This is a genomic window from Kitasatospora sp. NPDC023176 (assembly GCF_055560495.1).
Map to the genome: position 1 here is coordinate 114,289 of NZ_JBVHIP010000009.1, position 111,797 is coordinate 226,085.

Here is a 111,797-nt window from a genome sequence, read left to right on the forward strand (position 1 = left end):
TACATCGTCAACCAGGGCGCCGGCGGTGCGATGATCTGGGAGCTCGCGGGCGACTACCGGTGGGACGCCACCGCCAACGGCGGCAAGGGCGAGTACGTCCCCGGCTCGACGCTCACCTCGCTGATGTACGACAAGTTCAAGGCGGCGAGCCCGTACGGGGCGGTCCGCTCGACGGTGGCGCTGCCGCAGCAGACCCTGCCGATCGACGTGTCGTTCACCAACTTCGCGCTGGGCGACTCCAATTACCCGATCAACCCGAAGCTGCACATCGTCAACAACTCGACGCTGACCCTGCCGGGCGGCACCGAGTTCCAGTTCGACTACTCCAACTCGGCGCCGGGCAACGCCAAGGACCAGTCCGGCTTCGGGCTGCAGGTGATCCGGCAGGACAACCCGGGGCCGGGCAACGTGGGCGGGCTGAAGGGCACCTACAACCGGGTGTCGGTCAAGCTGCCGGGCTGGCAGTCGCTGGCGCCGGGCGCCTCGGTCGACATGGACTTCGTCTACTACCTGCCGGTGTCCACGCCGTCGAACTGGACGGTCAACGTGGGCGGGACGCTGTACGGGCTCAAGGGCGACCTGACCCGGGGCGCGGTGGACGGCGGCACGCCGACTCCGACCGCGACCGCGACTCCGACTCCGACCCAGACGGCCACGCCGACCCCGACCCCGACGCCGACCGCGACTCCGACGGCCACGGCCACGGCGACGCCGACCGGCACGCCCACCCCGACCGCGACCCCGACCTCCGGCGCCTGCACGGCCGCCCCGGCATGGGACGCGGGCACCACCTACGCGTCGCCGACCAAGGTGTCCTGGAAGGGCCACTACTACCAGAACAAGTGGTGGACCAAGGGCGACGACCCCACGGCCGGCGGCGCCTGGGGCGTCTGGAACGACCTCGGGGCCTGCTGAGCCCGACGGCGGTCACCCGAGGTGGGGAACGGCGGTGGCGGCACACCCGGTCGGGGGGTGTGCCGCCACCGCTCCGTCGGTCCCGGGCCTCGTTCCTAGGCGTCGATCTTGAGGTCGCGCAGCAGCTTGGCGACGTGGCCGGTGGCCTTGACGTTGTACAGCGCGCGCTCGACGTTGCCCTGCTCGTCCACGATGATCGTGGAGCGGATCACGCCGAGGTAGGTGCGGCCGTAGTTCTGCTTCTCGCCGTAGGCGGCGTACGCCTCCAGGACCGCGTGGTCCGGGTCGGAGAGCAGGGTGACCTTGAGGTCCTCCTTCTCGCGGAACGTGCCGAGCTTCTCCGGCTGGTCCGGCGAGATGCCGATGACGTCGTAGCCGGCGCCCGCGAAGACCTCCAGGTTGTCGGTGAAGTCGCAGGCCTGCTTGGTGCAGCCGGGGGTGAGCGCGGCCGGGTAGAAGTAGACGACGACCTTGCGGCCCAGGTGGTCGGCGAGGGAGACCTGGTTGCCGTCGGCGTCGGACAGGCTGAAGGCGGGCGCGGTGTCGCCGGGCTGGAGGCGCTCAGTCACGGTCGTACTCTCCTGGGAGCTGGGACGGGCGGTCGTACCACGGCAAACTTACCTCCGTTGGTGGGTGGGGCCGCGCGTCCGTGCTCGGCAGCTGACAAACTGGGTTGGTCGCACAGGACGACAGGACGACATCGGCAAGTGAATGGGGTGGCCCGAGTGGGCGAGGCGAGCACGCAGGACAAGCCGGCGCGGACGGCTGCGCAGATCGAGGCGGACATCGAGCGCACCCGCGACCGGCTGGCGGCGAACCTGGACGAGCTGGCCGTACGGATCCACCCGAGCACCATCTCCGCGCAGGTCAAGGCCAAGGCGATGGCCACCGTCGAGGAGAAGACGGCTCGGGCCTACGTGGCCGCGAACGGCCTGGTGGAGCAGGTGAAGGCGCAGTTCGTGGACGAGAAGGGGCAGCCGCGCAAGGAGCGGATCGTCCCGGCCGCGCTGGTCGGCCTCGGCCTGGTGGCGCTGCTCGCCTCGTCCCGCAAGCGCCGCAAGGACTGAACCGTGGTGCCGGAGGGGCCGGAGCGCCGTCGGGCGGTCCGGCCCTTCCGCATGCCGGGCCAGCGTCACGCTCCGCGCCCGGGGGCGGTACCTTCGGGACCGTGAGTACGAACGACGACCCGACCCAGTCCGACCACGGGCACGACGCGGTGCGGCACGACCGGCTGGGCGAGAAGCTGCCGATCCGGATGCTGCACGACCGGGTGCTGGTGCGCATCGAAGGCGGCGAGGGCGAGCGCCGCTCGACCGGCGGCATCCTGATCCCGGCGACGGCTGAGCTGTCCAAGCGCTGTACCTGGGCGGAGGCCGTGGCGGTGGGCCAGAGCGTGCGCTCGGTGGAGCCCGGTGACCGCGTGCTGTACGACCCGGAGGACAAGCTGGAGGTCGAGGTGCGCGGCGCCACCTATGTGCTGCTGCGCGAGCGCGACCTGCACGCGGTGGCGGCGTCCCGCTTCGGCGACACCGAGGGGTCGACCGGCCTCTATCTGTGACCCCGGCGGTCGGCTGTTCGCGGTCGGCTGTTCGCGCTCGGCTGGGTTGCTCGGTGAGTTCGCCGGGCGGGTGGTGGAGCAGTCGGCCGGGCCTGTCGGTGTCGGCCGCTAAGGTCCGGGCATGAGTGTCCCGGTGATCGGTGGGGTGGAGCGGCGGGCCCGGTTGGGGCGCCGGCAGTTGTTGGCGCCCTCGGTGCGGGCGGCGCGGGTGGAGGACGTGGCCGACGCGGTGGTCGGGCTGCACGCGACGGACGCCGCGACGGTGTACCTGTCGGCCTGTGCGCGGCTGGCGGAGCCGGCGACGGCGGAGGTGGACCGGGCGCTGTACGAGGACGTCTCGCTGGTGAAGCTGCTGTCGATGCGGCGGACGATCTTCGCGGTGACGGAGGGCCTTGCCCCGTACGTGAGTTCGGCGGCGGCGCGGGCGATCGCGGCGAAGGAGCGGGCGACGCTGCTGAAGCACCTGCGCGACCACGCCGAGGGCTGGGACGAGGCCCGGCTGGCGGCGGCGGAGCGCGAGGTGCTGGCCGCGCTGGCCGTGCGCGGCGAGGCGACGACCAAGGAACTCGGCGATGACGTCCCGCAGTTGCGCGAGACGATGCTGATGTCGGCGGGCAAGGCGTACGAGGCGAAGCAGAGTGTGGGCAGTCGGCTGCTGCGGCTGCTGGCCTCGGACGGGCACGTGCGCCGGTGCCGGCCGCGCGGGTCGTGGCTGAGCAGCAGCTATCCGTGGGCGCTGGTGCCGCAGTGGCCTGAGGTGCCGGTGCGGGAGGCGAAGGCGGAGGTGGTGCGGCGCTGGCTGGCGGCGTACGGCCCGGCCACGGTCGAGGACGTGAAGTGGTGGACGGGCTGGACGCTGGGGGACGTCCGCCGGGCGCTGGCGGACGTGGCCGCGCGGGACGTGGCGCTGGCGGACGGTGCGGCCGCCCTGATGCTGCCGGGGGACGAGGGGCCGGTGGCGGCGCCGGAGCCGTGGGCGGCGCTGCTGCCGGCGCTGGACCCGGCGGTGATGGGCTGGCGCGGGCGGGACTGGTACCTGCGGCCGGAGGACGTGCCGGCGCTGTTCGACCGGGCGGGCAATGCCGGGCCGACGGTGTGGTGGTGCGGCGAGGTGGTCGGCGGCTGGGCGCAGCGGGCGGACGGCGAGGTGGTGTGGCGGCTGTTCCGGGACGTCGGGGCGGAGGCGGAGCGGGCGGTCGCGGTGGAGGCCGGGCGGCTGGCGGGGTGGTTGGGGGAGGTGCGGGTGACGCCGCGGTTCCGGACGCCGCTGGAGCGGGAGCTGGCGTCCGGTTAGGCCACCGGGCCGGCCGTCGTCACCGGGCCGGCGTCGTCACCGCGTCGTCACCGGGCCGGCGCCGGCGCCGGCACCGTCGCCGGGGCGGTGGGTCCGGTGGTGGGGGTGGGCGGGTTGCTGGGCCGGGCGGGCCGGGTCTGGGTGGGCCGGGTGCTCGGGGTGGGCTGTTCCTGGCTGGGGCTGGGCTGGGGGTTCTGCGGGCTGGGGGCGTCGGGGCCGGGCTGGTCGGTGGCGGGGGGCGCGCTGGGGGCGTGGCTGGGGGTGGTGGCCGCGGGGGCGCCGGTGGTGGCGGTGCTGGGGGTGGTGCTCGCGCTCGGGCTGGTGGTGCCGGTCGTGGTGGGCCAGGTGTCGGCGCCGGGGTTGCCGTGGCCGGTTTGCAGGTCGAACTGCTGGGTGGGGGTGCCGTTCAGGGCGGCGGTCATGTAGTCGGTCCAGATCTTGGTGGGGAAGGCGCCGCCGTTGATCCGGGTGAGGCCGGCGGTGCCGGACAGCGGCTCCTTGGCGTGGCTCTTCGGGTTCTCCCGGAACAGGCCGACGGTGGTGGTGAGTTCGGGGGTGTAGCCGGCGAACCAGGCGGAGAGGTTGGCGTCGGTGGTGCCGGTCTTGCCGGCGGCGGGGCGGCCGAGGTCGAGGGCGGCGGCGCCGGTGCCGCGGGGGCTGATGACGTCGCGCAGGACGTCGGTGACGGAGTCGGCGATGGTGCGGCCGATGGCGTCGGTGGGCTTGTGGTCGGGCATCTTGGGGACGTCGACGGCACCGCCGGTGTTGACCCGTTCGAGCTTCTCGACGGACCACGGGGTGTGGGCCTGGCCGTGGTTGGCGAGGGTGGCGTAGGCACCGGCGAGGTCGAGGGCGCTGGGGGTGGCGGTGCCGAGGGTCATCGAGGTGTTGGCCGGGTCCATGCCGCGGACGCTGTCGGGGATGCCGAGCTTGATGGCGGTGTCCCGGACGCGGGCGAGTCCGGCGTCGACGCCTTCCTGGGCGTAGACGGAGTTGACGGACTTCACCATGGCGTGGCGCAGGGTGATGTTGCCGTAGTCGACGTCGTCCTCGTTGGGCGGCGCGTACGGGGTGGGGCCGCCGGTGACGGGGCGTTCGCTGGTGCCGTCGTAGCGGGTCTCGGTGGTGATCGGGCGGCCGTCGACGGTGTGCTGGGCGATCAGGCCGGCGGCGAGGTCGACCGGTTTGAAGGTGGAGCCGATCTGGTTGTCCTGGCGCAGGGCGTCGTTGTAGGGCTGTTTGGCGTAGTCGGGGCCGCCGTAGACGGCGACGACGCGGCCGGTGGCGGGCTCGACGGAGGCGCCGGCGACCCGGACGTCGGTGTCGGTGGCGGGGCGGGCCTTGGGGTCGAGTTCGCCGGTGAGTTCGTCCTGGACGGCCTTGACGAAGGCGTCCTGCCTGGGCTTGTCGAAGGTGGTGGTGATCCGCCAGCCGCCGGCCTTGAGGGTGGCGGCGTCGATGGTGCCGGAGGAGATGAGGTAGTCGTCGGCGACGCCGACGAGGTAGCCGGCCTGGCCGGAGAGGCCGGTGGCGGGCTGGGGGTCGATGGGTTCGGGGAAGGTGGTGGCGGTGCGGTCGGCGGTGGTGAGGAAGCCGAGCTGGACCATGCCGTCGAGGGCGTAGTTCCAGCGGGCGACGGCCTTCTCGCGGTTGGCGGGGGTGGCGGTCTTGACGTCGTAGAGGCTGGGGGCCTGGAGCAGGGAGGCGAGGTAGGCGCCCTGGCCGAGGGTGAGTTGGGAGACGTCGACGCCGTAGTAGGCGTGGGCGGCGCTCTGGATGCCGTAGGCGCCGCGGCCGAAGTAGCTGCTGTTGAGGTAGCCGGCGAGGATGTCCTTCTTGTCGCGCTGCTGGTCGACCTTGAGGGCGATGAAGAGTTCGCGGCCCTTGCGTTCGAAGGTCTGGTCCTGGGTCAGGTAGTAGTTCTTGACGTACTGCTGGGTGATGGTGGAGCCGCCCTGCATGCCCTTGCCGAGCAGGGTGTTCCAGCCGGCCCGGACCATGCCCTTCAGGTCGATGCCGCGGTTCTGGTAGAAGGTGCGGTCCTCGGCGGAGACGACGGCCTGCTGGGTCTGCAGCGGGATCTGGTCGATGGTGACGTCGGTGCGGTTGACGGCTCCGGTGCGGGCGATCTCGGTGGTGCCGTCGGCGTAGAGGTAGATGTTGTTCTGGGCGACGGCGCGGGCGTTGGGGTCGGGCACCGGGACGATGACGTAGAGCACGGCGAAGGCGCCGACGGCGAGCAGGAGCAGCGCGGTGAGGGTGCCGAGGGTGATCCGCCAGGTGGGCAGGAGCCGGCGCCAGAGGGGGAGGGCGCGGCGGGCTTCGCGGCGGGCGGCCCGTTTGGCCTGGCGGCGGGTGCTCAACGTCATGGCGGGATTATCTGCTATTTGACGCGGGTTCAGCGGCGGCGGGGGCTCTGAGGTGCGTGGTTGTGCGGACCGTGTCGCGTGCCCCGTGGTGCGTCGGAAAACCGGGTGCGGGCTGTGGGGGCCGGCGGTACGGTGAAAGGTGCACATCGCATAGCGCACCGATTTCTGAACATCGCACCGACTTTCGGCAGCTCCGCCCGTCCGGCCCGGCACCCCCGGGTGTGGCCGGTCGGAGCCGTTGGGGTGTGGGCGGGTGCCTGCGGGTATCCGCCTGCCCGTATTTGTCGACAAGGAGACAATATGCAGAACGCTGCACCGGCTGGGGCGAGGCCTCCTGATACCGGGGCCGAGGGCGCGGCTTCCGAGGGCATCGCCTCCGGGGCCGTGGCCCCCGAGGCCGTAGCCTCCGGGACCGTCCTCGGGCTGTACGCCGCCGTCGCCCGCGGCGCCTTCCGCCGCTACTCCACCTACCGGGCCGCCACCCTGGCCGGCACCTTCACCAACACCGTCTTCGGCATCATCCTGGCCTCCTCCTTCCTCGCCCTCTGGCAGGCCCGCCCCAACCTCGGCGGCTACGACCAGGGCCAGGCCGTCACCTACATCTGGGTCAGCCAGGCCATGCTGGTCACCGTCTCGGTCTGGGGCGGCGGCTTCCAGGACGAGCTCCAGGACCGCTTCCGCAGCGGGGACATCGCCGTCGACCTCTACCGCCCGGTCGACTTCCAGGCCTGGTGGCTGGCCACCGACCTCGGCCGGGCCGGCTTCCAGGTACTGGTCCGCGGCACCGTACCGCTGCTGGTCGGCGCGCTGGTGTTCCGCACCCGGATGCCCGAGCACGCGCTGACCTGGGTGTTCTTCCTGTTCTCGGTGCTGCTCGCGCTGCTGGTCAGCTTCGGGATGCGGTTCCTGGTCTCGATCACCGGCTTCTGGCTGCACGACTCGGAGGGGGTGCGCGCGGTGATGCTGGTGGTCTCGATGTTCTTCTCCGGGATGCTGCTGCCGATCGCGCTCTTCCCCGGCCCGCTCGGCGACCTCGCCGGGGTGCTGCCCTGGGCGGCGCTGATCAAGGTGCCGACGGACGTCTTCCTGGAGCGGGCGGACGGCGCCGGGCTGCTCGCGGCGCTGGGCTCCCAGCTCGGCTGGGCGGCCGTGCTGCTCGCCGCCGGGCGGGGCGCGCAGTGGCTGGCGACCCGGCGGGTGGTGGTGCAGGGTGGCTGAGTCCTCCGTCACCCGGTCCTCCGTCGCCCGGTCCTCTGCCGTCGAGCAGTCGTCTGCCGTCGAGCAGTTCACCGCCGAGCGCTTCACCGCCGAGCCGCTCGCCGCCGAGCCGTTCCTCGCCCGGACGTCCTGGGCGGTCCGCTCCTGGTGGCTGTGCGCCCGGATGTGGATGCGCTCGATGATGGCCTACCGGGCCTCCTTCCTGCTCAACCTGCTGGCCAGCCTGGTCACCCACTCGCTCGACTTCGTGGTGCTGGTGATCATGTTCCGGCACACCGACCAACTCGGCGGCTGGCGACTGCCGGAGATCGCCTTCCTGTACGCCACCGCGACCTTCTCGCTCGGCATGGCCAACCTGCTGGTCGGCTCGGCCGACGGCCTGGGCGCGCGGATCATGAACGGGACGCTGGACACCATGCTGATCCGCCCCGCCCCCGCGCTCTCCCAGCTGTGCGCCGAACGCTTCTCCCTGCGCCGGCTCGGCCGCCCGATCCAGGCCGTGCTCGTGCTCGCCTGGTCGCTGGCCACCCTGGACGTGCACTGGACCTGGGACCGGGTGCTGCTGGTGCCCGTCCTGCTGCTGTGCGGCAGCGTCATCTTCGGCGCGATCTACGTCGGCGGCGCCACCGTCCAGTTCTGGTGGGGCGAGTCCAAGGAGATCCAGAACTCCTTCACCTACGGCGGCGCGACCCTGCTGCACTACCCGCCGACCGTCTTCGCCAAGGAACTGGTCGCCGGGGTGGTCTTCGGCGTGCCGCTGGCCTTCGTCAACTGGCTGCCCTCCCTGCGCATCCTCGGCCGCCCCGACCCGCTCGGGCTGCCCACCGCCTTCCAGTACGCCTCCCCGGTCGCCGCCGCGCTGTGCGTCGCCGCCGCCGGGCTCGCCTGGCGGGCCGGGCTGCGCGCCTACCGCGGCACCGGCAGCTGAACTCCCCCTGCTCCGTGAGGAATCCGAATGGCACTGATCGAACTCCAGGACGTCCGGCGCACCTTCACCGTGCGGGCCCGCACCGGCCGGTTCAACCGGGTCAAGCGCGAGGTGCGCGCGGTGGACGGGCTCAGCTTCACCGTCGAGGCCGGCGAGTGCGTCGGCTACATCGGGCCCAACGGCGCCGGCAAGTCGACCACCATCAAGATGCTCACCGGCATCCTCGTCCCCAGCTCCGGCCGGCTGCGCGTCGCCGGGGTCGACCCGGCCCGCCAACGGGTCGCGCTGGCCCGCCGGATCGGCGTCGTCTTCGGCCAGCGCACCACCCTGTGGTGGGACCTCCCGCTGCGCGACTCCTTCGAACTCGCCCGCCGGATCTACCGGATCCCCGACCGGCGGTACCGCGAGAACCTCGGCCGCTGCGTCGAACTGCTCGATCTGGAAGGCCTGTTGGACACCCCCGTGCGCCAGCTCTCGCTCGGCCAGCGGATGCGCGGCGACCTCGCGGCGGCCCTGCTGCACGACCCCCAGGTGCTCTACCTGGACGAGCCGACCATCGGCCTGGACGTGGTCAGCAAGGGCAAGGTGCGCGAGTTCCTGCGCGAGGTCAACCGGGACCGCGGCACCACCGTGCTGCTCACCACCCACGACCTCACCGACATCGAGCAGCTCTGCGACCGGGTGATGGTCATCGACCACGGCCGGGTCGTCCACGACGGCGGACTGGACGGGCTGCACGCCGCCGGGCGCAGCGAGCGGACGCTGGTGGTCGACCTGGCCGAGGCCCGGCCGGCGATCGAGGTGGCCGGGGCGCGGGTGGTGAAGGTCGAGGGGCCGCGCCAGTGGCTGGCCTTCCCGGCGCAGGAGAGCGCGGCGCCGATCGTGGCGGCGGTCGCGGAGCGGTACCCGCTGGTGGACCTCTCGGTGCGCGAGCCGGCCATCGAGGACGTGATCGCGCGGATGTACGCGGAGGTCGCGATCGGCTGACGGCGTCCGGGGCCGAGGCCTCGGGCGGGGGCCGAACCCGGCCGGCTGACGCATCGGGCGGGGGCCGAACGCGGCCGGCCCGTCAAGCTGGTGTTCGGTTCCGGTCACCCGTCCGGGGAGGGCACGTGACTCCCCGGCGGGCGGCCGAGTTGGACGGTGCATCGCCGCCGGTCAGCCCACGCGCCGGCGCACCGTCAGCCCGGAGGCCCGCCGCCCGATGACCGTACCCGACGTGACCGTGGTGGTCGCGGTCTACAACACCATGCCGTACCTCACCGCCTGCCTGGACTCGCTGGTCGGGCAGTCCCTGGCGCCGGGGCGGCTGGAGGTGGTGGTCGTCGACGACGGCTCCACGGACGGTGGCGAGGCGCTGCTGGACGAGTACGCGGCCCGGCACCCGGGGCTGTTCCGGGTGGTCCACCAGCCCAACTCTGGCGGCCCGGCGGCCCCGACCAACCGCGGCCTGGACCTGGCCCGCGGCCGCTACGTGCTGTTCCTCGGTGCCGACGACTGGCTGGGCGCGGAGGCGCTGGAGCGGCTGGTCGCGGCCGCCGACGCCTGGGGTTCGGACGTGGTGGTGCCCAAGCACGTCGGGGTGAACGGGCGGCTGGTGCCGCAGGGCATCTTCCACGCGGACGCCGAGTCGGTCGGTTTCGCGGACTCGGCGCTGGCCTGGGCGCTGGCGGACACCAAGCTGTTCCGGCTGGACCTCGTCCGGCGCCACGGCCTGCGCCGCAACGAGGGGTTGAAGGTCTTCTCGGACCAGCCGTTCACCCTGGAGGCCTGCCTGCGGGCGGACCGGGTGTCCGTCCTCGCCGACTACGACTGCTACTTCCTGGTGCTGCGCGAGGACCGCGGCAACGTCACCGAGCGGGCCTCGGTGCTGGACCGGCTGCGCGGGATCGCCGCCCTGCAGCAGGTGGCCGCCGAACTGGCCGATCCGGGCGAGGAGTTGGACGCCATCCGGGTTCGCAGCTTCGCCTGGGACGTACCCCGGCTGCTCCAGGACGGCTTCCTGCTGCTGGACGACGGGCTGCAGCGGCGGGTGTGCGCCGAGGTCGGCCGGATGATCGAGCGGTTCGGCGCCCGCGAGGTGTACCACCGGCTGCCGGTCGCCGAGCGGCTGCGGCTCGAACTCGCCGCCGCCGTACGGCCGGAGGCGCTGCGCGACCAGATCCGCTACGAGGCCGCGCACGGCGAGCCGCCGGTGGTGGCGGACGGGTGGCGGCACTACGCGGGCTACCCGGCGTTCCGGGACGCCCGGCTCGGCCTGCCCGACGAGCTGTTCCTGCTGCGGGAGGAGCCGCCGGCCGTCGCCGTACCGCCGCTCAACCTCGCCCAGCAGCTGTGGCGCGGCGTCGTCCCGGAGCAGTTGCGGCGCGGACTGCGGCGCCACCCGGTGTGGCGCCGGCTCGCCAACTCGGTGAACGGAGGACGGGGATGACCGCCCTGGACGTCTGCGTGGTCGGGCTCGGCAAGCTCGGCCTGCCGCTGGCGGTGCAGTTCGCGCGGAAGGGCCACCGGGTGGTCGGGGCGGACATCGCGCCCCGGGTGGTGGAGAGCGTCAACCGGGGCGTGCCGCCGTTCCCCCGGGAGGAGGGGCTGGACGAGGCGCTCAAGCGGGTGGTCGCCGAGGGCCGGCTGCGGGCCACCACCGACACCACGGCCGCGGTGGCCGGCTCGGCGGCCGTCGTCCTGGTCGTCCCGCTGGTCACCGCCGCCGACGGCACCCCGGACTTCGCGCTGCTCGACGCGGCCACCGACGCCGTCGCGGCCGGGCTGCGCCGGGGCGCGCTGGTCAGCTACGAGACCACCCTGCCGGTCGGCACCACCCGGGAGCGCTGGGCGCCCCGGCTGGCGGCCGGCTCCGGGCTGGCGCCCGGGGCGGAGTTCGCGCTGGTGTTCAGCCCGGAGCGGGTGCGCACCGGGCGGGTCTTCGCGGACCTGCGGCGCTACCCCAAGCTGGTCGGCGGCCTGGACGCCTCCTCGCTGCGGCGCGGCGCCGAGTTCTACCGGGCGGTGCTGGACTTCGACCCGCGCCCCGACCTGCCCCGGCCCAACGGGGTGTGGGAGCTGGCCTCGGTGGAGGCGGCCGAGTTCGCCAAGCTCGCCGAGACCACGTACCGGGACGTCAACATCGCGCTGGCCAACCAGTTCGCCCGGTACGCGGACCGGGTCGGGGTGGACTTCGCGGAGGTCGCCGACGCCTGCAACTCGCAGCCGTACAGCCACCTGCACCGGCCGGGCATCGCCGTCGGCGGGCACTGCATCCCGGTGTACCCGCGGCTGTACCTGTGGAACGACCCGGCCGCCACGGTGGTCCGGGCAGCCCGGGAGGCCAACCTGGAGGTGCCCGGGTACGCGGTCGGGGTGCTGGCCGGGGCCCTCGCCGGGGTGCTGCCGGGCGGGATCGCCGGGCAGGGGGTGCTGGTGCTGGGGGCCGCGTACCGGGGCGGCGTCAAGGAGACGGCGTACTCGGGGGTGTTCCCGCTGGTGGCGGCGCTGGAGGCGGCCGGGGCCAGGGCGTACGTCGCCGATCCGCTGTACCGGGCGGAGGAGCTGACGGCGCTCGGGCTGCCGGCGTACGGCGGGGAGCCGGTGGTGGCGGCGGTGCTGCAGGCGGACCACCCGGAGTACCGGGAGCTGGGGCCGGCGGACCTGCCGGGGGTGGTGGTGCTGCTGGACGGGCGGCGGTGCACGGATCCGGCGCGGTGGGCGGGGGCGGGGGTGCGGAGGATCGTGCTGGGCGGGGCGTGAGCCGGGTTCGGGCGTGAGCCGGGTTCAGGGCGTACGGCTGGTTCAGGTCGGACCGTGCTGGGCGGCTGGTTCCGGGCGGGGCGGCCGGGTTCGGGCGGGGGCAGGGGGCGCGGAGTAGGGGCGCGGCCGAGGGTTCGGGGCGGGTGATCGTGGGGCACGCCTCCGTCCGCGCCGGGCACCGGGCAGACTGGCGGGGTGAGTGACGAAGCCTTCAGCGGGACCGGCCCCGGGGTCCGGTTCACCGCGGCCGACGAGCAGAAGAGACACGGCGTCCGCCGGATGAAGACCATCGCGACCGGCCTGCTGGCCTTCGCGACCCTGGTCTTCGCCCTCGCGACCTGGGCCAAGGCGGCCGGCGCCGGCGCCTGGGCCGGGTACGTGGCGGCCGCCGCCGAGGCGGGCATGGTCGGCGCGCTGGCGGACTGGTTCGCCGTGACGGCCCTGTTCCGCCGTCCGTTCGGCCTGCCGATCCCGCACACCGCGATCATCCCGACCAAGAAGGACGCGTTCGGGCGCTCGCTCGGCGAGTTCGTCGGCGACAACTTCCTGGCCGGCCACGTGGTGCGCGGCCGGCTCGCCGCGCTCGGCGTCGGCCGTCGGCTGGGGGAGTGGCTGGCCACGCCGGGCAGCGCCGAGCGGGTCACCAAGGAGGCCTCGGCGGCGCTGCGCGGGCTGCTCGCGGTGCTGCGCGACGACGACGTGCGGGCGGTGGTCGCCGAGGCGGTGACCAGGCGGGCCGCCGCCACCTCGGTGGCCGAGCCGATGGGCCGGATGCTGGGCAAGGTGGTCGCGGACGGCGGGCACCACGGGGTGGTGGACCTGGTCACCGTCCGGGCACACGGCTGGCTGACCGCCAACCACGAGGACGTGGTCCGCAAGGTCACCCAGAAGACCCCGGGCTGGACCCCGCGGTTCCTCGACCAGCAGGTCGGCGAGCGGGTCTACAAGGAGCTGTTGCGCTTCGTCACCGACATCCGGGACGACCCCGAGCACCCGGCCCGCGGCGCGATCGACAACTTCCTCGCCGACTTCGCCACCGAGCTGCAGACCGACCCGGAGACCATCGCCCGGGTCGAGCGGGCCAAGGGCGAGCTGCTGGCCCGCCCCGAGGTGCAGGACCTGATCAACTCCACCTGGGCGGCCGTGCGCACCCTGGTGATGGGCGCGGCCGAGGACGAGGACAGCGAACTGCGCCGGCGCATCCGCGACGGCGTGCACGGCTTCGGCGAGCGCCTGGCCACCGACACCAAGCTGCAGGCCAAGGTGGACGGCTGGCTGCAGGACGCCGCCCAGTACCTGGTCGACACCTACCGGGCCGAGATCACCTCGCTGATCTCGGAGACGGTGGCGGGCTGGGACGCCGACGACGCCTCGCGCAAGATCGAGGCCAACGTCGGCCGGGACCTCCAGTTCATCCGGATCAACGGCACCGTGGTCGGGGCGCTGGCCGGGCTGCTGATCCACACCGTGGCGGTCGCGCTCGGGGGCTGATCACCCACCGGCCGCCCGGCTTTGCGCCTATCCTGGGCCGACGTTCGCGATACGCGCGTAGAAGGCGCAGCGTCGAAGGCGCGGCCCGGAAGGTGCGGCGCAGGAGGCGCGGCCCGGAAGGCGCGGCGCAGAAGCAGAAGGAGAAGGGAACCACCGTGGTCCAGCCGGACGGAAGTCGGATCGGAAACCCCACTGGCAGCACCCCCGGCGGCACCGCCGACCGGAGCATCGAGGCGTTCATCGCCGGGATGCCCAAGGCGGAGCTGCACGTCCACCACGTCGGCTCGGCCTCGCCGCGCGTCGTCGCCGACCTGGCCGGGCGGTACGCCGGCAAGTCCGCGGTGCCGACGGACCCGACGGCGCTCGCCGAGTACTTCACCTTCACCGACTTCGCGCACTTCATCGAGGTCTACCTGAGCGTGGTGGACCTGATCCGCGACGCCGAGGACGTCCGCGCGCTCACCTACGGCGTGGCCGAGGACATGGCCCGGCAGAACATCCGCTACGCCGAGCTGACCCTCACGCCGCACTCCTCGGTCAAGCGCGGCATCCCCGACGTGGCCTTCATGGAGGCGATCGAGGACGCCCGGCTGCGCGCCGAGAAGGACCTCGGCGTGGTGCTGCGCTGGTGCTTCGACATCCCCGGCGAGGCGGGCCTGGAGGCGGCCGAGATCACCGCCCGGCTGGCCACCGACCTCGCCCCCGAGGGCCTGGTCAGCTTCGGCCTGGGCGGCCCCGAGATCGGCGTGCCGCGGCCGCAGTTCAAGCCGTACTTCGACCGGGCCCGGGCGGCCGGCCTGCGCTCCGTCCCGCACGCCGGCGAGACCACCGGGCCGGAGACGGTCTGGGACGCCATCCGCGAGCTCGGCGCCGAGCGCATCGGGCACGGCACCCAGGCGGTGAAGGACCCGGCGCTGCTCGACCACCTGGGCGAGCACCGCATCCCGCTGGAGGTCTGCCCGACCTCCAACATCGCCACCCGGGCGGTGGGCCGGATCGAGGACCACCCGATCAAGCGGATGGTCGAGGCCGGGCTGCTGGTGACGGTCAACAGCGACGACCCGCCGATGTTCGGCACCGACCTCAACACCGAGTACGCGGTGGCGGCGCGGCTGCTGGGGCTGGACGAGACCGGGGTGGCGGCGCTGGCGCGCAACGCGGTCGAGGCCTCGTTCCTGGAGCGGCCGGGCAAGGCCCGGCTGGTCGGCGAGATCGACTCCTACCTGGCGGGCTGGCAGCAGCTGCGCTGACGTTCCCGCGGGTGTCCCGCTGCCGGCGTTCCCGCTGGTGAACCGCCCCGTCGACCTCCGGTCGGCGGGGCGGTTCCGTTGTGGCGCCTGACCCCTTCGGGTGATGGTGCCACAGTGGTGCCACAAATGGCTCGACATGGCACCACTGCTGTGCCATGCTCTAGCCATGGACCTCACGCCGTACGTCGACAACCTCCGGAACGAGCTCGCGGTGGCCGCCGCCACCGGTGGGGACGAAGCGCGGGCGCTGGCCGATCGGCTGACGCTCCCGCTGGAGTCGGCCGTGCGACTCACTCTGCTCAACGCCCTTTCGGCCGCCATGGGCGAAGTCACCCGTGACCTCGCCCCGGGCTCGGTGGACGTACGCCTGCGCGGCCTCGATCCCGAGTTCGTGGTGACGGCGCCGCCCGGCTCCGGCGCCTTCCACGGCGACGCGCCGGCGGTGGCGCCGGGCGTGGTGCCGGGCGTGATGCCATCGGTGGTGCCGCCGATAGTGCCACCGGTGACGCCGGGGGTGGCGCCGGAGTCGGACGAGACGGGCACCGCCCGGATCAACCTGCGCCTGCCCGCGCACCTCAAGGCCAGGGCGGAGGAGGCCGCCGGACAGGAGGGCCTCTCCCTCAACGCCTGGCTGGTCCGGGCCGTCGCCGGCGCGCTGGACGGCGGACAGCCTGCCGCCCGCCCGGCGGCCGACCTCGGCGTCCGTACCACGCGCGGCGTCGGCGGCCAGGGCTTCACCGGCTGGGTCCACTGACGCCTCCGCACCATCCGACCTTCTGCCCCTGCAACGTCACCCCCGCTCCGACCAGCGGGAACACCCACACGAGTCAAGAGGACGGGACAGCCATGCCTACGTACGAGACTGACGGACAGATCTCCGTCTCGATCGAGTTCGAGATCGGCTCGGTCTGGATCCGGGCGAGCAAGCGCACCGACACCGTGGTCGAGGTCCGGCCCACCAGCGCCAGCAGGGACGCGGACGTCAAGGCGGCCGAGCTCACCCAGGTCGACTTGTCCGGCGGCCGGCTCACCCTCAAGGGCCCCAAGCAGCGCACCGTGTTCTCCAGCAAGAAGGGCTCGATCGACGTCACGGTCGAGCTGCCCGCCGGCTCCGAGGTGCACGCCGACTCCCCGATGGCGGACTTCGTCACCGAGGGCCCGCTCGGCGACTGCCGGATCAAGACCTCCATGGGCCGGATCCAGCTCGACCGGGCCGCGAGCGCCCGGCTCAAGACCGACATGGGCGACATCCGGGTCGGCACCGTCACCGGCGGCGCCGAGGTCACCGGCTCCGGCCGGATCGAGGTCGGCTCCGTCGGCGGCCGGCTGACGGTCAAGAACAGTAACGGCGACACCGAGATCGACGAGGTCCGCGGCGAGCTGACGGCCAACTCCTCCAACGGCCGGATCCACATCGGCCTCGCCGAGGGGGACGTCGACGTCAGGACGGCGAACGGCCACATCCGGCTCGGCCAGGTCGTCCGGGGCAAGGTCGGCCTGCAGGCCGGCGTGGGGGACATCGAGATCGGCATCGCCGAGGGCACAGCGGCCTGGCTCGACGTGCACAGCAAGTTCGGCGCCGTCCGCAACGCCCTCGGCCCGGCGGACGGTCCGGGCGACGCCCGGGAGACGGTCGAGGTCCGCGGCACCACCCAGGTCGGCAGCATCCTCGTCCGGAGGGCCTGATGGCGGCGACCACGGCAGCGGCCGCGACGACGGCTGCGGCGACCTCGGCGGCGATCTCGACGGTCGGGCTGACCAAGAGCTACGGGGACAAGGCGGTGCTCCGGGGCATCGACCTGTCCATCCCGGCCGGCAGCGTGTTCGCCCTGCTCGGGCCGAACGGCGCCGGCAAGACCACCACGGTGGAGATCCTCTCCACCCTGATCCCCGCCGACGGCGGCTCGGCCCGGGTGGCGGGCCACGACGTGGCCCGCCAGGCCGAGGGGGTGCGCAAGGCGATCGGGGTGACCGGCCAGTTCTCGGCGGTGGACAACCTCCTCACCGCCGAGGAGAACCTGCTGCTGATGGCCGACCTCAACCACCTCCGCCGTCGGGAGGGGCGGAGGCGGGCCGAGGGCCTGCTGCGGCGCTTCGACCTCACCGAGGCCGCGCGCAAGCCCGTCGTCACCTTCTCCGGCGGCATGCGGCGCAAGCTCGACCTGGCGATGACCCTGGTCGGCGACCCCGAGGTGATCTTCCTGGACGAGCCCACCACCGGGCTGGACCCGCGCAGTCGGCGCACCATGTGGGAGATCATCCGGGGGCTGGTCGCCGACCACGGGGTGACGATCTTCCTCACCACCCAGTACCTGGAGGAGGCCGACCAACTCGCCGACCGGATAGCCGTCCTGGACGGCGGCCGGATCGTCGCCGAGGGCACCGCCGAGGAGCTGAAGCGGATCGTCCCCGGCGGGCGGATCCGGCTCCAGTTCGCGGACGCCGGCCAACTGGGCACCGCGGCTGCGCTGTTCGAGTACGCCACCGCCGACACCGAGGCCCTGCGGCTGGACATCCCGGCGGACAACTCCGTGCTCACCGTGAAGGCCGTGCTGGACGTCCTCGACAACGCCTCCGTACGGGCCGAGTCACTGGTCGTCGAGACGGCCGACCTGGACGACGTCTTCCTGCAACTCACCGGAGAGGGTGCACGATGAGCACGGCCACCGGAACGGCCGGCTACGCACTCAGCGACGCGCTGACGATGCTCCGCCGGAACCTCAAGCACGCACTGCGGTACCCCTCCCTGACCTTCGCGGTCGTGGTGATGCCGGTGATGATGCTGCTGCTGTTCAACTACGCCTACGGCAGCGCGCTCGGAGCCGGCATCGGCGGCGGCAGCTACATCGACTACGTGGCGCCCGGCATCGTGCTGATGGCGGCCACCTCCGGATCGCTGGTCACCGCGATCGGCATCTGCACCGACATGACCGAAGGCATCGTCAACCGCTTCCGCACGATGGCGATATCGCGCTCCGCCTTCCTGGCCGGGCACGTGGTCGGCAGCGTCATCCAGACCATGATCGGACTGGTCCTGGTGGTCGGTGCGGCCCTGGCGATGGGCTTCCGGCCCACCGCCGGCCCGGTCGAATGGCTGGCGGCGAGCGGCCTGCTGCTCTTCGTCACCGTCGCCCTGACCTGGATCTCGGCCGGCATCGGCCTGGTCGCCAAGACCGTCGAGAGCGCCAGCAACATGCCGATGCCGCTGCAGTTCCTGCCCTTCATCGGCAGCGCCATCGTCCCGACCGACTCCATGCCGACCGGGCTCCGCTGGTTCGCCGAGTACCAGCCCTTCACCCCGATCATCGAGACCCTGCGCGGCCTGCTGATGGGCACCGGCATCAGCGCCACGTCCGCCTGGAGCGCCCTCGCCTGGTGCGCCGGCCTGACGCTGATCGGCTACTTCTGGTCGCGGAGCATCTTCTACCGGCGGTGACGGGGGTACGGCCGGTAGGAGCCGGTGCGGCGCGGATGGCGGGGAGACCTGCCACCCGGGCCGCACCGGCGTCGCCGTCGTAAAGTCCGCGCCAAGAATGGGCAAAGAGCAATTGGGGGGCGGACGGTGACGACGCGTGACAACTGGATCGCGCGGGGGCTCGGGCCCACAGCACTGGCTGCGCTCGTGGCGTACGCGGCGGGCTGGTACGCCTCCCGCTCGGGCGGGCCGGTGGTGGTCGAGCACCGACTCAACCGCCCGGTGCTCCTGCTCGGTCCGGTGGTGGTGCTGCTCGTGGTCTCGGCGGTGACCGGGACGGGCTCCCGCGGGCGGTTCGCGCAACTCGGCCTCGCGCTCGTCCTGGTGCCCGTCGTCGTCGCCCCGGCGATCGGCGCGATCCGGTCCTGGCTGCTCGACGACGAGACCCACTCGGGGCAGCGCAAGCTCCACCGTGGCCACGGCACACGAGGTCAGGGCCATCACCATGGCCCCGGACGGCCGCCGGGGCAGCCCCACGGTCACACCCCGCTAGCCACCGCCCCCGGCCCGGCGGGCCCCTGTAGTAAAGTCCGCGCAAAGGTCGGCAAAAGACGGCCCGGGGGGACGGATGACGGCGAGACGCCGCTGGCAGATCGCGTGGGGGCTCAGGGGTGCGGCGCTCGCGGCACTGCTGGTGTACCTGCCGGGCTGGCACGCCTCCCGCTCGGGCGGGCTGGTGGTGGTCGAGCACTGGCTCAACCGTCCGGTCCTGCTGATCGGTTCCGCGGTGGTGCTGACCGTGGTCTCGCTGGTGACCGGGCTGGAGTTCCGCACCCGGTTCTCGCAGATCGGCTACGCGGCCCTGCTGGCACCGCTGGTCTTCGCCGGGGTGCCGATCCTGGCCCTGTCCTTCCTGTTCAGCGGCCACGGAGGCCGGGAGGATCGTTTCGTCAGCCCGAACCGCCCGGACCGGGTGCTGACCGTCACCAACGTCGCCTTCTCGATCGACCCGGTCTACCAGGTGGAGTTGGAGGCCGGCAGTGGCTGGTCCGCCCGCCACTGGAGCATGGGCACCTGGAACACCAGGGGCGGCGACTTCGTCCGCATCGACTGGACCGGGCCCGACGAGATCACCGTGACCGGCCGCGAGAAGCGCACCGTCTTCGACGTCCTCCCCGACGGCAGCCTGAGCGAGCCCCGGGTGCTCCCCGCACAGGAGATCGTCGAAGACCGGCCCTAGGGTCCGGTGGTGATCAACAGCCCCTCTAGGCTGGCCCGGTGACACAGGGGATCCGTGGGGGGTGGGGAGCGCGGCCGCGCTGGGTGTGGTGGGTGGCGGCGGTGTGGGTGATCGGGTTCGTCGAGGGCGCGGGGGTGCATGCCTTCGATCTGCTGACCGGGGGGCTGCACGCGTACGGGGCTTGGCCGTTGCCGAGCCAGGTGCTGTTCCACGCCCTGCTGGTGCTCGATCCGCTGGCCGCCGTGCTGGTGACCCGAGGCCGTCCGGCGGGGCCGTCGCTCGGTGCGGCCGTCATGGTGGCCGACCTGACCGCGAACTGGTGGGAGAACTGGGACGGGTTCGTGCGCCATCCGCTGGACTACCTCCAGGGGGTGGTCGGGCTGCCGGCGATGACCCTGTTCGGGCTGTTCGTGTTCACCACCGCGGCGCCGCTCCGCCGGGCGTTCCACCAGGCGTTCAACCGTGCGGGCCGGGGCATGGACCCGCGCGAGGGTGAGGGCGCGGACCGCTCCGCCGACGGGGATCCGCGCGCCCAGGAGGCCTGAGCGCGCGGGGTCCGGGGAGTCGCGGGTCCTGGGAGTCGCGGGTCCGGGGATCGCGGGCCCCGGAAGTCGTGGGGGTCAGCCCGAGGCGGCCGGGGAGCCGCAGAGGGCTTTCTCCTCGAAGGCCCGGTAGAGCCCGGCAGACTTGTCCGGGTCGCTCTTGTCGTACTCGGTGTAGGACAGCGCGTACTGGCGGCTGCCGTCGCGCGTCCCGAACAGGCCGGTGGAGTAGCCGGGGATCTCGCCGGTGTTGCCCCAGACCTGGCCGCAGGAGAGTTCGTAGCGGACGACGCCGAGCCCGTACTGAGCGTGGTCGGGCGCCTGGGGGACGGGGACGGTGGTGGTCATCTCGTCGAGTTGGGCGGGGGCGAGCAGGTGGCCGCCGAAGAGGGCCGCGTGGAAGCGGGTGAGGTCGTCGGTGGTGGAGATGGCGGCGCCGGCCGCGTCGCCGATGGTGGGGGAGAGCCGGGTGACGTCCCCCGGCCCCTCGGGGAACGCGAAGTAGCCGTGCGCGTGCGGGCCGGGGATGGTGGTGGAGGTGGTGGGCAGGGTGGTGTGGCGCAGTCCGAGGGGTCGGAGGATGCGGTTCTGCACTTCCTCGCGCCAGCTGTGCCCGGTGGTCTGCTTGATGAGCATGCCGATGACGACGTAGTTGGTGTTGGAGTAGTGCCAGCCCTGGCCGGGGGCGAAGTACGGGGGTACGGCGGCGCCGATGGCGAGGAGCTGTTCCGGCGTGTATTCGATCCAGCGGCCGGTGGCGAGGAACTGCCGGTTGCCGGCTTCGGTGTTGTCGCGCACCTGCGGGTCGTCGAGGTAGTTCCCCAGTCCGCTGGTGTGGTTGAGGAGTTGGCGCACGGTGATGTTGCCGCCGTTGGGTACGGCGCCGGGCAGGTAGTGCTCGATCGGGTCGTCGAGCCGGATCCGACCTTCTCCGACGAGTTGGAGGGTGACGGTCGCGACGAAGGTCTTGGTGACGCTGGCGATCCGGAACCGCCCGTCGGCGGGGGCGGGCCGGCCGGTGGCCAGGTCGGCGGTACCAGCCGCGCCGCGCCAGACGGCCTGCCCGTGGTCGCGGACTTCGGCGAGGGCGGCGGTGCTGGTGCCCTGGGCGACGAGGGCGTTCAGTTCGGGCTGTAAGTCGGTGGCTGCCCGGGGCTGGTCGGCGGAGGGGGCGGCGACCGCGCTGGGTGCGAGGGTGGAGAGCGAGACGGCGGCCAGGACGGTCGCGGTGCGGAGGGTGGCGCCGATTCGGCGGCGGGCGGGGCGGGTTGTGGTCATGGCGTCACGCTCGCACCGGGTACCGGGGACGGTCCTCCTCCCGGCGAAGGGCCCGGCCCTCCGTCTTCCGGAGGAGAGCCGGGCCTCCGTGTGGAGGATGTGCGGGACGGGTCAGGCCGGACGGGTCGGGCCGGACGGGTCAGGCCGGAGGGGTCACCAGGTGTCGATGCCCATGGTCTTGGCCGCGCTGTGAATGGCGTTGTAGTGCGCGATCGACATGTCGGACTTCTTGTCCTTCGCCGGAAGGTTCTTGTCGGCGGCGCGGAACTCGTCGCGGGCGGCGGCGAGCAGGCTGGTGCCGTACGAGACGGGGACGTCACTGGTGCCGTGGGCCGGGTGGGACTTGGCGGCGGTCTGGCTGCCGGCCTGGGCGAGGATGCTGCGGGCCTGGTTGTAGGCGGCGGCCTTGACCGTCTTCGGGTTGCGGACCTGGGCCTGCACCCCGGCCACCGGCTGGGTCTGCTCGGCGGCCATGGCGACGGGCGCGACGGCGGCGGTGAGGGCGCCGGCGGTCACGACGGTGGCGAGGGCGTTGCGGATGATCCGGTTCATCGCGAAATCCTTCGGTAGGTGTCTCAAGGATTCGCCTCCGCATCGGACTTGGAGGTCGTGGGAGTGCGAACATCTCCGCCCTACCCGGGCTCCCGAGAGCGGAAAACCCGCTTCCGGGTGCTTCATGCGAAAGCGGTGCGATCAGGCCGTTTTCTGGATGTAACGAAGTCCTGTCGTCAGACTGGAAATATGGCTCTCGATCTCTCTCCGGACCCGGTCGCCGCAGGCGACCCCTCCATCCCGCCCGGCCTCGACGAGATCGAGTGGTGGTTCACCGCTGTGGCCGAGGGCCGGGTGGAGCGGGACGCGGCCGACCGCTGGGCGGGTCGCTGGCTGCTCGACGACGGACTGGAGTGGGACGAAGTCTCCCGCTGGGCCCTGGGCTTGCTCTACGGGATCGACCTCGCCACCGGTCCCGGAGGCCCGTACCTGCACGACGACGAGCAGGTACGGGAGTGGCTCGGGGAACTGCGGCGGCGCCGGGCGGGGTGAGGAGCGGGCCCGTCAGCCGTCCTCGCCGTCCCCGCCCGCCCCGCCCCGCCCCGTCCTCGGCGGTGTCGTCGTATTGCGGGGTGCTCGTACGGCGGGGTGGCAGGTCAGGCCTGGGTGCCGAGGGCGTGGACGCCGTTGCGGGTGCTGCGGTAGACGGTCGGGCCGGCGGCGGCCAGCGAGACATCGGTGTACGCGGTGTCGGAGTGGAGCTCCTCCGGTGCGTCCTGCCAGCGCGGGCGGCCGGTGGCGAGGTCGAAGGCGAACAGCCGCTCGTCGTTGGTGCCGACGTACGCGACGCCGTCCGCGACGGTCATCGAGTTCTCCCCGCGGCCGAGCCCCGCGGTCACGGTGGCCGTCCAGCGCGGCTCACCGGTCCCGGTGTCCATCGCGGTCAGCCGCGTTCCGCTGAGGAAGCAGACCGTCCCGGCCGCGGCCGACAGCGGGCAGTTGGTCGAGCCCTGCTGCAGGCGCTGCCAGCGCACCCGGCCGGTGGCCGCGTCCAGGGAGCAGACTTGGGTGGTGCGGGCGCCCTCGGCGGCGTACATCAGCAGGACGGCGCCCTGCTGGACGACGGGGGTGCCGTAGGCGCCGAGGACGGAGTCCTGGGCCCAGCGCTGCTCGCCGGTGCGCGCGTCGAACGCGCGGGCGCCGAACTCCTTGCCGACGGCGTACACGGTGTCGCCGTCCAGGGCCAGGAAGCCCGAGGACCCCAACGGCTTGCTCCAGCGGGGCTCGCCGGTGGCCGTGTCGTAGGCGTGCAGCGAGCCGTCGTGGGCCGCGAACACGCTGCCGCCCCCGATGACCGGGCCCTGTCCCCAGGGCAGGCCGGGCCACTCCGACACCGGTACCTGCCAGCGGACTTCCCCGGTCGCCGCGTCGAGGGTCTGCAGGGAAGTCGAGGCGGCCACGCTCACCACGCCGTCCCCGACCGCGGACGGCCGGCCGCCGTAGCTCGCGGTCACGGGATCGGGCGCGTCGACGGCCCGGCTCCAGCGGACGGCGCCGGTGCGCGGGTCGAGCGCGTGCACGCTGCCGTCGTAGCCCGAGACGTAGAGGCCCTGCTGGGCGCCGTCGGCGAGGACGACCCGCCCGCTCGCGGCCGTCGTGCTCCAGAGCCGGGGGCCGCGGGCGTTCTCCCGGTCGGCCCACCACCGGGCCCCGCCCGCGAGGGCGAGTGCGCCCACGCCTCCGGCGGCGCTCAACAGCAGCCGCCTGCGGTTGATCCGGGGCGGGGCGGGCGGGTTCTGTGCTGCTGCTGCGTCGGAGTTCACGTCGTACATGACTTCGTACCCTGACCTCATGGTTCCCGGTGTCGGTGGCGGAGTCGGCCCGTGGCTGCTACGAGTCGGACCAGGCGCGGGTGGAGAGTACGAGCAGGTAGCCGTCCGGGTCCTGGACGGTCACGCCCCAGGTGTCCCAGTACGGGTTGTGGGCGGGCACCCGCCTGCCGCCGTGCAGTTCCAGCCGCTGGACCAGGGCGTCGTCGACGGGTTCGCCGAGGTAGACGACCAGCAGGTCCTCGGCGGTGGGGCGCGGTTCGACGGGCGCGGCGGGGTCGTTGACGAGTTCCAGGTGCCAGGCGGCGTCGGGCCAGCCGACCATGAGGAGTGAGTGTTCGCCGGGGGTGCCGTCCGTGGTGTGCCGGTAGAGGACGTCGAGGCCGAGGCCGGAGACCCAGAAGTGCTCGGCTGCTTCGAGGTTGCGGGAGGGACGGGCGAGGCGGATGTGCGCGGTGGCGTCGGCCGGCATGGTTCGGGCTCCTGGGGCGGCGGGGTGTGGGTGTGAGCCTAGGGGGCCGGTGATCGGGTGCCATCGGGCGCTGGTCCTAGTCCGCCGGTCGGGGGCGTGGGACCGGGGACGGGGGCGGAAACGCGGACGGGCCCGGCACCTGTGAAAGGTGCCGGGCCCGTCCGACTCTGGAGCGCCAGGCCCGGGTTGCACGGACTCTTCCTACTGAAAGTAGGACGTACTCTGGTAGTACCACTGACGCCTGACGAGGAATCTTCTCCCTCGCGACGAGAAGAACATTAGCAGCTCAGCGCCCGTGATCCAAAATGCGGAGCAACCGGGCCGGGTGGTACGGGACTCGGCGCGGATCTCCCAGCCGCGACGGCGGCCAGGTGCCGGGACGGCGGGCCGGGGGCTAGGAGTTGGTGACGAGGGCGTGGGGGAGACGGCTGTTGTCGGGGGAGGGCAGCCACTGGTGGGCGCGGTAGGCGAGGGCGGAGAGCGCGAGGGGGAGGAGCGGGAGGGGGCCGGCGGTGTGGTGGAGGAGGGCGGCGAGGGCGGCGTCGAAGGCGGGGCGGTCGTCGGCGTCGAGGGCGTGGAGGGCTTGGAGGCCGGGGCTGGCGGCGGTGTCGGCGGGGAGTTCGATCTCGTCGTCGTCGGCGACCTGGGAGAGGAGGCCGGTGGCCAGGTCGTCGGGCTCGGGCATGCCCTCCCAGGTGAAGTAGAAGGCCTCGCCGTGGCGGTCGAAGGTGTCGGTGAGGATCGCGAGGCAGAGGGCGTCGATCCAGCGGCGGGCGCTGATGGGGGCGGGGTCGGCCTCGGCCGCGAGGTCGTAGCTCATCCCGAAGTTCACGTGGTCGAGGAAGACGTGGAAGCGCTCGTGGGGGTAGTAGGCCGTGAAGGAGACCGCGGCGGCTGCGGCTTCGGCGGCGTCGGCGAGGACGGCCTCGGCTTCGGGGGTGGAGAGGGGGATGGTGCCGAGGTGGTCGAGGTAGGCGCGGGAGATGAGGGTCCACTCGTCGGCGGTCATGAGGCCGGCACGGGAGTAGGAGTGGATCTGGCGTCCGATGCTGTTGGCGAAGTCGTCGATCTCGGTAGACATTGACGTATTGAAGCACCGGCCGACAGAGCCGGCCGGTGCGGCTGGAGGCTGGGGTTAGGCGTCGAACTCCCCGTTGCGAATGGCGGAGACGAGGTCGCGCCATTCAGTGGGGGTGAGTTGGGCGATGGCGTCGGGCAGCAGGCTGCTGCGGACAAGGACTGCGTCGGGGCCTATTGCCACCTCGGGGCAGGCGTTGGCGTCGGCGCAGGCCGCAGGACGCTTCCAGTTGAGGTATTTCATCGAGCTACCTTCCCTTGTCGGGTGGTGTTTGATGTCGAACTCGCCGGCACGAACTGCGGTGGTGAGACTGCGCCACTCGGTGTGCTTGAGCGAGGCGGTAGCGTCGGGCAGCAGGCTGCTGCGTAGGTGGGCGGCGTCGGAAGTGATGGCTACCTCCGGGCAGTTGTTGCCATCGCCGCACGCGCTGGGTTTGTGCCAAGCGAGTTCTTCCACAAGGGCCTCACAGGCTGTTCATGATGCTGAAGACCGCATCGCGGGAGGCTGACGGATCGAGCGAGCGATCACGCATCACTCCGATGATGTTCCGGTAGTTCTCCAGCTGGTTCATCTCGGTCAGGAACGCTGGCGATCCTACGGAGTCCAGCTGAACTGTATCGAGGCGGGGCACGGGCCCGCTTGCGTACAGCACGGCCTGACCTGCGCCCTTGAATCCACCAGCTTTGAACTCCAGCACGCGCAGCGTCACGTTGGGAGCTTCCGAGAGTACGAGAAGCTGCTTCAACTGCGCTCTGGCGACCGTGGTTCCGCCGAACTCCATGCGTAGCGCGGCTTCGTGGACAATCGCTTCGTATTCAAGCGGATCACTTCCCGTCAGAAGCTCGGCCCGTCGCATCCGGTTCTCGACTCGGGCTTCGATATTCAGCGGCCGGAGTGGTGGATAGACCTCGCGGAAGATGGCCCGAGCCGTCTCCTCGGTCTGCATGAGGCCTGGCGCATGGCAGATCTGATAAGTGACCAGCGCGCTGGCCTGGTGCTCCACCTCGGAGATCTCGAGGATTCCGGCCGGCACGAGTCCTCTGTGTTCTTCCCACCAGCCCTTGGTGCGGTCGGCGGCCATCTCGGCGACGGCGTCGACGTACTCGGAGTCCGCCTCCTCGTAGTCGGCGGCGAGCGCGAGGACCCGCTCGGCGCTGATCGGGTAGGTGCCTTGTTCGATCAGTGTGACCTTGCTGCGGTCCAGCCCGAGAACAGCGGCAGCATCTCCGGCCGAGCGCCCGGCAGCCTCTCTCATCTTCCGCAGCTCGATGCCGACGCGCTTCCGGCGTGCGGTTGGGGTAGGTGGCATCTCTCCAGCATCCACCGCCTGTGCGTGGCGAGTCCAGCGAGCAGATAGGCATATCTTCCCGAGCTGGCTAGCAAATTTGCTATTGAGTGCCCTACGGTCTGTGATGCACCGATCACCGAACGGATCGTCAGTAACGCCGCTCGGGCACCGAAGAACACCCAAGTCCAGTGGGCTTGTTCACGGCGACGCATCCGCCGGTCTCACTCATCCCCCTCTGGGAGACCCTGTGCGCAACCTCAACTCCCCTCTCTCACCCTCTCCCGCGACACCCTCCGGGACGCCCTCACCCTCGCGGCTTGGCCCCCGTCCCTCATCGCCGACGCCCAGCTCGCCATGGTCGAGCTCATCGCCAACGCCTGGTGCCACGGCGACACCCCCTCCCCGGGCGTCGTCATCCTCATCCGCGACAGCACCCTCCGCGTCGGCGTCTCCGACCGTTCCTCCGCCCTCCCCTCGCGGTGCTTGCTGGACCCCCTCTCCGAGTCCGGCCGGGGCCTCCACCTGGTCGAAGGCCTCACCCACCGTTGGGGCGTCGAACCCCACGAGCTCGGCAAGACCGTCTGGTTCGAGCTGGACGGCGATGCCGAGTGAGCGCCCATCACCCCATCCGCCCCGCCGACCCGGCCCTGCTCCACCTCACTGGTCGCCAGCTCACCGAGCTGATCATCGAACTCCGCACTGAGGGTCGCGAGTTCGGCCTCCTCTGGCCGTCCGCCCACCCCGGCGAGAGCAACCTCGCCGGCCGCCGCCTCGTCAGCCTCGGCAACGTTCCCGCGAGCACCCTCATCAACCTCCTCGCGCTCCTGCGCGAGTACAAGCGCGACCGTGACCGATGCTCGGACTCCTGATCATCAAACTCCTCGCCGCGCTCGTCGGCGCGCTCTGCGAAACCCGGTCCTCCTGCTTCTGGCGGAAACCGCACGCGCCCCGACTCCCCTCCCGGGACGGCCACTTCCCGCAGTGAAGCCCTTGTCGCTCCCCGCCTGTACGTAGGAAGTCGACCGGTCCGACTTCCTGCGTACACCCCCGCTCATCGCCACCTCGCCGCCGAGATCCGTCAACGCCTACGCAGTCAAAGCGGCGCAACACAATCTCTGTGACACACGGGACTTGACGTTCCATCATGCCGTTGGAAGAGTCGGCGGCCAGGCGAACTCCGGTGCGAACAGCGCGAGTTCCAAGCGGTTCATCGACAACGGGGAGGCTCCACATGTTCGCCAAGAAGATCGCCGTAGCCGCAGTGGCGGTGGCCGCCGCAGGCGTCCTCGGCACCGCCACCACCGCGTCCGCGGCCAGCACCGTCTACAACACCGGTACCGCGGCCATCAGTTCGACCATGGCGCAGACGTGCACGTCGCGGACCCTCACCCTGGCCGCCGGTTCCTACGGCTGGGGCTGGCGCGACCTGGCCCCCTTGGTGAGCAGTACGGTCAAGCTCGCCGCCGGCAGCTACACCTGGACCGACTGCGTGACGGTGGGCTTCGACTACGACTACCTGGACTCCAAGCTCCAGCTCAACGGCAGCTCCGCGTCCCCGGCGACGCTGCATGCGTCGCGCTGGCTGGCGGACGGCCCCTACACCTACGGCAGCTTCCTCAAGCCGAACTTCTAGAGCTGCCACGCTCCTTGGCCCGGCGAGGCCTCGACCGCCAGCCGGTCGGGGCCTCGCCGGAGCCGTCCGCCCCAAAGTAGTTGACCTAGAGGTCAAATAATCACTACGGTAGGGGCATGGGCAGGCCGAAGAGCTTCGAACCGGACGTGGTCATCGCGCAGGCGATGGAGACCTTCTGGACCAAGGGCTACACCGACACCTCCCCGGCCGACCTCGCCGAGGCGACCGGGGTGGCCAAGGGCAGCCTGTACCACTCCTTCGGTTCCAAGCGGCAGTTGTTCGCCCGGGCGTTGGACCTCTACGACCGCATGGGTTCGGAGATCACCGAGGAGTTCCTCTCCCGGCCGGGCACCGCCAAGGACGGCATCCGCGCGTACTTCCTGCTGCTCGTGGACATGGACCTGGACGGACCGGTCCGGCGCGGGTGCCTGGCCCAGAACACCGTCACCGAACTCGGCGGGCGGGACGAGGAGGCCACCCGTGCGGTGCACCGCATGGAGGAGCGGATGGTCGAGCTGTTCGCCGCCCGTATCGAGCGGGGGCGATGGGACGGGGACGTCGACCGGGGCGTCGACGCGAGGGAGCAGGCCCTGTACCTCCAGACCGTCCTCGCGGGCCTGCGGGTCATGAGCAAGACCTTCGACCGGCCGGTCCTCGTCCGGATCATCGACACGGCCCTGGCGGGCCTCTGAACAACGCGGCCCCGTGCCGTGGTTCTTTGTGCCCCGATTCTGGACCTGCAGTTCAAGAAAGCGTAGTTCAAGAAAACGTCATCCGACACGTTCGGCAAGAGTTCGAACACGAGGGGGGAACCCATGGACCTGGGCATCAACGGAAGGACCGCGCTGGTCACCGGCGCGAGTCGCGGTATCGGCCTGGCGATCGCGAAGGCCCTGGCCGCGGAGGGAGTCCGGGTGGTGGGCGCCGCCCGGACCGTCACTCCCGAGCTGAAGGAGGTCGCGGCCGCCGCCGTGTCCATCGACCTGAGCACCCGCGACGGGGCACGGTCGATCGTCGATCAGGCGCTGGCCGCCGTCGGCGGGATCGACTTCCTCGTCAACAACGTCGGCGCGGGCGACCCGGACGGACTGTCCCTCGGCGGGTTCCTGGACACCGACGACGAACAGTGGCAGCGGCTCTTCGACCTCAACCTGTTCAGCGCGGTGTGGACCACCAGGGCTGCGCTGCCGAGCATCCTGGAACGCGGGGGCGCGATCGTCAACATCTCCTCGGTCAACGCCCGTACGCCCACCGGCGCGCCGGTGGGCTACGCGGAGGCCAAGGCCGCGCTGACCCTGTTCGGCAAGCGGCTCAGTGAGGAGTTGGCGCCGCGCGGAGTCCGGGTGAACACCGTCTCCCCGGGCGTCGTCGCCAGCCCGCTCTGGACCGACCCGGACGGCTTCGGCGGCAGGGTGGCCTCGGCGTCCGGCGTGGGCCACGGCGATCTGCTCGCCGGGCTGCCCGGCCAGATGGGCATCGCCTCGGGGCGCCTCACGGAGCCTGCGGAGGTGGCGGACCTGGTCGCCTTCCTGCTGTCCGACCGCGCCGCCAACATCCACGGCGCCGACCACGTCATCGACGGCGGCACCCTGAAGACCGCCTGATCCTCGTCCCCGTCATCCCGCCGCCGGCCGATGGGGGCGGGCAGCTGGTCGTGATCGTGTGAGACGGCGGCCTGCCCGGCGGTGAGACATCGCCGGGCAGGCCGCCGTCGGCATGAGGTGGCAGGTCAGAGACAGCCCATGGCGGTGCCCCCGCAGGCCTCGGGCGCCGCCGCGCCCGTCGCTGCCACCGGGGCGGGCGGGGCCGCGGCCGCGTGGGCCGAGGCGCCTGCGGCGCCGAGCAGCAGGGCCGCCGCAACGCCGATCACTGTGCGGACTGCTCTCCTGAGCATGATGGTCCTCCCGGTTCGTCAACGGATCTCTGACCCTCAGTAGGCCAGTCGCCGGTAGACGATCGGTCAACGGCGGTGCGCGGGCCTCGAAATGGGGTTGCGCGCAGGGTTCGAACTGCTGACGATCATGTGATGAGCGCCAACATCAGACGCGTACGGACCGACGAGTGGGAGCGGGTCAAGGAGATCCGCCTGGCCGCACTGCGGGACCCGGTCGCGAACATCGCCTTCCTGGACACCCACGAGAACGCCGCCGCCAGGCCCGACGAGTTCTGGCAGGAGCGCACCGCCGGAGCCGCCGAGGGCGACTCCGTGCACCAACTCGTCGCGGAGGCCGCCGACGGCCACTGGCTCGGCACCATGACGGTGCTGGTCGAGCGGCCCGGCGGGGCGGGCGCCCTCGGCGGGGACGTCATCACCGTCCCGCAGACCCACATCGTCGGCGTCTACGTCCGCCCCGAGGCGCGCGGCACCGGCCTGGCCCACGAGCTGATCCGGGCCGCCCAGGAGTGCTCCTGGTCGATCACCGAGCCCCGGATCCAGCGGGTCCGGCTGTTCGTCCACGAGTCCAACGCCCGCGCCGAGGCGATGTACGTGCGAGCCGGCTTCAAGCACTCCGGCGTGTCCGTGCCGGTGCCGGGCGACGAGACCCGCCGGGAGATCGAGTTGGCCGTCGAACGGGACTGACACCGCCGGTCAGCGGAAGGCCTCCGCGTGCTCCCGCACCCACGAGCGGAAGCTGCGGGCCGGGCGGCCGAGCACCCGCTCGACCGTGTCGGTCACCCGCTCCGGCTCGCGGGTGAACGACTCCCAGGCCCGCAGTCGGGACTCCACGAAGGCCGCGTTGCCCCAGGCCGCCGTCAGCTGCTCCCGGGCCGTCCCGGGCGCCAGCTCCTCCCAGCGCACCTCGGTGCCGAGCTCCTCGCCGATGATCCGCACCAGCTCGGCGTGGGCGATCGACTCCGGCCCGGTGACCAGGTACTTGCCGCCGTCGTGCCCGTCCTCGGTGAGCGCCCGCACCGCCACGTCCGCGATGTCGCGCTCGTGGACCAGCGAACGGCGGGCCCGCCCGTACGGCCAGCGGACGACGCCGGTGCGGACCTGGTCGGCCCAGCCGAGCGCGTTGCCCGCGAAGTCGATCGCCCGCACGAAGGTCCACCCCAGGCCGGACCGGCGGATCAGCCGCTCGATCTCCTGGTGGAAGATCACGGCCGGCTCGTCGTCCGCGAGATCCGGCACATCCGTCGACAGGTAGACGACCCGCCCGGCGTGCTCGGCGATCAGCTCCACCACCCGCGGCTGCACCGGGATCCCGGGCCACATCAGGTAGACGGCCTCCACCCCGCCGCCGAGCGCGGCCACCAGGCTCTCCGGCACCGCCAGATCACCCTGGACGGCCTCCACGCCCACCGGCAGCGCGGCCTTGGCGCCGTCCCGCACCAGCGCCCGCACCTCGTGCCCGCCCTCAGCGAGCGAGGCCACCACGTGCCTGCCCACACTGCCGTTCGCGCCGATCACCAGAATCTCGGTCATGCCGGGCCCAACGCGGCCCCGGCCCGGCCTATGCCCGCAGCGCTCGCCGCAGCCGCAGCCGCAGCCGCCGTAGCCGCCGCGCCGGAAGGTCGAATCCGCCTTCGCCGTCACCGAGTTGTCCGACGGGCACCGGGCCGTGGCCGGCTCGCTCACGCCGACCGGCCGGGCCGTGGCGCCCGGCGTCCGTCATGTGACACCCGTCAACCGGCGACCCGCACCACGTACTTGCCGGTGGCCCGCCCTTCCTGCATCGCGTCGTGCGCGGCCGGTACGGCCTCCAGGCCGGGCAGTTCGGTGAGCGGAATGGTGAGGCCGTGCTCGGCCTGCAGGTCGAGGGTGGTGCGGATGGCGCGGGCGAGGCGTTCGGGGGCGGTGGCGGCGAAGCCGCGGTGGCTGAAGCCGGTGACGGAGAGGTTGCCGCCCATCAGCCGGCCGAGCGTGGGCAGGTCGCTGACCTCGCCGCCGCCCGCGTTGCCGAACAGGACGATCCGGCCGCCGGGTGCGGCGACCGCGAGGTCGAGGTCCAGGGCGGTGGTGCCGAGCGGGTCGAGGACGAGGTCGACGCCCCGGCCGTCGGTGGCGGTGCGGATGGCGTCGGCGAGCTTCTCGTCGCGGGCGAAGGCGTGGTGGTAGCCGAGGCCGACGGCGGCGGTGGCCTTCTCGGGGCGGCCGACGGTGCCGATCAGGGTGCCTCCGCCGCCGAGCAGCGGGACGAGCTGGGCGATCGCGCTGCCGATGCCGCCGCCGGCCGAGTGGACCAGGACGTTGTCCCCGGCGGTCAGCCGGCCCGCGTCGGTCAGCAGCAGGACGGCGGTGGCGAGGCCGAGCGGGGCGGCGGCAGCGGTGCTGAGCGCCAGCCCGTCCGGGACGGGGACGGTCAGTGCGGCGTCGGCGAGCACGACCTCGGCCAGCCCGCCGCCGACCGGTGCGGCCGCGACCCGGTCGCCCACGGCGAGCCCGGTGACGCCCTCGCCGAGCGCGCGGACCGTGCCGGAGACCTCCTTGCCCGGCAGGTACGGCCACTCGGCGGTGTACCCGCCGTCGCCCCGGCGGGCCATCACGTCCACGAAGTTCAGTCCGGCCCAGGCGACGTCGATCGCCACCTGGCCGGGGCCGGGGTGCGGTGCGTCGATCTGCTGGATCTCGGAACTCTCGGCTCCACCGGGTGCGGTCATCACCAGTGCGCGCATGTCGGGCCCCCTCGACTACGATGTTCGACGAACGACGAAAATGTTTGCGCCACTGTGGTACCACTCCGTTTCGGCGTTTGTCGAACATCGCAGATCAGAGGAGGTCTGAACGTGCCCCGCAGCACCCGCCGCCGACCGGCCCTCGCCCACCCCGCGGCCGAGGAGATCGACCTGTACGACGTCCTCCACGCGCTCTCCGACCCCACCCGGATGACGATCGCCCGAATCCTGCGCGCCGAGCCCGAACGGGCCTGCGGCACCTTCCCGGTGGAGGTCGCGCCCTCCACTCTCAGCCACCACTTCAAGGTGCTGCGCGAGGCCGGGGTGATCAGCCAGCGCGAGGAGGCCAACCGCCGGTTCTCCGCCCTGCGGACGGTCGACCTCGAACGGCGCTTCCCCGGCCTGCTCGACACCGTCCTCGCCGCGCTCGCCCGCAACGAGCCCGGCTCCGCGCCCGACTCCGGGCGAGGCTCGGCGTCCGGCTCCACGTCAGATTCCGCGCCCGACTCCGCGTCCGGCTCCGAACCGGCCTGGCACGGTTAACGGCCGACGGCCAGGGGGTGCGCGGCGACCGCGCGGTGCCGCCGGTGGTACGAGACGGTGACCGCCGCCAGCAGCGGGCCCCAGGCGACCGCGGGCAGGTAGAGGAAGCCGACCAGCAGGTGCCCGAGCGGGGTCATGTCCGGGTGCGGCACCGCCCACCAGGCGAGGAACGGCGTCCAGAGCACCGTCAGCCCGGCCGCGCCCAGCGAGGCCGCCAGCACGACCCGGCGCGGGTCCACCGGCCGCCCGCCGAGGAACGGGATCCAGCGCGGCGGCACCGTGCCCCACGGCCGGACCAGGCCCAGGGTGAGCAGCGCCAGCGCCTCGGTGAGCACGCTCAGGGTGAGCGGCCACACCGCGTCCCAGCCGGTGAAGCCCACCGCGTGGTAGCCCGCGTCGGTGTAGCCGCCGTGCCGCCCGAGGACCAGTCCGAGTCGCCACAGCCCGGTCGGCAGGGCGGTGACCGCGGCCAGGTGGGCGGCGCGGACGGCCCAGCGGGGCGGGGCGGGCACGGCGGAAGCGGCAGAAGCGGCAGAAGCGGCGGGAACGGCGGCGGAGGCAGCGGCGTCGGTGGACGGTGGCGTCGTCATGGCTCCACCCTCCCGGGCGGTCCGGTGCCCCCGCGTCCGCCCGGCGACGGGCTTGCGCCGGACCCCTCCCCCCGGCGGGGGAGGGGCGGCTCCGCCCTGCGGCTCGGTGCGGCTCCGCCCCGCGACTCGGTGCGGCCCGGGCCCCGCGGCTCAGCGCAGCCGCGAGGAGGACAGGATCGACGCCAGGTGCGCCACCACCATCCCCCAGGTGATCACGGTGATCCCGGCGAGCGTCCAGCGGGTCGCGTCCAGGTTGTGCAGCCCGGCGTCCACCACGGCCGCCGCCAGCAGTACCAGCGACGCCTCGATGCCGTTCGTCACCCGGTGGATCTTGAAGATCGAGGCGAACCGGCGGGCCGTCGCGATGCCCTGGGAGCGCGGCTGGGTCGACTCCTCGCCCGCCGGCGGCTGCCCGCTGCGGGCGCGGGCCACGTCCACCAGGTCCGTCGAGGCCTTGAGCAGCACCACGCCCAGCGCGGCCGCCAGGCCCGCCGACACCCACAGCTCCGAGCCCCCGCGCGCCGCCCGCACGCCCGCGCCGATCATCAGCGCGGCGTCCGCGAGGTAGGCGCCGAGCCGGTCCACGTACACCCCGGCCATGCTGAACTGGCGCTTCCAGCGCGCCACTTCGCCGTCCACGCAGTCGAACAGCAGGAACAGCTGGAAGAGCACCGCCGCCAGCACCGCGCCGGTCAGGCCCGGGATCAGCAGGGCCGCGCCGCCGCCGACCCCGCACACCACCATCACCCAGGTCAGGGTGTTCGGCGAGACCGAGGTGCGCACCAGCTGCCGGGTGGTCCGCAGCGAGATCGCCCGCATGTAGAGCCGGCCCGCCCAGTGCTCACCGTTGCGGCTCTGCAGCTTGGCCTGCGGCTGGCACACCTCGCGCAGCTCGGCGAGCGCCGGAGCAGCCACCATGACGACATCCCTCCACCTGTCCCGAGACGGGACCCGAAACGATCACCACAGGCTACGGCCTCCGGGCGGGGCGTCCGACCGGCCGGGCACGACGGCACCCGCCCGCTGCCCGACCGGATCGAGGCCGCCGACGCCGCCCCCGCGGGCACGGCTCCGCCGCCTACCGCCGCCTACCGCCGCCTGCCGCCGCCTACCGCCGCCTGCCGCCGCCTACCGGCGGCTCACCGCCGCGCAGGCCGACCCGGCGGGCGGGGGCCCGGAACCCCGCTAGACCGCCAGCGCCGTCGCCGGGACCTGGCCCGTACCCCGGTACAGCCAGGCCCGTTCGGACACCGACCACACGCTGGTCGTCACCAGGTAGAGCGCGGCGGCCACCGGCACCAGCAGCGCGAACAGCACCGAGGCGAACGACAGGTACGGCATCAGCGCCGCCCCCGGCTGCGGGGTGGCCTGCGTCGCCGCAGCGGCCGCCGCCGCCCGCCGGGCCCGGCGGTAGTTGACGTACCCGACGGCCGCCAGCCCGGCCTCCAGCACCGCGAACACCGCGAACTGCCCGGCGCCGTGCGCGTTCCCGATGTGCAGGCCCAGCGGCACCCCGAACAGGGTGTGGTCCAGCAGGTCGTTCGGGGTGGTGAACAGCCGGTACATCACCGAGAAGAACGGGATCTGCACCAGCATCGGCAGGCAGCCCGCGAACGGCGAGACCTGCTCCTTCCGGTACAGCTCGGCGAGCGCCTCGCGCGCCTTCTCCGGGTTGTTCTTGTGCTTCGTGTTCAGCTCGGCGACCTTCGGCGCGAGCTTGGAACGGGCCTTCTCCCCGCGCGCCGCCGCCCGCGCCAGCGGGTGCAGGCAGAGCCGGACGGCGAGGACGAACAGGACGATCGCCAGCGCGGTCGGCAGGACCTGGGCGATCGAGGAGACCACGGCGTGGGCGACGGTGACGGCCGGGTCGAGAACAGACAGAACGGACATGGTGAAGCGAGCCCTCCGGGGTCTCAGAACATGAGTGGTCGGCGGAGGACGGCCGCGAAAGGACGTACGGGGGAACCCGGGGGAAAGCACGGGGAAGCCGTGCCCGCACGGGAACCGTACGGAGGAACTGCGGGACTACGCGGCCGCCTGGGCCGCCCCCGGCGCCCTGGGGCGTCGCCTGCCCCGGGCGTCCGGATCACGCTGCGGAAGGAACGCCGTACGGAACGCCCGGCGCCGCAGCACCCCGCTGCGCACCGCCGCCGGGGCTCGCGCCCCCAGCAGCCGCCGCCCGGTGAAGGCCCCCGCGACCGCACCGGCCACCAGGACCACGGCCGCCATCGCGGCGACGGACGCCAGCGCGCCGCCGTCGGTCACCAGTTGTCCGGTCAGCACCCGGAGCAGGCCGAGCAGCATCGCCACGACACTCACGGCGGCCCCCTCTCGGTGTGTTCCCGGTTCCGGACGTTCGGGCGTTCGGGCGTTCGGTCATTCGGAAGTTCGGACGTGCGCACGCGGTCTGCCGTGTTCGGACGTCCAGCAGGACGATCGTACGGCTCGCAGGGTTCCCGCCGCACCGCCCGAGGTGTAGCCACCAGTGCTACACGGGGCTACCGTGGAGGCCATGAAGACGATTACCCAGCGGGAGTTCCGGAACAACTCCGCCGCGGTGATGGACGCGGTCGAGGCCGGGGAGATCTTCCACATCACCAGGAACGGGGTCGAGGTCGCGGAGCTGCGGCCGGTGTCCGCGCGACGGCGGCTCACGGCGGAGGAACTGGTGGCCCGGCACGTCAAACTGCCGAGGGTCGACTACCAGGAGATGCGCAAGGAGGCCGAGGAGTACTTCGGCCCCGACGAACTCGTCGGCGACGAGGGCGACGACCCGTTCGAGCGCCGGCGTGGCTGAGCGCCGGAGAGCACCCCGGCGGCGGTCCGCCGGAGTGCTGGACACCTGCGTCTACATCGACCTGGCCCTGCTCAACCCCACCGACCTGCCCGCGGTGCCCGAGCTGACCGCGATCACCTTCGCCGAACTCCAGCAGGGCGTCTCGATGGCGCGCGACCCGATCAGCCGGGCCGCCCGGCTGGAGGTGCTGGGCGCGGCGATGGCCGACTTCGACCCGCTGCCCTTCGACGCAACCGCCGCCGCCCGCTACGGCACCCTCGTCACCCTGACCATCGCCGCCGGACGGCAGCCGCGGCCGCGCCGGATCGACCTGATGATCGCCGCCGTCGCCTCCGCCCACGGACTGCCGCTGTACACCCGCAACGTGGCCGACTTCCGGGGCCTGGGCTCGGCGGTGGAGGTCATCGGGATCTGAGCCGCAGGTGTCAGTCCCGTTGCAGTCGCCAGGTCGGCCGCAGCCGTCGGACCCGGCCGCCGCCGTCAGGTCGGCCGCAGCCGTCAGGCCGGTCGGACCGTCGTCCCGGTGGCCGCCGAGGCGCGGGCGGCCTCCAGGACGGCGAGGGTGGCCACCGCGTCGCGCGGGTCGACCGGCGGCGGGGTGCCGGGGGCGGCCAGGGCAGCGGCGATGCCCGCGTAGTAGGCGGGGTAGTCGCCCGGGTCGGTGGGCAGGGAGACCGCGGACTCGTCGGTGCCCAGGGTGCCGTACCGCTCGGGCAGGTCGGTGCCCCACGGGTGGGCGCCGTCCGGGCGGTGGCCCGAGCGCAGCTCGGCCTCCTGCGGGTCCATGCCGTGCTTGACGTAGCCGGCGGCGTCGCCGAGCACCCGCAGCCGGGGGCCGATCAGCGGGGTGATCGCACTGGTCCACAGGTGCGAGCGGGTGCCGGAGGCGTGGGTCAGCGCGAGGAAGGCGTCGTCGTCCACCACCGCGCCGTCGCGCCGTACGTCGATCTCCGCGTACACCGTCTCGACCGGCCCGAACAGCGTGAGCGCCTGGTCGACCAGGTGGCTGCCCAGGTCGTACAGGGTGCCGCCGACCTCGGCCGGGTCGGCCAGCTCGCGCCAGCCCGGCTTGGGCTTGGGGCGGAAGCGCTCGAAGCGGGACTCGAAGCGGTGCACCCGGCCGAGCGCGCCGCCGCGCACCAGCCGGCTCGCGGTGAGGAAGTCGCCGTCCCAGCGCCGGTTCTGGAACACGGACAGCAGCACGCCCCGCTCCTCGGCGAGCCGGCACAGCTCCAGCGCCTCGGCGGCGGTCGCGGCCAACGGCTTGTCCACGACGGTGGCCAGGCCCGCCCGCAGGGCGGCGCGGGCGAGCGGGGCGTGGGTGCGGTTCGGCGAGGCGATGACCACCAGGTCCAGCGCCTCCGGGTCGGCGAGCAGCTGCTCCGGGGTGTCGACGACGCGGGCGCCCGGGTGCTCGCGCCGCAGCTGCTCGCGGCGCTCGGGGTTGGCGGTGACCACGGCGTCCAGCCGCAGCCCCCGGGTGGTCGCGATGAGCGGGGCGTGGAAGGCGGAACCGGCCAGGCCGTAGCCGATCAGTCCGACGCGCAGCGGGCGGTCGTGCGGGGAGCGGGGCGTCTGCGGGTTCATGCCGCCCACTCAATCACGGGGCGCCCGGTTGCTCCCGGTTTCCGCAGGTCGCCCGCCGCATCCCGCCCAGCGGGACGTCCTGTCCCCGGCCACCGGCGCCGATTAGGCTTGGCCGCGTCAGGGCCCTCCGCACGACGTTGCAACACTTCAGGAGACACGCACGTGGCAGACCGCAAGCCCATCGAGTCCTGGCTGACCGACATGGACGGTGTCCTCATCCACGAGGGCACGCCGATCCCCGGCGCGGAGGAGTTCCTGCGCAGGCTGCGGGAGTCCGGCAAGCCCTTCCTCGTCCTCACCAACAACTCCATCTACACCCCGCGCGACCTCAGCGCCCGCCTGGCCGGGATGGGCCTGGAGGTGCCGGAGGAGTGCATCTGGACCTCCGCCCTGGCCACCGCCAAGTTCCTCAAGGGCCAGCGCCCGAACGGCACCGCGTACGTGATCGGCGAGGCCGGCCTCACCACCGCGCTCTACCAGGCCGGTTACGTGCTGACCGACAACAACCCCGACTACGTCGTCCTCGGCGAGACCCGCACCTACTCCTTCGAGGCGCTCACCAAGGCGATCCGCCTGATCAACCAGGGCTCCCGGTTCATCTGCACCAACCCGGACGAGACCGGCCCCTCCCCCGAGGGCGTGCTGCCGGCCACCGGCTCGGTCGCGGCGCTGATCACCAAGGCCACCGGCGTCGAGCCGTACTTCGTCGGCAAGCCCAACCCGCTGATGATGCGCGAGGCGCTGAACACCGCCGGCGCCCACTCCGAGACCGCCGTGATGATCGGCGACCGGATGGACACCGACATCGTCGCGGGCATGGAGGCCGGCATGGAGACCATCCTGGTCCTCACCGGCCTGACCTCCGCCGCCGACGTGGAGCGCTTCCCGTACCGGCCGACCCGGGTGGTCAAGTCCATCGCGGACCTGGTCGAGCTGGTCTAGCCTCTGCCGTGCAGTCGCGAGCCCCGTCCCGGCCGAGCGCCGGGGCGGGGCTCGTTCCGTACGCGTGGGGAGGGCCGGGCCGATGAGCACGACGGGGGAAGCGGCGAGTGGGGCCGCGGGGGAGGCGGAGAAGCGGGTCACCTGGGCGGAGCTCTACTTCGACCTGGTCTTCGTCTTCGCGATCACCCAGGTCTCCGGGCTGCTGCACCACCAGCACGACCTCACCGGCCTGTTCCGGGCGCTGGTGGTGTTCGTGCCGGTGTACTGGTGCTGGGTCGGCACCACCGTGCAGGCCAACATCCGCGACGTCGACAACCTGCGCGACCGCCTGGGCATCCTGCTGGTCGGGCTGACCGGCCTGTTCATGGCGCTCGCCATCCCGGCCGCGTACGGCAGCCGGGGCGTGCTGCTCGGCGCCGCCTACTGGTCGGCCCGGGTGGTGCTGCTGCTCCTGCTGGCGCGCGTCCCGGGCGTCTGGCGCGGACCGTACGGCGCGGGCGTCCTGGTCAGCGGGCCGCTGCTGCTGGTCGGCGGACTGCTGCCGGACGGACCGCGGCTGGCGCTCTGGGCGGCGGCCGCACTCTGCGACCTGTCCGCGCCACTGGTGTTCCGGCGGCGGCTCGCGAAAGTGGCGTACCACCCCTCGCACATGCCGGAGCGGTTCGCGCTGTTCCTGCTGGTCGCGATCGGCGAGTCGATCGTCGGGATCGGCGGACCGGCCGCCGCGGCCCGGCTGGACGTGCCCGAACTCATCGCCGTAGCCGCCGCGTTCACCATCTCGGCCGGGCTGTGGTGGCAGTACTTCGTCTACGCGGCGGACGCCATGCGGCACGCCGTGGAGGTCGCCGACTCGCGGCGGGACGTGGTCCGGCGGATCTTCCAGTACGGGCACCTGGCGCTGGCCGCCGGGGTGATCGGGGTGGCGGTCGGCTTCGAGGAGACGGTCGCCGACCCGTGGCGGACGCTCGGCGCCGGATCGGTCGCGCTGCTGTACGGCGGGTGCGGGCTGTACCTGCTGACCTTCGGGTACACCCGCTGGATGATGTTCCGCCGGGTGTCGACGACCCGGATCGTGGCGGCGGTGGTCGTGCTGGGGCTGGTGCCCGCGATGGTGCGGCTGCCGGCGCTGGTGGTGCTGGTGACCCTGGCGCTGCTGCTGGTGGTGCTCAACGGGGTGGAGCAGTTGCGGGTGGCGCGGGCCGCTGCGGGAGCGTCGGGGGCCGGGGCCGCTCCCGTGGAGTGAGTTGTCGGTGGGGCTGTGTAGCGTTCGGGGTGTAAGAGGGCGGGCGGCGCAGCAGCCGCGGTGTGGGAGGTAGATGTCGTGACGGACACGGTCGAGGCGGGCGTGGTCGAGGCCGGCGCGGGCGGCGGGCTGGAGCTGCCCGAGTCCTGGCGCGCGGTGCTCGGCGCCGAGGTGGAGAAGCCGTACTTCGCGGAGCTGGCGGCCTTCGTGGCGGCCCAGCGCGCGGAGCACGAGGTGTTCCCGCCGAGCGGCCAGGAGTTCGCCGCGCTGGAGGCCACCCCGTACGAGAAGGTCCGGGTGCTCGTCCTCGGTCAGGACCCGTACCACGACAACGGCCAGGCCCACGGCATGAGCTTCTCGGTGCTGCCCGGGACGAAGACGCCGCCCTCGCTGCGCAACATCTTCAAGGAGATGGACGCCGACCTCGGCATCCCCGCCCCGGACAACGGCTATCTGATGCACTGGGCCGAGCAGGGCGTGCTGCTGCTCAACGCGGTGCTCACGGTCCGCGCGCACGAGGCCAACTCGCACAAGGCCAAGGGCTGGGAGAAGTTCACCGACGCGGTGATCAAGGCGGTGAGCGAGCGCGAGGAGCCGGTGGTCTTCGTGCTGTGGGGCAACTACGCGAAGAAGAAGTTGCCGCTGATCGACACCGAGAAGCACGTGGTGGTCCAGGGCGCGCACCCGTCGCCGCTGTCCGCCAAGCTGTTCTTCGGCAGCCGCCCGTTCTCGCAGATCAACGCGGCGCTGGACGGCTTCGGTGGCGAGCCGATCGACTGGCGGGTGCCGAACCTGAAGCAGGACTGACGCGGAGCAGGACTGACGCGGAGCAGGACTGACGCGGAGTAGGACTGACGCGGAGCAGGACTGACGAGCCAGGCCGGTGCGGAGCCGGGTTCGGCGTGGTGGCCGTGGGCGGCGGGGGTTCGATGTCCCGTTCGCCCACGGCCACTTGCCGTTCACCACGGTCGACCGTCCGGTGGGGCCTGGTGTGCTTAGCTGGAGCCGACCGGTCGCCGGACCGGTCCGACGGGGGCGGGAGCCGGCTCGGAGGGGCGGTACGTGCGCGGGGTGGGACGGGCGGGAACGATGCGGTGGGCCGCGCTGATCGCGGGCCTGACGATGCTTGCGGTCTCCGGCTGCAGCGGTGCGGGCGGCGGTGGGGCGAGCGTCGCCCAAGGCGGCCCCGACGCTCCCGGAGCCTCCGCCGCGAGTCCGCCGGGTGGCGCCGCCGGCCTCAACCAGCCTGCCGGGCAGGCCTTCTACGTCTCCGACCAGACCAACGCGGCCCAGCAGGTCACCGCGCTGCGCGGCCAGGGCCGCTCGGCCGAGGCCGACACCCTGCTGCGGATCGCCGCCCAGCCCTCCTCCCAGTGGCTCGGCGAACAGGGCGCCCGGGAGATCGCCGACCAGGTGAGCCGGCGGGCCACCGAGGCCGGCCGGACGGCCGTCTTCGTCGCCTACGACATCCCGCACCGGGACTGCGGCCAGTACTCGGCCGGCGGCGCACCCGACGCCGCCTCCTACCGCTCCTGGATCACCGGCATCGCCCAGGCCCTCGGCGACCGCAAGGCCTGGGTGGTGCTGGAGCCGGACGCCGTCGCCCACACCCTGGACACCTGCGGGATCAAGGGCGACCTCGCCGCCGAGCGGTACGGCCTGCTGGCCTTCGCCGTCCAGGAGTTGAAGAAGCACCCCAACGTCCGGGTCTACCTGGACGCGGGCAACCCCGGCTGGGCCCAGGACCCGGAGGAGATGGCCGCCGCGCTGCGCAAGTCGGGCATCGCCACGGCGGACGGCTTCGCGGTGAACGTCGCCAACTTCTACCCGACCGACCGGAACGTGGACTACGGCAACCGGCTCTCCGCCGCCCTGGGCGGCAAGCACTTCGTCATCGACACCAGCCGCAGCGGCAACGGCTCGGCGGGTGCCGAGTCCTGGTGCAACCCGCCCGGCCGGGCGCTCGGCGAGGCGCCGACCGACGCGACCGGGCGGCCCGGGGTCGACGCCTACCTGTGGATCAAGAACCCGGGCGAGTCGGACGGCGAGTGCGGCCGGGGCGAGCCCCGGGCGGGCCAGTTCTGGCTGCCGTACGCGCTCGGGCTGGCGCAGGCGGCACGCTGACCTGCCGTCCTGCCGTCCTGCCGTCCTGCCGTCCTGCCGTCCGGCTGGCCTGGTGTCCGGCCGGCCGGTGACCCGCAGTGCCCGGGTTTTCAGCCGGTGACCTGGACCCAGCGGGCGGCCGACGGGGTGCCGGCGGCGTCCGTCAGGAACAGCATGTACCAGCCGGGCGGCAGCAGGTTCGGGTTGCCCGGGAGGGTGAGCGAGACCCCGTCGGCGGTGCGGCCGGTGATGTCCAGGGCGACCGAGCGCTGCTCCACGTCGGTCGCGTGGGTCACCGAACTGGGCCGGATCAGCTTGGCGGTGGTCACCGCGTCCGGCCGGGCGGTGCCGACCTTGACCGTCCCGCCGAGCTTCGCCGCCGAAGGCGCCGCGGTCACCTCCGGGCGGTCACCGTGGTACAGGTACGGCGGGGTGTAGATCTCGATGCGCTGCTCGAAGCCGCCGGGCTGGGTCTCGGCCTTGTCGGCGAACAGCGGGTTGGAACCCAGCACGGCGACCCGGCCGTCCGGCAGCAGCAGCGCCTCGGAGTGGTAGTCACGGCCGACGGTGGGCTCGGCGGCGGTGCTGAAGCTGTTGGAACCCGGGTGGTACACCTGCGCCTTGAGCAGGTCGCTGTCACCCCGGCCGCGGTATCCGCTGGAGCCGCCGGTGGTGAACACGGTGTCGTCCGGGAGGATCACGCTGTTGAGGTAGCGGGTGCGGCCGGCGGGCAGGTCCGGGCCCGGGGTGAAGGCGGGCTTGGCGGCGGACAGGTCGACGATGTCGGTGCGGGCCGTGGACAGCGGGGACTCGCCCACCCCGCCGCCGCCCAGCACCATGACCTTCTGCGCCTGCGCGGGCGGCAGCAGCACCGAGGAGGAGGTCTCGGTCAGGCTGGGGTCGCGCAGGCCGGGCACGGGCTGGAAGCCGTCGTTCGAGAGGTCCCAGACGCCGGGCTCGCGGCCCTTGTCGGCGGGGCCGTAGCCCGCGTTGGAACCGGAGTAGAAGAGCTTGCCGCTCGCGGTCAGGAAGATCGACGGGTAGGTCGGGAAGTAGCGGTCGGGGGCCTTGGCCCAGGTCTTGGACTTCGGGTCGTAGACCTCGTTGTCGTTGCCGTCGAGGATCTGCCCGGTGTCGTCCAGGCCGGAGACGGTGACCACCCGGCCGTCGCCCAGCCCCGTCAGGGTCGGGTACCAGCGGGCGTGCGCCATGTCGGTGACCTGCTCGTACAGCTCGGTGTCCGGGTTGAACTCGAAGGCGGAGCGGATGCCCTGGTAGTCCTGCTTGTCCAGCGTCAGCTTCTCGCTCTGCCCGTACAGGTTGTGCGCCTCGACGCCGGTCAGGCCCTTGATCCGGTACTGGGTGGGGGAGCCGGTCACGTAGTCCGGGCCGGTGCCGAGCGCCTCCACGAACACGTGCTGCTCGCCGGCGGTGACCACGGTCTGCTTCCCGGAGCCGCTCTTGGTCGCGGCGGGCACGGTCACCTCGACGGTGCTGGCGTACTCGCGGCCGTTGGGGGCGAGGAACACGGTGCCCTTGGGGAAGGTGTGGTCGCGCTCCGGGCTCTCGTTGCGCACCCGCATCACGCCGGCCGCCTTCTTCACCGCGCCGTCCAGCTTCTCGTACCGCAGGGTGCCGCCGGCCACCAGCACCCGGCCGTCCGGGAGGGAGGCGTGGCCGCCGCAGAACATGTCGGCGGGGGTGGGTATCAGCTTGTAGGTGTTCTTCGCCGGGTCCCAGAGCAGGCTCTTGAAGGTGCCCGCGTTGAACTGCTTCTCGTCGTTGCCGGAACCGGCCACGATGAGCACCTTGCCGGTGCGCAGCAGGGTGGCGTGGACGGCGTTGACCCGGAACTCGGCGGGCAGCGTCAGGGTCTGCCAGTGGCCGTACTGCGCCTTGTACTCGGGGCGGTTGATCACGTACTGGTGGTACTGGCTGCTGGCGAAGCCGAGGACGGCGGGGGCGTTCATCCCGGCGACGGTCAGCGCGACGGTGCTGCCGAGGGCGAAGCGCTTGGTGCGGCCGGTCTTGTGGATCTTCACGGTGGTGATCCCCTCGGGAGGCGGGCGGGCTGGCTCAGTGGGTGGGCGTGCCGCTCCCGGCTCGGCCGGGCGGCTGCAGGCCGGGCGCGTGGCCGTCGGGTGCGTGGCCGTCGGGCGTGCGACCGCCGGGGGTGTGGTCGTCGGGTGCGCGGCCGCCGGGCATGCGGAGGTCGCGTGTGCGGTCGTCGAGGGTGGCCAGGCGGAGTTGCAGCGTCGGGCCGTCGAGCCCGTCCGGGCCCGGCCGCGACCCCTGCACCGGGACCCTGGCCGCCGGAGGCGCGGCGGCGGTACGGGCGTGGCGCGGGCGGCGCTTCTCCAGGACGACGCTCGGGGTGGCGGACGGCCCGCCGGTCACGGTGAGGGTGGCGGTGGGCGGGGTGCGTCGCCGGCGGACGGCGTCGCCGGCCGAGATCAGCAGCGGCAGCACGGTCAGCACCAGGGCGATGCAGGCCCAGGTGCGCATCGCGACGTGGTCGTAGCCGGTGTGGAAGGACGCGGCCACGGCACCGCCGAACACCACGGTCCAGAACAGGTGGTAGCGGAAGGTGCCGGGCCCGTCGGCGCTGGCCGCACTGCCCTTGGGCGTCACCACGAAGCGGTTCCGGCGACGCACCAGCGCCTGGAGCAGCGAGGCCGCGTACACCGGGCCGCAGAGCGCCGACATCACCATGCCCGCGATCCCGGAGGAGCCGGCCGGCTCGTGCGGGCTCACGTTGTGCTTGCGGTTCCAGGTGTAGAGCAGGAGCTGGAGCGCGGCGGCGTCGCTGTAGAGCATCATCCAGAGCTCCGAGGAGACGTGCACGCCGGAGGCGCCGAAGCCCAGGTAGAGCACGCTGGAGACCCCGCCGAGCAGCCAGGTGAGCGCCGCCATCGGGTAGAAGCCCACCATCAGCGTGTAGTTGAGCACCCGGCCGGGCGACAGCCGCCAGAGCACCCGCCAGTACTGGGTGAGCAGGGTCTCGTAGGTGCCGCGGCTCCAGCGCAGTTGCTGGGAGAAGAAGTCGGTCCAGGAGGACGGGCCCTCGCCCACCGCGAGCACGTCCGGGGTGTACACGGACTTCCAGTGTTCTCCGGACTCCGGGTTGCGGCTCCGGTGGAACTCCAGGCCGGTCGCCATGTCCTCCGTGATGGAGTCGTACAACCCGCCGATCGACTGGAGCGCGCGGATTCTGACGGCGTTGTTGGTCCCGACGAACATCGGTGCGCCGTAACGGTTTCCGGCGCGCTGGATGAGTGCGTGGAAGAGGTACTGCTGGCTCTCGGAGAATTTGGTGACGGCCGATCCCGAGCTGCGGTAGTTCCCGTACACCTGGGGGCCGACCACGAATGCCACGTCCGGGTCGCGGAAGTAGCCGAGCATGCGCTCGCAGAAGTCGGGCAGCGGTACGTGGTCGGTGTCGACGGACACCCAGAAGTCGTAGTCGTCGCCGTGGGCCTGGAGCCAGGCGTTGTAGTTGCCGTGCTTGGTCCGGGTGCGGAACCGCCCCTTCGGCCGGTTCCAGTGCGGGCGGCCGGCCCGGCTGAAGTGCCGGACGCCCAGTTCGGCGCACAGGGCCTGCATTGCAGGATCGTTTCCCTCGTCCAATAGCCAGACGTCGTACGGACCTTCGTGCCGCACGGCACGGGCCGCCGTCAGCGTGGCCCGCACCATCTCCGGCGGCTCCTTGCCCGGCACACAGGTGGTGAGGAACGCGACCCGGGTGCCGGACTCCGGCGTCACCGGTATCGGATCGCGGGCCACCAGCGTGGCGTGGGTGTTGGAGACGACGTTGACCAGCCGGAACACCTCGACCACGGCGATGATCCCGATCATCACCTTGTCGCCGAGCAGCACCAGGGTGTCGGTCTCGTCGGGACGCTCCGGCCAGTGCTCCGGCAGCAGCAGCCAGACCAGCAGGATCGTCTCCACCAGCGGGGCGGCCAGCAACAGCAGGGCGGCCCGGATCCGGTGCGGCTCGTGGCGCAACAGACTGCGGTACTGGACCCGGTAGGGGGTGGCCGGCTCCGCCCCGGCGGACTCCCGGACGCCGGCGCCGCCCGGCTCCGGCCGGTAGACACCGCCGCCGAGCTCCCGGTCCTCGTCCGGATCGACCGCCGGGCCCGCCAGGCGGCTGAAGTGACCGTAGTCATACGGCGCTTCGGGCACCGATACGGTGCGTAACGAGGCCTCGTCCAACGGCCCGGCGCCTCGTCGGCGGCCCTGGCGACCGGCTCGGCCGCGCTCGTCCTTTCGTCGCGAGGACGGCATGGTCATGGCGTGCTCCCCCCGGAGTATTGCGACGTGCTGTGCTTGGCGTTGCCCGCCAGCCCCGGAGCCGCCCGGGTGGAACGCGGCCCGGCGAACTGCGGTGCGCCCCACGGTTTCCGGGCTGTCCGATCCGCGCCCCGGCCCGCGCGCCGATGTGCGCTCCGACGTCGGGAATCCGGCGCAAGGAGCCCGACACCTGGAGTGTGTGCGACCGGTTCGACAGTGGGTCGGCGCGGCGGCTCCGAATGCGGGACCCCGATGCACTCCCCGGCTACCCCACTGGGCGTGAAGCGGGCGTGAACCGGGTGTGACGGGATCCCTGGCTTGCTCAACTCTCCTGGAGCGTAACGCCGATCGCAACCGCTCCACCAGACGATCGCCGCACAGGCGTGAAGAAACCACGGTTCCTGGCCACGGTGGCTTGCCGCGGTGCTAATGCAGCGGAATTCGGCACGGTGACGATTGGACGGTGCCACGGGGGCAAAGCGAACGGCCGGACTGCCGGGGGGAGTTGTCTGCCCGGAAGCGGTCCGGCCGGGTGTGGCTTTGTGGCTTTGCGGGGTTTGTGGCTTTGCGGGTTTGCGCCTTTCGGTGGCCGGTGGCGGGAAGCGTGAGCTCCGGGACGATCTGCCGGCCGGAGCGGTCTACCTGCTGCTCACCGACGGGGCCACCCCGCAGGCCGCCGGTTCGGACGCCACGCTCGCGCTGCTGGTCACAGTGGTCCTCGGCGGCTCCGGCAGTCGTTGGGGGCCGCCGCTCGGCGGCGTGCTCTACACCTGGGCCGGCCACCGCCTCGGGGACCTCGCCGACTCGAGCGCCGTCGCGGACCTGCCCGCGGTGCTGTGCGTCCCGCTCTCCCAGCCCCCCTCCTGCTGGGCCCCCTGTTCGTCGTCGTGGTCTACCTGCTTCCCGGCGGCCTGGCTAGACTGCCCGCCCGCATCCGCGCCGTTCGACCCGCCCGCTCCACCGGAGGTACCCCGCGTGAGCCAGTCGCCCCTGAAGCCCGAGGAGTTGACCGTCCCCGTACCCGGCGGGGACCTGACCGTCCTGCGCTGGCCCGCCGACCGGCCGGATGCCCCGACGGTCGTGGCGGTGCACGGCATCACCGCCAACGGCCTCGCCTGGTACGAGGTCGCCCGCCGCCTCGCCGGGCGGGTCACCCTGCTCGCGCCCGATCTCCGGGGCCGCGGCGCCAGCCGCTCGGTCGCCGGACCGTACGGGCTGGCCCGGCACGCCGACGACGTCGCCGCGCTGATCGCCGCCCTCGACGCGGGGCCCGTCACGGTCGTCGGCCACTCGATGGGGGCCTGGGTCACCGCGCTGACCGCCGTCCGGCACCCCCGACTCGTCCGCCGGGTCCTGCTGGTGGACGGTGCGCTGAGCTTCCCGCTGCCGGCGGGCGTCCGCGAGGAGGACGCCCTGGCCGCGGTGCTCGGCCCCGCGCTGGCCCGGCTGTCGATGACCTTCCCGGACCGCTCCGCCTACCGCGAGTTCTGGCAGCGCCACCCGGCGTTCGGCGACGACTGGTCCGACGGGATCGACGCCTACACCCAGCGCGACCTCGTCGGCGTCGAGCCCGAACTGCGCTCCTCCTGCGTGCTGGAGGCCGTCCAGACCGACGGCGCCCAGATCCTGCTGGACCAGGAGGCGGCCGGGGCCGTGCACCGACTGCCCTGCCCGGCCGAACTGCTGTGGGCGGAGCGCGGCTTGCTCGACGAGCCGCAGGGCCTCTACGACCACCAGCGGATCGGGCTGTCCGGACTGGACCGGGCGCGGGTACCGGCCTCGCCCGTGCCGGACACCAACCACTACTCGATCCTCTGGGGCGAGGCGGGGGCGGAACTCATCGTCCGCAGGCTGCTCGGGGACGTCCCGGCCGCCGAGTAGCGGCCCCGAGCCGGAACGACCTCGGCCGGCGGGGTGCGAACACCCCGCCGGCCGTACCGGTCCTGCCCGGCCTCGCCGCCCCGGTCCGGGCGGGTCAGCCCGCTGCGCCGAGGAATCCCTCCCAGCCGCCCGCCGGCGCCTGGCCGACGTTGAGCGTGCGCAGCTTGCGCAGGGTCGACTGGTCCTGCACCTCCAGCCATTCGACCAGCTGCTTGAACGAGACCAGCCGGACGTCGGGCTTGCCCGCGATGGCCTTGAGGGCCTCCTCGACGGCGTCCATGTAGATGCCGCCGTTCCACTGCTCGAAGTGGTTGCCGATGAAGAACGGCGCGCGGTTGCTGTTGTAGGCGCGCTCGAAGCCGGCCAGGTAGGAGTTGGTGGCCTGGGTCCGCCAGTCGTTGTACTTGGACGGGTCGCCCTTGGTGCTGCCGCCGGACTGGTTGGCCAGGATGTTGTAGTCCATCGACAGCACCTGGAAGGTGTGCCCGGGAAAGGGGATGGACTGCAGCGGGAAGTCCCAGATCTTGCCGTCCTGCACCTTCTGCGGCCATATCTGCAGACCGCCGGAGGAGCTCGCGTCGTACTTCCAGCCCAGCTTGGCGATGGTCGGCAGCAGCGCCTTCTGGCCCTCCAGGCACGGGGTGCGGCCGCCGATGAGCTCCTTCCTGTAGTCGAAGGGCAGCGGGTCGACGTCGGTGAAGCCGGTGTTGGTCCGCCACTGGGTGACGAAGGAGATCGCCTGGTCGATCTCGCTCTGCCAGTCCTCCGGGGTCCACATGTTGACCCCGTTCTTGTCCGGACGGCTGGAGCAGAAGTGCCCGTTGAAGTGGGTGCCGATCTCGTGCCCGGCCAGCCAGGCCTGGCTGATGAGCTTGAGGGTGCTCTTGACCGCGCCGTCCGACAGGTACGGGATGTCCGAGGCGCCGACCGCGTGCTTCGGCGGTTGGTACATCTGGGACTTGCCCTTGGGCAGGGCGTAGATGCCGGACAGGAAGAAGGTCATCGTGGCCTTGTACTGCTCCGCCAGCTTGAGGAAGCGGGGGAACTGGCCGTCGTCGGTGCCGCCCGCGCCGTCCCAGGAGAACACCACGAACTGCGGCGGGCGCTCGCCGGGCTTGAGCTTCTCGGGCTTGGGCTGGTTCGGCTGCGGGCCGGTGTCCGCGTTGGAGCCGTCGCCGATCGGGGAGCCCTTGGGCACCACGGCCTGGGTCGGGTCGGTGGTGCCGGTCTGGCCGGAGCTCCCGTTGCCGCCGGAGGAAGGTGAGGTGGAGTTCTGCCCCGAACCGGATCCGCCGCTGGAACAGGCCGAGACCGCGCCGAGGGCTGCGGTCGCCGCGGTTGCGCTGAGCACCGTCCTGCGCGAGATGCTGGTCATGGTCTCCCCTGGGTGCCGATGACCGGTGGTGAGGGGCGGCTCTGGGCCGCACCGGTCAAATCGGGCAATTGATGAATATTCCGCCGTTAGCATGCCATGTCGCCCCAGTGGCTTCCAAGGTCGCCCGGCTCCGACGACAGTCAACACGCGGGGAACGCCCGGTCGGGCTGCAGGAATTCGCCGTCTGTTGCGGTCCTGTGACGCTTCGCGCCGCGCACCGTCAGGGGAGTACGGTACCGCCGCTCTGCCCGTTTGGTCAGAGTTCGTCAGCGCTCGGTCCAGGGCATCGCCCGGAAGGGAAAATTGTGCTCCTGATGGAGCCCCGTGGCCGGATCGGGCCGGCCGGTCCGGGACCGGTCAGACCATGGCCAGCCGCCGGTTGCGGCGCACTATTCGCGCGATCGCGGTGCTGATGGCGGTGGCCGCCGCGCAGGAGACGGCGAGACTCAGCCAGGCCGTGTTGAACCAGTGGCTGTTCAGCCAGCCCAGCGTCACGATGTAGGCGGCCCAGAGCAGCGCCGCCAGCGCCGACCAGTGCAGGAAGCGGTGCGGATGGGCGGGGGAGTGGCCGATGGCCAGGTCCAGGACGGTCCGCCCGGCGGGGACGAACCGTGCGACCACGACCATCGCGGCCGCCCCGCCGTGCGGGCGCTCGATCAGTGACTGCTGGACCCTGGTGACGCTGGCCGCCAGTTTCGGGCGTCGGGCCAGTCTGCGCTGCAGACCCGGGGCGCCGCGCCGTGCGAGGTGGAGCAGCAGCAGGTCGCCCAGGAAGGAGGCCACCGCCACGCCCAGGCCGAGCAGTATCGGAGCACCGTTGATCTGAGCCGTCTTGAGCACGGCCAGGATGACCAGCGTGCCGCTCGGGATGAAGGGGAGCAGTGCGTCGCCGAGTACGGCGAAGAGCGCGAGGGCGCAGATCCACGAGGATCCGATCGCCGCCAAGAAGTTCAAGGCCCTACTCCCTCCACGCCGCCCTGGTGGAGCAGGTGGCTCGGAGGTCAACGCTAACGCCTCGACTTTTCATCTCATGAAGCACCCCGGGGCACCGGGGTCACGGCAGGTGATCACGGCCCCCCGATCCGGTGGCGCGGCGCGGCCCACTCACGACTGGGCGGGGCTCCGGAGCCGGCGGCGACAGGTCGGGGAGTGCGGGTGGGGGCGGGGGCCGGAAACGGAACGAGCCCCCGGGGCGGGGTGCCGCGCCGAGGGCTCGCAGGGGTCGTCCGGCGCTGGTCCAGCCCGGCGACCTTGCTGATGGAACGCGGATCCGCTCGGTGACCCAGCTCCTGATCGCCAGCCTGCCCGATGCCGGCGGCCGATCGCGAGCGCCGTGGCTGGCGACTTCCGTCCCTGGCGTGAAGTCGCCATCCGTGTCGGCTTGATGGCCCTGAGTCATCCGAACGGTCGGTCGGCCGGCCGGCGCGAATCGGCCGCAACGCACGGAAACTCACTCGAATCTCATCCGGGCGGTACTCGAACCCCGCCCGGAACTCGCCCGGAACTCGCCTGAAACTCACCTGGAACTCGCCGGGATCTCACCCGGATCGAGCGCCCGAAGCGGGAACAGCGGGCCCGCGGCGGTGGTTGACCCCCGTCGGTAGCAGCGACCGCCGAGCCCTCTGTGGCCCGCGCGGCCGTCCAGGACGGCCGGCTCGGAGGAGAGCCGGACCACGACAGCCAGGAGGGCGGACGGCATGACCACCGAGGACCAGCAGGAGCGCGGAACCGGACCGGGGGCCGGCGAGGCGATCCGGGGTACCGCCCGCGGCACGGCCCCCGCTCCGCTCTCGATCCTGGACCTGGCCACCGTCGGCGTCGGCTACACGCCCAGCGAGGCCCTGACCGCCACCACCGAGCTGGCCCGCCGGGCCGAGCAGTGGGGGTACCACCGCTTCTGGGTCGCCGAGCACCACGGCATGCCCGGAGTGGCCAGCTCCACCCCGGCGGTCCTGCTCGCCCACCTCGGGGCCCACACCACGACGCTGCGGCTCGGCTCCGGCGGCGTCATGCTCCCCAACCACGCCCCGCTGGCCATCGCCGAACAGTTCGGCCTGCTGGAGGCCCTGCACCCCGGCCGGATCGACCTCGGGCTCGGCCGCGCCCCCGGCACCGACCCCGCCACCGCCCGGGCACTGCGACGCGGCGTCAGCGACGGCGCGGACGACTTCCCGCTGCAACTCTCCGAGCTGACCCACTTCCTGGACGGCGACTTCCCCGCCGGCCACGCGTACGAGCGGCTGACCGCCGTGCCCAAGGGCGAGGGCCGCCCGCCGGTGTGGCTGCTCGGTTCCTCCGGCTTCAGCGCCCAGCTGGCCGGCCGCCTCGGCCTGCCGTTCGCCTTCGCCCACCACTTCAGCAGCGCCAACACCATCCCGGCCCTGGACCTGTACCGGGCGTCCTTCCGCCCCTCCGCCGTACTCGACGAGCCGTACGCGCTGATCGGCGTGAGCGCCGTCGCCGCCGACGACGAGAGCGCCGCCCGCCGGCTCGCCCGTTCCGCCGCCCTCGGCATGCTCCGGCTGCGGCGCGGCAACCCCGGCCCGATCCCCACCCCGGAGGAGGCCGAGGAGTACCCGTACAGCCCGGTCGAGGCGGACTTCATCGACAGCTGGCTCGACAACGTGGTGCTGGGCGCCCCGGGCCAGGTCGCGGACGGCCTGGAGTCCCTGCGCAAGCGGACCGGGGTGGACGAGCTGATGGTCACCTCGCACATCCACGGCCACGAGGCCCGGCTCCGTTCCTACGGCCTGATCGCCGAGGCGTACGGCCTGACGGCGACGGCCTGACAGCGACGGCCGGCGGCTGACGGCCACGGCCTGACGGCGACCCGCCGAGCGCCGGCCGCCGCGGCCCCCACCCCCCGCCCCGCCCGCCTAACGGCCGGTCGGGGCGGGGCGGCCCTCCCGGAGTATCGACGCGACCAGCTCGGCCTCGCCCGGCCGGGCGAAGTACCAGCCCTGGGCGGTGTCGCAGCCGGTGAGCCGGAGCCGCTCGGCCTGGGCGGCGCTCTCGATGCCCTCGGCGGTGACGGTCAAGCCGAGGGTGTGGGCCAGCTGCACCATCGCGCCGACGATCTGCTCGTCCGCGTCACTGCGGCGGGAGCGGAGGTCCGGGAGGGCCGACCGGTCAGGCCGGTCGGACCGGTCCGTAGCCGCCGTAGCCGCCGCCTCCGTGCTCGCGGCCGCGACCGGCGCCGGGTCCCGGAAGCCCTCGATGAACGTCCCGTCGAGCTTCAGGACGTGCACCGGTAGCCGGGAGAGGTAGGCCAGGTTGGAGTAGCCGGTGCCGAAGTCGTCGATCGCGATCCGCACGCCCATGTCGGCGAGGGCCTGGAGGGCCTGCAGCGGTCGGCCGCCGGGGCCGAGCAGAGCGCTCTCGGTGATCTCCAGCTGGAGCAGCCGGGCGGGCAGGCCGGTGCGTTCGAGGGCCCGGGCGACGTCGGCGACCACGTCGGAGTCCCAGATCTGGCGGGCCGCCAGGTTGACGCTCACGAAGGTCTCGGTGTCCGGGAACTCGGTGAGCCACTGCCGGGCCTGACGGCAGGACTCCTCCAGCACCCACTTGCCGAGCGGCACGATGGCGCCGGACTCCTCGGCGAGCGGGATGAAGCGGTCGGGGGAGAGCGTCCCGTAGCGGGGGTGGCGCCAGCGGACCAGCGCCTCGGCGCCGTGCACCCGCCCGTCGGCCAGGCCGATCAGCGGCTGGTACTCGATGGTGAACTCGCCGCGTTCCAGGGCCGGGCGCAGCGCGGTGGCGAGGCGCTGGCGGGTGAGCTGGTGGGCGCCGCGGTCCGGGTCGTAGAGGGTCCAGCGGGCGCGGCCGTCGGCCTTGGACCAGTAGAGCGTGGCGTCGGCGTCCTTGACCAGGTCGGTCGGGGTGGTCTCGTGCACCGGCCGTTCGACGACGCCGACGCTGGCGGTGATCACCAGCCGGTGTCCGGCGACGTCGAAGGGACGTTCCAGCACCTCCAGGATCCGGCCGGCCAGCGCGGTCAGCTGCTCGCTGTCGGTGCTGTCGCTGACCAGGACGGCGAACTCGTCGCCGCCCATCCGGGCCACCAGGTGGGCGTCCGGTCCGGAGAGTCCGTTCCGCAGCCGGGCGGCGACGGCGATCAGCAGCTGGTCGCCGATGTGGTGACCGAGGGCCTCGTTGATCGCGGCGAAGCCGTCCAGGTCCAGGTAGCAGACGCCCACCCGCCGGCCGTCCGCCGCCGCCGAGGCCGTTGCCGTGCGTGGCTCCCCGCCGGCCGGCAGGCAGGCGGCGTCGAGTCGTTCGAAGAAGGACGTCCGGTTGGGCAGCCGGGTCAGCGGGTCGTGCAGGGCCTGGTACTCCAGGCGGTCGCCGAGCCGGCGCTGCTCGGTGATGTCCTCGACCAGGGCGAGGGTGTAGAGCGGCTGTCCGGCGGCGTCCCGGATCAGCGAGACGGTCACCTTGCTCCAGACCGTGTGGCCCTCGCGGTGCCGGAGCTGCTTCTCCACCCGGAACCTTTCCCGCTCACCGTGGACGAGCCCGGCGAAGAGCCGGTGCGGCATGCCCTCCGGGTCGATGATCTCGTGCAGGTGGGTGCGGGCCAGTTCGCCGACGCCGCGGCCGATCAGGGCGGCGAAGGCGGGGTTGACCTCGATGATCCGGTCCTCGGGGTCGATCAGGGCCATGCCGATGACGGCGTCGCAGAAGGCGGCCCGGAACCGGGACTCGCTCGCCCGGAGGGCCGCCAGCAGCCGGTCGGTGCCGGTGCCCGGCACGTCGGTGCCGCCACCGGGGGCGTCACCGGTGCCGGAGTGCGGGACGTCCGCCAGCGGGGCCGAGCAGGTGGGGCAGAGCAGCATCCCCGGGTCCGCCAGGGCGCCGTAGACCGTGGCGGTGGCTGCGGCACCGGCACTGGTGGGGGAAGCGGTACCGGTGGGGGAAGCGGTACCGGCGGGGGAAGCCGCCGGTGCGACGAGGAGCGCCGGATCGAGGACCGGTGCTGCGAGGTGGCGGTGGTGTGACGATTCCTCGTGTCGCACGCCTGGGTGGTGTGCGTCGGCCCCCTCGTTCTGGCCCGGCACGGCATGCTCCCGTCCGCTGCTGACGCTTGACGATGGTCCGCCTGGCCGATCGGGATTCCGGTGGCCGGCTCCGCACTCTGTCGGGGTCTCGGGGCCGGTCCGCTGCGGGGCGTCCGCTGTGGGGCGCTGTCGCGCGGGGACCCGGGTGGAGAACAGGGCGCTTCGGCCGATCATAGGCCGGGACGGCAACGCGCGGTGACCGCCGGCAGGGTGATTCGCCCCGTTTGGGATCATGCATGGCGGAACGTTCGGACGCCCCCGGTCCACCTCATGTGAGGTGCGGCGGGGGCGCGTGCGCCGAAGCCGCGCCCCCGGGCGCTGGTTGCGCGCCGGGGGCGGGGCCGGGGTGCGCCCCGGTCAGGCCAGCTTGGCCGTGAGGGTGATGGTGGTGCCGGTCAGGGCCTGGCTGACCGGGCAGTTGGCCTTGGCGTCCTCGGCGGCGCTCACGAAGCCGGCCTCGTCCAGCTCGGGCACGTCACCGGTGACGGTCAGGTGGATGCCGGTGATGCCGGTGCCGGGCTGGAAGGTGACATCGGCCTGGGTGTCCAGCTTGGCGGGCGGATTGCCGGCCTTGGTCAGGCCGTTCGAGAGGGCCATCGAGAAGCAGGCGGAGTGGGCGGCCGCGATGAGTTCCTCGGGGCTGGTCTTGCCATTGGGCTCCTCGGCACGGGCCGGCCAGGAGACCGGGTAGTCGCCGATCCCGGAGGAGGCGAAGGTCACCTGCCCTTTGCCGTGCAGGAGATCGCCCTCCCAGGCGGTGCGGGCGGTGCGAGTCGTTGCCACGATCGGTTCCTCCAGTGCTGAGGGACTGCTGAGTCGTCACTTCCGGTCATGCGTGCACCACCCTACGGGCAGCCCGGCCGCGGAGCCGGACGGCGGACGGTCCGTCGGCTGTCCGGATGCCGGACGGTTCCGCCGAACGGTGCCGGTCCGGCGTGGCGGCCCTGTTAGATTTGCCCGGGCCCGAGCCCGGCCGCCGTACGGCCGGGCGCCCACCCCAGACACCGGGAGCCGCCCCGATGACGGACCAGCCCACGACCCCCCACGCCGGCGCGCCCGAGGGGATCGACGACGCGGTACGGGCGGAGCTGACCAGCCTGCGCGAGAGCATCGACAACATCGACGCCGCCGTGGTCCACATGCTGGCCGAGCGCTTCAAGGCGACCCAGCGGGTCGGTCGGCTCAAGGCCGAGCACAAGCTGCCGCCGGCCGACCCGGCCAGGGAGCGGGACCAGATCAAGCGGCTGAGGGAACTGGCCGCCGGGGCCAAGCTCGACCCGGTCTTCGCGGAGAAGTTCCTGAACTTCATCATCGCCGAGGTCATCCGCCACCACGAGGCCATCGCCCGCGCCTGAACGCACCGCAGCTGAGTCCGACGCCGGAGGGCGCCTCGCCGTCGGCGGCAGCGTTCCCGGCGGGCTCCATCCGGCCGGCGTCCGCCGACGGTGACCAGGGCCGCCCTCCGGCGCCGGCCCGCCGTTCGGTGATGTCAGGGGCGGCTAAGTCCCGGATTTCGCACGGCTCCCCGGTTGGCGTAGCGTGCAGGTTTCCCCAGCCGGAGAGGTGGAGCAGCGACGATGGCGGTGAACCTGCCCGAAACGCCGAGCGGAGCTCCCGGCGAATCCGCCGTGTCAGCCGTACCGGCTCAACCGGCCGTACCGGTCGCCGGGAACGGGCAGGACGCGCCCGGGGGCCGTGCCGAGGCCCGTCGCCGCGCCGGTGGCTCGCGCGGTCGCAAGGCCCGCCGGGCGGGGGGTCGGCCCCGGCCGTGGTGGATCGAGCTGCCGGTGATGGTGGTCGTCGGGCTGGTGGTCGCGCTGCTGATCAAGACCTGTCTGTTCCAGGTCTTCACCATCCCGTCCGGCTCGATGGAGAACACCCTGCGGGTCGGCGACCGGGTCGGGGTGAACAAGCTCGCGCCGCTGACCGGCTGGGAGCCGGAGCCGGGGCAGCCGGTGGTCTTCAAGGACCCGGGGAACTGGCTGCCGCCGCAGCCGGTCGACTCGAACCCGTTCACCAGTGCCGTGAGTTCGGTGCTGAGCTTCGTCGGACTGGTGCCGCCGAAGGACGACAACTACCTGGTCAAGCGGGTCATCGCGACCGGTGGCCAGAGCGTGCAGTGCACCGGCAGCACGCTGAGCGTCAACGGCAAGAAGGTCGACGAGCCGTACCTGCACCCCGGTGACGACTCCTGCGCGGGCATGGACTTCGGCCCGGTGACGGTGCCCTCGGGCTACATCTGGGTCGAGGGCGACCACCGGAGCGACTCGGCGGACTCCCGCTGGCACCGGCAGGGCCCGGGCGGCGGCGCCGTGCCGGTGGGCAACGTGGTCGGCCCGGTGTCGGCCGTGGTGTGGCCGGTCAGCCACTTCGACTGGTTCGGCTGGGCCGGACGCTGACCTCAAGGTCGGCGGCAGCCGCCCCGGCCGCCGCCGTGTCCAAGGCCGTCGCGCCCAAGGCCGCCGCCGTGTCCAAGGCCGTCGCCGCTGCGGCGACGACCGGAACGGAACCGGCGACGGCGGCGGTGACCACCCCGCCGTCCACCGTCTCCTCCACCTCCACCGCCGGCGGCTTGCTGGTCTGTGCGGCGATCGCGCCCGCCAGCACCAGCAGACCGCCCGTGACCTGCGGCAGTCCAAGGTGCTCGCCGAGCAGGACCCAGGCCAGCACGGTGGCGACGACCGCCTCCAGGTTGGCCACCACCCCGGCGACCGGTGGCGAGAGGTACCCGACGGAGATCACGCCGGTCAGGTAGGCGAGCACGGTCGCGATCAGCACCATCCAGGCGGCCGGGACCAGCGCGGGCAGGCTGTGCCCGTTCATCACCACGGACCCGCCGAGCAGGCTCCAGTCGGCCTGCCAGGGCCGGGTGAGGACGGTGAGCAGCACGGCGCCGATCAGCAGCCCGTACGCGCTGACGGCCAGCGGGTCGACCGGGCGCTCGCCCCGGCGGCCGGCGTCGGCGAGCAGGAAGTAGCCGACCTGGCAGAAGGCCGCGCCGAGGCCGAACAGCACGCCCACGGCGTCGAAGCTCAGGCCGTTCCAGACCTCCACCACGCAGGCGAGCCCGGCCACCGCGACGCCGGCGCCGATGGCCGCGCCCCGGGTGATCGGTCTGCGCTGCACGAACTTGACGTAGCCGATCAGCAGCGGCGGCCCGAGGTACTCGATGAGCAGGGCGACGCCGACCGGGATGCGGGAGATCGCGGCGAAGTAGAAGGCCTGGACGCCGGCCACGGCGAGCAGGCCGAAGCCGATCAGCAGACCGGGGCGGCGCAGGACGGCGTCCCGGTGCCGGTAGGCGATCGGCAGCAGGGCCACCGCCGCGCCGGTGACCCGGAGCCACACCACGTGCATGGGGGAGAGCCCGGCCTCGATCAGCGGCTTGGCCGCGGTGCCGGAGCCGCCGAACGCGAAGGCGGAGACCAGCGCGAGTCCGAGGCCGAGGGATCTGCCCGGAGGGAGGGTGGGCGAGGCCGTTGATCTGTGCACCGGCGCATTCTGACAGTCATACCGGCGCTTGGGTAAGGCGCCATTTCGTCATTCGGTCCTGGTTCCAACTGTCCGTCATGGCACCCTCACCCGGGTGCGCCGGTGCATCGATGAACCGACGTACGGACCCACACGGAAGCCCGCCGGATCACCGAAGCCCGCCGGATCAGCGACCGAGGTCGGTGATCCAGCGGGCTTCGGTGGCCCGGAGCCGGTCAGTTCCCGGTCCCGGCCCCCGCCCCGGAGAGCACGTCCGTCCCGCCGGTGGGCTGGGTGGTCGGCTGGGTGGTCGGGCCCGTGGTGGGCTGGGTGGTCGGCGTCGGCCGGGAGGTCGGCCGGCCGGTGGGCCGCGAGGTGGGCTGGGTGGTCGGCTGGGTGGTCGGTCCGGTGGTCGGCGCGGTGCCGTTCCCGCCGGTGTCGGCGCCCGAGCCGGAGCCACCCGAGGAGGTCGCGCCGGAGTTGTCGCCCTGCTGGTTGCCGGTGCCGGTGCCGGTGCCGGTGCCGGTGCCGGTGCTCGGCGTGGCGCTGCCGGTCGACGGGGTGCTGCTCGGCGTGCCCGGGGCGGTCGGCAGGTCGGTGGCACCGGAGTCGCCGCCGTCCGCCGGGGTCGGGAAGTCGCCGACCGGCTGGCCCTTGAGCGCGGCCTTCATGTAGCTGGTCCAGATCTGCGCCGGGTACTGGCCGCCCGCCGCGCCGTCGATCCCGCCGACGCCGCTCAGGCTGACCTGGGCGCCGGTGCCCGGGTCCTGGCCGAACAGGGCCACCGAGGTGACCAGCTCGGGGGTGTAGCCGACGAACCAGACGGACTTCTGGTCGTCGGTGGTGCCGGTCTTGCCCGCCACCGGACGGCCGAGCGCCTTCGCCCGCCAGCCGGTGCCGCCCGGGTCGCTCACCACGCCCTGGAGCATCGAGGTGACCTGGTTGGCGGTGTCCGCGCTGATCGCCTGGGTGGTCTTGTGCGCGGGCAGCTGCACGGCCTCGCCGGCCCGGTCCACCGACTGCACCAGCCACGGGGTGATCTGCTTGCCGCCGTTGTCCAGGGTGGCGTACACGCCGGCCATGTCGAGCACGCTCGGGGTGGCCGCGCCCAGCGGGATGGAGGGCACCGGGTCCAGGCCCGGGGTGCTGCCGGGCAGGCCCAGCGCGATGCCGGTGTCCTTGACCTTCTGCAGCCCGGTGTCCTGCGCGAGCTGGGCGAAGGCCGAGTTGACCGACCAGTCGGTGGCCTGCTGCAGGGTGATCTGGCCGTAGCTCTTGTCGCCCTCGTTCGGCGGCGCGTACGGGGTGCCCTTGCCGCCGCGGACCTTGCGGCCGCTGGTGCCGTCGTAGACGGTGCGCGGGGTGATGGTCCGGCCGTCCTGGGTCTTGGCGTTGTTCTCGAGGGCGGCGGCCAGCGCGATCGCCTTGAAGGTCGAGCCGGCCTGGTAGTCGCGGCGGGTCGCGTTGTCGACGTAGTGCTTCACGTAGTCGACGCCGCCGTACAGGGCGACGACCGCGCCGGTCTTCGGGTCCACGGAGGCGGCGCCGGCCTGGGCGGCCGCGTCCTTCTTCCGCTTGTCCGGGTTCAGGGTGTCGCGCAGCTGCGCTTGGACGGAGTCCTGCAGGGCCTGCTGGCGGGTCGGGTCGATGCTCAGCTTGATCGTGTAGCCGCCCTTGGCCAGCTCGGTCTCGCTGATGATGCTGTTCGAGGTGAGGTACTGGGTGGCGGCGTCCACCAGGTAGCCGGACTGGCCGGACAGGCCCGGGTTGGGCTGCGGGTCCTTGACGTCCGGGAAGGTGGTCCTGCCCCGCTCGTCGGCGGAGAGCCAGCCCTGCTTGACCATGCCGTCCATGACGTAGTTCCAGCGGTTGACGGCGTTCTGCTTGCCCGCCGGGGTCGCGGTGGCCACGTCGTAGGCGCTCGGGGCGTTCAGCAGGGTGGCAAGGTAGGCGCCCTGGGCCGGGCTGAGCGCCGAGGCGTCGATGCCGAAGTACGCCTGGGCGGCGGCCTGGATGCCGTAGGCGCCGCGGCCGTAGTAGGAGGTGTTCAGGTAGCCGGAGAGGACTTCGTCCTTGCTCTCGGTGGCGTCCACCTTGATCGCGATGAAGAGTTCCTTCACCTTGCGGGTGATCGACTGCTTCTGGTCCAGGTACGTGTTCTTCACGTACTGCTGGGTGATGGTGGAGCCGCCCTGGGTGCCCTCGCCCTTGGCGGTGTTGAGGGCGGCCCGGACCAGGCCCTGCACGTTGACGGCGCCCTCGTTGTAGAAGTTGCGGTCCTCGGCGGCCAGCGCCGCGTGCTGGGCGGCGGGCGAGACCTTGTCCAGGCCGACGTTCTGCCGGTTGGTCTGGCCGGTGCGGGTGATCACCGAGCCGTCGGAGTAGAGCCAGGTGTTGCTCTGCGCGGTCGCGGCGGCGTGCGCGTCCGGGACCTTCACCAGCGCGACCCCCAGCACGAACAGGCCGACGCCGAGCAGCAGCGCCGAGGCGAGGCCGAGCAGCGTCATCCGCCAGCTGGGTATCAGCCGGCGCCAGCCGGTGCGCTTGGGCCGGCGGGGCTTCTTGCCGCCCGGCGTGGTGGTGGAGCGCTTGAGCCGTTTGACCGGCCGGAGGCCGATCGGTGGCCGGCTGCTCTGGGCGTTACGGAACAAGGCGCGGCCTTTCCTGCGGGCGGACCGGGCCAGCCTGCACAGACGGGGACATCGGTGGTTAGGGACCTTTGTCCCGATTCCGGTTTACTGCCCTGGACGAGCCGGGCGGGCCCCATGGCTCCACCGGAACGGCAATCGAGACCGACATCACACATAAAACGGACATCGAGGGCAAAAAATCAGGGAGCCCCTCGCTGCTGCGAGAGACTCCCCAACTGTCTGTGCGCCGCCAGGGACTCGAACCCCGGACCCGCTGATTAAGAGTCAGCTGCTCTAACCAACTGAGCTAGCGGCGCTTGCCGACCTGGAAAACAATACACGGTTCCGGGGAGTGCCTCGAACCGTGCCCGCCCCGCCGGTGCTCCGGGCGCCCGTTTCCTCCCGGTTGGGGTGGAGTTCTTGCCCGGTTAGGGTGGAATCGTGCCCAGCCCCCAGCCCGGACACCCCAGCCCCCACCCCCGACGTCCCGACCCCCGACGCTCCCGCACCCGGAAGCGGCCGGACCGCGCACGGACGACGGTCGCCGCCCTGCTGCTGCTCAGTGCCGTGGCGTACACCGCGTGGGTGCTGGAGGTCGTGCTGAGCACCGGACTCGACCCGGTGCAGGCGTACATCAGCGAACTCGCCGCCGAGGACCAGCCGCTGGGCGGCCTCTTCCGCGCCACCGACCTGGCCGCCGGACTCTGCGTCCTCGCCGCCGCCGGCACCGCCCTCGGCACCGGACAGGCCCGGCGCCCCGGTGCCCCCGGCCGCGACCGCTGGGCCCTGGCCGGCTGGTCCGCCCTGGCCCTGTTCGGCGCCGCGACCGCCGCCGACTCCCGGCTGCCGCTCAGCTGCGCCCCCACCAGCGACGAGATGTGCGCCGCCCGGGAGACCGCCGGGCTGGTCCCGGCCACCCACACCGCGCACGCCGTCACCAGCAGCCTCGCCATGCTCGGCGCGCTCGCCGGGCTGGCCGCGCTCACCGTCGCCGCCCGCCGGCACCACCGCTGGCCGGCCGTGCGCCGGCTCGGGCCCTGGCTGCTCGGCGCGGAACTGCTGGCCACCGGCTGGAGCCTCGGGGCGATCGCCGCCTTCCAGGCGGGCCGCGGCACCTGGGCGCTCGGCGCCGGGCAGCGGCTCCAGGTGCTGCTGGTCGCGCTCTGGCTGGGCGTCCTGGCCGTGGCCGTCGCCCGCTCGGCCCGCTCGGCGGCCCCGGACGGCTCGGACTTGGACGCCCCACCCTGCTCGGACGGCCGGCACGGCCCGTACGGGGAGGACACCCCCGGCGGGCCGGTCCTCGGCCGGAGGCCGGCATGACCACCTCCGCCGCCCCCGTCACCCGGGCGCGCTTCCTGCGCATCGACGGCGTCCCGCTGCACGTGCGCACCGAGGGCAGCGGCCCGGTCTGCCTGCTCACCGGCGGCCTCGGCAGCAGCTGGTTCGACTGGGACCTCGTCGTCCCCTTCCTCACCCCCTACCGCACCGTCGTCCGCTTCGACCGGCCCGGCTACGGACTCAGCGCCGCCGAGCCCGCCACCGGGCAGCGGCCCGCCCCGACGCTGGTCGGCGAGGCCGGGCGGATCCGGGCGGTGCTGGACGGCCTCGGACTGGACGGGCCCTGCACGCTGGTCGGCCACTCGCTGGCCGGCTTCCACGTGGAGGCCTTCGCCCGGCTGCACCCCGAGCGGGCCGCCGGGCTGGTCCTGGTCGACGGCAGCGTGGAACCGGGGGCCCGCCCGTACCCGGCACCGGCCGTACGGGATCTCGCGGCCCGGGCGGTGGCCGGCGCCGCGTCCGCCCTCGCCGTGCCGTACCTGCTCGGCCCGACCGCCCGCCGGGTGACCGCCCGGCTGTCCACCGTCCGGCACGAGGACCTGGCCCCGGCGCCGCTGGTCCGGCACTGCTACCGGACCAGCCGGGCCCTGCGCGCGCTGCTCCGGGAGAACGGGCGCTACCTCGACATGGCCGCCGAACTGGACGGGCTGCGCCGCACCCGGCCGCTGTCCGAGGAGCTGCCGATCACCGTGCTGGCCGCCGACGACGGCTGCCGGACCAGCGGCACCGAGTCCTGGCTGGCCGGGCAGCGGGAGCTGGCGGCGCTGCTCGGGGCCGACTTCCGGACCACGGCGCCGGCCGGGCACCTGGTGATGTTCGACCGCCCGGACGCGGTGGCCTCCGCCGTCCTCGACACCCGCTGAGGCGCTCGACGGTCCGGGCGCCCGGTTGCCCGGGATCCCCTCGACGGCCCCCGGAAACGCCTCAGGCCGCCCACCGGAGTGGACGGCCTGAGACCTTGCCATGTGCGCCGCCAGGGACTCGAACCCCGGACCCGCTGATTAAGAGTCAGCTGCTCTAACCAACTGAGCTAGCGGCGCTTGCTGACGTGGAAGACAGTACACGGCGCCGGGCCGATCCGCCGAATCGTATTCGGCCGATCACCCGGCGTCACCGCGCGACGTCCCCCGTCACCCCGGATGGTGGCAGGCGGCCTGGTGGTCCGCCGCCGCCCCGGTCCCTGCCCCGGTCCCTGCCCCGTCCCCGGCGAGCGTCGGCCGCTCCTGCTCGCAGCGCGCCCGGGCCGTGGCGTCCCCTAGCCCCGCGTAGAGCGGGCAGCGGGTGCGGAACGGGCAGCCGGTGCGGCGCTCGGTGGGGGAGGGCGGGTCCCCGGCGAGCAGGATGCGGTCGCGGGCGCGTTCGGCGGCGGGGTCGGGCAGCGGGACGGCGGAGAGCAGGGCCCGGGTGTACGGATGGCGGGGGCGGTCGAAGACGGCGGAGACCTCGCCCTGCTCGACCGTCCGTCCGAGGTACATCACGCTGACCCGGTCGGCGAGGTGCCGGATCACCGAGAGGTCGTGCGACACGAACAGGTAGGACAGTCCGAGCTCGGCCTTGAGCGACTGCAGCAGGTTGAGCACCCCGGCCTGGATCGAGACGTCCAGGGCGGAGACCGGTTCGTCCAGTACCAGCAGCCTCGGCCGGACGGCGAGCGCCCGGGCGATGGAGACGCGCTGGCGCTGCCCGCCGGAGAACTGGTGCGGGTAGCGGACGGCGTGGTCCGGGTCGAGGCCGACCTGGCGCAGCAGCTCGGGCACCCGGCGGGCGATCTCCTCGCGCGGGGCGTGCTGGGCGCGCAGCGGCTCGGCGACGATGTCGCCGATCGGCATCCGGGGATCGAGGCTGGCCATCGGGTCCTGGAAGACGATCTGCAGCTCGGCCCGGAGCCGCTGGGCCTCGGCCCGGGTGAGCCGGGCGGTGTCGTGGCCGAGCAGTTCGATCCGGCCGGTCTCCGGGGCGCCCAGTCTCAGCAGTTCGAACAGGGTGGTGGACTTGCCCGAGCCGGACTCCCCGACCAGGCCGAGGGTCTCGCCCTCCCGCAGGTCCAGGTCGACGCCGTCCACCGCGTAGACCTCGCCGACCTTGCGCTTGAACACCGTGCCCTTGAGTAGCGGAAACGTTTTTCCGAGCCCGCTCACCGACAGCACCGGTGCCCGCCCGGAGCGGTCCCCGGCCACGGGCCCGGCCGGCAGTTCCGGTACCGGGTACACCTCGCTCGGTGCGGGCCGCCGCTCGGCCAGCTCCGCCGAGCGCACGCAGGCGGCCAGGTGCCCGTCCGTACCCTCCAGTTCGGGCTCCGCCGTCGAGCAGCGGTCCTCGGCCAGCGGGCAGCGGGTGGCGAACGGGCAGCCGGGCGGCAGTTCGGCCATCGGCGCGGGGGCGCCGGGGATCGGCACCAGCGGGCCGCCGTGCCCGTCCAGCCGGGGCAGTGCGCCGATCAGCCCGAGGGTGTAGGGGTGGCGCGGGGCCGCGAACAGCTCGTCCACGTCCGCGGTTTCGACCACCCGCCCCGCGTACATCACGGCGACCCGGTCGGCGGCACCGGCGATCACCCCGAGGTCGTGGCTGACCAGGACGAGGGCCGCGCCGGTCTCCCGCCGGGCGGTGCGCAGCACGTCGAGCACCTGGGCCTGGATGGTGACGTCCAGTGCGGTGGTGGGCTCGTCGGCGAGCAGGATGTCGGGCTCGTTGGCGATGGCCATGGCGATCATCGCGCGCTGGCGCATGCCGCCGGAGAACTCGTGCGGGAAGCTGTCCAGGGCCCGGTCGGGCGCCGGGATGCCGACCAGGTCGAGGAGTTCGGCGGCCCGGCGGCGGGCGGTGGCCCGGTCGACCGGCTGGTGCACCCGGACGGCCTCGGCGATCTGGTCGCCGATCCGGTAGACCGGGGTGAAGGCGGACAACGGGTCCTGGAACACCATGGCGACCTTGCGGCCGCGGATCGCGGCGAGTTCCCTCCCGGGCAGGCCGACCAGCTCCCGGCCGTCGAGCCGCACCGAGCCGGCGACCCGGGCGGTGCCCGGCAGCAGCCCGAGCACGGACAGCGCGGTGACGGACTTCCCGGAGCCGGACTCGCCGACGATGCCGAGGGTCTCGCCGCGCCGCAGGGTGAGGTCCACCCCGCGGACGGCGGGCACCGGGCCGTGCGGGCCGGCGAACTCCACCCGCAGGTCCCGGACGGCGAGCAGCGGGGTCTCGACGGCGGTGGTCACTTCGGCGTCCTCCGGGAACGGTCGGCGCGGCGGGCCCGACGGGAACGACGGGGCGCGCCCTCGGCGGTGGGGTCGAGGGCGTCGCGCAGCCCGTCCCCGACCAGGTTGACGGCGAGCACGAACAGCACCAGCAGCCCGGCCGCGAAGTAGAACATCCAGGGGAACACCGGGGCTTCGGTCGTCCCGGCGGCGAGCAGGGTGCCGAGCGAGACGTCCGGCGGCCGGACGCCGAAGCCGAAGTAGGAGAGCGCGGTCTCGCTCATCACCGCGCCGCCGACCGCGATGGTGGCGTCGACGATGAGGAAGGAGGCGACGTTCGGCAGGATGTGCCGGCTGATGATCCGCAGTGGCCGGACGCCCATGAACCGTGCGGCGCGGACGAATTCGCGCTCGCGCAGGGAGACGGTCATCGAGCGGACCACCCGGGCGGTGATCATCCAGTTGAACAGGGCGAGCAGCAGCACGAAGGCGATCCAGCCGCTGCTGCGCAGCCGGGGCGAGACCACGGTGATGATCAGGAAGCTGGGGAAGACCAGCATCAGGTCGACCAGGAACATCAGCGCCCGGTCGGTCCAGCCGCCGAAGTAGCCGGCGCAGGCGCCGACCAGCGAGGCCAGCACGGTGGAGAACAGGGCCACCAGCAGGCCGATGATCAGTGACTTCTGCAGCCCCCGGACGGTCTGGGCGAACACGTCCTGGCCGACCCCGTTGGTGCCGAACCAGTGTTCGGCGGAGGGGGGTTGGTGCAGTGCGGTGAAGTCGGGGGCGGCGTAGTCCCAGGGCGTCAGGTACGGGCCGCCGAAGGCGAGCACGAACAGCAGCAGGATCAGCACGGCTCCGGCGACGGCGCCCCGGGCGGCGCGCAGCCGGGCCAGGACGAGGCGGCCCCGGCCGGTGGCCCGCGGCCGTCCGGTGGTGCCGGCCGGGGAGCCGGTGGGGGAGTCGGGGCCGGCGGACTCGGCGACGACGGTCATCTCAGCTCACCTCCGGTCAGACCCGCACGCGCGGGTCGAGGGCGGCGTGCAGGGTGTCGGCCAGGAAGCCGGAGGCGAGCACGACGACGGCGGTGAACAGGTTGATCGCCACGACCGAGTTGACGTCCTGTTCGTTGATCGACTGGATCAGCCACTCGCCCATGCCGTGCCAGCCGAAGATCGTCTCGGTGAAGATCGCGCCGGTGAAGATGGCCAGGAAGCTGTAGGCGAACATGGTCGACATCGGGATCACGGCGGTGCGCAGCCCGTGCTTGAGCAGGGCCCGGCGGCGGGTGAGGCCCTTGGCCTCGGCGGTGCGCAGGTAGTCGGAGCCGAGCACGTCGAGCATGGTGCCGCGCTGGTAGCGGCTGTAGGTGGCGAGACCGCCGAGGGCGAGCGAGACGGTGGGCAGCAGCAGGTGCAGGGCCCAGTCGGCGAGGTGGGCGCCGACGCCGCCGGTCAGCCCGGGGGTCTCGTAGCCGGTGAACGGGACGACCTCGTGGCCGGCCGCGTCCTTGGCGGCGATCGCGCCGTTCTTGAGGAACAGCGCGACCAGGAAGACCGGGGTGGAGAGCAGCACGAAGGACACCACGGTGAGCACCCGGTCGGAGATCCGGTACTGGCGCACCGCGCTCCACGCGCCGGCGGCGACGCCGAGGACGGTGCCGAGCAGGCTGCCGATCAGCAGCAGCCGCAGCGACACCCAGACCCGGCGGCCGAAGTCGTCGGTGACCGGGGTGTCGTGGATGGTCCGGCCGAGGTCGCCGTGGAGGAGGTCGCCGGCCCAGTGGCCGAAGCGTTCGACGACCGGGGTGTGGTCGTTCAGGTTGAGCGCGGTGAGCTGGCGCTCGACCGATTCGGCGGACGGGCGTGGCACCTTGGCGTCGAAGTAGGTGCGCGGCTGGAGGGCGCTCGCGGAGATCGCGTACGCCAGGAACACGGCGGCGAGCAGCAGCGCCGCGTAGTAGGCCAGCCGCTTCGCCAGGTAGCGGAGCATCAGCGGCTGCCCGGGGTGGGGGCGGGGTCGACGCGTCTGGGGGGCATCGGCTGGTGGCCTTCGGTCGGGGCCCGGTCGGGGCGTCAGGCGGCAGGGTGGGACGGGTGGTTGGGAACACGCAGGTCAGAGTGAAGCACCGCGGTGCGGCCGCGGTGTTGCGACGGGATTGCCCCGTGTGACGTCTGGATCAGGTGTGCGTTCCTCCCCCTGGTGGCGGATCTGATCCGCTGTTACGTTCCTCTGGCTCGGTGCCGGATTGAGTGCCCACGCTCAAGCCCGGTCATGCCTCCGGCGACCCAACTCCTGCCATCGATCCCAGGGGGACCCTCATGGACGCTTCCCGTACGGCCCGCCGCCTCGGCCGGACGGCCGCCCTCGCCGTCGCCGTCGCGCTGGCGGTCACCGCGTGCACCTCGGGCGGCGGCGGCTCGTCCGGTGACGTGGCCAAGAGCGAGCCCCCGAGACAGGATTCCCAGGACATCAACGCCAAGCCGCTGGACCAGGTCAAGGACGGCGGCGAGGTGCGCTTCCAGCTGGACCAGTGGATCACCCAGTGGAACCCGCTCCAGGTCGACGGCGGCTCCTACACCGACACGGTGGGCCTCATCCGGACGCTGGAGCCGACGCTGTTCGGCACCGACTCCTCCGGCACCTTCCAGGCGAACCCGAACTACCTGGTGGACGCCAAGGTCACCTCGACCTCGCCGCAGGTCGTCACGTACAAGCTGAACCCCAAGGCCAAGTGGTCGGACGGCAAGCCGCTCAGCTACCTGGACTTCAAGGCGGACTGGCAGACCAGCAACGGCAAGGACCCGGCGTACAACATCGCCGACCCGTCCGGCTACGAGCTGATCTCCGCGGTCGAGCAGGGAGCCGACCCGACCGAGGTGAAGGTCACCTTCGCCCAGCCGTATGCGGACTGGCAGAACCTGTTCCGCCCGCTGATCCCGGCGGCGGGCATCTCCACCCCGGACGACTTCAACAAGGGCTGGGTGGAGCGGATCCCGATCACGGCCGGCCCGTTCAAGATCGGTACGGCGGACAAGACCGCGCAGACCCTCAGCCTGGTTCCGGACCCGGCCTGGTGGGGGACCAGGGCCAAGCTCGACAAGATCACCTTCCGGGTGATGGACAAGTCGGCGAGCATCCAGGCCTACCTCAACAACGAGATCGACCTCGCCTCGGCCGGCACCGCCGCCGCGTACGGCCAGCTCAAGGACGCCAAGGACACCGTGATCCGGGCCGCCAGCCCGTGGGACGAGGTGCACATCTCCTTCGGCGGGAACGGCGTGATGGCCGACCGGAAGGTCCGTCAGGCGCTCGGCAAGGCGCTCGACCGCTCGGCGCTGATCAAGATCGCCAACAATGGCGTGCCGGTGGTCTTCAAGCCGCTCGGCAACCACATCATCATGCCCAACCAGGCCGGCTACCAGGACAACTCCGGCGACTGGGCCACCTTCGACCTCGCCGCCGCCAAGAAGCTGCTGGACGACGCCGGTTGGAAGGACTCCGGCAGCGGTCAGCCGCGGACCAAGGACGGGCAGCAGCTGGAGCTGCACTGGGTGCTCAGCGACGGCACCCCCCAGGCCCAGCTCGACCTCGCCACCGCGGCGACGGCGATGTGGCAGGCGGCCGGGGTCAAGGTCGACCTGGACAAGGTGGCCGCCAACGACTTCTTCGCCAAGTACGTCACCCCGGGCAAGTTCGACCTCGCGAGCTGGCGCAACACGGACTCGTTCCCGAACTCCAAGAGCCTGGCCAACTTCCGGCTGCCGGTGGGCGACAACTCCTTCCAGAACCCCTCGCGCCTCGGCAGCCAGGAGATCGACGACCTGCTGAAGAAGGCGGCCGGGACGGTCGACCCGGCGGAGGCCGCGAAGCTCTACAACCAGGCGGACGCGAAGATCTGGGAGCTCGGCCACACCGTCGAGCTCTACCAGCGGCCGGTCGTGGCGGCGGTCCGCAAGGGACTCGCCAACTACGGTGCCTTCGGCCTCGGGAGCGAGGACTACAGCAAGGTCGGCTGGGAGAAGTAGCCCGGGCCGCCGAGGCGGCGAGGGCGACCGCACGGCAGGCGCTGGCGAGCAGCGCGGTGATCACGAGGCCGGTGGTGCGGACACGGGTGGGTCGGCTCCGCCGCCCCCGCTGTCCTGCCACCGGCCTTGACCTTCCGCGTTGCCCGCAGGCCGCCCGTGTCGTGGGGCCCCGCAGGGGGCCCGCGCTCGCTTCCAACCGGGGACGAATCTAGCGGGGCCGCCGGGCCGGGCGCGGTGCAGCGCGCGGGGCGCGCCCGGAAACCCGCCGCGCTGTCACCCACTTCGCGCACCGAGGCGTCAACTCTCGCTGACGGCAAGGAGAAAAGGGGCATAAAGGGGCATCGCGCCCGGGTTCGAACGGAGTTGTCGCACGGGTGCGGATCGGTGCACGGATCGGCGCGCGAACCGGTGCACGGATCGGTGGGCGAACCGGTGCGTGGTCGGTGTGCGGATCGGTGTGCGGATCGGTGGTGCGCGCGCCCCTCCGAGCCCGGCGCCGCGCGCGCCGCGCCGGTGCGTGCGCAGGGCCCGGGCCGCTGCCAGGATGCGCGGGACGGCGGCCCTCCCGGGCCCCGTCCGCCCCTCCCGACCCCCGGAGCAGCACCGATGGCCAGTGAACCCGCCGCCGCGGCACCCCGAGCGCACCACGTCGACCCGCCCCCGGTGCGCCGGATGGTCCCGCGCGCCCGCGACGAGTCGCACCGGGTCGCCACCCCGCTGGAACTCTTCTTCGACCTCTGCTTCGTGGTCGCGGTCGGCCAGGCCGGCCGCGAACTCGCCCACTCCCTGGCGGCCGGGCACTACGGCGAGGGCCTGCGCGGCTACGCCCTCGCCTTCTTCGCCATCTGGTGGGCCTGGATGAACTTCACCTGGTTCGCCTCCGCGTACGACTGCGACGACGTGCCGTACCGGATCACCACGCTGGTGCAGATCGCCGGCGTGCTGATCCTGGCCGCCGGGGTGCCGAGGCTGTTCGCCACCCAGGACCTGCGGCTGGCGATCACCGGCTACGTGGTGATGCGGCTGGCGATGGTCACCCAGTGGCTGCGCGCGGCGGCCAGCGAGCAGGGCGAGGCGCGCAGGGTCGCGCTGCGGTACGCGGTGGGGATCACGATCTGCCAGGTCGGCTGGACGGTGCTGCTCTTCCTGCCGGACGCCGCCCGGCCGGTGGTCATCCCGGTCGGGGTGCTGTGCGAGCTGGCCGTGCCGGTGGTCGCCGAGCTGCGGATGCAGACCTCCTGGCACCCGCACCACATCGCCGAGCGGTACGGGCTGTTCACCCTGATCGTGCTCGGCGAGACGGTGGCCGCCGCGACGGTGGCGGTGCAGTCGGCGGTGGACGAGCACGAGGAGCTGGGCCGGCTGGTGCCGGTGGCGGCCGGCGGGCTGCTGATCTGCTTCGCGGCCTGGTGGATCTACTTCGCCCGGCCCGTCCACGACCACCTGCGCTCCAACCGGCAGGCCTTCGCCTGGGGTTACGGGCACTACCTGGTGTTCGGCTCGGCGGCGGCGATCGGCGCCGGGCTGGAGGTGGCGGTGGAGTCGGCGGTGCACAAGGCGGAGATCTCCGAGGTGGCCGCCGCCGCGACGGTCACCGTGCCGACCGCGGTCTACCTGGTCACCGTCTGGTACCTGCACTCCCGGCACACCAAGCGCGGCCTGGTCGCCCAGTCGGTGGCGCCGGTCGGGGCGGCGCTGGTGCTGGCCTGCACCGCGCTGGGCGGGTCCGGGGTGCCGGCGGCGGGCCTGGTCTGCGCGCTGATGATCGCGGTGGGCGTGCTGATCCACAGCCGGGAGGGCCGCCGGGGGTGAACCCGGCCGGGCGGTTGCCGGCCGTGACCCTCGCTCGGCGGGCGTCGGGTGTGAGCCCGGCCGGGCGGCCGTCGGATGTGGGCCCCGCTCAGAGGCGCCCCAGCAGCACCGGTTCGTGCCGCGCCAGCCAGGCCAGGTAGGCCGGGTTGACCTTGGCCAGGTCCAGGTAGGCGGCGCGCAGTTCGCCGTAGAGCGCGTCCAGGGCGGGCGGGCTGAGCACCCGGGGGCGCCAGGTGAACAGCAGCCGGACGGCCAACGGGTCCCCGTGCACCGGGCGGACCACCGTGCCGGGCCCGGGCAGCGAGGTCGGCTGGCAGGGGCGGACGGCCTCGCCGGAGGCGACCAGTTCGGCGGCGGTGGTGTTGTCCCGCACCTGCACCACCCGGGGGTTGAGCCCGGCCTCGCTGAAGACCCGGCGCATCGCGGCGTACTCGTGGTCGGCGGTCGGGTCGACCATCCAGGTGTCCTCGGCGAGGTCGGCCAGGTGGACGACCGGGCGGGCGGCGGCCGGGTGCCCGGCGGCGAGCGCGACGAACTGCGGCTCGCGGGCCATCAGCACCCGGTGCTCGGCGTCCGGCGGCACCCGCAGCGGGAAGCCCTCGCTCTCGTAGACGAATGCCACGTCCAGTTGGTCGGCGGCGACCATCCGCAGCAGGGCGCTGGCGGAGATGTCGACGTGGATGGTGGTGTCGGTGTCCGGCAGCCGCTCGTGCACCCGGCGCAGCCAGGCGGCGACGGCCCGGCTGCCGACGCTGCCGATCCGCAGCCGTCGTTGCCGGTCGGGCCCGGTGGTGTCCCGGGCCTCCTGGCGGGCGGCGGCGACCAGCGCGGCCATCTCGCTGATCACCGGCCGGGCCCGGGACAGCACCGAGTGGCCGAGCGCCGTGGGGCGGCTTCCGGTCTGCTCGCGGGTGAACAGGGTCCCGCCGATGGCCCGTTCTATCCGGTGCAGCTGGGTGGTGAGGGAGGGCTGGGTCATGCCGAGTTGGAGCGCGGCCTTGCGGAGGCTGCCGGTGTCGGCGATCGCGCACAGCACCCGGAGGTGTCTCACGTCGAGCTCCACGACGGGAGCATAGACGTCATCGAGCCGTATCGCCAAGGACATGACAGAGAGTCAAGGCAGGCCGACGGCACGCACGGCGGATACCCACCGGTAGGCGGCCGGGCTATCGCGGGTTGACATCATCCGCGACGGGCCCGGACGGGTCGAAGCTCGGGGACACCACACCGCCCCGGCCCCGGCCGGGACGGCCCCCACCGCGCGCCGCAGCCGCCCGGGCCGGCCCCCACCGGCCCCGGCGGACCGGCGCACCGTGAACTCGGAGCCCCCACATGAAGCGATCCGTGCTGTCCGCGACCCTCGGTCTGGGCCTCGCCGCCACGCTCGTGGCCCTGCCCACCGCCGCCGTCGCCGCACCCACCGCCCCGGCCGCACCCGGCCACACCGCCTCGACGTACGCCGGCTCGGCCGAGGAGACGGCGAACAACCAGGCGTTCTTCCGGGCCGTGACGGCCTCCGCCGAGGCCAGGCGGGCCGCCGACCCGTGGCTGCAGTCCGTCACCGTCACCTACGACACCACCAACGCCCCCTCCTTCGCCGGCGACATCGCCAACGCCGCGCAGATCTGGAACAGTTCGGTGCACAATGTCCAGCTCCAGGAGACCAGCGGCACCGGCGACTTCTCGTACACCGAGGGCGACGGCAGCGGATCGTACGCCAGCACCGACGGACACGGGCACGGCTACATCTTCATCGACCACCAGCAGGCCCAGGAGTACTACTCGCTGCGGATCGTGGCCCACGAGACCGGGCACGTACTGGGCCTGCCCGACGACTACTCGGGGCCGTGCAGTGAACTGATGTCGGGCCACGGCCCCGGCCCGTCCTGCACCAACGCGCACCCCGACGCCAACGAGAGCGCACAGGTCGACGCACTCTGGGCGAACGGCGTGGCGACGGCCAACTGACGTGCCCGGCAGGTGAATCGGGCGCGGTGGCCCGCCCGGCCGGAAACGGGCGGGCCACCGCACGGGTACTTCCCCGTCCGGGAGCCTAGCCGCCCCCGGAACGGAATGCCAGGGGCATGGCTGGGTCAAGACGAGTAAAAGGCGACCGAAATCCGGCGGGGCACAGGGGTATTGGACCGGGCTATCGCGGGTTGACATCATCCGCCCGGCCGCAGGGCTGCCCGAAGCTCTGGGGACACCCGGTCGCCAGGCGTCCCCCAAGCCGGCCCCCAACCCGGCACGGCGCCAAGGACCGGAGCCCCCCTGCCTCCAGGACCCCTTCAGGAGCCCCCACATGAAGCGATCCGTGCTGTCCGCGACCCTCGGCCTCGCCCTCGCGGCGGGCCTCGCCGTGCTGCCCACCACCGCGGCCGCCGCGGCCCCCGCCGCCCCGGCGGTGCAGGGCTACACCGCCTCGACGTACGCCGGTTCGGCCGAGGAGACGGCGAACAACCAGGCGTTCTTCCAGGCCGTGATGGCCTCCGCCAAGGCCAAGCAGGCCGCCAACCCGGCCCTGGCCACCGTCGTGGTCACCTACGACGCCAGCTCCGCCCCGACCTTCCGCAACCAGATCGCCAGTGCCGCGCAGATCTGGAACGGCTCGGTCAGCAACGTCAGGCTGCAGGCCGGCTCGGCCGCCGACTTCCGCTACTACGAGGGCAACGACAGCCGCGGCTCGTACGCCAGCACCGACGGGCACGGGCGCGGCTACGTCTTCCTCGACTACCAGCAGAACCGGCAGTACAACTCGGTCCGGGTGACGGCCCACGAGACCGGGCACGTGCTCGGCCTGCCGGACCACTACTCCGGCCCGTGCAGCGAGCTGATGTCGGGCGGCGGCCCCGGCACCTCCTGCACCAACCCGTATCCCAACAGCACCGAGCGCAGCCGGGTCAACTCGCTCTGGGCGCGCGGCTGATCCGCCCGGGCACCCGCTGAGCGCCCCGGCCCGGCCGCGTCCGCCGTCGGCCGGGCCGGGCCGGGCTGGGGCGTCGCCGCCGAGCCGACGGCGGGGGCGGCGGGGCCGGCGGGGCAGCGGTCCGTGCGGACGGAACTGTCGGTGGCGCGTGCGAGCATGCGGGCGAGACCCGTTCGCCCCCGATCCGAAAGGCGCCGCCGCCATGCCCCGTTCCGTCCCCGAGCAGCTCGCCGACCTCCCGTACGCCGACCTGCTGCGCCCGCACACCGGCCCGCTGCGCAGCGACGAGCGCTACGACACCGCGCACTTCGACGGCGGCGAGCACACCGACGAGTCCGGCGCCGGGGCGGCCTTCCTGGAGTGCGCCTTCACCGGGGTCGCGCTCAGCGGGGTCAAGCTGCGCCAGGCCCGGTTCAACGAGGTCTGGGTGCAGGCCGGCCGCTGGGTGGCCTGCGACCTGAGCGACACCGAGTGGCAGGACAGCGCCTTCGTCGGCGGGGTGCTGGCCGGGGTCGCCGGGTACGGCGCCGCGCTGCGCCGGGTGGTGTTCCGCGGCTGCAAGCTGGAGGCGGTCAACCTGCGGTCGGCCGTGCTGCGGGACGTCGTGTTCGAGGACTGCCTGCTGCGCGACGTGGACTTCGGCGAGGCGAAGCTGACCGGGGTGTCCTTCCCCGGCTCGACGCTGGAGGAGGTCCGGTTGCGCGGGGCCGTCCTGAGCAAGACCGATCTGCGCGGCGCCGTCCGGCTCGGGCTGGCGGACGGTCACCAGGGGCTGCGCGGGGCGGTCATCAGCACCAGCCAACTGCTGGAGCTGGCGCCGCAGTTCGCCCAGGCGCTGGGCATCGAGGTCAAGGACCGCTGACCGGTTCACCTCCTCCTTGTCGCATCAGCCGGGCGTTCAGCCCGGCGTCGTTCGGTGACACCCGGGCGAACAGTCCGACAACCCTGCTGCGCGCATCTGGTGGCCGCTGCGGCCGCGGTGGAGACTGCTCCGCGATCGATGGCCCCGAGTTGTGTACACAACATCGCCAGTGAAGGGACGGACCGGTCTGATGGCCGAGTTGAGTCGTAGGAAGTTCGTCACGCTGTCCGGCGCCACCGCGGCCGGCCTCGCGGTGGCCGGCGCCGACGTCGTGGGCGCCGCCGCCCCGAGCGCCGCCGCCGCGACCGCCGACAGCACCACGCTCAGCACCACGGGCACCATCACCGACGTGCAGCACGTGGTGATCCTGATGCAGGAGAACCGGAGCTTCGACCACTACTTCGGCACCCTCAAGGGCGTCCGGGGCTTCGCCGACAAGGCCGCCATCCAGATCTCCGGCGGCTACAGCGTCTTCAACCAGCCGAACGGCCTGTTCGCCCGCCAGTACCCGTGGGCCTTCAACCCCTCGGGCAACAGCGGCTCCGCGGAGACCCAGGCGCAGTGCAACGGCGACCTCTCGCACGCCTGGTCCGACCAGCACCGGGCCTGGAACGGCGGCAAGATGGACTCCTGGGTGTCCGCCAAGGGCACCGTCCGCACCCTCGGCTACCTGCAGCGCGCCGACATCCCGTTCCACTACGCGCTGGCCGACAACTGGACCATCTGCGACGCCTACCACTGCTCGGTGCTCAGCGCGACCGGCCCCAACCGCACCTACCACTGGAGCGGGACGATCGACCCGGCCGGCACCGCGGGCGGCCCGGCCTACGACGGCGGCTCCGAGTCCAACCTGCGCTGGCAGACCTACGCCGAGGCGCTGGAGAACGCCGGCGTCAGCTGGAAGGTCTACCAGAACGCCGCCGACAACTTCGGCGACAACGCCCTCGCCTACTTCAGCCAGTTCACCGGCGCCGCGGCCGGCAGCCCGCTGGCCGTCAAGGGCATGGGCTCGGTGCCCAAGGTCACCGGCCGGACCCCGGACGACATCGCCGCCGCGATCCGGGCCGACGTGCAGAACGGCACCCTGCCGCAGGTCTCCTGGATCGTCGCCGACCAGCAGTCCTCCGAGCACCCCTACGCCACCCCCGAGGACGGCGCGCACTTCGTCCACCTGGTGATGGACGCCCTGAACGCGGACCCCAACGTGTTCAACTCCACCGTCCTGCTGATCAACTACGACGAGAACGACGGCTTCTTCGACCACGTCCCGCCGCCGGCCGCCCCCGCCGGCACCGCCGGCGAGTTCTGCAACTCCACCAACATCGGCCTCGGCTTCCGCGTCCCGCTGATCGCCGTCTCCCCGTGGACCCGCGGCGGCTGGGTCAACTCCGAGACCTTCGACCACACCTCGGTGCTGCGCTTCCTGGAGGTGTGGACGGCCGCCCTCGGGCAGCCCGCCACCAGCCCCAACATCAGCGCCTGGCGCCGCCAGGTCTGCGGCGACCTCACCTCGGTCTTCGACTTCGCCAACCCGGTGTACGGCATGCCCACGCTGCCCGACACCTCGCAGACCATCGGCCTGTCCACCTGCGGCCCGCTGCCCAACCCCGCGCCGAGCAACAACGCGCTGCCCGCGCAGGAGCCCGGCACCCGCCCGGCCCGTGCCCTGCCGTACCAGCCGAACGCCAACCTGGACCACCTGGAGTTCGGCTCGGGCGGAGTGATGAAGGTCTGGATCAGGATGGACAACAGCGGCACCGTGGCCACCCGGGCCGCGCACTTCGCCGCCTACGCCAACGCCTACCGCGGCGGCGGCCCCTGGCAGTACACCGTCGACCCGGGCGCCGGCACCAGCGACTTCTTCAACTGCGGCACCAACTTCGGCGGCGGCCCCTACGACCTCACCGTGGTCGGCCCCAACCGCTTCCTGCGCCGCTTCAAGGGCGACGCCACCAAGGCCGGCAAGAACGCGGCCGTCACCGCCTCGTACGCGGTCGAGCCGGGCACCGGCAAGCCGGCGGTCTACTTCAAGCTGGCCAACACCGGCAGCGCCTCGATGACCTTCACCATCACGTCCGGCAACTACCGCACGGACGGCCCCTGGACGTACCAGGTGCCGGCCGGCGGCAGCGTCAGCGACTTCTTCAACGCGGTCGCCTACAACAACGGCTGGTACGACTTCACCGTCACGGTGGACGCCGACGCCACCTGGTCGCAGCGCTTCACCGGCCACCTGGAGACGGGCGCGCCCAGCGTCAGCGGCTGACCTCGCCTACCCGTACGGGCCCCGGGGGAACCACGGATCGTGGACCTCCCGGGGCCCGTACGGCGTCAGCAGGGTGAAGGTGTGCACCCCCGCCGCGTACTCGGCGAGCTGGACGGCGCCGTAGCGGGTCTCCAGCTCGGCCTGCACCGGCACCGGCAGCCTGCTCAGCGCCCGGCGCAGCTGCAGCGCGTCCCGCCGGCTGACCGGGTGCGGGGCGCGCAGCACCAGCCGCAGCGGGCTCAGCGGCCCGGCCACCGGGACGCCGGTGCCCAGCTCGTAGCCGACCGCGCCGATCGGGCCCCAGGGGAGCCGGTGGTCCGCGACCAGCCGGCCGACCTCCGGCAGCAGGGCCAGCGCCGGGATGCCGTCGACCCGGGCGGGGGCCAGTCGCGCCCGCCGCTCGGCCAGGTGCTCGGGCCGCAGCGTCCGGGCCACCGCGGCCCAGGGGGCCAGCGCGTCCAGCCGCTGCCCGGGGCGCGGGCCGCGCACCGTCACCGGGATCCGGTGCTCGGGCGCCGCCTCCTCGTCCCGGGTGCAGTGCTGCGGGCGCGGCACGTCCACCGGGGCGCCGGCCGGCGAGGGCGCCCGACCGACGGTCACCCAGGGGTGCGCCCGCAGCACCGTCCGCGCCCAGTCCGGCAGCTCGCCGCCCGCGACCGGGCGCAGCGAGCCGGGGCACTGCATCAGCAGCAGGTCGTGGGTGCCGGGCAGCCGCCCGTCCAGCGCGGCCAGCGGGCCGACCCGCCGGCGCGGTCCGTCGTGCAGTTCCTCGGTCGAGTTCCTCACACCGCCACCCTCCGCCCGTCCCGCGCCGCCCGACTACGGCCCTTCGACGCGTTCACCAGGGACCAAAGGCTCAAGGTGCACCCCTCGGTCCCCGGTGTGAGAGTGGGGGCAGCCCGGAGTTCCACAGTTCCGTCCGCAGCAGGAGGAGTCATGGGCATCTTGGACAGGCTGTTCCACCGGCCGCCGCAGCACGAGTCCACCGGGCAGGAGGCCGCTCAGCGCGCCGCCCTCGCCCACGACGAGGCCGCCGACGCGTACGGCGAGGAGGTCGAGCGCACCCGGGACTCCCAGGAGAAGCTCGCCCAGGAGAGGGTCGCCCAGGAGGAGGCCGACCGGCGTGCCGCCGAGAACATGACGGCCGAGGGCGACCCCTGGGGCTGAGCCCCTCGGTCATCCGTCTCTCCGCCGCGGTCGTCCGGCCCCTCCAGGTCAGCCGGCCCGCGGCGGTCAACCGGCCCGCGGCGGCAGTGGCGGTCGCCGCAGGTCCGGCCGGGGCGTGGATTCCGGCGGGGGCGCCGCCGCCGGCGCGTCCTCCAGCAGTTCCAGGGCGAGTTGGACGGCGGCGACCAGCTCCGGATGGCGCCCCCGGGCCCAGTCCTGGGGGGTGCGCAGCACGTGCACGTCCGGTTCCACGCCCCGGTTCTCCACCGACCAGCCGAGCCCGCCGCCGAACCAGGAGGCGTTCTTCGGCACCGAGATCTGGGTGCCGTCGCCCAGGGTGTGCCGCCCGGTCATCCCGACCACCCCGCCCCAGGTGCGGTTGCCGATCACCGGGCCGAGGCCGAGCAGTTTGATCGCCGCGATGATCACGTCCCCGTCCGAGCTGGTCGCCTCGTCGGCGAGCGCCACCAGCGGGCCGCGCAGCGCGTGCCGGGGCCAGCGGACGGGCTGGCGGTCCCGGCTGAAGTCCCAGGCGAGGACGTGCCGGGTGAGCTTCTCCAGGACGAGTTCGGAGACGTTGCCGCCGGCGTTGCCGCGTACGTCCAGCACCAGCGCGGGCTTGTCCAGTTCGCGCCGCAGGTCCCGGTTGAACTGGGCCCAGCCGGAGCCGCCGAGGTCCGGGATGTGCAGGTAGCCGCACCGGCCGTCGCTGAACTCCCGTACCAGGGAACGCCGTTTGGTCACCCAGTCCTGGTAGCGGACGGCCCGTTCGTCGGTCAGCGGGGTGACGGTGATCCGCCGCACCGGGCCGTCCGGGCCGCTGCGCAGGGCGAGTTCGACGGTGGTGCCGCCGGTGCCGGCCAGCAGCGGCAGCGGTCCGCGCACCGGGTCCACCGGGCGGCCCCCGATCTCCAGCAGCTCGTCGCCGTCCCGGACGCCCCGGGCCGCCAGCGGGGCGCGGGCGCGCGGGTCGGAGGACTCGCCGGGCAGCACCCGGTCGACCAGCCAGCGGCCGTCGGGGGCGCGGTGGGCGTTGGCGCCGAGCAGGCCGAGCGGCTGCTGGGCGAGGGTGGGGCCCTCGGCGCGCCGGGAGGGGGTGACGTAGGCGTGCGAGGTGCCGAGTTCGCCGAGGAGCTCGCGCAGCAGGTCGGCGAAGTCGTCGGGTGAGCAGATCCGTTCCAGCAGCGGCTCGTACTGGGCGACCAGGGCGGGCCAGTCCAGCCCGGACATCCGCTCGTCCCAGAACTGGTCCCGGACGATCCGGGCCGCCTCGTGGTACGCCTGGCGCCACTCGGCGGCGGGGTGCACGGTGTGGGTGATCCGGCGCAGGTCGACGCTGGTCCCGGCGGAGGGGGCGCCGACCGGGACCACCCGCAGCGTCCCGGCCGAGTAGACCGCGATCGAGCCGCCGTCCCCGGAGACCGCGTAGCCGTCCAGCTTGTCGACCAGCGTGCTGCGGGTGCCCCGGGCCAGGTCGAAGTGCTCCAGGGAGGGGCGGCCGGAGGTGTCGTCGGGGCTGGCGAAGGTCTGCCCGAGGGTGCCGGAGATCGGCCAGCGCAGCCAGACCAGGCCGCCGCGCACCGCGTCGGTGGCCGAGTACTTGGAGGCGATCACCGGGAACTGCAGCAGCCGCTCGCCGATGCCCTGGGGGTCGACCCGGACGGTGCCGTCGCCGCCGCCGTCCCCGCGCGGGGCGCCGTCCTCGGTGGGCGCGGCGAACGGGGAGGGCGTGTCGGCGGTGAGCGGGACGAGGTAGGGGCGGCAGCCGACCGGGAAGGAGAGGTCGCCGGTGTGCACGTCGTGGACGGGGTCGAAGCCGCGCCAGGACAGGAAGGCCAGGTAGCGGCCGTCCCGGGTGAACACCGGCTGCTCGTCCTCGAACCGGCCGTCGGTGACGTCGGTGATCGGCGCGGGGGCGTCGGTGCGGGTGAGCCGGATCCGGCGCAGTGAGCGCCCGGCGGCCGGCTGGGACCAGGCGATCCAGTGCGAGTCGGGGGAGAACCGGGCGCTGGAGACGGGCCCGTAGTCGGAGGCGGCCAGTTCGCGGACCTCACCGTCGGCGGCGGTCACCAGCAGCAGCCGCCCGTCGGAGGTGGTGACGGCGAGCCGGGCGCCGTCGGGGGCGGCGGTGAGCTCCAGGGCCCGGCCGAGCCGGCCGGCGGCGAGCACCCGGTGGTGGTGGTGCGCGGCCTCCTCGTGTCCGGGCAGCGGCACCACCTCGATCGCGTCGGCGCCCTCGGCGTCGGTGATCCAGGCGGCCTCGTCGGTGTGGCCGAGCACCACGGGCAGCCGGGTGCGGACCCCGGGGGTGTCGGCGAGGGCCCGGGCCGGGCCGTCCTTGTGGGTGAGCCAGTACTGGCTGCCGCGCACGGTGATCACCCCGGCCCGCCCGGTCTGGTCGCAGGCGAGGTCCTTGACCTGGGAGGCGGCGCCGACCTGGTACGGGCGGCGGCCGGCCCGGGCGCCGCCGAGCGGCACGTCCAGCCGGCGCGGGGCGGGGGCGTCCAGGCCGTCGAGCAGCCAGAGGTCGCCGGCGTGCTGGTAGACGATCCGGGTGCCGTCGGTGGCGGCCTCGCGGGCGTAGTAGGAGGCGTGGTCGGTGTGCCGGCGCAGGTCGGTGCCGTCGGGGCGGCAGGAGTAGAGGTTGCCGATGCCCTCGTGGTCGGAGAGGAAGGCGATCCGGTCGTCGACCGGCATGGGGGAGGCGAGGTGGCCGGTGTGCTCGGGCAGGATCCGTTCGCCGTCCACCCAGAGCCGGCCGACGGCGCCGCCGCGGTAGCGCTTCCAGGCGGCGGGTTCGTGCGGGGCGGAGCCGGTGAGCAGGACGGTCCGCCGCCGGCTCAGCTGGGCGTCGCCGACCGGGCCCCAGGGCATCCGGCGGCCGGGGGAGCCGTCGGGCGGCAGGGCGTGCGCCCAGGTGTAGTGGCCGAAGGGCTCGTGGAAGGAGGTGACGGCCAGGACCTCGCCGTCCGGCAGCCAGCCGCGCACCCGGGTGTCCTGGCTGCCCCAGTAGCTGAGCCGGCGGGCCTCGCCGCCCTCGGTCGGGGCGGTCCACACCTCGGGGGTCAGGCCGAGCCAGCTGGTCCAGGCGAGGGTGCGGCCGTCGGGGGAGAAGCGGGGGTGGCTGACCCGGGTGCGGTCGCAGCCGACCCGCCAGGCCCGGCCGGTGGTGGCGGCGCCGGCGTCCAGCGGCGCGATCCAGACGTCGTCCTCGGCGGTGAAGGCGAGCAGGTCGCCGTGCAGGTGGGGGTGGCGGAGGTAGCCGGGCGGGGTCACTCCTCCATCCTTCGACGGGGTGTCACCCCCGGCAACCGGGGCGGTCCCGCCGGGCTCCCGGACCGGTCTGGACCATTGACAGCGCACTGTCGGATCCACTTCAGTGGTCTAGTCCAACTTGGGTGCCAGGCCGGGCCGTTCCCCCCCACTGGCGCGTGCTCCGGCGTGCCCTCGGACGTCCCCCACGACCGCGCCACCGCAGGGAGCACCCGCCATGCGCAGATCGACCATGCCCAGACACCGCCGTGCCGCACTCGCCGCCGGCACCGCCTCCGCCGTCGCCGCCGCCACCCTGGTCGGCGTCACCCTGGGTCCGGCGCCCGCCGCCTCGGCCGGAGAGTTCCTGGTCAACGGCGGCTTCGAGTCCGGCTCGCTCGGCCCCTGGAGCTGCACCGGCAACTCCGGCAGCGTCGTCACGACCCCCGTGCACAGCGGCGGCCACGCGCTCGCCGCCGCCGCCACCGCCGGCGACACCGCCCAGTGCTCCCAGACCGTCGCCGTCGCGCCCAGCACCACCTACACGCTCAGCGCCTACGTCAACGGCTCCTACGTCTACCTGGGCGTCGACGGCGGCGGCCCCAGCACCTGGACCCCCGGCACCGGTGGCGGCTACCAGAAGCTCAGCGTCAGCTTCACCACCGGCGCCAACCAGACCACCGCCACCGTGTACACCCACGGCTGGTACGGCCAGGGCACCTACTACGCGGACGACGTCTCGCTGGACGGCCCGGGCGCCCCCAGCCCGACGCCCACCCCGACGCCGACGTCCACGCCGACGTCCACGCCGACGTCCACGCCCACCGGCACCCCCACCGGCACCCCGACGTCCACCCCCACCGGAACGCCCACGGGCACCCCCTCCGGCGGCCACACCCTGGTCGGCTACCTGCACGCCAGCTTCGCCAACGGCGCCGGCTACACCCGGCTGGCCGACGTCCCCGGCTCCTGGGACGTCATCGACCTCTCCTTCGGCGAGCCGACCGCCCCGACCTCCGGCGACATCCGCTTCAACCGCTGCTCGACCACCGACTGCCCGACCGCCGAGTCCGACGCCGACTTCAAGGCCGCCATCGCCGCCAAGCGCGCCCAGGGCAAGAAGGTGCTGATCTCGATCGGCGGCCAGAACGGCCAGGTCCAGCTGACCACCGCCGCCGCCCGGGACGCCTTCGTCAGCTCGGTCTCGGCGATCATCGACACGTGGGGCCTGGACGGCCTGGACATCGACTTCGAGGGCCACTCGCTCTCCCTCGACACCGGCGACACCGACTTCAAGAACCCGAAGAGCGCGGTCATCGTCAACCTGATCTCGGCACTGAAGACCCTCAAGGCCAAGTACGGTCCGGGCTTCGTGCTGACCATGGCGCCGGAGACGTTCTTCGTCCAACTCGGCTACCAGTACTACGGATCCGGCCCCTGGGGCGGCCAGGACCCGCGCGCCGGGGCGTACCTGCCGGTCATCTACGCGCTGCGCGACGACCTCACCCTGCTGCACGTCCAGGACTACAACTCCGGCTCCGTCATGGGCCTGGACAACCAGTACCACTCCATGGGCGGCGCCGACTTCCACGTCGCGATGACCGACCTGCTGCTCAAGGGCTTCCCGGTCGCGGGCAACGCCGCCAACGTGTTCCCGCCGCTGCCCGCCTCGAAGGTCGCCATCGGCATGCCGGCCACCACCAACGCGGGCAACGGCTACATCGCCCCGGCCGAGGTGGACAAGGCGCTGGACTGCCTCACCAGGCTGGTCAACTGCGGTACGTACGTGCCGCGTTCGGGGGCCCAGCCGAACCTGGCCGGGCTGATGACCTGGTCGGTCAACTGGGACCAGTTCGGCGGCCGGGAGTTCTCCAGGAACTTCGACGGCTACTTCGGCCGCTGACCGGAGGCCGGGTCCGTGCCCCGGAGCCCGTGTCGCGGGGTCCGCGCCCGGTCGGGTGCGGCCCCCGCGACCCCGCTGGGCCGTCAGCCCAGCAGCAGCCGCCTCGCCCCCTCGACCGCCGCCGGGGAGGCCGTCGCGAGCGAGCCGGCAGAGTACGGCGGCTGCGGGTCGTACTCGATGAGCAGCTGGATCGCCTCCGCGGTGGCGTCCCCGGCGATCAGGCCGGTCAGCCGCAGCGCGAGGTCGATCCCGGCCGAGACCCCGGCCGCGGTCGCGTACTTGCCGTCGACCACGATCCGCTCGGTGCCGGTCGGCTCCGCCCCGAAGCCGGGCAGGCGGTCCAGGACGCCCCAGTGGGTGGTGGCCCGGCGGCCCCGGAGCAGCCCGGCGGCGCCCAGGATCAGCGAGCCGGAGCAGACCGAGGTGGTCCAGGTGGTGGTCGCGTCCACCCGGCGCACCCAGTCGAGCACCGCCTCGTCGGTCAGCTGCGCCTCCGTCCCGGGGCCGCCGGGGACGAGGAGCAGGTCGGCCGAGTCCACCTCGTCCAGCGTGGCGTCCGCGGTGATCGCCAGGCTGGTCCGGTCGTTGCGGACCGGCCCGCGCTGCGCGGAGGTGAACACCACCTCGGCCCCGGGGATCCGGGACAGCACCTCGTACGGGCCGACCGCGTCGAGGGTGGTGAAGTCGGGGTAGAGCAGGACGGCGATGCGCATCAGTGACCTCCAAGGGGCTGCGAACCATCGGGCGGGGAACCACCGGGCCGCGAACCATCGGGCGGGGAACCACCGGGCCGCGAACCATCGGGTGGGGAACCACCGGGCTGGGACCGGAAGCGGCGTCGGTACTCGGCGGGCGGGGCGGCCAGGGACCGGACGAAGGCGCGCCGCATCGCCTCCGGGGTGCCGTAGCCGCAGGAGCGGGCGATCTCCTCGATGCCGTCGTCGGTGTCCTCCAGCTGCCGCCGGGCGGCCTCCAGCCGGACCGAGTCCACGTACCGGCCCGGGGTCACCCCCACCTCGGCGGCGAAGGCCCGGGCGAAGTGCCGCGGCGACAGCGCCGACCGGTGGGCCAGCGCCTCGACCGACAGGTCGGCCTCGGGGTGCTCGGCGATCCACCGCTGGACCTCGCGCAGCGGCTGCCGGGCCGCCACCTGGGCGGCCAACTGGGTGCTGAACTGGGCCTGGTTGCCCGGCCGGCGCAGGAAGACCACCAGGTGACGGGCGATCAGCAGCGCGGCGTCCCGGCCGTGGTCCTCCTCGACCAGGGCCAGCGCCAGGTCGATCCCGGCGGTGACCCCGGCCGAGGTGGCGATGTGGCCGTCCCGGACGTGGATCGGATCCGGGTCGACCGTGACGTCCGGGAACCGCCGGGCCAGTTCCCCGCAGTAGGCCCAGTGGGTGGTCACCCGGCGTCCGGAGAGCAGTCCGGCCTCGGCGAGCAGGAAGGCGCCGGTGCACACCGAAACCACCCGCTCGGCCCGGCCGGCCAGCTCCCGGATCCGTGCCACCAGCAGGCCGTCCGGCGGCTCGCCGCCCTGCCCGCCGGGGACCAGCAGGGTGTGCACCGGCCCGGCCTCGGCCAGGTCGGTGTCCGGCAGCAGCCGCAGCCCGCTGGTGCTGGCCACCGGCCCGCCGCCGAGCGAGGCGGTGGTCACCCGGTACGCGCCCGGCTGCCCGGCGGCCGCGCCCGCTCCCGCGAACACCTCCATGGGCCCGGTCACGTCCAGGCTCTGCACGCCCTCGTAGAGGACGACGACCACGCTGCGCGCTCTCATGCGGCCAGCCTGTCAGCGGGCCGCGGTGGCAGCAATGACCGGTTTCCCACCTTTCCTGCCATCCGGGATGCCGTTCCTCCGGTGCCCAGGACGGAAAACGCCGAGAGGCCCCTCGCTTTCGCAAGGGGCCTCTCGGCTGTCTGTGCGCCGCCAGGGACTCGAACCCCGGACCCGCTGATTAAGAGTCAGCTGCTCTAACCAACTGAGCTAGCGGCGCCTGCTGACCTGGAGAACATTACCTGGTCAGCGGCCGAAACACCCAATCGGCCCCGGAGCGCCCGGCCTGCTCAGGCGGTGAGCACCACCTTGCCGCGGACGTGCCCGGTGCCGACCAGCCGGTGCGCCTGTTCGGCCCGCTCCAGCGGCAGCGTCTCGGCGATCTCGATCCGCAGCCCGCCGGTCTCCCAGAGCCGGACCAGCTCGGTCAGCCGCTCGGCGGTGCGCGGCGCCCGCAGCCCCCGGACGCCCAGCCGCTCGGCCTCCGGGTAGTCGACCACGGTGCCGATCCGGTCCCGGTCGGCGACCAGCTCGACGGAGGCCGCCAGGGCGCCCCGGCCGGCCGCGTCGAAGGCCGCGTCCACCCCCTGCGGGGCGACCGCCCGGACCCGCTCGACCAGCCCCTCGCCGTACGCGACCGGGATCGCGCCCAGCTCGCGCAGGTAGTCGTGGTTGCGCTCGCTCGCGGTGCCGATCACGGTGGCGCCCAGGGCCCGGGCGAGCTGGACGGCGACGGTGCCGACCCCGCCGCTGGCGCCGTGCACCAGGACGGTGTCGCCGGCGGCGACACCGAGCAGGTCCAGCGCGACGTGGGCGGTCTGGCCGGAGGCGGAGAGCGAGCCGGCCTGCTCCCAGGGCATCCCGGCGGGCTTGGCCACCAGCTGGGCGGCGTCCACCGTGACCAGCTCGGCCTGGCAGCCCAGCATGCGGAAGCCCAGCACCTCGTCGCCGACCCGCCAGGCGTCGACGCCCGGCCCGAGCCGGTCCACCACCCCGGCGAACTCGTTGCCGAGGACGATCGGCGGCTCGGCCACCAGCCCCGGCGGGCGGAAGCCCTCCCGGATCGCGAGGTCCACCGGCTGCACCGCGGCGGTGTACACCCGGACCCGGACCTCGCCCGCTGCGGGCTCGGGGTCGGCCACCTGGGTGACCCGCAGGACCTCCGGACCGCCGGACGTCGGTACCGTGACCGCCTTCATGGGGGCTCCTCTCGCCGGTTCCATCACGCGAACACCCCGATCCTCGGTGCTGAAGTGCGCTTCAGGTCAAGCGCCTGTTCGGCGTGTCTTCACCTATGGGCGCATTGTCAGATTTATCCTGGGCGGCGCTCAGCCGTCCGTCGCCGGCCGGCCGTCCGTCGCCGGCCGGCCGTCCGTCCCGATCGGCCGTCCGTCCCGATCGGCCGCCGGCCGTCGATCCGCCGTCGAGAGGAACCTCCCCGTGGGCCAGCTGCCCCTGTTCTTCCTGGTGCTGCTCGCCTCCGTGGTGACCATGCCACTCGCCCGCAGGACGGGCGTGCCGCAACCGGTCCTGATGACCCTGCTCGGCATCGTCATGGCCCTCGTCCCGCAGATCCCGGACGTCAAGATCGAGCCCGAGCTGATCCTCCCGCTGGTCCTGCCGCCACTGATCTTCGCCGTCGCCCGGCGCTCCTCGGTCCGCTACTTCAAGGCCAACGCCCGCTCGATCCTGCTGCTGGCGATCGCCCTGGTGGTGGTCACCACGATCGCCGTGGCCGGCGCCGTGCACTGGCTGCTGCCCGCCCTGCCGCTGGCCGCCGCGATCGCGGTCGGCGCGCTGGTCTCCCCGCCCGACCCGGTGGCCGCCGTCGCGGTGGCCGGCAGCATCGGGCTGCCCCGGCGCCTAGTGGCGATCCTGGAGAGCGAGGGCCTGTTCAACGACGTCACCGCGATCGTCATCTACTCGCTGGCCATCGAGGCCATGGTCAGCGGCGACTTCTCGGTCGGCCACGCGGTGCTGCGCTTCGTGCTGTCGGCGGTGCTCGCCGTGATCGTCGGCGTGGTGCTCGGCTGGGTGAACGCCAAGCTCGCCGACCGCCTGGACGACCCGACCCAGCAGGTCGCGCTCAACCTCCTGGTGCCCTTCGCCGCCTACACCATCGCTGAGGAGATCCACGGCTCCGGCGTGCTCGCCGTGGTGATCTGCGCGCTCTACCTCGCCGAGCGGGCCGCCGACGCCGACGCCGTCGCCTACCGGCTGGTCGGCAACGCCTTCTGGGAGGTGGTCGAGATCCTGATCACCGGCGTCGCCTTCGGCCTGATCGGCCTGGAGCTGGCCACTGTGCTCAAGGAAGCCGGCCGCGGCTGGACCGGTTTCCTCGGCGACGCCGCCGTGGTCATCGCGGTCGTGGTGCTGGTCCGGCTGTTCTGGCTGCTGCCGGCCGGCTGGCTGTCGAAGAAGCTGCGCAAGGGGGACGAGGAGGACACCCCGTTCAGCTGGAAGGAGAGCGTGGTCCTCTGGTGGTCCGGCATGCGCGGGGTGGCCACCGTCGCCCTGGCCCTCGCCATCCCGCTCGTCCTGCACTCCGGCGCGGACTTCCCGGAGCGCGGCCGGCTGGTCTTCATCGCCTTCAGCGTGGTGCTGTTCACCCTGCTGGTCCAGGGTCTGACGTTGCCCTGGCTGGCCAAGCGGCTCGAACTGGACATCGACCAGGACAAGCACGAGCAGGCCGTGCGCCAGCTCTGGTGGCGGGCCGCCAAGGCCGGACTCCAGCGGCTCGGCGAACTGGAGGAGCAGGACAAGCTGCCCGCCGAGGTCGCCGACCGGCTGCGGGACCGTCAGCACGACCGGCTGGCCCGGCTCTGCCCGGAGAACTACGCCGAGGAGGAGGCCGCCGAGGCCAAGCAGCGGATCGCCCAGTGGCGGGCCGCCGCCGAGGTCGAGCAGGAGATGATCGCCGCCTCCCGGCGCGAGATGCTCGTCGCCCGCAGCGAACCGGGCGCCGACCCGGAACTGGTCGACCACGTGCTGCGCGGACTGGACCTGCGCTCCGAACGGAAGTAGCGGGCGCGACGGAAGCGCTGTGCCCGACGGATGTGGCGGACGCAACGGATGTGGCGGACGCAACGGAAGTGACGGGCAGTCCGCGCCCGGCCACCGGAATGTGCGCGACCCCCGCCGAGGTTGCATAGGCTGAACCCGGGCAGGCCGTCAACGGAGTCGGCGCACCACCAGTACCGCCACGACCTCGCGAGCAGGCCCTCACCGCCTGACCCTCACGCCTGGCCCTGCCGGTTTCTGCACCCAGATGAATCGAGGACCCACCGATGTCGGAGACCCGCGCCGACGCCCGCACCCCGCTCGACCGCACCCCGCAGTGGGCCGCCCTGGCCAAGCACCGGTCCGAGCTGGGCGAGACCCACCTGCGCGAGCTGTTCGCCGCCGACCCCGAGCGCGGCCGCACCCACACCCTGCGGGTCGGCGACCTGTACGTGGACTACGCCAAGCACCTGGTCACCGACGAGACGCTGGAGCTACTGCGCGAACTCGCCGCCGCCACCGGCGTCGCCGAGCTGCGGGACGCCATGTTCCGCGGCGAGAAGATCAACCTCACCGAGCAGCGCGCCGTCCTGCACACCGCGCTGCGGGCCCCGCGCGACGCCGTCGTCGAGGTCGACGGCGTCAATGTCGTCCCCGGGGTGCACGCCGTCCTGGACAAGATGGCCGGCTTCGCCGACCGGGTCCGCAGCGGCGAGTGGAAGGGCCACACCGGCAAGCCGATCCGCGCCGTGGTCAACATCGGCATCGGCGGCTCCGACCTCGGCCCGGCGATGGCCTACGAGGTGCTCCGCTCGTTCGGCGAACGCGACCTGGCGGTGCGTTTCGTCTCCAACGTGGACGGCGCCGACCTGCACGAGGCGGTCCGCGACCTCGACCCGGCCGAGACGCTGTTCATCGTCGCCTCGAAGACCTTCACCACCATCGAGACCATCACCAACGCCGTCTCCGCCCGGGGCTGGCTGCTCGACGGCCTGGGCGCCGGCACCGAGGCGGTGGCCAAGCACTTCGTCGCGTTGTCCACCAACGCCCAGGGCGTGCAGGACTTCGGCATCGACACCGCCAACATGTTCGAGTTCTGGGACTGGGTCGGCGGCCGCTACTCCTACGACTCGGCGATCGGCCTCTCGCTGATGATCGCCATCGGCCCGGACGCCTTCCGCGAGATGCTGGACGGCTTCCACCTGGTCGACGAGCACTTCCGCACCGCCCCGCCGGAGCAGAACGTCCCGCTGCTGCTCGGCCTGCTGGGCGTCTGGTACGGCGCGTTCTTCGACGCCCAGGCGCACGCGGTGCTGCCGTACTCGCACTACCTGTCCAAGTTCACCGCCTACCTCCAGCAGCTGGACATGGAGTCCAACGGCAAGTCGGTGACCCGCGACGGCACCCCGGTCGGCTGGCAGACCGGCCCGGTGGTCTGGGGCACCCCCGGCACCAACGGCCAGCACGCCTACTACCAGCTGCTGCACCAGGGCACCAAGGTGATCCCGGCCGACTTCATCGGCTTCGCCCGCCCGGTCGCCGACCTGCCCGACCGCCTGGTCGCCCAGCACGACCTGCTGCTGGCCAACTTCTTCGCCCAGACCCAGGCGCTGGCCTTCGGCAAGACCCCGGAGGAGGTCGCCGCCGAGGGCGTGCCGGCCGAACTCGTCCCGCACAAGACCTTCAAGGGCAACCACCCGACCACCACCATCCTGGCCGCCGAGCTGACCCCGTCGGTGCTCGGCCAGCTGGTCGCGCTGTACGAGCACAAGGTGTTCGTCCAGGGCGCGATCTGGAACATCGACTCCTTCGACCAGTGGGGCGTCGAGCTGGGCAAGGTGCTCGCCAAGCGGATCGAGCCGGTGCTGCTCACCGGTGAGGGCGGCGAGCAGCTGGACAGCTCCACCGCCGAGCTGGTCGCCCGCTACCGCGCGCTGCGCGGCCGCTGAGCCCCGGCCGGGCCGTCCCGTTCCGGCGGGCGGCCCGGCCGTTCCTCCGGCGGGACCGCCCGGGCGGTCCTCCGGTGCCCCGGACGGGAAACGCCGAGAGGCCCCTCGCTTTCGCAAGGGGCCTCTCGGCTGTCTGTGCGCCGCCAGGGACTCGAACCCCGGACCCGCTGATTAAGAGTCAGCTGCTCTAACCAACTGAGCTAGCGGCGCCTGCTGACAGAGAAGACTCTAGCAGCGGCCCGCGGTCGGGCCAAAATCGAATACCGGCCGCTCCCCGTTCACCCCCCGGTCACGACGACCGGCTCGGCCGGGACGGCCCCGCCGGGCTCGCGCGCCGCCCGTACGCAGGCCCAGAGCACCACCGAGGCCCCGGGCAGCCAGGGCTCCCGCTCGTCCGGGGCGACGATCCAGCGGCCCGACCCCCGGCCGGGGGAGTCCGGGCCGTGCACCATCCGCTGCAGCGGCGGCACCGTCACCGCGTCGCCCTTGCCGTGGCAGAGCAGCGGCGGCACGTCCCGGGCCCACTCCTCCCAGGCCAGCAGCCGGCGCAGCCGGGGGGCCGCGCCGGGCTGGACGAACAGCAGGGTGCGGCCCCGGTAGCCCGCGACCGGGCCGCAGCCGGGGCCGGAGGCCCACAGTTCGTCCAGCACCCGGCGCCCGAACAGCGACGGCATGCTGATCACGTCGAAGGCCCGCCCGCAGGGCAGCACGGAGGGCGCCCACGGGCGGGCCTCCCAGAGGGCGCGCATGCTGCGCGGGTACTCGCTGGCGGAGGCCAGCCAGGCCTCCCCGGCCACGGTGACGTACTCCACCGACTGGTGCGTCCAGATGTCCACGCCCAGCAGCCTGCGCCGTGCGCGCCCCCGGTGTGGCGGAAAGCGCCGTTCGCCGGACAGGGTGGCGGGCGATCGCGTACCCTCCGCCGCTGGCATATGCCAGCGGCTGCCCGGACGGGCTTCAGTCCTCGTGGCGGCGCGGCTGGAGCAGGCCGCGGCCGTACTCGATCATCTTGGCCGCGTAGTCCGGGGTCCAGTCCGCGCGCTCGGCGACCTCGGTGTCCGACAGCGCGTCGAACCGGCGCGGGTCGGCGAGCTGGGCGGCGGCGACGGCCTGGAAGTCGGTGGCCCGCTCGGCGGCGGCCCGGAAGGCCAGGGCCAGTTCGGTGGAGCGGCGCAGCAGCTCCGCGGGGTCGTCGATGGACTCCAGGTCGAAGAATCGTTCCGGCTCCGGTTCGGCGGACTGCGGCTCGAACAGGAGCTGCACGGGGCGCAGTCGCCTGGTGGGCTCGGGCGTCTCGGCGGGGGAGTCGGGCATGGACGGACACCTCCGGGGTCTCGGTGAGGGAGGGCGGCGGGCTGCTCCGGGCCGCACCGCCCGATCGTGGCCGCCGTCCATTGTCTCGCGGTGGCGGCCGGTAGCGGAACGGTGCGCGTGCAGGCGCTATTCCCCGGCACGCGCCGGGGCGGTGCCCCGGGCGCCGCGCTTCCGGATCGCGTGCGAACCGGTTGTGCCGGGTACAGCAGTCCTCCACCGAACCGGGAGCACCCCATGCGCGCACCGTCCACCGGCCTCCTGCCGGCCGCCGCCGTCCTGACCGCCGCCGTCCTGACCGCGGTCGCGTCCGCCGGGCCCGCCTTCGCCGCCGAGACGGCCAAGGTCGTCACCGGGCCGCCGAGCGCCCCCGGCGGCGTCTCCACGGCGGCCTGCCCGGCCGGCACCCACCTGACCGGCGGCGGCTACCGGCTCCAGCCCGACGCGGACGGACCGGTGCGCGTCAGCGGGCCGACCGCCGACGCCACCGGCTGGAGCGCCCAGGCCGAGCGCGGGTCCGTGGTGGCCTTCGCCGTCTGCGAGACCGAGGACTGACCGGGCCCTCGCCGGGGCCTGGCTGTCGGACGGTGTCGGATCGGGCAGGGATCCGAGAGACAGGCCCTACCGCAGGTGCACCCGGTGGCCGGCCAGGTGCTGGAGGACCTGGTGGTTCGCCTCCCAGCCGTCCGGGAAGGCCACCGGGACGCCCAACTGCACCGGCTCGGTGGCGGGGTGCTCGTCCAGCAGCTCCGCGATCCCGGCCCGGCCGACCACGATGCAGGCGTGCCGGTGGCGGGAGGCCAGCACGCAGAGCCGGCCGGTCTCCAGGTGGAAGGCGGTCGCGTCGGGGCGCCCGGAGAGCGGGTGCAGCACCACGGTGACGTCGTACTCCCGGCCCTGCAGCCGGTTCGCGGTGTCCACCGTGACGGCCGGACCGACCGTGCCGTCCACCGGGACGCCCACCTTGACCAGGGCCGCCCGCACCGCCGCCGCCTGGTCCCGGTGCGCGGTGCCGACGGCGATCCGGTCCGCGGTGAGCGGGGCCTCGCCCTGCTCGGAGCGGGCGGTCAGCCCGCGCTCCAGCAGCCGCCGGACGGTGGCCGCGACCGCCGCCACCGCCTGGGGGTCCGTCCGCACGGTGTGCCGGGCGGGCAGCTCCAGCAGCGCCCAGCCGTGCTCGGCCGCCCGGTCGATCACCGCGTCCAGCGCGGAGCCGTCCGGCCGTACGGCGGCGGTCAGCGCGCGGTCGTCCGGGTCGGTGCCGGAGCGGAACGGCGTGTACGGGTAGAAGGCGCGCGAGATCAGCGGTGCCGCGCTGGCCGGCAGCCGCCAGGAGACCGGCAGCCGGTGCGGTTCGATCTGCGGGTTGTGCGCCAGCATGGTCACCACGGCGCTGCCGGACGGGTCGTAGGACAGGCCCGCCCACTGCTCGGTGCCGACCACGGTGAACGGGTCCAGCTGCCCCGGGTCCCCGACGAACAGCGCCCGCTCGAAGAGCCGGGCCACCGCGAGCAGGGCGTCCGAGCGCATCTGGTACGCCTCGTCGACGATCGCGTGCCGCCACGGCGCCTCGGCCCGCACCCACTGCCACTTGGCGGAGGTCGAGATCACCACGTCGTGCTCGACCAGGTCGGCGACCTTGTCGGACGGCGTGACACTGGCGTGCCGGAGCACCTCCGGCCCCGGCCGGGAGTCCGCCGCGTGCAGCCGGCCGATCGTCAACTCCGGTGCCTTCTCGGCCAGTCGGCCGACCAGGTCGTCCACCTGGCCGTTGGTCTGGGCGACGATCATCAACCGCTCGCCGGCCGCCACCAGCTCGCGGGCGGCCCGCACCACCAGGGTCGACTTCCCGGCGCCGGGCGGGGAGTCCACCACCACGCCGCGCGGCGCGCCGGCCGACGGGTGGACGGTGGCCGCCAGGATGCGGGCCACCGCGGCGTCGGCCGCCGCGCCCGGGGGCTGCTCGCTCATCATTCCCAATCCTCGGTGGCGGCGGTGGCGGCGGTGGCGGCGGTCGGGGCCGGTACGGGTGCGGTGCCGGGCGGGCCGCCGTGGGTCCACGGGGTGTCGTCCGGCTCGGGCAGCGGCGCGGACTGGCGGACCGTCAACTCGAACAGGGTGAAGGTGACCGGCTCGCCGGGCTCGGGCACACTGCCCGGCTCGGGTTCCTTCCTGCGGCCCATGCCGGACAGCATCCGCAGCGTGATGGTGCCCTCCTCCGGGTCCACCGCCACGATCCGCGCCTTCTGCGCGGCCGGCCCTCCGCCGGCCTCCGGCCGGGGGGACCCCCATACCCGGTGCGCCTCCCGGCCGAGGTCGGCGTGCGGGCGGTCGGCGGTGCGCAGGGTGACCAGCGGACGGGGCTTGGGGGAGCGCCCGGTGGTGTCGTAGTCCGGCACCACCTCGGTCACCACCCCGCTGAACGCCTCGCCGGACAACCGGTGTTCGGCCATCGCCAGCGGGTCGTCCAGTGCCTCCTGGACGTCCAGCCGGGCCTGCTCGCGCTCGCGCTGGGCGAGTTTGCGGGCCGCGGTGACGGCGTCGTCCTGCCGGGGCTGCGGCGGCTCGCCGGCGGCCAGCCGGTCCCGGTGGCCGGTGTAGGACCAGCGGTCGCCGGTCCAGCGCTCCGCCAGGTGGCCGGCCGGCGGCAGGGCGCGCAACAGGTCCAGGCCCCGCCAGACGTCCCGCCAGGTGGGCAGCAGGACGGCGGACAGCACCCGCTCCAACTGCTCGACCGCCGAGCGGACGGCCGAGCGGGCGCGCTCGGCGGCGGCCTCGTCGCGCTGCCCGGTGCCGTCCTGCCCGGTGCCGTGCTGCAGGGCGCTGACGGCCGCGTCGTAGCGGGCGATCGCCGGGGCCAGCACGCCCTCGTCGAAGGCCGGGTCGGTGGCCGGGCCGGCCGGCGGGTGCAGCAGCTGCCCGTGCCCGTCGCGGGCGGACTCGGCCAGCTCGGCGGCCTGCGCGCCGGTCAGCCCCGGCGGGGGGTCGTGCCAGGCCAGCCGGGCCGCCAGGTGCTGGTCCTCCAGGTGGCTCTGGCCGGTGGCCCAGTGCCGGGCGAGCAGGCCGGTCATCGGCAGCAGCAGGCTGGAACCGGGCACCTGGGCACGGTCGGTGAGGTGGGTCAGCCAGCGGCCGAGCAGCGGCACCCGCAGCGGCGCCGGGTGGGGGCCCGGGTCGGCGTCCTCGGCGGTGCGGCGGAACCGGGTCGAGCGGCCGATCAGGGCGAGGTGGCGCACGCCCGCGCCGTTGGGCACGATCAACTGTGGTGCGTCCGCGCACAGTTCGCGGAACACCTGGGTCTTCTCGCCGGTCTCCGGGTCCTTCTCGGAGCCCTCGATCTGTTCGACGTCCGTGCCGAAGGACTCCAGGTAGGGCAGCAGGTCGGCGGCCAGCGCGGCCAGGTAGTCGAACCGGAGGGTGCGGTTGAGCGGCTGCGGCACCAGGTGCAGCCGGGGGGCGTCCCGGTCGGTGCCCAGCAGCACGGCCAGCGGCGCGCCGGACTCGCCGGCCGCGGTCAGCGGGACGAGCACCATGGGCCGCTCCGACAGGTGCCGGTGCCGGACGGTGGCCAGCGGCTCGGCCCGTCCGCTGCGGACGGCCTCCAGCCGGGCGAGGGTGGTCAGCAGGCTCATGCCCTCACGCCCAGGGCTTCCGCGCGCAGGGCGGCCGCGTACGCCAGGCGCTCGGCCGCCTCGTGCGCGCCGTCGCCGTCGCCGTCCGCGTCGGCGCTGCGGTCGCTGCCGTCGGTTCCGCCGGTGCCTTCGCCGCCGCCGGCGGCGGCCAGGGCCTCGGCGACCGTACGGATGCTGCCCAGCTCGCCGCGCACGCCCCGGCCGAGCTGCTCGACCCGGTCGTCGCAGCGGGCCCGGGCGCGGCAGTGGAAGCCGAGCTCGCAGGTGGAGAGGCAGTCCGGGCTGTAGGCGGCGGGCACCGTCTCGACCGAGGCGGTCAGCTGCTCGGCGGTCCGGGCCGGGACGCCGCCGTCGTCGGCGGCCAGGTCGAAGTCGGTGCCCGGCGGCAGCGTCGCCAGCAGCCGGTCGATGCCGGTCATCCGGCTCAGCTGGCGGCGGGTGGTGGCCAGTTCGCGGCGGACGTCGACGGCGACGGCGGTCGGCCGGTTGCCGAAGTCCTTCGGGCAGACCAGCAGCACGCTGGTGCGGGGGCTGCCCGGGAGCCGCTGCTCGGTGTACGGGTCGTCGGCGAGGGGGAGCCCGGCGGCCGCGGCGGCGGCGTGCTGGAGCGCCAGCACGTACACCGCGGCCTGGCGGGCTGCGGCGCCGACCTTGGCCGGGTCGGCGCTGCCGTCCAGCACCGGGAAGGACTTGATCTCCACCACCGTGCACCGCCCGCCGTGCACCACCAGGGCGTCCGGCTCCAGGTAGGCGGTGCTGCCGGCCACGGCGAGGCGCAGCATCGGGTGGTCCAGGAGCGTCCAGGAGTCCGGCTCGGCGGCGGCCCGGGCCAGTGCCTCGGCCGTCCGGTCGGCGCGTACGGCCGGGCCGGAGCGGTGCAGCAGGTCCGGCACCAGCAGTGGGGCGTGGTCGTCCACGGGGAGGCCGAGGTGGGCGCGGAGCGGCTCCAGCAGGGCGGCGTGGTCGTCCGCCTTCAGCCGGGACTCGAAGATCACGCCGCGGGCGATCGCGAACGGGGACTGCCCGAAGGGGGCGGGGCGGCCGAGCCGGGCGGCCAGCGCGGACTTGTCCACCCCGGCCGCGTCCAGCACGGCGCGGCGGTGGCAGCCGGGATTGGCGGCCAGCGCGGCGAGGGAGCGGGCGTTCAGACTGCGCTGCGGGGCCGGTCCGCGCAGCTCGGCGAGCCGCTGGGCGAGCGGCTCAGCGGGCCCGCGCAGCGGGACGTTCGTCGAGACGTTCATGGTGCGGCCCAGTGTCGCATCCGGGTCCGACAACGCGGTGCGGACCGGGCGGTTCCGGCTCGTTCCGCCCGTAACCGGCCCGTCCTGCCCGCTACTCCGGGCCCGCGATCGTGGGCGCCGTCCGGGTGGGGGATCATGGAGCCCGGTGCTCAAGGGTGAGACCGACCGTTGACCGCCCCGCTGCGAGGAGCCTTCCATGCCCGCCCGAATCGTGCTGGTCCGCCACGGTGAGACCGAGTGGTCGGCCACCGGTCGCCACACCGGCCGCACCGACATCCCGCTGACCGAGGAGGGCCGCACGATGGCCCGGGCGCTCGGCGCCCGGCTCGCCAAGGCCCCCTGGAACGGGCTGCCGGACGCGCTCGTCTACACCAGCCCGCTCGGCCGCGCCGAGGAGACCTGCGCCCTGGCCGGCTTCGGCGACCGCGCGGTGGAGCGCCCCGAACTGCTCGAGTGGGACTACGGCCAGTACGAGGGCCGCACCGGCGCCGACATCCGGGCCACCGACCACCCCGGCTGGCTGATCTGGCGCGACGGGGTGCCCGGCGGCGAGAAGCTCTCCGACGTGGCCGCCCGGGTGGACGCCTTCCTCGCCGAAGTGAACGGGGAGCACGGCGTCCCGGAGTCGGACTCCACCGTCATGCACTGCGCCGACCGGGACGTCGTCCTGTTCGCGCACGGCCACCTGCTGCGCATCCTGGCCGCCCGCTGGCTGGGCCTGCCGCCCGAGTTCGCCCAGCGCTTCAAGCTCGGCACGGCGGCGCTGTGCGTGCTGTCCTGGGAGTACGGCGCCCCGGCGGTGGAGGTCTGGAACGACCTGTCCCACCTGGATGGGCTCGACCAGGGCCACTGAAGCGGCGCCTGCGAGGACCGCTCAGGCCGCCGCGGCCTGGTCGTACCCGATCAGGAAGCGGCGGACCTCGGCGACCGAGGCGTGCGCGCGCAGCCGCCCCGCGGTGTCCGCCAGCATGCTGCGGATCCGGGCCGAGCGGACCTCGCCGAACAGTGCGACGGCGGCCGAGCCGTGGTGCGCCGCGCCCGCCAAGTCCCCCCGGCCGAGCCGGTCGTGGGCCAGTTCGGCGGTGTACAGCACCCGGTTGCGGACGAAGTGCGGCTCCTGCAGCGCTATGGCCAGCGCGGCCTGCTCGCTGGCGCGGTCCCAGTCCTCCAGCGCGGACCAGCACTGCGACTGCAGACCGACGATCTCCGCCTCGCCGAAGAAGGACATCCACTCCGGATCGGTCTCCGACGGCCCCCGGTCGAACAGCGAGTAGGCCCGGCCGATCGCGCGTTCGCAGGAGGAGCGGTCCCGCAGCACGGCCCAGGCGCCGGCCTCGCGCATCGCCAGCAGGGCGAGCAGTCGGGCGGAGTCCAGCTCCCGGGCGGCGGCCTGCCCGGCCTGCGCGGCGCGCAGCGCCTCGCGCGGGCGCCCGGCGTCCCGGGCGAGGAAGGCGCTGTTGCAGAAGACGTGCGCCTCCAGGGCCGCGTCCCCGGCCATCCGGGCGGTGGCGAGCGCCTCGGCGTAGAACGAGCGGGCGTCCGCGAGCCGGTTCGAGTCATGCGCCAACCAGCCGACGGAGATGGCCAGTTCACCGGCCCCGGCCTGGAGCCGACGTTCCGTCTCGGCGCTGTAGTCACACTCGTCGAGCAGTACGTAGGCGGTCCGCAGCGACTGCCCGGCGAGTTCGTACAGGGCGTCCGCGCCGTGCGCGTCGTCGGCCAGTCTGATGTCCCGGACGGCCTGTTCGACGCCTTGCACCTCGGCGACGCCGATCCTGCGCAACGGCGGCACCGCCGCCGCCCGGCCGGGCACCACCGGCTCGGTGCCGAGCAGCGAGGGCGCGGCGAACTCCGCGCCGGGGAAGGCACCTTGGCGGGTGACCGGGCGATGGCCGATGGCCGGGCCGAAACCGATGGCCGGGCCGAAGCCGGCACCGGCGACGGGCCCGGCGGCGGCCGGCCGGTCGATGCCGATCACGGTGGCCAGCGCGGTCGAGCCGCCGGCCAGGAACGTACGGCGACGCACGTCGTCGTTCTCCTCGTCGAGATAGGGCGATCCATCGGGCCCCCTGGGCGCCGCGCCGGCCGACGGCCACGGGGGCCCTTCCGGAGCGGATGGATCCGCGTACGGCGAGGCAGCGTACGGGAGTTGGGTGGAGAGTGGTGAGCGCGGGGCGGGCAGGGGCGGGAACGGCGGGTGGAGTGGTGGGTGGGGCGGGGGTGCCCCGGTGGCCGCCCCGCCGCCGTCCGCCGAGCGGCGGCGGACGGCGGTGCGGGGGGCGAAGCCGAGGTCGGTGAGCGTGCGCCCCGGCCACATGTGCCGGAAGACCCGCTCGTAGGCGTAGTTGGGGCAGCGGATCTCACCGGACTCGACCCGTCCGACGTAGCGGGCGTCGCAGGACACGTGCTCGCCGATCTCTCGGGCGGCCCGGCGGACCGCCATGGCGAACTCTCCGGGTGAGCGGTCGCCGCGCAGTGCGCGCATCACGGGGTTGGGGGACGGTCGGTTCGGCTCGGCCGGTGGGGTGGCTGCCATGGCGCAGAGAGTACTCGGAGTCACCGATCAGCCACACTCGGTTGGCAGGACATCTGCCGTCAATGCGGTGCAAAGCGGGCGTAGTTGCCGGATATCCGCCATGAAATGCCATGCCTTGCTGTAAAGCGCCCCGTGGCCTCCGGCACTCCCGCCGCGTTGTCCTGATACGTGGAAGCCCAGGCCGCCCCCCCGGCCCGTCCCCGCCCCCGAGGCCCCACCCCGGCGGCAGCGCTTCCGACCCGACGAGGTAACAGGAGGGCCCGTGATGGCCACCGGACTGCCACAGCACCGACCCGTCGCCGGGGGCGTGCTCGCCGCCGCCGCCCCCGCCCTGCTGCCCGACCCCGCCGATGACCGGTTCCCCGGCCGCGGCCCGGTCGAAGGCGGCCGCGGCTCCTGCGGCGGACTGCGCCGGGACCACCCCGTCCCCGCCGAGGACACCCTCGTCACCGGCTGCGACACCGTGACGGTCGCCCTGCGGCACGGCCTGGAAGCCGTCGACATCCTGCGACTGCGCCGCGCCTGCGGGGCCGTCCTGCAGAGCCGCAACGGCAGCACCGTCTCCTTCCTCGTCCCGGCCGGCACCTGGGAGACCTGGCACCTGCCCGGCAGCTCCTGTACGGCCGGCGCCCTGGTGCCCGGCGCCACCGACCCGCGCTGGGTGATCCCGCCCTCCGGTGCCAGCCGCTCCGCCCGCCCCACCGACGCCTGGGTGCTCCGCTCCGCCCTCTGCGAGGCCGCCTGCACGCTCACCGCAGGCGGCCTCGGCCCGTTCTAGCGGCGTGCCGCGCGGATCCCGCCGGGCCCGTACGCCTCCGGCCGGATCCCCGCGGCACGCCCCTGGGCGGGGTGTGCACCGCTGTGGCGACGCCTGACCTGTGTCGCCTCCGGCGGCTCCTGCTTATGCAGCCTCCGGCGACCCCGGCCCTACGTCGCCTCCGGCGACCCCGGCCCTACGTCGCCTCCGGCGATAATGGCCGACATGGGACGAAGCAACAGGGCCGCGCGCAGCCCCGAACCGGCGCTCACCACCGGCTCGGACGGCCGCACCCACGCCCAGGGCCCGCTGTCCCGGCCGGTCGGCTCCGGTCTGGCCGAGCTGCGCCCCGACCGCGACCGCCCGCAGGCCTGGACGCTGCTGATCGACGGCGCCCCGCAGTCCCTGGTCGACCTCGCCGACCCCACCCACCTGGGCTTCGAGTACCAGCGCCGGCTCGGCCACCTGATCGACCTGGTCGCCCCGGCCGGGCGCCCGCTGACCGTCCTGCACCTGGGCGGCGGCGCCCTCACCCTGGCCCGCTACGTGGCCGCCACCCGGCCGCGCTCCCGTCAGCAGGTCGCCGAGATCGACACCGCGCTCACCGAACTCGTGCGCGCCGAACTCCCCCTGGATCGCGGCTGGCAGATCAAGGTGCGCGGCGCGGACGCCCGCGAGGTGCTGGAACGCGCCCCCGAGGGCAGCGTCGACCTGGTCATCACCGATGTCTTCTCCGGCGCCCGCACCCCGGCCCACTGCACCACCGTCGAGTTCACCACCCTCGCGGCCCGCGCCCTCGCCCCCGGCGGCTGGTACACCGCCAACATCGCCGACGGCGGCGCCCTGCCCTTCGCCCGTTCCCAGGTCGCCACCCTCGGCGCGGTCTTCCCCGAGCTGTGCCTGACGGCCGACCCCGCCGTGCTGCGCGGCAAGCGCTTCGGCAACCTCGTCCTGGCCGCCGCCCACACCCCGCTGCCGATCGCGGACCTGAGCCGCCGGGTGGCCTCCGACTCCTCCCTCGGCCGGGTCGAACACGGCCGGGCCCTCACCGACTTCACCGCCGGCGCCACCCCGGCCACCGACGCCACCGCAGCGCCTTCCCCGGTGCCGCCGCCGGGCGTCTTCCGCTGACGGCCGCCCCGTCGACGACCGCCCTCCGGCGACGGCCGCCCGTTCCTCCCCGCCGCCGTAGAACCGTCGGCGGACGATCGAGTTGCGGCGCACACCGGCCACGGACGTCCGGCCACGGACGTCCGGCTGCCGACGCGAGGGGGCCGCATGCGCATCCGATCCGCCCGCCCGGACGAGGCCGAGCTGCTCACCGGCATCGCCCTGCGGGCCAAGGCCCACTGGGGCCATGACGAGGCGTTCCGGCCCGCCTGCCGGGAGGAGCTGACGCTGGACGCCGCCGCCGTCGAACGGGCGTCGACGGTGGTGGCCGAGGACGGTGGCCGGGTGCTGGGGTTCGCCGCCCTGACCGGCGCCCCGCCGTCCGGCGAGCCGGCCATGCCCTTCGTCGGGCCCGACCGGATCGGCCATGGCATCGGCCGGGCCCTGTTCGGGCACGTCCGCGACCGGGCCCGGCCCGCCGGCCCGCGCCGCTGCACCATCGACTCCGACCCGAACGCCGAGCCCTTCCGCCCGGCGACGGGCGCCGTCCGCGTCGGCAGCACCCCGTCCGACTCCCCGTCCGAGACTCCCCGTCCGGCTCCCTGCCCGGGCGGGAACTCCCACCGCTGGAAGGGGAACCGGCGCCCTGAGGCCGGCGCCGGGAGCCCCGCGCCGCCGACGGCGGCTCAGTGTCCGCGCGGCAGCCCCCGGTGCTTGCACATCGCCGCGCCGGTGAGCAGCAGTCCGGCGGCGATGGGGGCGAGCACCGCGGTCGCGGTGGCGGAGTCGTCCGCCCGGGCCGTCACGGTCGCGGTGTCGGCGAGGGCGAGCGTCTCGGGTGTGCCGCCGTCGGTCGGCGGGGCGGGGGCCGAGGCGCCGTCCGTGGCCGTACCGGTGGGTCGCGCCGTGCCGGGCCCGTCGTGGGCCGTGGCCTCCGGGACGGCGGGAGTTCCGGCGCTCTCGGGCCGGGCGGTGCCGGTCGGGTCGGCGGTGCCGGAGCGGGGGCGGGGGACGGCGGGCAGTGCGGAGGGTTCGCCTTCGCGGGAGGCGCGGGTTTCGCCGGGGCGGCCCTGGGCGGGGACGGTCCCGAGCAGGCCGGAGGCGAGGGCGAAGGCGTCGGGGACGGCGGTGCCCTGCCCGGGCAGGGGGAGTCCGCCGGAGCGGATGCGCTCCTGGAGGGTGTCGCCGACCGGGTCGGCGGCCCCGTCGGCCGGTTCGGTGGCGGCCCCGGTGGTGGGGCCGGGTACGGCGGCCCCGGACGGCCCCGGTCCGGCAGACCGGGCGGCTGACGGCCCGTTCGGCGCGGCCGCGTCGTGCACGGCCCGGCGGACGGCCGACCGGGGCTGCCCGGGGGGCGGTTCGGCGGCGGCCGCGGCGGCGTACGCGCCGGTGGCGCCGACGCCCCAGAGCTGAGCGAGCAGGGCTCCGCCCGCGGCGACGGTGCGGGGGCGGGGGAGCCACCGGGCGAACGCCCGCCGTGCTCCGGCGACGCCCCGGGGGGCGGGTTCCTGGGGCTCGGTCGCGTGATTGGCTCGCACGTGAGTTGAGAACGAGCGGGCGGGGGTCGAGGTCACGCCCGCCGTCACGGACAGTCATCGCACGGGTGGCCCCGGAGTGCGGTTCCCGGGGCCACCGACCGCGCGGCGGTCAGGAGTTGGGGCGCAGGGTCCAGGTGACCGTCATCACACCGGTGACGGCGCCGTCGGCGCGGGTGATCTCGACGGTGACCGGGAACTCGGGGCGACCGCCGGCGTCCAGCTCGGCGACGACCTCGGCGATCGGGCGGCCCAGCACGGCGGTGGCGGTGACGTCGCCCATGGCCAGCTTCTTGTAGGCGATCTCGGCGTTCACGGCGAGCGGCACGGCCCGGGACATCTGGTCCCCGAAGGCGGCGATCACGATGCAGCCGCTGGCGGACTCGGCGAGGGTGAACATCGCGCCGGCGTGCGGGCCGCCGACGTGGTTGTGGTACGCGGGCTGGTCCGGCAGCCGGAGCACGGAGCGCTCGGGGGTGGTCTCCAGGTACTCGAGCTTGAGGGTGTGCGCCATCGGCACGGTGGCGTCGAGCATCTGGCCGATCGAAGGAGTGGTCATGGCGACGATGTTACTAGCCGGTAGCTTGTTGCGGCAGGGGCCGGACGGAAAACCCGGACCGCCGGGCACAACTGAGCCCGCGCCTGATCGGGGAACGCGAAAACGCCTGAGGGGCCGATCTCTTGAAGAGATCGGCCCCTCAGGCTCTGGGGTGAGTAACGGGACTCGAACCCGCGGCCACCTGGACCACAACCAGGTGCTCTACCAACTGAGCTATACCCACCATCTGTCCGACCCGGTCCCGCTCCCGCGTTCCCGTTCCGACAGGAAGAACTCTACAGGATCCGAGAGGGTGCTCGCGCCGGGGTTTCGTTCCGGTGGACGAGGACACCCCCTCCGACCCTGCGACGGGCTCCGGTCAGTCGGCCGAGGCCCGGTACTTCTCGGCGATGGCGCGCGCGGTGTCGGCGTCCGGACCGGGCTGCGGGACGAACACCGCCTCGCGGTAGTACCGCAGTTCGTCGATGCTCTCGCGGATGTCCGCGAGCGCCCGGTGGTTCCCGCCCTTCGGCGGGCTGTTGTAGTACGCCTTCGGGTACCAGCGACGGGCCAGCTCCTTGATCGAGGACACGTCCACGATCCGGTAGTGGAGGTGCTTCTCCAGGGCGGGCATGTCCCGGGCCAGGAAGCCGCGGTCGGTGGCGACCGAGTTGCCGCACAGCGGCGTCTTCCCGGCCTCCGGCACGTGCTCGCGCACGTACGCGAGGACCCGCTCCTCGGCCTCGGCCAGGGTCACGCCCTGCTCCAGCTCCTCCAGCAGGCCGGAGGAGGTGTGCATCGCGCGCACCACCTCCGGCATGTTCGCCAGAGCCTCCGCCGGCGGCCGGATGATGACGTCCACGCCCTCGCCGAGGATGTTCAGCTCGGAGTCCGTCACCAGCACCGCGACCTCGACCAGGGCGTCCCGGTCGAGGTCGAGGCCGGTCATTTCACAGTCGATCCATACCAAACGGTCATTCACACAACTCACCCTACGGCGCGATCACGCGCCGCGGGGACCGGTGGAGCCGACCGGGGCGCCGAAGCGGTGGCCTCGGCCTGGTGCTCCTCGGCCCCGCCGTGGGTGCCGGGGCCGTCCGGGTGCTCGCCCTCCCGGCCGGACCGGACCGCATGGCCCTCCCGCCCGGGACGGCCCTCACGACCCGTCCGTCCGCCGTCCGCCGCGGTGGCCCGGGCGCCCGGGGTGCGGACCTGGGGGGCCCGCGCCTGCCGGCCCCGCAGCTCGCCCGCCCCGGCCGCCGGCTGCCCGGCGGCACCGGCCGGCACCCGGCCGGTCGGCGCGCCGTGCGCACGCCCGGCCGCACCCGGCTCGTCCCCGGGCCGCTCGACCGCGCTGCGGTGCCCCTGGCCCTGGCCGCGCGCCCCCGGCTGGGGGTGGCCGTCCTCGGCCGCCGCGTGCTCGGCGGTGCGCGGCGGACGCCCCGCACCCGGACCGGCCTGCGGCGGAACCAGCGGCGACCGCACCGGACCGCGCGCCGCACCCTGCTGCCCGGGGTGCGGCTGCTGCGCGGCCTGCTGGTGCGGGTACGGCTGGCCCGAGCGGCCGTGGAAGCCCTGCCCGGTCGGCGTCCCGACCTGCCCCGGACCGTACGGACCGGCCTGTCCGTGCGGCACCGGCTGCCCGTGCTGGCCCGGCTGTCCGACCGGCACCTGCGCTCCCGGACCGGCCGGGAACGGGTGGGCCTGCGGTCCGCCGTGCACCGCGCCGCCGAACAGGCCGCCGCCCGCCGCGGCCGCCGCGTGCGGCAGCGCGCCGGGCAGCCGGAGGTCGGCGCCGTGCGCTCCCGCCGGGCTGGGCGACTGCTGCCCGGGGCGCCGTGCCCGGTAGCTGGTCCGGTACGCGGCCGGGGAGACCCCGAGCTGGCGGCGGAAGTGCCCGCGCAACGCGACCGGCGACCGGAACCCGCACCGGCGCGCCACGTCGTCCACCGACAGCTCCGAGGTCTCCAGCAGCCGCTGCGCCTGGAGCACCCGCTGGGTGATCAGCCACTGCAGCGGCGCACTGCCGGTGAGCGTGCGGAAACGGCGGTCGAAGGTGCGCCGGCTCATGTAGGCACGGGCCGCCAGCACCTCGACGTCGAACTGCTGGTTGAGGTTCTCCAGCGCCCAGGTGACCACTTCGGCCAGCGGGTCGTTGCCGATCTCCTCCGGTAAAGACTGATCGATGTACTGGGCCTGTCCTCCGCCGCTGCGGCGACTGGGCACCACCAGACGGCGGGCCAGCGCGTTGGCGGCCTCGGCGCCGTGGTCGCTGCGCACCACGTGCAGGCACAGGTCGATCCCGGCGGCCGTGCCGGCCGAGGTCAGCACGTCGCCGTCGTCCACGAACAGCTCGCGGGGGTCGACGTGCACCCGCGGGTAGCGCTTGGCCAGGGTCGGCGCGTACATCCAGTGGGTGGTCGCCGGGCGGCCGTCGAGCAGGCCGGCCGCGGCGAGCACGAAGGCACCGGTGCAGAGCCCGATGATCCGCGCACCCTCGTGGTGGGCCTTGCGCAGGGCGGTGATCGCCTCGACCGGCGGCGGCTGCGAGATCGAGCGCCATGCCGGTACGACGATCGTGCCGGCCCGGGCGAGGGCCTCCAGGCCGTACGGCGCCGACAGGGTCAGCCCGCCGGTGGTGGCCAGCGGGCCCTCCTCGCCGGCGCAGACCAGCAGCCGGTAGCGGGGGACCCCGGCGTCCTGGCGGTCCACGCCGAAGACGGAGAGCGGGATGGAGCTCTCGAAGATCGGTGCCCCGCCGAAGATCAGCACCGCGACGGTCTCCCGGCGGCGCCGGCCGGACAGCTTGCGCGGGGCGCCGATGGTCGCCTGGGCGATCGCGGAGCCACTGCCGCCCGGCCCGCCGTGGCCCAGCGGGCCGTGGCCGGGGGCGGTGCCCAGGGCGAGGCCGCCGCCGAGCGGGCCGGCTCCGGCGCCGTTCGGTCCGGGGGCCGCGCCGCCGGCGGGGTAGGCCGGGTGGCCGGGGTAGCCCGCGTTCCCGGCGTGGGCCGGGTTCCCGGGGTAACCGGGGTGCCCCGGGTAGTCGCCGCCGTAGGACTGCGCCGGGCCGCCGTAGGCCTGGGTCGGGCTGACGGTGCCTCGGCTGACGGGCTGTCCGGCCGGGTTCGGGTGCCCGCCCTGGATCGGCTGGGCCCCGTACTGTCCCGGGCCCCCGTGCGCCGGACCGCCGTACGCGGGGCCGCCGTGGGCCGGGCCGCCGTGCTCGGCGGCGTGGCCAGTGGTGTGACCGGTGGCGGCGGACGGCACGGCCGGATAGGGGGAGTGCGAGACGGGGCCCGAGTTGCCCGAGTTGCCGGGGGTGCCAGAGGCGCGGGTGGTGGCGGTCGCGGAGGTGCCGGTGCTTCTGATGGGCCGACTCGTGGTGCCGGCCGGCGCCTGGCCGCTGTCAGGACCCGCGTCGCTCCTGCTCACCCTGCTCAAGGCGCTCAAGCCCCCTCGGTGGTGTGGTGTGGGTGGTGCGGCACTGCTGGCCAAGATCGAAATCTATCGGGTGGACCGTTGCCGTTGTGACAAGTTCACCATCCGACGCTATGTCGACATGGCAATTTGGCGTGATGCATTCGATCACGAAGCGTGGCACCCGTCGACCCTTCTGGGAAGAGGGCCGGTGCAACGGTGGCTGGTTGTCGCGGGACGGTTCCTGGGGTGTCTGGCTTCCGGGTGCCCGGTAGGCGGGTCTGGGCTGCGGATTTGCCCAAGAGGGAGGACGCGGCACGAAATTGACCGAAAATCGGCGGTGCACGGGAGGGCGCACGCGCGCCGGCCGTGCGCCTCCCAGGCTTCATTCGGCCAGTGCCAGGGCGGCCGGACCGGCACCGGCGCCGCAGGGCTACCGTCCTGCCGTGAACACCGACCGCCGGCTCGAACAGGCCAACGACAACGCCGCCGCCTTCTGGCTCGCCCAAGCCCGTGCGCACGGCTGGCGCTCCCACGTCCGACCGGGCCTCACGGCCGTCCGCTGCGCCCGCACCCCGGACGACTCCCAGCGCTTCGTGGTCACCCGCCCCTACATCGAACCAGCCGATGTGGAACAGCAGTTGGCGGAGCTGCTGGACGCGTGGAGGGCCATCCGCTTCACCCTGGAGGACCCGTACGGCGGGCTCGACCTGACCCGGTTCGGGGCCGTCCGGATGCCGATCATGCCGGTGATGGCGCGTGAGCCCGGCCCGGTCGAGGGAGCGTCCGCAGAGCTTCCCGTCGTCGCACCGGCCCACGGCGGCGGCGCCCTGACGGTCGATGAGGCGCTGGACGGCGACACCTTCGCGCTGGTCGAACGGACCGTCGTGGACGGCTTCCCACTGCCCGCCCGACAGCCCTGGACGCGCGGTGGCGCGTTCCCGGAATCGCTGTCGCGCGAGCCGGGCTGCCGGGCCTGGATCGGCCGCGTCGACGGCGTACCGGCGGGCGCCTGTCTCACCTACGACGACGGGGCCGCGACCGGGGTGTACTGGGTCGCCACCCTGTCTGACCAGCGCGGTCGTGGGGTGGCCCGGGCCGTGCTGCGGACCGCCCTGGCGCACGCCCACCCGGAGCGCCCGGCCACCCTGGTCGCCACCTCGGCGGGCGAACCGCTCTACCGCGCGCTCGGGTTCACCGAGCAGGCCCCCACCTGCTGGTGGAACCGCGCCTGACCGTCGGCTGACCGGCGGGAGCGCGCCCGACCCGGGCCCGGTTCGGTGGCTGGTTCCGGGCCCTCGGCTCGCGGACCGCTTCGGGGGCGCTCTGCTACCGGCCGCCCGCCGCCGCGGCGGTCGCGGTGCCGATCGGGGCGACGGCGAGCGGCACCCCGGCGCTCGACGCCGGAGCGGTCGGCGTCGCAACGCTCCGTGCCGTCACGGCCGTCACGGCCGTCGCCGCGTCGCCCGGCACCGCGGCGAACACCGTCCGGGCGGGCCCGTTCCCACCCGCACCACCAGTCCCACCAGCACCGTCGACCCCACCGGCCGCCGGACGGACGGGCGTTGGCCGGACCAGTGCGACCGCCCGGTCGACGTTCGCGCCCGGATCCGCCCCGCCGCCCGGACGCGGGCCGTCACCCGCCGCGGCCCTCGACCCGCTGCGCGCCCCCGCGCCCTGGAGGCCGTCGGCGATCGCAGCAAACCCGCCTGATCGGTTTCGGACACCGGAACCGGCTCCGGACGCCGCTCCGGCCGCCGAGGCGACGGCCGTCCCGGCATGCACGGGAGCGGGCGCGTTCGGGCCCTCCGGGGCGGTCGCCGTCGGATGTGCGCCGGTGTGTGCGCCGATCAGCGCCGTCACGCGGACCGGTGCCCCGGCCGCCTGGCGCCGGCCCGGCCCGCCCGCGCGGACCTCCGGCCGCACGCCGGGCCGGACCCCCGACCGCACCCCCGACCGGACCGAGGGCGCGTTGCGCGCCGCCAGCACCAGGCCGACGGCCTCCGGCAGCCCGGCCGCCTTCAGCGTCGGCCGGTAGCCGATCTCCGCCCACGGCCGCCCGTGGTGCAGCCAGACACTGCGCAGCCCGGCCAGTTCGGCCCCGGCGATGTCGGCGGGCGCGTGGTCCCCGACCATCCAGGTGTGCGCCGTCCAGTCCCCGACCGGTCGGATGCCGCACCGCCGGGCGGCTATCTCGAAGATCAGCGGATCCGGCTTGACGCAGTCGGCCTCCTCCGAGATCACCCAGCCGTCGACCAGCGGTCCCAGTCCGGTCCGCCGGATCTTCTCCAACTGCGGCCGGGTGCCGCCGTTGGAGACGATCCCGAGCGTCCACCCGGCCGCCCGTGCCGTCCGCAGCGCCTCGATGTTCCGAGCCGGACAGTGGATGTGCGAGTTGATGCCGCGGCGGAAGTGCGCGAGCAGGAACTCGGCCGAGGCGTCCAGGCCGTAGCGGCGCCGGACGGCGGACAGTACGGTGCTGCGCGGCACGTAGCCGCCGCCGTCGAGGGTGACGAACCAGTCGAGGTCGCCGGGAGGCAGGCGGTGCTCGGACAGGAAGTCCTGCGCCCAGGCCCGGAAGGCGGCGTCCCGGGGGAGCAGCGTGTTGTCGAGATCGAACAGGAGCAGGGGCATGCCGAGCATGGTGCCAGCGGCCGCACCTATGCACCTGGCAAATGCCAGACCGCGTCGCGAAGCCGTACGAAGTGGCTGAAAGGGCCCGGACACCCGATGGACGGGGCAGGCCCGGACGGACTGGAGGGCAGGCCGGGGCTCGCGGGGCGTGACAGTTCGCGACGTCCGGCAACGGATCGTCGCCAATCCATGACAGTCCGGTCACGGTGTCCCGTGGGCCTGTTGCGCCGCCCGGCCCGCTCCGTCAAGCTCCTTAGAACCTCCGTTCTGGAGGGGGCGCGATCGCCTGCGGGCAGGGCGCACAGCCGCGGCGTGCGCATCCTCCTTTCGCGGGAACAACGTCGCTCCGGGGCTTCGCCGCTGGGCCGGGCCCCGTGCTCGTCGTACTCTGAAAGGAACAGGTCACATACGGTGCTGCGCGGCGCAGACCGACGTCATCCCGTGGGCGGGCCTGTCGCCCGGGCAGCGTTGTCCTCTCCTGTCGGCCCCTCTCCCTTGAAGAGCCGTGAGCCATGGCTGGTTTTGAGTCCTCCCGACCGGTCGAACCGGATGCGCCCCGCAGTGCGGATGCGGGGTCCCAGAGAGACGACGCCCGTACGAACCCCGACCCGGTCGGCGGGCAGCCCGACGAGCGCGCCGGTGGGCGCACCGACGGGCGTGCTGGTGGGCGTGCTGGCGACGGAGACGGCGATCAGTCGGGCGCGTACGGCGAAGACCGTGCCGATGACGGCGTCGACGCCGGCGGCCGAGCCGACGCCTCCGCCGACCGCCAAGCCGGCCCGCACGCCCAGCTCCCGGGCCGCCTCCGGCCGCCCGGCGAGTGGACCGGTGAGTGGACGGGCGAGCGGACCGCTGAACCGGACGACCGGCGGAGCGGTGCCCTCGACGCTGCGCCGCCCGCAGTCGCGAGCCCTGAACGAGCCGAACTCCCGGGCCTGGTACGCGCCCTGCGCATCCTCCGCCGTGGCAGCCTCGCCCGGCGCGACCGCCCGGGGCCTCGCGAGCGACGCGACGGGCACCCGGCCGGCCCCGCGGAGCCCCCGGTGACCGGCGGCCGTCCCGGCCCCGGTGCCGAGCGTCCCGACACGGAGTCCGGCCCGGTCGGCGGGCACACCGGTCCGTCGGCGGACGATGCGCCGGGGCGCTTCCTCGACCCGGTGTTCCAGCACGGCGTCGTGGTCGGCTTCGACGGCTCGCTGTCGAGCGAGCGCGCCCTCGCGTACGCCGTCGGCATGGCCCGCCGGTCGCAGTGCGGCCTGGTGATCGTGCACGTCGCCAACCGTCTGCCCGCCACGGTCTGGGCGGGCTGTGAGCCTCCCGTCTTCGTCGATCTCCCGGACCACCGCACGGAGGTCCTGGGGCTGGAACTCGCCTGCGCGGACTTCCTCGCGGGGGTGCCGTGGATCCTGATCGAGCGGGGTGGCGACATCTGCCACGAGATCGAGGAGGTCGGCCGTGAGTACGCCGCCGACGCGATCGTCGTCGGCACGACGCACGGCCTGCTCGGCAAGATCTTCGGCTCGGTCTCCGGGCGGTTGGCGCGGCGGGCCAACCGCCCGGTGATCGTGATCCCCTGAGGCCTTCCGCGAACTCCCGCGGCTGCCTTTCCTGTTGCTCCTGTAGCCCTGTTGCTCCTGTAGCCCTGTAGCCCCTGCGCAACCCCTGTTGTCCCTGGTGCCTCCTCCGGTGTCTGTCCGGCGGCTTCCGCCGCTTCGGTCCGCTCCACAACTCCCGTTGTGGAGCGGTCTGTCGGCCCGGAGTGCTCGGCTCAGGAGGTGACCGGCGGCAGCTGACGGTCAGGAGTCGATCGTCAGGATCCGACCGTCACGACGTGACGCCGAGCTCCCGGGCGATGAGCATGCGCTGGACTTCGGACGTGCCCTCCCCGATCTCGAGAATCTTGCAGTCGCGCCAGAAGCGGGCGACCGGGAACTCGTTCATGAAGCCGTACCCGCCGTGGATCTGGGTCGCCTCGCGGGCGTTGTCGACGGCGGCCTCGGACGAGTACAGCTTCGCGATCGCGGCCTCCTTCTTGAACGGTTCGCCGTGCAGCAGCCGGGAAGCGGCGTCCCGCCAGGCCAGGCGGGAGGTGTGGGCGCGCAGCTCCATGTCGGCGAGCTTGAACTGGATGGCCTGGTTGGCACCGATCGGGCGGCCGAAGGCCCGGCGGGTGCCGGCGTACTTGACGGACTCGTCGACGCAGCCCTGGGCCAGGCCGGTGGCCAGGGCCGCGATCGCGATGCGGCCCTCGTCGAGGATCCGCAGGAACTGGGCGTAGCCTCGGCCACGCTCGCCCAGCAGGTTGGCCGCGGGAACGCGGCAGTCGGTAAAGGACAGTTCGCGGGTGTCGGATGCGTTCCACCCGACCTTCGAGTACTTCTTCGAGACCTGGAACCCCGGGGTCCCGGTGGGCACGATGATGGAGGAGATCTCCCGTACAGGCGAGCGGAATTCGCCT

99 protein-coding genes, 5 tRNA genes and 4 pseudogenes (2 of these 108 only partly in view) are annotated in these 111,797 nt (G+C 73.5%); 56 read left to right on the forward strand and 52 right to left on the reverse strand.

All coding sequences use genetic code 11. From position 1 onward, the window contains the following. A protein-coding gene (locus ACZ3YL_RS15550) for a chitinase C-terminal domain-containing protein (RefSeq protein WP_465657863.1) crosses the window boundary here: on the forward strand, positions 1-915 show its final stretch. 1,569 nt of this gene lie to the left of the window's left edge; only the last 915 of its 2,484 coding nucleotides appear in the window; the start codon falls outside the window, past its left edge; the stop codon is at positions 913-915. Between the two features lie 95 nt (positions 916-1,010). On the opposite strand, the gene bcp is transcribed toward ACZ3YL_RS15550, so the two are convergent. Next, positions 1,011-1,484, reverse strand: a complete 474-nt coding sequence (gene bcp / locus ACZ3YL_RS15555; protein ID WP_465657716.1) for a thioredoxin-dependent thiol peroxidase — start codon at positions 1,482-1,484, stop codon at positions 1,011-1,013. 156 nt (positions 1,485-1,640) lie between these two features. On the opposite strand from bcp, the gene ACZ3YL_RS15560 reads away from it, so the two are divergent. The 3 genes from ACZ3YL_RS15560 (at position 1,641) to ACZ3YL_RS15570 (ending at position 3,767) form a co-directional block, all read left to right on the forward strand. Then, positions 1,641-1,982, forward strand: coding sequence for a DUF3618 domain-containing protein (locus ACZ3YL_RS15560; protein WP_188306400.1), 342 nt, complete (start codon positions 1,641-1,643; stop codon positions 1,980-1,982). Between the two features lie 188 nt (positions 1,983-2,170). Further along, positions 2,171-2,473: a GroES family chaperonin gene (locus ACZ3YL_RS15565; RefSeq protein ID WP_188306426.1), complete on the forward strand. Its 303-nt coding sequence runs from the start codon at positions 2,171-2,173 to the stop codon at positions 2,471-2,473. Between the two features lie 121 nt (positions 2,474-2,594). Next, positions 2,595-3,767, forward strand: a complete 1,173-nt coding sequence (locus ACZ3YL_RS15570; RefSeq protein ID WP_465657717.1) for a winged helix DNA-binding domain-containing protein — start codon at positions 2,595-2,597, stop codon at positions 3,765-3,767. 47 nt (positions 3,768-3,814) lie between these two features. Here ACZ3YL_RS15570 and ACZ3YL_RS15575 read toward each other — a convergent pair whose 3' ends face one another. After that, complete coding sequence (locus ACZ3YL_RS15575; protein ID WP_465657718.1) at positions 3,815-6,136, reverse strand: transglycosylase domain-containing protein; 2,322 nt, start codon at positions 6,134-6,136, stop codon at positions 3,815-3,817. A 300-nt stretch (positions 6,137-6,436) separates the two neighbouring features. Here ACZ3YL_RS15575 and ACZ3YL_RS15580 point away from each other — a divergent pair, with 300 nt between their 5' ends. The 13 genes from ACZ3YL_RS15580 (at position 6,437) to ACZ3YL_RS15640 (ending at position 19,967) form a co-directional block, all read left to right on the forward strand. After that, complete coding sequence (locus ACZ3YL_RS15580) at positions 6,437-7,354, forward strand: ABC transporter permease (protein ID WP_465657721.1); 918 nt, start codon at positions 6,437-6,439, stop codon at positions 7,352-7,354. Then, entirely contained in the window at positions 7,347-8,282 is a 936-nt protein-coding gene (locus ACZ3YL_RS15585) for an ABC transporter permease (protein ID WP_465657723.1), read from the forward strand. The genes ACZ3YL_RS15580 and ACZ3YL_RS15585 overlap by 8 nt, the downstream gene beginning before the upstream one ends. A 27-nt stretch (positions 8,283-8,309) precedes the next feature. After that, on the forward strand, positions 8,310-9,269 hold the full coding sequence (locus tag ACZ3YL_RS15590; RefSeq protein WP_188306396.1) for an ABC transporter ATP-binding protein: 960 nt from the start codon (positions 8,310-8,312) through the stop codon (positions 9,267-9,269). 217 nt (positions 9,270-9,486) lie between these two features. Beyond that, positions 9,487-10,713 carry a glycosyltransferase family 2 protein gene (locus tag ACZ3YL_RS15595; RefSeq protein WP_188306395.1) on the forward strand — a complete coding sequence of 409 codons (1,227 nt, stop codon included), beginning with the start codon at positions 9,487-9,489 and terminating at the stop codon, positions 10,711-10,713. A 5-nt stretch (positions 10,714-10,718) separates the two neighbouring features. Beyond that, entirely contained in the window at positions 10,719-12,026 is a 1,308-nt protein-coding gene (locus ACZ3YL_RS15600) for a nucleotide sugar dehydrogenase (protein WP_188306424.1), read from the forward strand. Between the two features lie 195 nt (positions 12,027-12,221). Continuing rightward, positions 12,222-13,517 (forward strand): DUF445 domain-containing protein, encoded by a 1,296-nt coding sequence (locus tag ACZ3YL_RS15605; protein WP_317621194.1) that lies wholly within the window; start codon positions 12,222-12,224, stop codon positions 13,515-13,517. Positions 13,518-13,744: 227 nt separating this feature from the next. Further along, entirely contained in the window at positions 13,745-14,767 is a 1,023-nt protein-coding gene (locus tag ACZ3YL_RS15610) for an adenosine deaminase (RefSeq protein ID WP_465657865.1), read from the forward strand. A 166-nt stretch (positions 14,768-14,933) separates the two neighbouring features. Beyond that, positions 14,934-15,521 (forward strand): toxin-antitoxin system HicB family antitoxin, encoded by a 588-nt coding sequence (locus ACZ3YL_RS15615; protein ID WP_465657726.1) that lies wholly within the window; start codon positions 14,934-14,936, stop codon positions 15,519-15,521. Between the two features lie 92 nt (positions 15,522-15,613). After that, positions 15,614-16,453: a DUF4097 family beta strand repeat-containing protein gene (locus tag ACZ3YL_RS15620; RefSeq protein WP_188306393.1), complete on the forward strand. Its 840-nt coding sequence runs from the start codon at positions 15,614-15,616 to the stop codon at positions 16,451-16,453. Continuing rightward, a complete protein-coding gene (locus tag ACZ3YL_RS15625; RefSeq protein WP_465657728.1) occupies positions 16,453-17,424 on the forward strand; it encodes an ATP-binding cassette domain-containing protein in 972 nt (323 codons plus the stop codon). Before ACZ3YL_RS15620 ends, ACZ3YL_RS15625 begins: the two co-directional genes overlap by 1 nt. Beyond that, a complete protein-coding gene (locus tag ACZ3YL_RS15630) occupies positions 17,421-18,203 on the forward strand; it encodes an ABC transporter permease (RefSeq protein ID WP_465657731.1) in 783 nt (260 codons plus the stop codon). Before ACZ3YL_RS15625 ends, ACZ3YL_RS15630 begins: the two co-directional genes overlap by 4 nt. Before the next feature lie 607 nt (positions 18,204-18,810). Then, complete coding sequence (locus tag ACZ3YL_RS15635; protein ID WP_465657733.1) at positions 18,811-19,422, forward strand: hypothetical protein; 612 nt, start codon at positions 18,811-18,813, stop codon at positions 19,420-19,422. A gap of 38 nt (positions 19,423-19,460) precedes the next feature. Further along, the gene (locus ACZ3YL_RS15640; RefSeq protein ID WP_465657735.1) at positions 19,461-19,967 is read left to right on the forward strand and encodes a hypothetical protein; all 507 of its coding nucleotides are present in this window, start codon (positions 19,461-19,463) and stop codon (positions 19,965-19,967) included. 75 nt (positions 19,968-20,042) lie between these two features. Here ACZ3YL_RS15640 and ACZ3YL_RS15645 read toward each other — a convergent pair whose 3' ends face one another. Beyond that, positions 20,043-21,242, reverse strand: a complete 1,200-nt coding sequence (locus ACZ3YL_RS15645) for a serine hydrolase domain-containing protein (protein WP_188306387.1) — start codon at positions 21,240-21,242, stop codon at positions 20,043-20,045. Positions 21,243-21,395: 153 nt separating this feature from the next. Further along, complete coding sequence (locus ACZ3YL_RS15650; protein ID WP_262986038.1) at positions 21,396-21,794, reverse strand: hypothetical protein; 399 nt, start codon at positions 21,792-21,794, stop codon at positions 21,396-21,398. 189 nt (positions 21,795-21,983) lie between these two features. Here ACZ3YL_RS15650 and ACZ3YL_RS15655 point away from each other — a divergent pair, with 189 nt between their 5' ends. Beyond that, complete coding sequence (locus ACZ3YL_RS15655; RefSeq protein ID WP_188306386.1) at positions 21,984-22,286, forward strand: hypothetical protein; 303 nt, start codon at positions 21,984-21,986, stop codon at positions 22,284-22,286. A gap of 104 nt (positions 22,287-22,390) precedes the next feature. Here the strand turns inward: ACZ3YL_RS15655 and ACZ3YL_RS15660 are convergent, their stop codons facing one another. The 5 genes from ACZ3YL_RS15660 to ACZ3YL_RS15680 all read right to left on the reverse strand — a co-directional run bounded on the left by ACZ3YL_RS15660 (position 22,391) and on the right by ACZ3YL_RS15680 (position 26,422). Beyond that, entirely contained in the window at positions 22,391-23,566 is a 1,176-nt protein-coding gene (locus ACZ3YL_RS15660; RefSeq protein WP_465657736.1) for a PQQ-binding-like beta-propeller repeat protein, read from the reverse strand. Between the two features lie 58 nt (positions 23,567-23,624). Next, entirely contained in the window at positions 23,625-24,035 is a 411-nt protein-coding gene (locus tag ACZ3YL_RS15665) for a VOC family protein (protein ID WP_188306384.1), read from the reverse strand. A gap of 394 nt (positions 24,036-24,429) precedes the next feature. Next, a complete protein-coding gene (locus tag ACZ3YL_RS15670; RefSeq protein WP_465657738.1) occupies positions 24,430-25,116 on the reverse strand; it encodes an Imm49 family immunity protein in 687 nt (228 codons plus the stop codon). Between the two features lie 54 nt (positions 25,117-25,170). Continuing rightward, a complete protein-coding gene (locus ACZ3YL_RS15675; RefSeq protein WP_465657740.1) occupies positions 25,171-25,569 on the reverse strand; it encodes a DUF397 domain-containing protein in 399 nt (132 codons plus the stop codon). 7 nt (positions 25,570-25,576) lie between these two features. Further along, positions 25,577-26,422: a helix-turn-helix domain-containing protein gene (locus ACZ3YL_RS15680; protein WP_465657867.1), complete on the reverse strand. Its 846-nt coding sequence runs from the start codon at positions 26,420-26,422 to the stop codon at positions 25,577-25,579. 189 nt (positions 26,423-26,611) lie between these two features. On the opposite strand from ACZ3YL_RS15680, the gene ACZ3YL_RS15685 reads away from it, so the two are divergent. The 6 genes from ACZ3YL_RS15685 (at position 26,612) to ACZ3YL_RS15710 (ending at position 29,638) form a co-directional block, all read left to right on the forward strand. After that, positions 26,612-27,013 carry an ATP-binding protein gene (locus tag ACZ3YL_RS15685; RefSeq protein ID WP_465657869.1) on the forward strand — a complete coding sequence of 134 codons (402 nt, stop codon included), beginning with the start codon at positions 26,612-26,614 and terminating at the stop codon, positions 27,011-27,013. Then, a complete protein-coding gene (locus ACZ3YL_RS15690; RefSeq protein ID WP_188306379.1) occupies positions 27,010-27,270 on the forward strand; it encodes a hypothetical protein in 261 nt (86 codons plus the stop codon). Before ACZ3YL_RS15685 ends, ACZ3YL_RS15690 begins: the two co-directional genes overlap by 4 nt. After that, positions 27,255-27,386, forward strand: coding sequence for a hypothetical protein (locus tag ACZ3YL_RS15695; RefSeq protein ID WP_465657741.1), 132 nt, complete (start codon positions 27,255-27,257; stop codon positions 27,384-27,386). Before ACZ3YL_RS15690 ends, ACZ3YL_RS15695 begins: the two co-directional genes overlap by 16 nt. A 246-nt stretch (positions 27,387-27,632) precedes the next feature. Continuing rightward, a complete protein-coding gene (locus ACZ3YL_RS15700) occupies positions 27,633-28,034 on the forward strand; it encodes a hypothetical protein (protein ID WP_465657743.1) in 402 nt (133 codons plus the stop codon). 116 nt (positions 28,035-28,150) lie between these two features. Beyond that, positions 28,151-28,726 carry a TetR/AcrR family transcriptional regulator gene (locus ACZ3YL_RS15705; protein WP_465657744.1) on the forward strand — a complete coding sequence of 192 codons (576 nt, stop codon included), beginning with the start codon at positions 28,151-28,153 and terminating at the stop codon, positions 28,724-28,726. A gap of 123 nt (positions 28,727-28,849) precedes the next feature. Then, a complete protein-coding gene (locus ACZ3YL_RS15710; protein WP_465657745.1) occupies positions 28,850-29,638 on the forward strand; it encodes an SDR family oxidoreductase in 789 nt (262 codons plus the stop codon). Between the two features lie 125 nt (positions 29,639-29,763). Here ACZ3YL_RS15710 and ACZ3YL_RS15715 read toward each other — a convergent pair whose 3' ends face one another. Next, positions 29,764-29,928: a hypothetical protein gene (locus tag ACZ3YL_RS15715; RefSeq protein WP_188306375.1), complete on the reverse strand. Its 165-nt coding sequence runs from the start codon at positions 29,926-29,928 to the stop codon at positions 29,764-29,766. A gap of 132 nt (positions 29,929-30,060) precedes the next feature. On the opposite strand from ACZ3YL_RS15715, the gene ACZ3YL_RS15720 reads away from it, so the two are divergent. Then, complete coding sequence (locus ACZ3YL_RS15720; protein ID WP_465657748.1) at positions 30,061-30,615, forward strand: GNAT family N-acetyltransferase; 555 nt, start codon at positions 30,061-30,063, stop codon at positions 30,613-30,615. A 9-nt stretch (positions 30,616-30,624) separates the two neighbouring features. Here the strand turns inward: ACZ3YL_RS15720 and ACZ3YL_RS15725 are convergent, their stop codons facing one another. Further along, on the reverse strand, positions 30,625-31,461 hold the full coding sequence (locus ACZ3YL_RS15725; protein WP_465657749.1) for an NmrA family NAD(P)-binding protein: 837 nt from the start codon (positions 31,459-31,461) through the stop codon (positions 30,625-30,627). A gap of 200 nt (positions 31,462-31,661) precedes the next feature. Then, on the reverse strand, positions 31,662-32,651 hold the full coding sequence (locus ACZ3YL_RS15730; RefSeq protein WP_465657751.1) for a quinone oxidoreductase family protein: 990 nt from the start codon (positions 32,649-32,651) through the stop codon (positions 31,662-31,664). 111 nt (positions 32,652-32,762) lie between these two features. Here ACZ3YL_RS15730 and ACZ3YL_RS15735 point away from each other — a divergent pair, with 111 nt between their 5' ends. Continuing rightward, on the forward strand, positions 32,763-33,194 hold the full coding sequence (locus tag ACZ3YL_RS15735) for an ArsR/SmtB family transcription factor (RefSeq protein ID WP_188306371.1): 432 nt from the start codon (positions 32,763-32,765) through the stop codon (positions 33,192-33,194). Here ACZ3YL_RS15735 and ACZ3YL_RS15740 read toward each other — a convergent pair. The 4 genes from ACZ3YL_RS15740 to ACZ3YL_RS15755 all read right to left on the reverse strand — a co-directional run bounded on the left by ACZ3YL_RS15740 (position 33,191) and on the right by ACZ3YL_RS15755 (position 36,103). Further along, positions 33,191-33,784 (reverse strand): hypothetical protein, encoded by a 594-nt coding sequence (locus tag ACZ3YL_RS15740; RefSeq protein WP_223242638.1) that lies wholly within the window; start codon positions 33,782-33,784, stop codon positions 33,191-33,193. The genes ACZ3YL_RS15735 and ACZ3YL_RS15740 overlap by 4 nt on opposite strands. 150 nt (positions 33,785-33,934) lie before the next feature. Next, positions 33,935-34,702, reverse strand: coding sequence for a CDP-alcohol phosphatidyltransferase family protein (locus ACZ3YL_RS15745; RefSeq protein ID WP_188306370.1), 768 nt, complete (start codon positions 34,700-34,702; stop codon positions 33,935-33,937). 267 nt (positions 34,703-34,969) lie between these two features. After that, entirely contained in the window at positions 34,970-35,674 is a 705-nt protein-coding gene (locus ACZ3YL_RS15750; protein ID WP_465657754.1) for a YidC/Oxa1 family membrane protein insertase, read from the reverse strand. A 135-nt stretch (positions 35,675-35,809) separates the two neighbouring features. After that, a complete protein-coding gene (locus ACZ3YL_RS15755; protein ID WP_465657756.1) occupies positions 35,810-36,103 on the reverse strand; it encodes a DUF6412 domain-containing protein in 294 nt (97 codons plus the stop codon). Positions 36,104-36,296: 193 nt separating this feature from the next. Here ACZ3YL_RS15755 and ACZ3YL_RS15760 point away from each other — a divergent pair, with 193 nt between their 5' ends. Further along, positions 36,297-36,581 carry a type II toxin-antitoxin system Phd/YefM family antitoxin gene (locus tag ACZ3YL_RS15760; protein ID WP_188306368.1) on the forward strand — a complete coding sequence of 95 codons (285 nt, stop codon included), beginning with the start codon at positions 36,297-36,299 and terminating at the stop codon, positions 36,579-36,581. 34 nt (positions 36,582-36,615) lie between these two features. Beyond that, complete coding sequence (locus ACZ3YL_RS15765) at positions 36,616-36,996, forward strand: PIN domain-containing protein (protein WP_465657758.1); 381 nt, start codon at positions 36,616-36,618, stop codon at positions 36,994-36,996. Positions 36,997-37,079: 83 nt separating this feature from the next. Here the strand turns inward: ACZ3YL_RS15765 and ACZ3YL_RS15770 are convergent, their stop codons facing one another. Beyond that, a complete protein-coding gene (locus ACZ3YL_RS15770; RefSeq protein WP_465657761.1) occupies positions 37,080-38,168 on the reverse strand; it encodes a Gfo/Idh/MocA family oxidoreductase in 1,089 nt (362 codons plus the stop codon). A gap of 162 nt (positions 38,169-38,330) precedes the next feature. On the opposite strand from ACZ3YL_RS15770, the gene ACZ3YL_RS15775 reads away from it, so the two are divergent. The 4 genes from ACZ3YL_RS15775 (at position 38,331) to ACZ3YL_RS15790 (ending at position 42,477) form a co-directional block, all read left to right on the forward strand. Further along, positions 38,331-39,110 carry an HAD-IIA family hydrolase gene (locus ACZ3YL_RS15775; RefSeq protein ID WP_465657763.1) on the forward strand — a complete coding sequence of 260 codons (780 nt, stop codon included), beginning with the start codon at positions 38,331-38,333 and terminating at the stop codon, positions 39,108-39,110. A gap of 82 nt (positions 39,111-39,192) precedes the next feature. Further along, on the forward strand, positions 39,193-40,353 hold the full coding sequence (locus ACZ3YL_RS15780) for a low temperature requirement protein A (protein WP_465657765.1): 1,161 nt from the start codon (positions 39,193-39,195) through the stop codon (positions 40,351-40,353). 78 nt (positions 40,354-40,431) lie between these two features. After that, on the forward strand, positions 40,432-41,160 hold the full coding sequence (locus ACZ3YL_RS15785; RefSeq protein ID WP_317621342.1) for a uracil-DNA glycosylase: 729 nt from the start codon (positions 40,432-40,434) through the stop codon (positions 41,158-41,160). A gap of 255 nt (positions 41,161-41,415) precedes the next feature. Then, entirely contained in the window at positions 41,416-42,477 is a 1,062-nt protein-coding gene (locus ACZ3YL_RS15790; RefSeq protein WP_465657768.1) for a glycoside hydrolase family 6 protein, read from the forward strand. An 89-nt stretch (positions 42,478-42,566) separates the two neighbouring features. On the opposite strand, the gene glxA is transcribed toward ACZ3YL_RS15790, so the two are convergent. Both glxA and ACZ3YL_RS15800 read right to left on the reverse strand, forming a co-directional pair. After that, entirely contained in the window at positions 42,567-44,498 is a 1,932-nt protein-coding gene (gene glxA, locus ACZ3YL_RS15795; RefSeq protein ID WP_465657770.1) for a radical copper oxidase GlxA, read from the reverse strand. Between the two features lie 34 nt (positions 44,499-44,532). Further along, positions 44,533-46,644: a glycosyltransferase family 2 protein gene (locus ACZ3YL_RS15800; protein ID WP_465657772.1), complete on the reverse strand. Its 2,112-nt coding sequence runs from the start codon at positions 46,642-46,644 to the stop codon at positions 44,533-44,535. Positions 46,645-47,382: 738 nt separating this feature from the next. Between ACZ3YL_RS15800 and ACZ3YL_RS15805 the strand changes: the two are divergent. Together ACZ3YL_RS15805 and ACZ3YL_RS15810 are read left to right on the forward strand one after the other, a co-directional pair. Continuing rightward, positions 47,383-47,699, forward strand: a pseudogene (locus tag ACZ3YL_RS15805) (branched-chain amino acid ABC transporter permease); the annotation flags it as partial. A 28-nt stretch (positions 47,700-47,727) separates the two neighbouring features. After that, positions 47,728-48,633, forward strand: a complete 906-nt coding sequence (locus ACZ3YL_RS15810; RefSeq protein ID WP_465657776.1) for an alpha/beta fold hydrolase — start codon at positions 47,728-47,730, stop codon at positions 48,631-48,633. Positions 48,634-48,727: 94 nt separating this feature from the next. On the opposite strand, the gene ACZ3YL_RS15815 is transcribed toward ACZ3YL_RS15810, so the two are convergent. Then, entirely contained in the window at positions 48,728-50,008 is a 1,281-nt protein-coding gene (locus ACZ3YL_RS15815; protein WP_188308002.1) for a polysaccharide deacetylase family protein, read from the reverse strand. Between the two features lie 357 nt (positions 50,009-50,365). Next, positions 50,366-50,962, reverse strand: coding sequence for a DedA family protein (locus tag ACZ3YL_RS15820; RefSeq protein WP_465657782.1), 597 nt, complete (start codon positions 50,960-50,962; stop codon positions 50,366-50,368). Between the two features lie 743 nt (positions 50,963-51,705). Here ACZ3YL_RS15820 and ACZ3YL_RS15825 point away from each other — a divergent pair. After that, positions 51,706-52,797 carry an LLM class flavin-dependent oxidoreductase gene (locus tag ACZ3YL_RS15825; protein WP_465657787.1) on the forward strand — a complete coding sequence of 364 codons (1,092 nt, stop codon included), beginning with the start codon at positions 51,706-51,708 and terminating at the stop codon, positions 52,795-52,797. Between the two features lie 87 nt (positions 52,798-52,884). Here the strand turns inward: ACZ3YL_RS15825 and ACZ3YL_RS15830 are convergent, their stop codons facing one another. Together ACZ3YL_RS15830 and ACZ3YL_RS15835 are read right to left on the reverse strand one after the other, a co-directional pair. After that, on the reverse strand, positions 52,885-54,840 hold the full coding sequence (locus tag ACZ3YL_RS15830; RefSeq protein ID WP_465657791.1) for a putative bifunctional diguanylate cyclase/phosphodiesterase: 1,956 nt from the start codon (positions 54,838-54,840) through the stop codon (positions 52,885-52,887). Positions 54,841-55,419: 579 nt separating this feature from the next. Then, a complete protein-coding gene (locus ACZ3YL_RS15835; RefSeq protein ID WP_465657793.1) occupies positions 55,420-55,845 on the reverse strand; it encodes an OsmC family protein in 426 nt (141 codons plus the stop codon). Positions 55,846-56,081: 236 nt separating this feature from the next. Here ACZ3YL_RS15835 and ACZ3YL_RS15840 point away from each other — a divergent pair, with 236 nt between their 5' ends. Together ACZ3YL_RS15840 and lepB are read left to right on the forward strand one after the other, a co-directional pair. After that, positions 56,082-56,417: a chorismate mutase gene (locus ACZ3YL_RS15840; protein WP_188307997.1), complete on the forward strand. Its 336-nt coding sequence runs from the start codon at positions 56,082-56,084 to the stop codon at positions 56,415-56,417. A 435-nt stretch (positions 56,418-56,852) separates the two neighbouring features. After that, a complete protein-coding gene (lepB, locus tag ACZ3YL_RS15845; RefSeq protein ID WP_465657871.1) occupies positions 56,853-57,461 on the forward strand; it encodes a signal peptidase I in 609 nt (202 codons plus the stop codon). Here lepB and ACZ3YL_RS15850 read toward each other — a convergent pair. The 3 genes from ACZ3YL_RS15850 to ACZ3YL_RS15860 form a co-directional block, all read right to left on the reverse strand. Beyond that, the gene (locus ACZ3YL_RS15850) at positions 57,424-58,554 is read right to left on the reverse strand and encodes an EamA family transporter (protein ID WP_465657795.1); all 1,131 of its coding nucleotides are present in this window, start codon (positions 58,552-58,554) and stop codon (positions 57,424-57,426) included. The two genes, lepB and ACZ3YL_RS15850, sit on opposite strands and share 38 nt — an antisense overlap. A 215-nt stretch (positions 58,555-58,769) precedes the next feature. Beyond that, positions 58,770-61,184 (reverse strand): transglycosylase domain-containing protein, encoded by a 2,415-nt coding sequence (locus tag ACZ3YL_RS15855; protein ID WP_465657797.1) that lies wholly within the window; start codon positions 61,182-61,184, stop codon positions 58,770-58,772. A 222-nt stretch (positions 61,185-61,406) separates the two neighbouring features. Next, positions 61,407-61,480 (reverse strand) — tRNA-Lys (locus ACZ3YL_RS15860). A 232-nt stretch (positions 61,481-61,712) separates the two neighbouring features. Between ACZ3YL_RS15860 and ACZ3YL_RS15865 the strand changes: the two genes are divergently transcribed. Both ACZ3YL_RS15865 and ACZ3YL_RS15870 read left to right on the forward strand, forming a co-directional pair. Then, positions 61,713-62,483, forward strand: coding sequence for a DUF998 domain-containing protein (locus ACZ3YL_RS15865; protein ID WP_465657873.1), 771 nt, complete (start codon positions 61,713-61,715; stop codon positions 62,481-62,483). Further along, entirely contained in the window at positions 62,480-63,364 is an 885-nt protein-coding gene (locus ACZ3YL_RS15870; RefSeq protein WP_465657799.1) for an alpha/beta fold hydrolase, read from the forward strand. Before ACZ3YL_RS15865 ends, ACZ3YL_RS15870 begins: the two co-directional genes overlap by 4 nt. A gap of 103 nt (positions 63,365-63,467) precedes the next feature. Here the strand turns inward: ACZ3YL_RS15870 and ACZ3YL_RS15875 are convergent. From ACZ3YL_RS15875 to ACZ3YL_RS15890, 4 genes are all read right to left on the reverse strand, one after another. Beyond that, positions 63,468-63,541, reverse strand: a tRNA-Lys gene (locus ACZ3YL_RS15875). Between the two features lie 90 nt (positions 63,542-63,631). After that, positions 63,632-65,713, reverse strand: coding sequence for a dipeptide ABC transporter ATP-binding protein (locus ACZ3YL_RS15880; protein WP_465657801.1), 2,082 nt, complete (start codon positions 65,711-65,713; stop codon positions 63,632-63,634). After that, entirely contained in the window at positions 65,710-66,687 is a 978-nt protein-coding gene (locus tag ACZ3YL_RS15885) for an ABC transporter permease (protein WP_188307991.1), read from the reverse strand. The genes ACZ3YL_RS15880 and ACZ3YL_RS15885 overlap by 4 nt, the downstream gene beginning before the upstream one ends. A 16-nt stretch (positions 66,688-66,703) precedes the next feature. Further along, complete coding sequence (locus tag ACZ3YL_RS15890; RefSeq protein ID WP_188307990.1) at positions 66,704-67,684, reverse strand: ABC transporter permease; 981 nt, start codon at positions 67,682-67,684, stop codon at positions 66,704-66,706. A gap of 329 nt (positions 67,685-68,013) precedes the next feature. Between ACZ3YL_RS15890 and ACZ3YL_RS15895 the strand changes: the two genes are divergently transcribed. Further along, complete coding sequence (locus ACZ3YL_RS15895) at positions 68,014-69,720, forward strand: ABC transporter family substrate-binding protein (protein ID WP_188307989.1); 1,707 nt, start codon at positions 68,014-68,016, stop codon at positions 69,718-69,720. Between the two features lie 606 nt (positions 69,721-70,326). Further along, complete coding sequence (locus ACZ3YL_RS15900; protein WP_465657803.1) at positions 70,327-71,532, forward strand: low temperature requirement protein A; 1,206 nt, start codon at positions 70,327-70,329, stop codon at positions 71,530-71,532. Positions 71,533-71,620: 88 nt separating this feature from the next. Here ACZ3YL_RS15900 and ACZ3YL_RS15905 read toward each other — a convergent pair whose 3' ends face one another. Further along, the gene (locus ACZ3YL_RS15905) at positions 71,621-72,595 is read right to left on the reverse strand and encodes a LysR family transcriptional regulator (protein ID WP_317621340.1); all 975 of its coding nucleotides are present in this window, start codon (positions 72,593-72,595) and stop codon (positions 71,621-71,623) included. A gap of 269 nt (positions 72,596-72,864) precedes the next feature. Here ACZ3YL_RS15905 and snpA (ACZ3YL_RS15910) point away from each other — a divergent pair, with 269 nt between their 5' ends. The 4 genes from snpA (ACZ3YL_RS15910) to ACZ3YL_RS15925 all read left to right on the forward strand — a co-directional run bounded on the left by snpA (ACZ3YL_RS15910) (position 72,865) and on the right by ACZ3YL_RS15925 (position 77,586). Further along, a complete protein-coding gene (snpA, locus tag ACZ3YL_RS15910) occupies positions 72,865-73,500 on the forward strand; it encodes a snapalysin (protein WP_465657805.1) in 636 nt (211 codons plus the stop codon). Positions 73,501-73,834: 334 nt separating this feature from the next. Then, positions 73,835-74,458 (forward strand): snapalysin, encoded by a 624-nt coding sequence (snpA, locus tag ACZ3YL_RS15915; RefSeq protein ID WP_188307986.1) that lies wholly within the window; start codon positions 73,835-73,837, stop codon positions 74,456-74,458. Positions 74,459-74,660: 202 nt separating this feature from the next. Then, complete coding sequence (locus tag ACZ3YL_RS15920; RefSeq protein WP_465657807.1) at positions 74,661-75,320, forward strand: pentapeptide repeat-containing protein; 660 nt, start codon at positions 74,661-74,663, stop codon at positions 75,318-75,320. 190 nt (positions 75,321-75,510) lie between these two features. After that, positions 75,511-77,586 (forward strand): phosphocholine-specific phospholipase C, encoded by a 2,076-nt coding sequence (locus ACZ3YL_RS15925; protein WP_465657875.1) that lies wholly within the window; start codon positions 75,511-75,513, stop codon positions 77,584-77,586. A gap of 6 nt (positions 77,587-77,592) precedes the next feature. Here the strand turns inward: ACZ3YL_RS15925 and ACZ3YL_RS15930 are convergent, their stop codons facing one another. Then, positions 77,593-78,372: a phosphoribosyl-dephospho-CoA transferase MdcG domain-containing protein gene (locus ACZ3YL_RS15930; RefSeq protein WP_465657808.1), complete on the reverse strand. Its 780-nt coding sequence runs from the start codon at positions 78,370-78,372 to the stop codon at positions 77,593-77,595. A gap of 150 nt (positions 78,373-78,522) precedes the next feature. Here ACZ3YL_RS15930 and ACZ3YL_RS15935 point away from each other — a divergent pair, with 150 nt between their 5' ends. Next, positions 78,523-78,753 carry a hypothetical protein gene (locus ACZ3YL_RS15935; protein ID WP_188304748.1) on the forward strand — a complete coding sequence of 77 codons (231 nt, stop codon included), beginning with the start codon at positions 78,523-78,525 and terminating at the stop codon, positions 78,751-78,753. A 66-nt stretch (positions 78,754-78,819) separates the two neighbouring features. Here the strand turns inward: ACZ3YL_RS15935 and ACZ3YL_RS15940 are convergent, their stop codons facing one another. Then, on the reverse strand, positions 78,820-82,029 hold the full coding sequence (locus tag ACZ3YL_RS15940) for a S41 family peptidase (protein WP_465657811.1): 3,210 nt from the start codon (positions 82,027-82,029) through the stop codon (positions 78,820-78,822). A gap of 214 nt (positions 82,030-82,243) precedes the next feature. Between ACZ3YL_RS15940 and ACZ3YL_RS15945 the strand changes: the two genes are divergently transcribed. Continuing rightward, positions 82,244-83,908 carry a chitinase gene (locus ACZ3YL_RS15945; protein WP_465657813.1) on the forward strand — a complete coding sequence of 555 codons (1,665 nt, stop codon included), beginning with the start codon at positions 82,244-82,246 and terminating at the stop codon, positions 83,906-83,908. A gap of 83 nt (positions 83,909-83,991) precedes the next feature. Here ACZ3YL_RS15945 and ACZ3YL_RS15950 read toward each other — a convergent pair whose 3' ends face one another. From ACZ3YL_RS15950 to ACZ3YL_RS15965, 4 genes are all read right to left on the reverse strand, one after another. Then, positions 83,992-84,621 (reverse strand): DJ-1/PfpI family protein, encoded by a 630-nt coding sequence (locus tag ACZ3YL_RS15950; protein WP_465657815.1) that lies wholly within the window; start codon positions 84,619-84,621, stop codon positions 83,992-83,994. Then, positions 84,621-85,682: a GlxA family transcriptional regulator gene (locus ACZ3YL_RS15955; protein ID WP_465657817.1), complete on the reverse strand. Its 1,062-nt coding sequence runs from the start codon at positions 85,680-85,682 to the stop codon at positions 84,621-84,623. Before ACZ3YL_RS15955 ends, ACZ3YL_RS15950 begins: the two co-directional genes overlap by 1 nt. 143 nt (positions 85,683-85,825) lie before the next feature. Further along, positions 85,826-85,899: transfer RNA gene (locus tag ACZ3YL_RS15960), tRNA-Lys, on the reverse strand. 70 nt (positions 85,900-85,969) lie between these two features. Further along, a complete protein-coding gene (locus ACZ3YL_RS15965; RefSeq protein ID WP_188304744.1) occupies positions 85,970-86,878 on the reverse strand; it encodes an NADP-dependent oxidoreductase in 909 nt (302 codons plus the stop codon). 241 nt (positions 86,879-87,119) lie between these two features. On the opposite strand from ACZ3YL_RS15965, the gene ACZ3YL_RS15970 reads away from it, so the two are divergent. Beyond that, positions 87,120-88,703: a Na+/H+ antiporter gene (locus ACZ3YL_RS15970; RefSeq protein ID WP_465657819.1), complete on the forward strand. Its 1,584-nt coding sequence runs from the start codon at positions 87,120-87,122 to the stop codon at positions 88,701-88,703. A gap of 263 nt (positions 88,704-88,966) precedes the next feature. Next, entirely contained in the window at positions 88,967-90,628 is a 1,662-nt protein-coding gene (gene pgi, locus ACZ3YL_RS15975; protein ID WP_188304742.1) for a glucose-6-phosphate isomerase, read from the forward strand. A 136-nt stretch (positions 90,629-90,764) separates the two neighbouring features. Here the strand turns inward: pgi and ACZ3YL_RS15980 are convergent. The 3 genes from ACZ3YL_RS15980 to ACZ3YL_RS15990 all read right to left on the reverse strand — a co-directional run bounded on the left by ACZ3YL_RS15980 (position 90,765) and on the right by ACZ3YL_RS15990 (position 91,942). Next, positions 90,765-90,838, reverse strand: a tRNA-Lys gene (locus ACZ3YL_RS15980). Between the two features lie 68 nt (positions 90,839-90,906). Next, positions 90,907-91,560: a bifunctional DNA primase/polymerase gene (locus tag ACZ3YL_RS15985; RefSeq protein ID WP_188304741.1), complete on the reverse strand. Its 654-nt coding sequence runs from the start codon at positions 91,558-91,560 to the stop codon at positions 90,907-90,909. Positions 91,561-91,585: 25 nt separating this feature from the next. Next, complete coding sequence (locus ACZ3YL_RS15990; RefSeq protein ID WP_188304740.1) at positions 91,586-91,942, reverse strand: hypothetical protein; 357 nt, start codon at positions 91,940-91,942, stop codon at positions 91,586-91,588. 234 nt (positions 91,943-92,176) lie between these two features. Between ACZ3YL_RS15990 and ACZ3YL_RS15995 the strand changes: the two genes are divergently transcribed. Beyond that, positions 92,177-92,494 carry a hypothetical protein gene (locus tag ACZ3YL_RS15995; protein WP_465657821.1) on the forward strand — a complete coding sequence of 106 codons (318 nt, stop codon included), beginning with the start codon at positions 92,177-92,179 and terminating at the stop codon, positions 92,492-92,494. Positions 92,495-92,560: 66 nt separating this feature from the next. Here ACZ3YL_RS15995 and ACZ3YL_RS16000 read toward each other — a convergent pair whose 3' ends face one another. Genes ACZ3YL_RS16000 through ACZ3YL_RS16010 form a run of 3 tightly spaced genes read right to left on the reverse strand, consistent with a single transcriptional unit; the run spans position 92,561 to position 96,812 of the window. Continuing rightward, entirely contained in the window at positions 92,561-93,913 is a 1,353-nt protein-coding gene (locus ACZ3YL_RS16000) for an AAA domain-containing protein (protein WP_465657822.1), read from the reverse strand. Further along, on the reverse strand, positions 93,910-95,571 hold the full coding sequence (locus ACZ3YL_RS16005; RefSeq protein ID WP_465657824.1) for a hypothetical protein: 1,662 nt from the start codon (positions 95,569-95,571) through the stop codon (positions 93,910-93,912). Before ACZ3YL_RS16005 ends, ACZ3YL_RS16000 begins: the two co-directional genes overlap by 4 nt. Further along, positions 95,568-96,812 (reverse strand): hypothetical protein, encoded by a 1,245-nt coding sequence (locus tag ACZ3YL_RS16010; RefSeq protein ID WP_465657826.1) that lies wholly within the window; start codon positions 96,810-96,812, stop codon positions 95,568-95,570. Before ACZ3YL_RS16010 ends, ACZ3YL_RS16005 begins: the two co-directional genes overlap by 4 nt. A gap of 196 nt (positions 96,813-97,008) precedes the next feature. Here ACZ3YL_RS16010 and ACZ3YL_RS16015 point away from each other — a divergent pair, with 196 nt between their 5' ends. Then, positions 97,009-97,665: a histidine phosphatase family protein gene (locus ACZ3YL_RS16015; RefSeq protein WP_465657827.1), complete on the forward strand. Its 657-nt coding sequence runs from the start codon at positions 97,009-97,011 to the stop codon at positions 97,663-97,665. A gap of 21 nt (positions 97,666-97,686) precedes the next feature. Here ACZ3YL_RS16015 and ACZ3YL_RS16020 read toward each other — a convergent pair whose 3' ends face one another. Continuing rightward, positions 97,687-99,348 carry a tetratricopeptide repeat protein gene (locus ACZ3YL_RS16020; protein ID WP_465657829.1) on the reverse strand — a complete coding sequence of 554 codons (1,662 nt, stop codon included), beginning with the start codon at positions 99,346-99,348 and terminating at the stop codon, positions 97,687-97,689. Between the two features lie 265 nt (positions 99,349-99,613). Between ACZ3YL_RS16020 and ACZ3YL_RS16025 the strand changes: the two genes are divergently transcribed. The 3 genes and pseudogenes from ACZ3YL_RS16025 to ACZ3YL_RS16035 all read left to right on the forward strand — a co-directional run. Continuing rightward, positions 99,614-100,126 (forward strand): hypothetical protein, encoded by a 513-nt coding sequence (locus tag ACZ3YL_RS16025; RefSeq protein ID WP_223242719.1) that lies wholly within the window; start codon positions 99,614-99,616, stop codon positions 100,124-100,126. A 204-nt stretch (positions 100,127-100,330) separates the two neighbouring features. Then, positions 100,331-101,236 carry a spermidine synthase gene (locus ACZ3YL_RS16030; protein ID WP_223242720.1) on the forward strand — a complete coding sequence of 302 codons (906 nt, stop codon included), beginning with the start codon at positions 100,331-100,333 and terminating at the stop codon, positions 101,234-101,236. Positions 101,237-101,383: 147 nt separating this feature from the next. Continuing rightward, positions 101,384-101,731 (forward strand): annotated as a pseudogene (locus tag ACZ3YL_RS16035) (GNAT family N-acetyltransferase); the annotation flags it as partial. Between the two features lie 170 nt (positions 101,732-101,901). On the opposite strand, the gene ACZ3YL_RS16040 reads toward ACZ3YL_RS16035, so the two are convergent. The 5 genes and pseudogenes from ACZ3YL_RS16040 to ACZ3YL_RS16060 all read right to left on the reverse strand — a co-directional run. After that, positions 101,902-102,753: a hypothetical protein gene (locus ACZ3YL_RS16040; RefSeq protein WP_465657876.1), complete on the reverse strand. Its 852-nt coding sequence runs from the start codon at positions 102,751-102,753 to the stop codon at positions 101,902-101,904. A gap of 109 nt (positions 102,754-102,862) precedes the next feature. After that, positions 102,863-103,309 (reverse strand): DUF4442 domain-containing protein, encoded by a 447-nt coding sequence (locus tag ACZ3YL_RS16045; protein ID WP_465657832.1) that lies wholly within the window; start codon positions 103,307-103,309, stop codon positions 102,863-102,865. A gap of 147 nt (positions 103,310-103,456) precedes the next feature. Next, positions 103,457-103,532 (reverse strand) — tRNA-His (locus ACZ3YL_RS16050). Between the two features lie 135 nt (positions 103,533-103,667). Continuing rightward, the gene (orn, locus tag ACZ3YL_RS16055; RefSeq protein ID WP_188308184.1) at positions 103,668-104,270 is read right to left on the reverse strand and encodes an oligoribonuclease; all 603 of its coding nucleotides are present in this window, start codon (positions 104,268-104,270) and stop codon (positions 103,668-103,670) included. Positions 104,271-105,108: 838 nt separating this feature from the next. Continuing rightward, positions 105,109-106,126, reverse strand: a pseudogene (locus ACZ3YL_RS16060) (helix-turn-helix domain-containing protein); the annotation flags it as partial. A gap of 1,025 nt (positions 106,127-107,151) precedes the next feature. Here ACZ3YL_RS16060 and ACZ3YL_RS16065 point away from each other — a divergent pair. Then, a complete protein-coding gene (locus ACZ3YL_RS16065; RefSeq protein ID WP_465657836.1) occupies positions 107,152-107,940 on the forward strand; it encodes a GNAT family N-acetyltransferase in 789 nt (262 codons plus the stop codon). Between the two features lie 94 nt (positions 107,941-108,034). Here ACZ3YL_RS16065 and ACZ3YL_RS16070 read toward each other — a convergent pair whose 3' ends face one another. Next, positions 108,035-109,339 (reverse strand): HAD family hydrolase, encoded by a 1,305-nt coding sequence (locus ACZ3YL_RS16070; protein ID WP_465657837.1) that lies wholly within the window; start codon positions 109,337-109,339, stop codon positions 108,035-108,037. Positions 109,340-109,773: 434 nt separating this feature from the next. After that, the gene (locus tag ACZ3YL_RS16075; RefSeq protein WP_465657839.1) at positions 109,774-110,358 is read right to left on the reverse strand and encodes a hypothetical protein; all 585 of its coding nucleotides are present in this window, start codon (positions 110,356-110,358) and stop codon (positions 109,774-109,776) included. Positions 110,359-110,490: 132 nt separating this feature from the next. On the opposite strand from ACZ3YL_RS16075, the pseudogene ACZ3YL_RS16080 reads away from it, so the two are divergent. Next, a pseudogene (locus tag ACZ3YL_RS16080) lies at positions 110,491-110,916 on the forward strand (universal stress protein); the annotation flags it as partial. A 247-nt stretch (positions 110,917-111,163) separates the two neighbouring features. On the opposite strand, the gene ACZ3YL_RS16085 reads toward ACZ3YL_RS16080, so the two are convergent. Then, positions 111,164-111,797: the 3' portion of an acyl-CoA dehydrogenase family protein gene (locus ACZ3YL_RS16085; protein WP_188305881.1), read on the reverse strand. 557 nt of this gene lie beyond the right edge of the window; only the last 634 of its 1,191 coding nucleotides appear in the window; its start codon lies beyond the right edge, outside the window; its stop codon occupies positions 111,164-111,166.

Coding starts and splice junctions, on each gene's coding strand:
- ACZ3YL_RS15945 (WP_465657813.1), top strand. CDS start 82,244: ATGCGCAGATCGACCATGCCCAGACACCGCCGTGCCGCACTCGCCGCC.
- ACZ3YL_RS15695 (WP_465657741.1), top strand. CDS start 27,255: ATGCTCGGACTCCTGATCATCAAACTCCTCGCCGCGCTCGTCGGCGCG.
- ACZ3YL_RS15730 (WP_465657751.1), bottom strand. CDS start 32,651: ATGCGCGCACTGGTGATGACCGCACCCGGTGGAGCCGAGAGTTCCGAG.
- pgi (WP_188304742.1), top strand. CDS start 88,967: ATGTCGGAGACCCGCGCCGACGCCCGCACCCCGCTCGACCGCACCCCG.
- ACZ3YL_RS16025 (WP_223242719.1), top strand. CDS start 99,614: ATGGCCACCGGACTGCCACAGCACCGACCCGTCGCCGGGGGCGTGCTC.
- ACZ3YL_RS15700 (WP_465657743.1), top strand. CDS start 27,633: ATGTTCGCCAAGAAGATCGCCGTAGCCGCAGTGGCGGTGGCCGCCGCA.
- ACZ3YL_RS15660 (WP_465657736.1), bottom strand. CDS start 23,566: ATGTACGACGTGAACTCCGACGCAGCAGCAGCACAGAACCCGCCCGCC.
- ACZ3YL_RS15725 (WP_465657749.1), bottom strand. CDS start 31,461: ATGACCGAGATTCTGGTGATCGGCGCGAACGGCAGTGTGGGCAGGCAC.
- ACZ3YL_RS15665 (WP_188306384.1), bottom strand. CDS start 24,035: ATGCCGGCCGACGCCACCGCGCACATCCGCCTCGCCCGTCCCTCCCGC.
- ACZ3YL_RS16030 (WP_223242720.1), top strand. CDS start 100,331: ATGGGACGAAGCAACAGGGCCGCGCGCAGCCCCGAACCGGCGCTCACC.
- ACZ3YL_RS16020 (WP_465657829.1), bottom strand. CDS start 99,348: ATGGCAGCCACCCCACCGGCCGAGCCGAACCGACCGTCCCCCAACCCC.
- ACZ3YL_RS15760 (WP_188306368.1), top strand. CDS start 36,297: ATGAAGACGATTACCCAGCGGGAGTTCCGGAACAACTCCGCCGCGGTG.
- ACZ3YL_RS15630 (WP_465657731.1), top strand. CDS start 17,421: ATGAGCACGGCCACCGGAACGGCCGGCTACGCACTCAGCGACGCGCTG.
- ACZ3YL_RS16005 (WP_465657824.1), bottom strand. CDS start 95,571: ATGAGCCTGCTGACCACCCTCGCCCGGCTGGAGGCCGTCCGCAGCGGA.
- ACZ3YL_RS15965 (WP_188304744.1), bottom strand. CDS start 86,878: ATGAAGGCGGTCACGGTACCGACGTCCGGCGGTCCGGAGGTCCTGCGG.
- ACZ3YL_RS15620 (WP_188306393.1), top strand. CDS start 15,614: ATGCCTACGTACGAGACTGACGGACAGATCTCCGTCTCGATCGAGTTC.
- ACZ3YL_RS15920 (WP_465657807.1), top strand. CDS start 74,661: ATGCCCCGTTCCGTCCCCGAGCAGCTCGCCGACCTCCCGTACGCCGAC.
- ACZ3YL_RS15575 (WP_465657718.1), bottom strand. CDS start 6,136: ATGACGTTGAGCACCCGCCGCCAGGCCAAACGGGCCGCCCGCCGCGAA.
- ACZ3YL_RS15645 (WP_188306387.1), bottom strand. CDS start 21,242: ATGACCACAACCCGCCCCGCCCGCCGCCGAATCGGCGCCACCCTCCGC.
- ACZ3YL_RS15990 (WP_188304740.1), bottom strand. CDS start 91,942: ATGCCCGACTCCCCCGCCGAGACGCCCGAGCCCACCAGGCGACTGCGC.
- ACZ3YL_RS15950 (WP_465657815.1), bottom strand. CDS start 84,621: ATGCGCATCGCCGTCCTGCTCTACCCCGACTTCACCACCCTCGACGCG.
- ACZ3YL_RS16070 (WP_465657837.1), bottom strand. CDS start 109,339: ATGCCCCTGCTCCTGTTCGATCTCGACAACACGCTGCTCCCCCGGGAC.
- ACZ3YL_RS16015 (WP_465657827.1), top strand. CDS start 97,009: ATGCCCGCCCGAATCGTGCTGGTCCGCCACGGTGAGACCGAGTGGTCG.
- ACZ3YL_RS15650 (WP_262986038.1), bottom strand. CDS start 21,794: ATGAACCGGATCATCCGCAACGCCCTCGCCACCGTCGTGACCGCCGGC.
- ACZ3YL_RS15635 (WP_465657733.1), top strand. CDS start 18,811: ATGACGGCGAGACGCCGCTGGCAGATCGCGTGGGGGCTCAGGGGTGCG.
- ACZ3YL_RS16010 (WP_465657826.1), bottom strand. CDS start 96,812: ATGAACGTCTCGACGAACGTCCCGCTGCGCGGGCCCGCTGAGCCGCTC.
- ACZ3YL_RS15590 (WP_188306396.1), top strand. CDS start 8,310: ATGGCACTGATCGAACTCCAGGACGTCCGGCGCACCTTCACCGTGCGG.
- ACZ3YL_RS15895 (WP_188307989.1), top strand. CDS start 68,014: ATGGACGCTTCCCGTACGGCCCGCCGCCTCGGCCGGACGGCCGCCCTC.
- ACZ3YL_RS15890 (WP_188307990.1), bottom strand. CDS start 67,684: ATGCTCCGCTACCTGGCGAAGCGGCTGGCCTACTACGCGGCGCTGCTG.
- snpA (WP_188307986.1), top strand. CDS start 73,835: ATGAAGCGATCCGTGCTGTCCGCGACCCTCGGCCTCGCCCTCGCGGCG.
- ACZ3YL_RS15885 (WP_188307991.1), bottom strand. CDS start 66,687: ATGACCGTCGTCGCCGAGTCCGCCGGCCCCGACTCCCCCACCGGCTCC.
- ACZ3YL_RS15815 (WP_188308002.1), bottom strand. CDS start 50,008: ATGACCAGCATCTCGCGCAGGACGGTGCTCAGCGCAACCGCGGCGACC.
- ACZ3YL_RS15570 (WP_465657717.1), top strand. CDS start 2,595: ATGAGTGTCCCGGTGATCGGTGGGGTGGAGCGGCGGGCCCGGTTGGGG.
- ACZ3YL_RS15710 (WP_465657745.1), top strand. CDS start 28,850: ATGGACCTGGGCATCAACGGAAGGACCGCGCTGGTCACCGGCGCGAGT.
- ACZ3YL_RS15750 (WP_465657754.1), bottom strand. CDS start 35,674: ATGTCCGTTCTGTCTGTTCTCGACCCGGCCGTCACCGTCGCCCACGCC.
- ACZ3YL_RS15955 (WP_465657817.1), bottom strand. CDS start 85,682: ATGAGAGCGCGCAGCGTGGTCGTCGTCCTCTACGAGGGCGTGCAGAGC.
- ACZ3YL_RS16000 (WP_465657822.1), bottom strand. CDS start 93,913: ATGATGAGCGAGCAGCCCCCGGGCGCGGCGGCCGACGCCGCGGTGGCC.
- lepB (WP_465657871.1), top strand. CDS start 56,853: ATGGTGGTCGTCGGGCTGGTGGTCGCGCTGCTGATCAAGACCTGTCTG.
- ACZ3YL_RS15830 (WP_465657791.1), bottom strand. CDS start 54,840: ATGCTGCTCTGCCCCACCTGCTCGGCCCCGCTGGCGGACGTCCCGCAC.
- ACZ3YL_RS15680 (WP_465657867.1), bottom strand. CDS start 26,422: ATGCCACCTACCCCAACCGCACGCCGGAAGCGCGTCGGCATCGAGCTG.
- ACZ3YL_RS15985 (WP_188304741.1), bottom strand. CDS start 91,560: ATGCCAGCGGCGGAGGGTACGCGATCGCCCGCCACCCTGTCCGGCGAA.
- ACZ3YL_RS15720 (WP_465657748.1), top strand. CDS start 30,061: ATGAGCGCCAACATCAGACGCGTACGGACCGACGAGTGGGAGCGGGTC.
- ACZ3YL_RS15870 (WP_465657799.1), top strand. CDS start 62,480: ATGACCACCTCCGCCGCCCCCGTCACCCGGGCGCGCTTCCTGCGCATC.
- ACZ3YL_RS15595 (WP_188306395.1), top strand. CDS start 9,487: ATGACCGTACCCGACGTGACCGTGGTGGTCGCGGTCTACAACACCATG.
- ACZ3YL_RS16045 (WP_465657832.1), bottom strand. CDS start 103,309: ATGACCACTCCTTCGATCGGCCAGATGCTCGACGCCACCGTGCCGATG.
- ACZ3YL_RS15840 (WP_188307997.1), top strand. CDS start 56,082: ATGACGGACCAGCCCACGACCCCCCACGCCGGCGCGCCCGAGGGGATC.
- ACZ3YL_RS15780 (WP_465657765.1), top strand. CDS start 39,193: ATGAGCACGACGGGGGAAGCGGCGAGTGGGGCCGCGGGGGAGGCGGAG.
- ACZ3YL_RS15770 (WP_465657761.1), bottom strand. CDS start 38,168: ATGAACCCGCAGACGCCCCGCTCCCCGCACGACCGCCCGCTGCGCGTC.
- ACZ3YL_RS15825 (WP_465657787.1), top strand. CDS start 51,706: ATGACCACCGAGGACCAGCAGGAGCGCGGAACCGGACCGGGGGCCGGC.
- ACZ3YL_RS15715 (WP_188306375.1), bottom strand. CDS start 29,928: ATGCTCAGGAGAGCAGTCCGCACAGTGATCGGCGTTGCGGCGGCCCTG.
- ACZ3YL_RS15565 (WP_188306426.1), top strand. CDS start 2,171: ATGCTGCACGACCGGGTGCTGGTGCGCATCGAAGGCGGCGAGGGCGAG.
- ACZ3YL_RS15705 (WP_465657744.1), top strand. CDS start 28,151: ATGGGCAGGCCGAAGAGCTTCGAACCGGACGTGGTCATCGCGCAGGCG.
- ACZ3YL_RS15935 (WP_188304748.1), top strand. CDS start 78,523: ATGGGCATCTTGGACAGGCTGTTCCACCGGCCGCCGCAGCACGAGTCC.
- ACZ3YL_RS15655 (WP_188306386.1), top strand. CDS start 21,984: ATGGCTCTCGATCTCTCTCCGGACCCGGTCGCCGCAGGCGACCCCTCC.
- ACZ3YL_RS15745 (WP_188306370.1), bottom strand. CDS start 34,702: ATGGTGGCTGCTCCGGCGCTCGCCGAGCTGCGCGAGGTGTGCCAGCCG.
- ACZ3YL_RS15670 (WP_465657738.1), bottom strand. CDS start 25,116: ATGTCTACCGAGATCGACGACTTCGCCAACAGCATCGGACGCCAGATC.
- snpA (WP_465657805.1), top strand. CDS start 72,865: ATGAAGCGATCCGTGCTGTCCGCGACCCTCGGTCTGGGCCTCGCCGCC.
- ACZ3YL_RS15740 (WP_223242638.1), bottom strand. CDS start 33,784: ATGACGACGCCACCGTCCACCGACGCCGCTGCCTCCGCCGCCGTTCCC.
- ACZ3YL_RS15925 (WP_465657875.1), top strand. CDS start 75,511: ATGGCCGAGTTGAGTCGTAGGAAGTTCGTCACGCTGTCCGGCGCCACC.
- ACZ3YL_RS15900 (WP_465657803.1), top strand. CDS start 70,327: ATGGCCAGTGAACCCGCCGCCGCGGCACCCCGAGCGCACCACGTCGAC.
- ACZ3YL_RS15615 (WP_465657726.1), top strand. CDS start 14,934: ATGGACCTCACGCCGTACGTCGACAACCTCCGGAACGAGCTCGCGGTG.
- ACZ3YL_RS15580 (WP_465657721.1), top strand. CDS start 6,437: ATGCAGAACGCTGCACCGGCTGGGGCGAGGCCTCCTGATACCGGGGCC.
- ACZ3YL_RS15625 (WP_465657728.1), top strand. CDS start 16,453: ATGGCGGCGACCACGGCAGCGGCCGCGACGACGGCTGCGGCGACCTCG.
- ACZ3YL_RS15995 (WP_465657821.1), top strand. CDS start 92,177: ATGCGCGCACCGTCCACCGGCCTCCTGCCGGCCGCCGCCGTCCTGACC.